Origin of the sequence: Kitasatospora sp. NPDC101801, from assembly GCF_044766665.1 — a bacterium.
Taxonomy (GTDB): domain Bacteria; phylum Actinomycetota; class Actinomycetes; order Streptomycetales; family Streptomycetaceae; genus Kitasatospora.
This window is the reverse complement of the sequence record NZ_JBIWML010000015.1, coordinates 1-114,533: the sequence shown is the minus strand read 5'-3', so window position 1 is coordinate 114,533 and position 114,533 is coordinate 1. Positions and strand designations below refer to the sequence as shown.

General features: G+C 71.8%; 102 protein-coding genes, 3 tRNA genes, 2 pseudogenes and 1 riboswitch (1 of these 108 running past the window's edge). Of the genes and pseudogenes, 67 read left to right on the top strand and 40 right to left on the bottom strand.

Features of this window, described 5'->3' with window-relative positions; translation table 11 throughout:
* Together trxB and trxA are read left to right on the top strand one after the other, a co-directional pair.
* Positions 1-827: the 3' portion of a thioredoxin-disulfide reductase gene (trxB, locus tag ACIRPK_RS19135; RefSeq protein WP_403040215.1), read on the top strand. Its footprint begins 142 nt before the window's first position; the window shows 827 of its 969 coding nt (coding positions 143-969); its start codon lies beyond the left edge, outside the window; it ends in the stop codon at positions 825-827.
* Between the two features lie 146 nt (positions 828-973).
* Positions 974-1,300, top strand: coding sequence for a thioredoxin (trxA, locus tag ACIRPK_RS19130; protein ID WP_403040213.1), 327 nt, complete (start codon positions 974-976; stop codon positions 1,298-1,300).
* Positions 1,301-1,384: 84 nt separating this feature from the next.
* Here the strand turns inward: trxA and ACIRPK_RS19125 are convergent, their stop codons facing one another.
* From ACIRPK_RS19125 to rpmH, 9 genes are all read right to left on the bottom strand, one after another.
* On the bottom strand, positions 1,385-2,014 hold the full coding sequence (locus tag ACIRPK_RS19125; protein WP_403040211.1) for a GNAT family N-acetyltransferase: 630 nt from the start codon (positions 2,012-2,014) through the stop codon (positions 1,385-1,387).
* A gap of 141 nt (positions 2,015-2,155) precedes the next feature.
* Positions 2,156-3,256 (bottom strand): ParB/RepB/Spo0J family partition protein, encoded by a 1,101-nt coding sequence (locus tag ACIRPK_RS19120; RefSeq protein ID WP_403040208.1) that lies wholly within the window; start codon positions 3,254-3,256, stop codon positions 2,156-2,158.
* A complete protein-coding gene (locus tag ACIRPK_RS19115) occupies positions 3,253-4,335 on the bottom strand; it encodes a ParA family protein (RefSeq protein ID WP_403040206.1) in 1,083 nt (360 codons plus the stop codon). Before ACIRPK_RS19115 ends, ACIRPK_RS19120 begins: the two co-directional genes overlap by 4 nt.
* A 126-nt stretch (positions 4,336-4,461) precedes the next feature.
* Positions 4,462-5,253 (bottom strand): 16S rRNA (guanine(527)-N(7))-methyltransferase RsmG, encoded by a 792-nt coding sequence (gene rsmG / locus ACIRPK_RS19110; protein ID WP_403040204.1) that lies wholly within the window; start codon positions 5,251-5,253, stop codon positions 4,462-4,464.
* Between the two features lie 192 nt (positions 5,254-5,445).
* A complete protein-coding gene (locus ACIRPK_RS19105) occupies positions 5,446-5,961 on the bottom strand; it encodes a protein jag (protein ID WP_403040203.1) in 516 nt (171 codons plus the stop codon).
* An 81-nt stretch (positions 5,962-6,042) separates the two neighbouring features.
* Entirely contained in the window at positions 6,043-7,194 is a 1,152-nt protein-coding gene (gene yidC / locus ACIRPK_RS19100; protein WP_403040201.1) for a membrane protein insertase YidC, read from the bottom strand.
* Positions 7,195-7,197: 3 nt separating this feature from the next.
* Positions 7,198-7,512 carry a membrane protein insertion efficiency factor YidD gene (gene yidD / locus ACIRPK_RS19095; RefSeq protein WP_403040200.1) on the bottom strand — a complete coding sequence of 105 codons (315 nt, stop codon included), beginning with the start codon at positions 7,510-7,512 and terminating at the stop codon, positions 7,198-7,200.
* Positions 7,509-7,937 (bottom strand): ribonuclease P protein component, encoded by a 429-nt coding sequence (rnpA, locus tag ACIRPK_RS19090; RefSeq protein ID WP_403040198.1) that lies wholly within the window; start codon positions 7,935-7,937, stop codon positions 7,509-7,511. The genes yidD and rnpA overlap by 4 nt, the downstream gene beginning before the upstream one ends.
* A gap of 20 nt (positions 7,938-7,957) precedes the next feature.
* The gene (gene rpmH, locus ACIRPK_RS19085) at positions 7,958-8,095 is read right to left on the bottom strand and encodes a 50S ribosomal protein L34 (protein ID WP_035799375.1); all 138 of its coding nucleotides are present in this window, start codon (positions 8,093-8,095) and stop codon (positions 7,958-7,960) included.
* A 503-nt stretch (positions 8,096-8,598) separates the two neighbouring features.
* Here rpmH and dnaA point away from each other — a divergent pair.
* From dnaA to ACIRPK_RS19020, 13 genes are all read left to right on the top strand, one after another.
* Positions 8,599-10,509, top strand: coding sequence for a chromosomal replication initiator protein DnaA (dnaA, locus tag ACIRPK_RS19080; protein ID WP_403040195.1), 1,911 nt, complete (start codon positions 8,599-8,601; stop codon positions 10,507-10,509).
* Positions 10,510-11,498: 989 nt separating this feature from the next.
* Positions 11,499-12,629 carry a DNA polymerase III subunit beta gene (dnaN, locus tag ACIRPK_RS19075; protein ID WP_403040192.1) on the top strand — a complete coding sequence of 377 codons (1,131 nt, stop codon included), beginning with the start codon at positions 11,499-11,501 and terminating at the stop codon, positions 12,627-12,629.
* A gap of 135 nt (positions 12,630-12,764) precedes the next feature.
* Positions 12,765-13,640 carry a phosphogluconate dehydrogenase (NAD(+)-dependent, decarboxylating) gene (gnd, locus tag ACIRPK_RS19070; protein ID WP_403040189.1) on the top strand — a complete coding sequence of 292 codons (876 nt, stop codon included), beginning with the start codon at positions 12,765-12,767 and terminating at the stop codon, positions 13,638-13,640.
* 31 nt (positions 13,641-13,671) lie between these two features.
* Positions 13,672-14,802, top strand: coding sequence for a DNA replication/repair protein RecF (recF, locus tag ACIRPK_RS19065; protein ID WP_403040186.1), 1,131 nt, complete (start codon positions 13,672-13,674; stop codon positions 14,800-14,802).
* Between the two features lie 67 nt (positions 14,803-14,869).
* On the top strand, positions 14,870-15,382 hold the full coding sequence (locus tag ACIRPK_RS19060; protein WP_057228603.1) for a DUF721 domain-containing protein: 513 nt from the start codon (positions 14,870-14,872) through the stop codon (positions 15,380-15,382).
* Between the two features lie 274 nt (positions 15,383-15,656).
* Entirely contained in the window at positions 15,657-17,672 is a 2,016-nt protein-coding gene (gene gyrB / locus ACIRPK_RS19055; RefSeq protein WP_403040182.1) for a DNA topoisomerase (ATP-hydrolyzing) subunit B, read from the top strand.
* Positions 17,673-17,720: 48 nt separating this feature from the next.
* Positions 17,721-20,321 (top strand): DNA gyrase subunit A, encoded by a 2,601-nt coding sequence (gyrA, locus tag ACIRPK_RS19050; RefSeq protein WP_403040179.1) that lies wholly within the window; start codon positions 17,721-17,723, stop codon positions 20,319-20,321.
* A 147-nt stretch (positions 20,322-20,468) separates the two neighbouring features.
* Complete coding sequence (locus ACIRPK_RS19045; RefSeq protein ID WP_403040176.1) at positions 20,469-21,227, top strand: DUF3566 domain-containing protein; 759 nt, start codon at positions 20,469-20,471, stop codon at positions 21,225-21,227.
* A 212-nt stretch (positions 21,228-21,439) separates the two neighbouring features.
* Positions 21,440-22,801, top strand: a complete 1,362-nt coding sequence (locus ACIRPK_RS19040) for a class I SAM-dependent methyltransferase (RefSeq protein WP_403040173.1) — start codon at positions 21,440-21,442, stop codon at positions 22,799-22,801.
* 16 nt (positions 22,802-22,817) lie between these two features.
* Positions 22,818-22,891: transfer RNA gene (locus tag ACIRPK_RS19035), tRNA-Ile, on the top strand.
* A 469-nt stretch (positions 22,892-23,360) separates the two neighbouring features.
* Positions 23,361-23,672, top strand: a complete 312-nt coding sequence (locus ACIRPK_RS19030; RefSeq protein WP_403040170.1) for a DUF6191 domain-containing protein — start codon at positions 23,361-23,363, stop codon at positions 23,670-23,672.
* Between the two features lie 200 nt (positions 23,673-23,872).
* The gene (locus tag ACIRPK_RS19025) at positions 23,873-24,001 is read left to right on the top strand and encodes a DLW-39 family protein (RefSeq protein WP_014137031.1); all 129 of its coding nucleotides are present in this window, start codon (positions 23,873-23,875) and stop codon (positions 23,999-24,001) included.
* 129 nt (positions 24,002-24,130) lie between these two features.
* Positions 24,131-24,203, top strand: a tRNA-Ala gene (locus ACIRPK_RS19020).
* 68 nt (positions 24,204-24,271) lie between these two features.
* On the opposite strand, the gene ACIRPK_RS19015 is transcribed toward ACIRPK_RS19020, so the two are convergent.
* On the bottom strand, positions 24,272-25,066 hold the full coding sequence (locus ACIRPK_RS19015) for a DUF5324 family protein (protein ID WP_403040168.1): 795 nt from the start codon (positions 25,064-25,066) through the stop codon (positions 24,272-24,274).
* Positions 25,067-25,257: 191 nt separating this feature from the next.
* Here ACIRPK_RS19015 and ACIRPK_RS19010 point away from each other — a divergent pair, with 191 nt between their 5' ends.
* Both ACIRPK_RS19010 and ACIRPK_RS19005 read left to right on the top strand, forming a co-directional pair.
* Complete coding sequence (locus tag ACIRPK_RS19010) at positions 25,258-25,782, top strand: peptidylprolyl isomerase (RefSeq protein WP_403040165.1); 525 nt, start codon at positions 25,258-25,260, stop codon at positions 25,780-25,782.
* Between the two features lie 92 nt (positions 25,783-25,874).
* Positions 25,875-26,765 (top strand): rhomboid family intramembrane serine protease, encoded by an 891-nt coding sequence (locus tag ACIRPK_RS19005; protein ID WP_403040162.1) that lies wholly within the window; start codon positions 25,875-25,877, stop codon positions 26,763-26,765.
* Between the two features lie 299 nt (positions 26,766-27,064).
* Here the strand turns inward: ACIRPK_RS19005 and crgA are convergent, their stop codons facing one another.
* Positions 27,065-27,319 carry a cell division protein CrgA gene (gene crgA, locus ACIRPK_RS19000; RefSeq protein WP_403040159.1) on the bottom strand — a complete coding sequence of 85 codons (255 nt, stop codon included), beginning with the start codon at positions 27,317-27,319 and terminating at the stop codon, positions 27,065-27,067.
* A gap of 203 nt (positions 27,320-27,522) precedes the next feature.
* Here crgA and ACIRPK_RS18995 point away from each other — a divergent pair, with 203 nt between their 5' ends.
* The 5 genes from ACIRPK_RS18995 to ACIRPK_RS18975 all read left to right on the top strand — a co-directional run bounded on the left by ACIRPK_RS18995 (position 27,523) and on the right by ACIRPK_RS18975 (position 30,966).
* Positions 27,523-28,293: a DUF881 domain-containing protein gene (locus ACIRPK_RS18995; RefSeq protein ID WP_403040156.1), complete on the top strand. Its 771-nt coding sequence runs from the start codon at positions 27,523-27,525 to the stop codon at positions 28,291-28,293.
* A gap of 70 nt (positions 28,294-28,363) precedes the next feature.
* Positions 28,364-28,537 (top strand): hypothetical protein, encoded by a 174-nt coding sequence (locus ACIRPK_RS18990; RefSeq protein WP_403040153.1) that lies wholly within the window; start codon positions 28,364-28,366, stop codon positions 28,535-28,537.
* Positions 28,538-28,592: 55 nt separating this feature from the next.
* Positions 28,593-29,255, top strand: a complete 663-nt coding sequence (locus ACIRPK_RS18985) for an aminodeoxychorismate/anthranilate synthase component II (RefSeq protein ID WP_403040150.1) — start codon at positions 28,593-28,595, stop codon at positions 29,253-29,255.
* Between the two features lie 3 nt (positions 29,256-29,258).
* Positions 29,259-30,206, top strand: coding sequence for a class E sortase (locus tag ACIRPK_RS18980; protein WP_403040147.1), 948 nt, complete (start codon positions 29,259-29,261; stop codon positions 30,204-30,206).
* Positions 30,207-30,228: 22 nt separating this feature from the next.
* Positions 30,229-30,966 (top strand): class E sortase, encoded by a 738-nt coding sequence (locus ACIRPK_RS18975; RefSeq protein ID WP_403040145.1) that lies wholly within the window; start codon positions 30,229-30,231, stop codon positions 30,964-30,966.
* 62 nt (positions 30,967-31,028) lie between these two features.
* Here ACIRPK_RS18975 and pknB read toward each other — a convergent pair whose 3' ends face one another.
* From pknB to ACIRPK_RS18945, 6 genes are all read right to left on the bottom strand, one after another.
* Complete coding sequence (pknB, locus tag ACIRPK_RS18970; RefSeq protein ID WP_403040142.1) at positions 31,029-33,086, bottom strand: Stk1 family PASTA domain-containing Ser/Thr kinase; 2,058 nt, start codon at positions 33,084-33,086, stop codon at positions 31,029-31,031.
* A 286-nt stretch (positions 33,087-33,372) separates the two neighbouring features.
* Complete coding sequence (locus tag ACIRPK_RS18965; protein WP_403040139.1) at positions 33,373-34,836, bottom strand: peptidoglycan D,D-transpeptidase FtsI family protein; 1,464 nt, start codon at positions 34,834-34,836, stop codon at positions 33,373-33,375.
* Positions 34,833-36,287, bottom strand: a complete 1,455-nt coding sequence (locus ACIRPK_RS18960; protein WP_403040283.1) for an FtsW/RodA/SpoVE family cell cycle protein — start codon at positions 36,285-36,287, stop codon at positions 34,833-34,835. Before ACIRPK_RS18960 ends, ACIRPK_RS18965 begins: the two co-directional genes overlap by 4 nt.
* A 63-nt stretch (positions 36,288-36,350) precedes the next feature.
* Complete coding sequence (locus ACIRPK_RS18955; RefSeq protein ID WP_403040136.1) at positions 36,351-37,727, bottom strand: PP2C family protein-serine/threonine phosphatase; 1,377 nt, start codon at positions 37,725-37,727, stop codon at positions 36,351-36,353.
* Positions 37,728-37,777: 50 nt separating this feature from the next.
* Positions 37,778-38,302, bottom strand: coding sequence for an FHA domain-containing protein (locus tag ACIRPK_RS18950; protein ID WP_403040133.1), 525 nt, complete (start codon positions 38,300-38,302; stop codon positions 37,778-37,780).
* Positions 38,303-38,313: 11 nt separating this feature from the next.
* Entirely contained in the window at positions 38,314-39,195 is an 882-nt protein-coding gene (locus ACIRPK_RS18945) for an FhaA domain-containing protein (protein WP_403040130.1), read from the bottom strand.
* 373 nt (positions 39,196-39,568) lie between these two features.
* Here ACIRPK_RS18945 and ACIRPK_RS18940 point away from each other — a divergent pair.
* Positions 39,569-39,655: transfer RNA gene (locus ACIRPK_RS18940), tRNA-Leu, on the top strand.
* A 158-nt stretch (positions 39,656-39,813) separates the two neighbouring features.
* Positions 39,814-41,565, top strand: a complete 1,752-nt coding sequence (locus ACIRPK_RS18935; protein WP_403040127.1) for a stealth conserved region 3 domain-containing protein — start codon at positions 39,814-39,816, stop codon at positions 41,563-41,565.
* A 10-nt stretch (positions 41,566-41,575) separates the two neighbouring features.
* Here the strand turns inward: ACIRPK_RS18935 and ACIRPK_RS18930 are convergent, their stop codons facing one another.
* Together ACIRPK_RS18930 and ACIRPK_RS18925 are read right to left on the bottom strand one after the other, a co-directional pair.
* Positions 41,576-42,706 carry a sensor histidine kinase gene (locus ACIRPK_RS18930; protein ID WP_403040124.1) on the bottom strand — a complete coding sequence of 377 codons (1,131 nt, stop codon included), beginning with the start codon at positions 42,704-42,706 and terminating at the stop codon, positions 41,576-41,578.
* Entirely contained in the window at positions 42,703-43,374 is a 672-nt protein-coding gene (locus tag ACIRPK_RS18925) for a response regulator (protein WP_403040121.1), read from the bottom strand. The genes ACIRPK_RS18930 and ACIRPK_RS18925 overlap by 4 nt, the downstream gene beginning before the upstream one ends.
* A gap of 269 nt (positions 43,375-43,643) precedes the next feature.
* Here ACIRPK_RS18925 and ACIRPK_RS18920 point away from each other — a divergent pair, with 269 nt between their 5' ends.
* Together ACIRPK_RS18920 and ACIRPK_RS18915 are read left to right on the top strand one after the other, a co-directional pair.
* Positions 43,644-45,461, top strand: coding sequence for a phosphatidylglycerol lysyltransferase domain-containing protein (locus ACIRPK_RS18920; RefSeq protein ID WP_403040280.1), 1,818 nt, complete (start codon positions 43,644-43,646; stop codon positions 45,459-45,461).
* A 197-nt stretch (positions 45,462-45,658) separates the two neighbouring features.
* Positions 45,659-46,429, top strand: coding sequence for a hypothetical protein (locus ACIRPK_RS18915; RefSeq protein WP_403040118.1), 771 nt, complete (start codon positions 45,659-45,661; stop codon positions 46,427-46,429).
* 23 nt (positions 46,430-46,452) lie between these two features.
* Here the strand turns inward: ACIRPK_RS18915 and ACIRPK_RS18910 are convergent, their stop codons facing one another.
* From ACIRPK_RS18910 to ACIRPK_RS18895, 4 genes are all read right to left on the bottom strand, one after another.
* Positions 46,453-49,119, bottom strand: coding sequence for a SpoIIE family protein phosphatase (locus ACIRPK_RS18910; protein ID WP_403040116.1), 2,667 nt, complete (start codon positions 49,117-49,119; stop codon positions 46,453-46,455).
* Positions 49,120-49,321: 202 nt separating this feature from the next.
* Positions 49,322-49,630, bottom strand: coding sequence for a hypothetical protein (locus ACIRPK_RS18905; protein ID WP_403040113.1), 309 nt, complete (start codon positions 49,628-49,630; stop codon positions 49,322-49,324).
* A gap of 50 nt (positions 49,631-49,680) precedes the next feature.
* Positions 49,681-50,289: an SMI1/KNR4 family protein gene (locus ACIRPK_RS18900; protein ID WP_403040110.1), complete on the bottom strand. Its 609-nt coding sequence runs from the start codon at positions 50,287-50,289 to the stop codon at positions 49,681-49,683.
* Between the two features lie 66 nt (positions 50,290-50,355).
* Entirely contained in the window at positions 50,356-51,588 is a 1,233-nt protein-coding gene (locus tag ACIRPK_RS18895) for an IS110 family transposase (RefSeq protein ID WP_403040107.1), read from the bottom strand.
* A gap of 466 nt (positions 51,589-52,054) precedes the next feature.
* On the opposite strand from ACIRPK_RS18895, the gene ACIRPK_RS18890 reads away from it, so the two are divergent.
* From ACIRPK_RS18890 to ACIRPK_RS18870, 5 genes are all read left to right on the top strand, one after another.
* Positions 52,055-53,251, top strand: a complete 1,197-nt coding sequence (locus tag ACIRPK_RS18890; protein WP_403040104.1) for a rhodanese-like domain-containing protein — start codon at positions 52,055-52,057, stop codon at positions 53,249-53,251.
* Between the two features lie 62 nt (positions 53,252-53,313).
* Complete coding sequence (locus ACIRPK_RS18885) at positions 53,314-53,937, top strand: DUF5819 family protein (protein WP_403040101.1); 624 nt, start codon at positions 53,314-53,316, stop codon at positions 53,935-53,937.
* Positions 53,934-55,133, top strand: a complete 1,200-nt coding sequence (locus ACIRPK_RS18880; protein WP_403040098.1) for an HTTM domain-containing protein — start codon at positions 53,934-53,936, stop codon at positions 55,131-55,133. Before ACIRPK_RS18885 ends, ACIRPK_RS18880 begins: the two co-directional genes overlap by 4 nt.
* A gap of 10 nt (positions 55,134-55,143) precedes the next feature.
* Positions 55,144-57,276 (top strand): FUSC family protein, encoded by a 2,133-nt coding sequence (locus tag ACIRPK_RS18875; RefSeq protein ID WP_403040095.1) that lies wholly within the window; start codon positions 55,144-55,146, stop codon positions 57,274-57,276.
* Positions 57,273-57,950: a TrmH family RNA methyltransferase gene (locus ACIRPK_RS18870; RefSeq protein ID WP_403040092.1), complete on the top strand. Its 678-nt coding sequence runs from the start codon at positions 57,273-57,275 to the stop codon at positions 57,948-57,950. Before ACIRPK_RS18875 ends, ACIRPK_RS18870 begins: the two co-directional genes overlap by 4 nt.
* A 144-nt stretch (positions 57,951-58,094) precedes the next feature.
* On the opposite strand, the gene ACIRPK_RS18865 is transcribed toward ACIRPK_RS18870, so the two are convergent.
* From ACIRPK_RS18865 to ACIRPK_RS18855, 3 genes are read right to left on the bottom strand one after another with little or no spacing between them, the layout of a single operon-like run.
* Positions 58,095-59,402 (bottom strand): peptidoglycan-binding protein, encoded by a 1,308-nt coding sequence (locus tag ACIRPK_RS18865; protein WP_403040089.1) that lies wholly within the window; start codon positions 59,400-59,402, stop codon positions 58,095-58,097.
* 43 nt (positions 59,403-59,445) lie between these two features.
* Entirely contained in the window at positions 59,446-60,321 is an 876-nt protein-coding gene (locus ACIRPK_RS18860) for a pyridoxamine 5'-phosphate oxidase family protein (protein WP_403040086.1), read from the bottom strand.
* Between the two features lie 26 nt (positions 60,322-60,347).
* Positions 60,348-60,785 carry a VOC family protein gene (locus ACIRPK_RS18855; protein ID WP_403040083.1) on the bottom strand — a complete coding sequence of 146 codons (438 nt, stop codon included), beginning with the start codon at positions 60,783-60,785 and terminating at the stop codon, positions 60,348-60,350.
* A 110-nt stretch (positions 60,786-60,895) separates the two neighbouring features.
* On the opposite strand from ACIRPK_RS18855, the gene ACIRPK_RS18850 reads away from it, so the two are divergent.
* Positions 60,896-61,441, top strand: coding sequence for a CGNR zinc finger domain-containing protein (locus ACIRPK_RS18850; protein WP_403040080.1), 546 nt, complete (start codon positions 60,896-60,898; stop codon positions 61,439-61,441).
* A 51-nt stretch (positions 61,442-61,492) separates the two neighbouring features.
* Here the strand turns inward: ACIRPK_RS18850 and ACIRPK_RS18845 are convergent, their stop codons facing one another.
* Positions 61,493-62,986 (bottom strand): MFS transporter, encoded by a 1,494-nt coding sequence (locus tag ACIRPK_RS18845; RefSeq protein ID WP_403040077.1) that lies wholly within the window; start codon positions 62,984-62,986, stop codon positions 61,493-61,495.
* A gap of 123 nt (positions 62,987-63,109) precedes the next feature.
* Here ACIRPK_RS18845 and ACIRPK_RS18840 point away from each other — a divergent pair, with 123 nt between their 5' ends.
* A complete protein-coding gene (locus ACIRPK_RS18840) occupies positions 63,110-63,844 on the top strand; it encodes a TetR/AcrR family transcriptional regulator C-terminal domain-containing protein (protein ID WP_403040074.1) in 735 nt (244 codons plus the stop codon).
* Here the strand turns inward: ACIRPK_RS18840 and ACIRPK_RS18835 are convergent.
* Positions 63,820-65,292: an FAD-dependent monooxygenase gene (locus ACIRPK_RS18835; RefSeq protein ID WP_403040071.1), complete on the bottom strand. Its 1,473-nt coding sequence runs from the start codon at positions 65,290-65,292 to the stop codon at positions 63,820-63,822. The genes ACIRPK_RS18840 and ACIRPK_RS18835 overlap by 25 nt on opposite strands.
* Positions 65,293-65,401: 109 nt before the next feature.
* On the opposite strand from ACIRPK_RS18835, the gene ACIRPK_RS18830 reads away from it, so the two are divergent.
* Positions 65,402-66,628 (top strand): glycosyltransferase, encoded by a 1,227-nt coding sequence (locus ACIRPK_RS18830; protein ID WP_403040068.1) that lies wholly within the window; start codon positions 65,402-65,404, stop codon positions 66,626-66,628.
* 192 nt (positions 66,629-66,820) lie between these two features.
* On the opposite strand, the gene paaN is transcribed toward ACIRPK_RS18830, so the two are convergent.
* Positions 66,821-68,521 carry a phenylacetic acid degradation protein PaaN gene (paaN, locus tag ACIRPK_RS18825; RefSeq protein ID WP_403040065.1) on the bottom strand — a complete coding sequence of 567 codons (1,701 nt, stop codon included), beginning with the start codon at positions 68,519-68,521 and terminating at the stop codon, positions 66,821-66,823.
* Positions 68,522-68,643: 122 nt separating this feature from the next.
* Here paaN and ACIRPK_RS18820 point away from each other — a divergent pair, with 122 nt between their 5' ends.
* Together ACIRPK_RS18820 and ACIRPK_RS18815 are read left to right on the top strand one after the other, a co-directional pair.
* Complete coding sequence (locus ACIRPK_RS18820) at positions 68,644-69,225, top strand: TetR/AcrR family transcriptional regulator (RefSeq protein ID WP_403040063.1); 582 nt, start codon at positions 68,644-68,646, stop codon at positions 69,223-69,225.
* A 25-nt stretch (positions 69,226-69,250) separates the two neighbouring features.
* Positions 69,251-69,793, top strand: coding sequence for a DinB family protein (locus ACIRPK_RS18815; RefSeq protein ID WP_403040060.1), 543 nt, complete (start codon positions 69,251-69,253; stop codon positions 69,791-69,793).
* Between the two features lie 189 nt (positions 69,794-69,982).
* Here the strand turns inward: ACIRPK_RS18815 and ACIRPK_RS18810 are convergent, their stop codons facing one another.
* On the bottom strand, positions 69,983-70,477 hold the full coding sequence (locus ACIRPK_RS18810; protein WP_403040057.1) for an Lrp/AsnC family transcriptional regulator: 495 nt from the start codon (positions 70,475-70,477) through the stop codon (positions 69,983-69,985).
* Positions 70,478-70,665: 188 nt separating this feature from the next.
* On the opposite strand from ACIRPK_RS18810, the gene pdhA reads away from it, so the two are divergent.
* From pdhA to ACIRPK_RS18790, 4 genes are all read left to right on the top strand, one after another.
* Positions 70,666-71,805 carry a pyruvate dehydrogenase (acetyl-transferring) E1 component subunit alpha gene (gene pdhA / locus ACIRPK_RS18805; protein WP_403040055.1) on the top strand — a complete coding sequence of 380 codons (1,140 nt, stop codon included), beginning with the start codon at positions 70,666-70,668 and terminating at the stop codon, positions 71,803-71,805.
* Entirely contained in the window at positions 71,802-72,791 is a 990-nt protein-coding gene (locus ACIRPK_RS18800) for an alpha-ketoacid dehydrogenase subunit beta (protein ID WP_403040052.1), read from the top strand. The genes pdhA and ACIRPK_RS18800 overlap by 4 nt, the downstream gene beginning before the upstream one ends.
* A gap of 5 nt (positions 72,792-72,796) precedes the next feature.
* A complete protein-coding gene (locus tag ACIRPK_RS18795) occupies positions 72,797-74,065 on the top strand; it encodes a dihydrolipoamide acetyltransferase family protein (protein ID WP_403040277.1) in 1,269 nt (422 codons plus the stop codon).
* Between the two features lie 395 nt (positions 74,066-74,460).
* The gene (locus ACIRPK_RS18790; protein WP_403040050.1) at positions 74,461-75,954 is read left to right on the top strand and encodes a globin domain-containing protein; all 1,494 of its coding nucleotides are present in this window, start codon (positions 74,461-74,463) and stop codon (positions 75,952-75,954) included.
* A gap of 7 nt (positions 75,955-75,961) precedes the next feature.
* Here ACIRPK_RS18790 and ACIRPK_RS18785 read toward each other — a convergent pair whose 3' ends face one another.
* On the bottom strand, positions 75,962-76,486 hold the full coding sequence (locus tag ACIRPK_RS18785; protein ID WP_403040047.1) for an NUDIX domain-containing protein: 525 nt from the start codon (positions 76,484-76,486) through the stop codon (positions 75,962-75,964).
* A gap of 370 nt (positions 76,487-76,856) precedes the next feature.
* Here ACIRPK_RS18785 and ACIRPK_RS18780 point away from each other — a divergent pair, with 370 nt between their 5' ends.
* Together ACIRPK_RS18780 and ACIRPK_RS18775 are read left to right on the top strand one after the other, a co-directional pair.
* Positions 76,857-77,669 carry an IclR family transcriptional regulator gene (locus tag ACIRPK_RS18780; RefSeq protein ID WP_403040044.1) on the top strand — a complete coding sequence of 271 codons (813 nt, stop codon included), beginning with the start codon at positions 76,857-76,859 and terminating at the stop codon, positions 77,667-77,669.
* 245 nt (positions 77,670-77,914) lie between these two features.
* Positions 77,915-78,340 carry an SsgA family sporulation/cell division regulator gene (locus ACIRPK_RS18775; RefSeq protein ID WP_403040041.1) on the top strand — a complete coding sequence of 142 codons (426 nt, stop codon included), beginning with the start codon at positions 77,915-77,917 and terminating at the stop codon, positions 78,338-78,340.
* 95 nt (positions 78,341-78,435) lie between these two features.
* On the opposite strand, the gene ACIRPK_RS18770 is transcribed toward ACIRPK_RS18775, so the two are convergent.
* A complete protein-coding gene (locus ACIRPK_RS18770) occupies positions 78,436-78,813 on the bottom strand; it encodes a phage holin family protein (protein WP_403040038.1) in 378 nt (125 codons plus the stop codon).
* Positions 78,814-78,906: 93 nt separating this feature from the next.
* On the opposite strand from ACIRPK_RS18770, the gene ACIRPK_RS18765 reads away from it, so the two are divergent.
* The 4 genes from ACIRPK_RS18765 to thiC all read left to right on the top strand — a co-directional run bounded on the left by ACIRPK_RS18765 (position 78,907) and on the right by thiC (position 82,415).
* Positions 78,907-79,224, top strand: coding sequence for a cupin domain-containing protein (locus ACIRPK_RS18765; protein ID WP_403040035.1), 318 nt, complete (start codon positions 78,907-78,909; stop codon positions 79,222-79,224).
* 51 nt (positions 79,225-79,275) lie between these two features.
* Complete coding sequence (gene tenA / locus ACIRPK_RS18760) at positions 79,276-79,938, top strand: thiaminase II (RefSeq protein ID WP_403040032.1); 663 nt, start codon at positions 79,276-79,278, stop codon at positions 79,936-79,938.
* 196 nt (positions 79,939-80,134) lie between these two features.
* Entirely contained in the window at positions 80,135-80,335 is a 201-nt protein-coding gene (locus tag ACIRPK_RS18755) for a DUF5326 family protein (RefSeq protein WP_403040029.1), read from the top strand.
* Between the two features lie 140 nt (positions 80,336-80,475).
* A riboswitch (TPP riboswitch) is annotated at positions 80,476-80,605 on the top strand.
* Entirely contained in the window at positions 80,601-82,415 is a 1,815-nt protein-coding gene (gene thiC / locus ACIRPK_RS18750) for a phosphomethylpyrimidine synthase ThiC (RefSeq protein WP_403040026.1), read from the top strand. Its footprint overlaps the riboswitch before it by 5 nt.
* 83 nt (positions 82,416-82,498) lie before the next feature.
* Here thiC and ACIRPK_RS18745 read toward each other — a convergent pair whose 3' ends face one another.
* From ACIRPK_RS18745 to ACIRPK_RS18730, 4 genes are all read right to left on the bottom strand, one after another.
* Complete coding sequence (locus tag ACIRPK_RS18745) at positions 82,499-83,011, bottom strand: hypothetical protein (RefSeq protein WP_403040023.1); 513 nt, start codon at positions 83,009-83,011, stop codon at positions 82,499-82,501.
* A gap of 125 nt (positions 83,012-83,136) precedes the next feature.
* Positions 83,137-84,006 carry a hypothetical protein gene (locus ACIRPK_RS18740; protein WP_403040021.1) on the bottom strand — a complete coding sequence of 290 codons (870 nt, stop codon included), beginning with the start codon at positions 84,004-84,006 and terminating at the stop codon, positions 83,137-83,139.
* A gap of 232 nt (positions 84,007-84,238) precedes the next feature.
* Positions 84,239-85,360 (bottom strand): metallophosphoesterase, encoded by a 1,122-nt coding sequence (locus ACIRPK_RS18735; protein WP_403040018.1) that lies wholly within the window; start codon positions 85,358-85,360, stop codon positions 84,239-84,241.
* 149 nt (positions 85,361-85,509) lie between these two features.
* The gene (locus ACIRPK_RS18730) at positions 85,510-86,667 is read right to left on the bottom strand and encodes a LacI family DNA-binding transcriptional regulator (protein WP_403040015.1); all 1,158 of its coding nucleotides are present in this window, start codon (positions 86,665-86,667) and stop codon (positions 85,510-85,512) included.
* 327 nt (positions 86,668-86,994) lie between these two features.
* On the opposite strand from ACIRPK_RS18730, the gene hisC reads away from it, so the two are divergent.
* From hisC to ACIRPK_RS18670, 12 genes are all read left to right on the top strand, one after another.
* Positions 86,995-88,074: a histidinol-phosphate transaminase gene (gene hisC / locus ACIRPK_RS18725; RefSeq protein WP_403040012.1), complete on the top strand. Its 1,080-nt coding sequence runs from the start codon at positions 86,995-86,997 to the stop codon at positions 88,072-88,074.
* Between the two features lie 168 nt (positions 88,075-88,242).
* Positions 88,243-89,004: a hypothetical protein gene (locus ACIRPK_RS18720; protein ID WP_403040010.1), complete on the top strand. Its 762-nt coding sequence runs from the start codon at positions 88,243-88,245 to the stop codon at positions 89,002-89,004.
* A gap of 162 nt (positions 89,005-89,166) precedes the next feature.
* Complete coding sequence (locus ACIRPK_RS18715) at positions 89,167-90,441, top strand: efflux RND transporter periplasmic adaptor subunit (protein WP_403040007.1); 1,275 nt, start codon at positions 89,167-89,169, stop codon at positions 90,439-90,441.
* The gene (locus tag ACIRPK_RS18710) at positions 90,441-91,175 is read left to right on the top strand and encodes an ABC transporter ATP-binding protein (protein ID WP_403040005.1); all 735 of its coding nucleotides are present in this window, start codon (positions 90,441-90,443) and stop codon (positions 91,173-91,175) included. Before ACIRPK_RS18715 ends, ACIRPK_RS18710 begins: the two co-directional genes overlap by 1 nt.
* Entirely contained in the window at positions 91,172-92,371 is a 1,200-nt protein-coding gene (locus tag ACIRPK_RS18705) for an ABC transporter permease (RefSeq protein WP_403040003.1), read from the top strand. Before ACIRPK_RS18710 ends, ACIRPK_RS18705 begins: the two co-directional genes overlap by 4 nt.
* 9 nt (positions 92,372-92,380) lie before the next feature.
* Positions 92,381-92,965, top strand: a complete 585-nt coding sequence (locus tag ACIRPK_RS18700; protein WP_403040000.1) for a DUF5666 domain-containing protein — start codon at positions 92,381-92,383, stop codon at positions 92,963-92,965.
* Positions 92,966-93,091: 126 nt separating this feature from the next.
* A complete protein-coding gene (locus tag ACIRPK_RS18695; RefSeq protein ID WP_403039998.1) occupies positions 93,092-93,826 on the top strand; it encodes a response regulator transcription factor in 735 nt (244 codons plus the stop codon).
* Positions 93,827-95,251, top strand: a complete 1,425-nt coding sequence (locus tag ACIRPK_RS18690; RefSeq protein ID WP_403039995.1) for a sensor histidine kinase — start codon at positions 93,827-93,829, stop codon at positions 95,249-95,251.
* A gap of 157 nt (positions 95,252-95,408) precedes the next feature.
* Entirely contained in the window at positions 95,409-96,944 is a 1,536-nt protein-coding gene (locus ACIRPK_RS18685; RefSeq protein WP_403039992.1) for a cytochrome ubiquinol oxidase subunit I, read from the top strand.
* A gap of 9 nt (positions 96,945-96,953) precedes the next feature.
* Complete coding sequence (gene cydB / locus ACIRPK_RS18680; protein WP_403039989.1) at positions 96,954-97,955, top strand: cytochrome d ubiquinol oxidase subunit II; 1,002 nt, start codon at positions 96,954-96,956, stop codon at positions 97,953-97,955.
* Between the two features lie 2 nt (positions 97,956-97,957).
* Positions 97,958-101,905 (top strand): thiol reductant ABC exporter subunit CydD, encoded by a 3,948-nt coding sequence (gene cydD / locus ACIRPK_RS18675; RefSeq protein WP_403039986.1) that lies wholly within the window; start codon positions 97,958-97,960, stop codon positions 101,903-101,905.
* Between the two features lie 147 nt (positions 101,906-102,052).
* Complete coding sequence (locus ACIRPK_RS18670; RefSeq protein WP_403040275.1) at positions 102,053-103,708, top strand: GAF domain-containing protein; 1,656 nt, start codon at positions 102,053-102,055, stop codon at positions 103,706-103,708.
* Positions 103,709-103,735: 27 nt separating this feature from the next.
* Here the strand turns inward: ACIRPK_RS18670 and ACIRPK_RS18665 are convergent, their stop codons facing one another.
* The 4 genes and pseudogenes from ACIRPK_RS18665 to ACIRPK_RS18650 form a co-directional block, all read right to left on the bottom strand.
* Entirely contained in the window at positions 103,736-104,584 is an 849-nt protein-coding gene (locus ACIRPK_RS18665) for an HAD family hydrolase (RefSeq protein WP_403039983.1), read from the bottom strand.
* A 67-nt stretch (positions 104,585-104,651) separates the two neighbouring features.
* Positions 104,652-105,221, bottom strand: coding sequence for a hypothetical protein (locus tag ACIRPK_RS18660; protein ID WP_403039980.1), 570 nt, complete (start codon positions 105,219-105,221; stop codon positions 104,652-104,654).
* A 126-nt stretch (positions 105,222-105,347) separates the two neighbouring features.
* Positions 105,348-105,611, bottom strand: a pseudogene (locus ACIRPK_RS18655) (DNA-binding protein); the annotation flags it as partial.
* Positions 105,608-105,877 (bottom strand): annotated as a pseudogene (locus ACIRPK_RS18650) (hypothetical protein). The pseudogenes ACIRPK_RS18650 and ACIRPK_RS18655, both read right to left, overlap by 4 nt.
* A gap of 41 nt (positions 105,878-105,918) precedes the next feature.
* Here ACIRPK_RS18650 and ACIRPK_RS18645 point away from each other — a divergent pair.
* The 9 genes from ACIRPK_RS18645 to ACIRPK_RS18605 all read left to right on the top strand — a co-directional run bounded on the left by ACIRPK_RS18645 (position 105,919) and on the right by ACIRPK_RS18605 (position 114,300).
* Positions 105,919-106,806, top strand: coding sequence for an LLM class flavin-dependent oxidoreductase (locus ACIRPK_RS18645; RefSeq protein WP_403039979.1), 888 nt, complete (start codon positions 105,919-105,921; stop codon positions 106,804-106,806).
* Between the two features lie 314 nt (positions 106,807-107,120).
* Positions 107,121-107,900, top strand: a complete 780-nt coding sequence (locus tag ACIRPK_RS18640; protein WP_403039976.1) for a hypothetical protein — start codon at positions 107,121-107,123, stop codon at positions 107,898-107,900.
* Positions 107,893-108,855 carry a hypothetical protein gene (locus ACIRPK_RS18635; protein ID WP_403039973.1) on the top strand — a complete coding sequence of 321 codons (963 nt, stop codon included), beginning with the start codon at positions 107,893-107,895 and terminating at the stop codon, positions 108,853-108,855. The genes ACIRPK_RS18640 and ACIRPK_RS18635 overlap by 8 nt, the downstream gene beginning before the upstream one ends.
* Positions 108,852-109,715, top strand: coding sequence for a hypothetical protein (locus ACIRPK_RS18630; protein ID WP_403039970.1), 864 nt, complete (start codon positions 108,852-108,854; stop codon positions 109,713-109,715). The genes ACIRPK_RS18635 and ACIRPK_RS18630 overlap by 4 nt, the downstream gene beginning before the upstream one ends.
* Positions 109,712-110,656 (top strand): hypothetical protein, encoded by a 945-nt coding sequence (locus ACIRPK_RS18625; RefSeq protein WP_403039968.1) that lies wholly within the window; start codon positions 109,712-109,714, stop codon positions 110,654-110,656. Before ACIRPK_RS18630 ends, ACIRPK_RS18625 begins: the two co-directional genes overlap by 4 nt.
* A gap of 129 nt (positions 110,657-110,785) precedes the next feature.
* The gene (locus ACIRPK_RS18620; RefSeq protein ID WP_403039965.1) at positions 110,786-111,742 is read left to right on the top strand and encodes an ABC transporter ATP-binding protein; all 957 of its coding nucleotides are present in this window, start codon (positions 110,786-110,788) and stop codon (positions 111,740-111,742) included.
* Positions 111,726-112,628 (top strand): ABC transporter permease, encoded by a 903-nt coding sequence (locus ACIRPK_RS18615; RefSeq protein ID WP_403039964.1) that lies wholly within the window; start codon positions 111,726-111,728, stop codon positions 112,626-112,628. The genes ACIRPK_RS18620 and ACIRPK_RS18615 overlap by 17 nt, the downstream gene beginning before the upstream one ends.
* A gap of 9 nt (positions 112,629-112,637) precedes the next feature.
* Positions 112,638-113,555 (top strand): ABC transporter ATP-binding protein, encoded by a 918-nt coding sequence (locus ACIRPK_RS18610; RefSeq protein WP_403039962.1) that lies wholly within the window; start codon positions 112,638-112,640, stop codon positions 113,553-113,555.
* 34 nt (positions 113,556-113,589) lie between these two features.
* Positions 113,590-114,300, top strand: coding sequence for an ABC transporter permease subunit (locus ACIRPK_RS18605; RefSeq protein ID WP_403039959.1), 711 nt, complete (start codon positions 113,590-113,592; stop codon positions 114,298-114,300).
* Positions 114,301-114,533 lie beyond the last annotated feature (233 nt).

Genomic DNA, 114,533 nt, shown 5'->3' with positions numbered 1-114,533 from the left:
AGGTCGAGAACTTCCCCGGGTTCCGGGACGGCATCATGGGTCCCGAGCTGATGGACAACATGCGCGGCCAGGCCGAGCGCTTCGGCGCCGAGCTGGTCCCGGACGACATCGTCGCGGTCGACCTCACCGGTGACGTCAAGACCGTCACCGACTCCGAGGGCACCGTGCACCGGGCCCGCGCCGTGATCGTCACCACCGGCTCCCAGCACCGCAAGCTCGGCCTCCCGAACGAGGACAAGCTCTCCGGTCGCGGCGTCTCCTGGTGCGCGACCTGCGACGGCTTCTTCTTCCGCGACCAGGACATCGCCGTGGTCGGCGGCGGCGACACCGCGCTGGAGGAGGCGACCTTCCTCTCCCGGTTCGCCAGGTCGGTCACCATCGTCCACCGCCGGGACAGCCTGCGTGCCTCCAAGGCGATGCAGGAGCGGGCCTTCGCCGACCCGAAGATCAGCTTCGCCTGGGACAGCGCGGTCGAGGCCATCCACGGCGACCCGAAGCTGACCGGTGTCACCCTGCGCGACACCACCACCGGCGAACTGCGCGAGCTGCCGGTCACCGGCCTGTTCATCGCGATCGGTCACGACCCGCGGACGGACCTGTTCACCGGCCAGCTGGACCTGGACGCCGAGGGCTACCTCAACGTCGAGGCCCCCTCGACCCGGACCAACATCCCCGGCGTGTTCGGCGCCGGCGACGTGGTCGACCACACCTACCGCCAGGCGATCACCGCCGCCGGCACCGGCTGCTCCGCCGCCCTGGACGCCGAGCGCTACCTGGCCGCGCTGGACGACCTGGAGAGCCAGGCCGCCGCAGTCGTCGCGGTCTGACCGCAGCGCAGCTCCGCCCGTCCCCTGTTTCACGTGGAACGACCCCGTCGGGCCGGGCCGGTGAAACAGGGGGCACGGCAAGAAACAGAACGGCCCCCGCCGTTGTTCTTCTCAGCACCACCTCGTTCTGACCCTTAGGAGCTCCCGTGGCCGGCGCCACCATCACCGTGACCGACGCGACCTTCGACGCAGAGGTCCTCAAGAGCGACAAGCCCGTCCTGGTCGACTTCTGGGCCACCTGGTGCGGCCCGTGCCGTCAGGTCGCCCCGATCCTGGAGGAGATCGCGACCGAGCACAGCGACAAGCTGACCATCGCGAAGCTCGACGTCGACGCCAACCAGGGCACTGCCGCCCAGTACGGCGTGATCTCCATCCCGACGCTCAACGTGTACCAGAACGGCGAGCTGGTGAAGAGCATCACCGGTGCCCGCCCGAAGGCCGCGCTGCTCCGCGAGCTGGCCGAGTACATCTAGTCCCGGCAGGCAGCACACCGTACGAGAAGAGGGGCCCCTCCCGAGGGGCCCCTCTTCTCGTCTGCCCGCCGGGATCACCTGGCGTCAGAACGGCCGCAGCGCCGGCTCCTGCCTGGCCCCTCCCCTGGCCCCGCCGAGCAACCGCTCCAGGGCCACCTCCACGTCGCCCTTCCAGGACAGCGTGGTGCGGGCCTCCAGCCGCAACCGGGGGTACCGGTGGTGCGGCCGGACGGTCTTGAAGCCGACCGCCCGCAGGTGGTCCGCCGGGAGCAGGCAGCTGGGGGTGTCCCGGCCGGCCGCGCCGAACGCCTCGATCGCCTTGAACCCCCGGCCGACCACGTCCTTCACCACGGTCTGCACCAGCACCCGGCCGATCCCCTGCCGCTGGTAGCCCGGCAGCAGCCGACTGACCATCAGCTGGACCGCGTCCGGCGAGACCGGACTGGTCGGGAAGGCCGAGGAGCGCGGCACGTACGCCGCCGGGGCGTAGAGCACGTAGCCGACCGGCAGCTCGTCCACGTAGACCACCCGGCCGCAGGAGCCCCACTCCAGCAGGACGGCCGAGATCCACCCCTCCTTCTCCAGTTCGGGCTTCCCGCTCTCCTCGGCCGCCCTGGCACTGACCGGATCCAGCTCCCAGAACACACAGGAGCGGCAGGGCAGCGGAAGATCCCCCAGGTTGTCCAAGGTCAGCGGAGCGATCCTGCGCCCCATGACTCATCCCTCCTCCACGGCCCCCCGACGGGCCGTCAGCACCGAGCGGCTCTCCCCGTACGACGAACGACGATGGGTGCATGTTTCACGTGAAACATGCACCCATCGGAACGGGCCGGCAACCCGGCACCGCGGACCGCCTCAGCTGCCGGACAGCCGGAGTCCCTCGTCCCCCGGTGCCAGGCTGTCCAGGATCCGGTTCAGGTCCTCCACCGAGGCGAACTCCAGCACCACCTTGCCCTTGCCGAGCTTGCCGTTGCGCTGCGAGACCTCGACCTTGACCCGGGTCTCGAAGCGGTCCGAGAGGCGCTCGGAGAGGTCGTTGAAGGCCGGCGAGAGCAGCCGGCCCGCCTTCGGCCCGGTCGGGCGCTGCGGCTTCTCGTCCTTGTCCATCACCGCGACGATCTCCTCGGTGGTCCGCACCGAGAGCCCCTCCGCGATGATCCGGCGGGCCAGCTGGTCCTGCCGCTCGGCGTCCGGCACCCCGAGCAGCGCGCGGGCGTGACCCGCCGTCAGCACCCCGGCGGCCACCCGGCGCTGGACGGTCGGCGAGAGCTTCAGCAGCCGCAGGGTGTTGGAGACGTGCGAGCGGGAGCGGCCGATCCGGTCGGCCAGCACGTCGTGGGTGCAGGAGAAGTCCTGCAGCAGCTGGTCGTAGGCGGCCGCCTCCTCCAGCGGGTTGAGCTCGGCCCGGTGCAGGTTCTCCAGCAGCGCGTCCAGCAGCAGCTTGTCATCGTCGGTGGCCCGGACGATCGCCGGGATGAGGTCGAGACCGGCCTCCCGGGAGGCCCGCCAACGCCGCTCGCCCATGATCAGCTCGTACCGGTCCGCCCCGGTCTGCCGGACCACCACCGGCTGGAGCAGGCCCACCTCCTTGATGGAGGCGACCAGCTCGGCCAGCTTGTCCTGGTCGAAGACCTCACGCGGCTGGCGCGGGTTCGGCGAGATCGAGTCCAGCGGCAGCTCGGCGAACCGGGCCCCCTCCACCGGCGCCAGCGCCTCTTCCAGCACGCCGCGCCGGGGCAGCCCCGACTGGTCCCGGGCGATCTCGGCCGCCACTTTGGCGGCCACCGTGCCCCGGTCGGTCGGCAGCACCGGGACGGCGGACGGCGAGAGCGCACCGGCCGGCCGGGCCGGCACCGGCTCCGTCCGGGTCGGAGCCACCGTCGCCCCGGTCGCCGGCGTCGCCGCCGGAATCAGTGCTCCGAGCCCGCGCCCCAGGCCCCTGCGCCCACCACTCACCGGTTGTCCTCCATCGTGCTGCCGTGCTGTGCCATCGGGGCCGCCGCGCCGTTGCGCTGCTGCCCCACCGCGGGTGCCGCCGAACCGTCCGCCGCCAACCCGGCGGCCCGCAGGGCGAGTTCCCGCCCGGCCTCCAGGTAGGAGAGCGCCCCGGTGGAACCCGGGTCGTAGGTCAGCACGGTCTGCCCGTAACTGGGTGCCTCGGAGATCCGCACCGAACGCGGGATCGCCGTGTTCAGCACCTGCTCGGCGAAGTGCGTCCGGACCTCCTCGGCCACCTGCGCGGCCAGCCTGGTCCGGGCGTCGTACATGGTGAGCAGGATGGTGGAGACGTGCAGGGTCGGGTTCAGGTGCGCCCGGACCAGCTCGACGTTCCGCAGCAGCTGGCCCAGCCCCTCCAGTGCGTAGTACTCGCACTGGATCGGGATCAGCACCTCCTGACCGGCCACCAGGGCGTTGACCGTCAGCAGCCCGAGCGAGGGCGGACAGTCGATCAGGATGTAGTCCAGCGGCTGCTCGTACGCGGTGATCGCGCGCTGCAACCTGCTCTCCCGGGCCACCAGCGAGACCAGCTCGATCTCGGCGCCGGCCAGGTCGATGGTGGCGGGCACGCAGAACAGCCCCTCCACGTCCCGGACCGGCTGCACCACGTCGGCCAGCGGCTTGCCCTCCACCAGCACGTCGTAGATCGACGGCACGTCGGCGTGGTGGTCGATGCCGAGCGCGGTGGACGCGTTCCCCTGCGGGTCGAGGTCGACCACCAGGACGCGCAGCCCGTGCATGGCCAGTGCGGCGGCGAGGTTGACGGTGCTGGTGGTCTTCCCCACCCCGCCCTTCTGGTTGGCCACCACGATCACCCGGGTCGAGGCAGGCCTGGGCAGGCCCTCACCGGCCCGTCCGGCAGCCGCCACCGCGGCCATGGCGGCCCGTGCGATGGGCGTGTCATCGACGTGGTCGATGGTCTCCGAGTCCTGCATGGGGGTCAGTGTTTCACGTGAAACCGGAGCGGCAACAGTCACCGCCCGGCTGCGACCAAGGATTCCGGAAAGCAGTGAGCGACGTTTCACGTGAAACACCATGCCCACAATGTCGGAAATCTGACGGTGCGACACTCCGACCGCCCCGGACGCACCGGAGCGGGCACCCGTCCGGGTACCCGCTCCGTCAGTGCACTGGGCCGTTCGCCGCGCCCCGGGGCCACCGGGTCAGCGCCGACGCCGCCCGGCGGTGCCGCCCCGGCCGGTCTCGGCCGGTCGGCCGCCGCGCCCGGCCCGGGCCGCGCGGGCCCGCCGGGTCGCCGCCTTGACCCCGCCGGGGCTCTCCCCCGCCTCCACCCGGACCACCCGGGTCGAGGTCTCCAGCAGGCCCTCGCCGACCGCCAGCACCGACCACTTCACGGCACCCAGCTTGGTCAGCGCCGACCGCGAGTCGGACAGCTCCTGCTCCGCGGTGTCGCCCTTGAGGGCCAGCATCTGCCCGTACGGCCGGAGCAGCGGCAGGCCCCAGCCCGCCAGCCGGTCCAGCGGGGCCACCGCGCGGGCGGTCACGATGTCGACCGCCAGCTTGCCGATCATCTCCTCGGCCCGGCCGCGCACCACCGTGACGTTCTCCAGGCCGAGCTCCCGGATCACCTCCTCCAGGAAGGTGGTGCGGCGCAGCAGCGGCTCCAGCAGGGTCACCGAGACGTCCGGGCGGACCAGCGCCACCGGGATGCCGGGCAGCCCGGCGCCCGAACCGACGTCGCAGAGCGAGGCGTTGGACGGCAGCAGCTCGGCCAGCACCGCGCAGTTCAGCACGTGCCGGTCCCAGAGCCTGGGCACCTCCCGCGGACCGATCAGACCGCGCTGCACTCCCGCCGTGGCCAGCAGCTCGGTGTAGCGCACGGCCATCGGGAACCGGTCCCCGAAGATTTCCCGGGCCACCGCCGGAGCCTCCGGCAGACCTCCCGGACCGCCCTCCTCGGGGGTTCCCTCGGTCTGCACGCCGTCCGTGTCCATCTCTGCCTCTCCGCTCACCGTCTGCACCACACCCACGCTGGCAACCACTGTGTCACGCAGGAGCCGTTTCACGTGAAACAGCGCACTCATGACGCCCGTTCAGCCCGTCCGCCCGGCCGTCCGCCGGACCCGAGCGGACGACGACCCCGCCCGCACCAGGCGGACGGGGTCGTCGGACCGACCTGCTGCGGGTCAGCGCGGCAGCACGACCACGCAACGCTGGGGCTCCTCGCCCTCCGACTCGCTGCTCAGCCCCGCCGCGGCCACCGCGTCGTGGACCACCTTGCGCTCGAACGGCGTCATCGGGCGCAGCTTGACCTGCTCGCCGGAGGACTTCGCCTGCTCGGCCGCCTCGGCGCCCAGCTGGGCCAGCTCCGCCCGCTTGCGCGCCCGGAACCCGGCAATGTCCAGCATGAGGCGGCTGCGCTCACCGGTCTCCCGGTGCACGGCCAGCCGGGTCAACTCCTGGAGTGCCTCCAGCACCTCACCGTCCTGGCCGACCAGCCGCTGCAGCGAGCGGTCGTTGCCTTCACCGACGATGGAGACCAGGGCCCGGTCGCCCTCGACGTCCATGTCGATGTCGCCGTCCAGGTCCGCGATGTCGAGCAGACCCTCGAGGTAGTCGGCCGCGATGTCGCCCTCCTGCTCCAGGCGGGCAACGAGGGTGTCGGCGGCCGGGCTGTCGGTGGCGATGGTGCCTTCCGTCACTGCTGGACTCCTTCTGGAATGGGCCCTCGGGTGGGGCCGAGAACGAAGATCAGTGGGCCGTTACGGCCGGGACCGGACCGGTCAGGGCTTCTTCTTCGGCCGCTGGCCCGGCTGCCCGGTGCGCTTGGGCTGCTGCCGCTGGCCGCCGCCCTTGGCCGCCGTCGGCTTGGCCGCGGCGGGCTTCGCGTCGGCCGGCGCGGACTTCTCCAGGCTCGGCTTGGCGTCCTCGGCCGCGCTCTCCGCCTCGGCGGTGGACGTGCCGCCCACGCCCTGCTGACGCTGGGACTTGGTCAGCTTCTTCGGCTGCTGCCGACGCGCCTGCACGGCCTCCTGGACCGCCTCCTCGGCACTGGCGGCCGCTGCGCTCTTCCCGCCGCCACCGGAGATCGTCGCCAGCAGACCGGCCTTCTTCACCGAACCGTCCGGGTTCAGCCGGCCGGCCTTCTTCAGGCGCGCCTGCCGCTCGGTCCACGCCTGGCTGCCCGGCGTCGGGTTGTTGCGGATGACGATCAGCTGCTGACCCATCGACCAGACGTTGGTGGTCAGCCAGTAGACCAGCACACCGACCGGGAAGTTGATGCCCATCACGGCGAACATGATCGGGAAGATGTACATCATCATCTTCTGCTGCTGCATGAACGGCGTCTTGACCGTGAGGTCCATGTTCTTCGTCATCAGCTGACGCTGGGTGATGAACTGCGACAGCGACATCAGGATGATCATCACGGCCGTGACGATCTTGACACTGATCTCGCTGCTGCCCAGGAACGTCGCCGACAGCGGGGCGCCGAAGATGTGCGCCTGCTGGGCGCTGTTCAGCAGCGTCGGGGTGATGACACCGATGGTCTTGTCGTTGGCCACCGAGGCCAGCACACCGTAGAGCGCGGTGAAGAACGGCGCCTGGACGATGATGGGGAGGCAGCTGGAGAACGGGTTGGTGCCCGCCTCCTTGTACAGCTTCATCATCTCTTCGGACTGGCGCTGCTTGTCGTTCTTGTAGCGCTCCTGGATGGCCTTCATCTTCGGCTGGATCGCCTGCATGGCCCGGGTCGCCTTGATCTGCTTCACGAACAGCGGGATCAGGCAGATCCGGATGACGACCACCATCGAGGCGATGGCGAGACCCCAGGCCCAGCCACCGTTCGGGTCGAAGACGTGGCTGTACAGCGAGTGGAACTGGACGATGATCCAGGACACCGCTGTGTAGAGGGGACTCAGAAAACCGAAGGTCACCGGTCAGACTCCTTGGACATCGGGCTTCGCCACCGGCTCCGGCTCGGCGGTCCCGCTCGTGGGGCTCAGCAGATCGCGCAGCCGGCGATGCCACACCGGGTGCTTGCGCGGCGGTACGTGGTCGACCCCACCGGGGGACCAGGGGTTGCAGCGCAGGATGCGCCAGGCGGTCAGCCCGCTGCCCTTGATCGCCCCGTGCGACCGCACCGCCTCGTACCCGTAGTGCGAACACGACGGGTAGTAGCGGCAGACCGGGCCGAGCAGGGGACTGATGGTCCACTGGTAGAGCCTGATCAGCCCCATCAGCAGATACTTCATCGCCCTGCTCCCGTCGGCGCGCCGCCGGTCGGCTCCACCCGGAGCAACCGACGTAGCGCCGCGTCCAGGTCCTGTTCGAGATCCCGGTACGTGGCCGCCCCGGCCTGGGGCAGTGCGCGCACCACGATCAGGCTACCTGCGGGCAGCTCGGACAGACGCTCGCGTACCAGATGACGTAGACGCCGCTTCACCAGATTGCGCACGACCGCCGGACCGACGGCCTTGCTCACGACGAAACCCGCACGCGCCGAAGGAAGCCCCTCGGCGACGTGCGGGCGGGAGTCGCTGTTCCGGTCGGTCGGTCCCGCTGGCTGTCCGTCTCTGTTGAGATGGACGACCAGCAGGGGCCGACCGGCCCGACGACCACGTTTGACCGCGGTCGCGAAGTCCTGGCGCCGCCGCAGCCGATTCTCGGAGGGCAGCACTGCAGTCCCTTAGACGCGAATCAGGCGGAGATGTTGGTACGGCCCTTGGCGCGGCGGGTCGCCAGGATGGCGCGGCCGGCGCGGGTACGCATCCGCAGCCGGAAGCCGTGGGTCTTCGCGCGACGACGGTTGTTCGGCTGGAAGGTGCGCTTGCTCACTCGGGGGCTCCTGGGGTGAATCGTAGGATGACGGGAAATCGCTTGGCCGTCACCGTGCGTCCGCGTGATCTCCCCTGGATGGGAAATCCGGCCTCAACATCCCAGGTCGGCTGGGGGTTGAGGCGATCCACGGCGCCCGTGCTGCGCGCCTTATGGATGCGGGCGGACCCGCGGACATGCGGCAGCGGCCATCGACAACTCGACCTGGTCACGGTACGCGGGACGGGCACGGGGGGTCAAACCGGGTGGTGGTCACCGGCCCGCCGGATCACCCACGACGGCTGTCCGATCATGATAGAGGCCAAGCGCCGCAAGGCCGGCACCGACGCCACCCGATCCGACCCGGCCACCCGGCCGCCCTGCCCACAGCCTGTGGACAACAACTTGAATCAGCCCAGTCGGCTGACTACCGTTGCAGGACTTGTCGGGTTTGTTCGTCTGGATCGGACCGGTACCCGAGTCCTTTGAGACCCCCGCTCCGGGGAACGAGAAAGCGTGCACCAGTGGCTGATGTCAACAGCGATCTCGTCGCGGTCTGGGCGAGGGTCGTCGAGCGGCTGGTCAACGACCCGGATGTCGGGGACAGCGACAAGATGTGGCTCCGGCGCACCCAGCCGATGTGGATGATGCACGACACCGCCCTGCTGGCAGCCCCGAACGAGCGGGCCAAGCAGGTGCTCGAGGGCCGGCTGCTGCCGCCGCTGACCGAGGAACTGAGCCGGGGCTTCGGCCGACCGGTCCGGATCGCCGTGATGGTGGACGCCAACGCCGTGCCGCCGCCCGCGCCGCAGGCCCAGGCGGAGCAGTCCGCCGAGCAGGCCCCGGCCGAGGAGTGGCCGCCCCGGCCGCCGTACCGCGAGGAGCCCGCCGGGTACGACGGCCGGCCGCAGGAGTCCGGCCGCTGGCCGTCCCAGAACCAGGACGGCTACCCGTCGCAGCAGGACGGCTACCAGCCCCAGGAGGGCTACGCCCGGCCGTACGAGACGCCGTCCGACCAGGGGTACGAGCGCGGCCGCTACGACACCGCCGGTTACCAGCAGCGCCCGGCGCCGTACGGCGGTGGCGAGCAGCAGTCGTCCTGGACGGCCGCCGAGGCCGGGCCGGAGAACCGTGGCTGGGAGTCCGGCTACCCGGGCCGGGAGAGCGGGCAGGACGATCTGTTCGGCGGCGCCTACGGTGCCCAGCCGGGGAGTGCCCCGATCCGCCGGGTGCCGTCCCGGCCGCCGCTCGGGCAGTCCGAGCAGGGTTCCCAGCTCCCGGACGTCCGGCCGCAGTCCGGGCCGCCCGGGCGGGGTGGCCCGGCCGAGCGGACACCGAGCCCCGGGGTCCCCGCCCCGCCCGGCGCTCCCCCGGCCGGCGGCAGCTCGCGCAAGGACGAGCCGGCCGCCCGGCTGAACCCCAAGTACCTGTTCGACACCTTCGTGATCGGCGCCTCCAACCGCTTCGCGCACGCCGCCGCGGTGGCGGTGGCCGAGGCCCCGGCGAAGGCGTACAACCCGCTCTTCATCTACGGCGAGTCCGGGCTGGGCAAGACCCACCTGCTGCACGCGATCGGGCACTACTCGCGGAGCCTGTTCCCGGGCACCCGGGTCCGGTACGTGAGCTCGGAGGAGTTCACCAACGAGTTCATCAACTCGATCCGGGACGGGAAGGCCGACGCCTTCCGCAAGCGGTACCGGGACATGGACATCCTGCTGGTCGACGACGTGCAGTTCCTGGCGTCCAAGGAGTCGACCCAGGAGGAGTTCTTCCACACCTTCAACACCCTGCACAACGCCAACAAGCAGATCGTGCTCTCCTCCGACCGGCCGCCCAAGCAGCTGATCACCCTGGAGGACCGGCTCCGCAACCGCTTCGAGTGGGGGCTGATCACCGACGTCACCCCGCCGGAGCTGGAGACTCGGATCGCGATCCTGCGGAAGAAGGCGATCCAGGAGCAACTGAACGCTCCCGCCGACGTGTTGGAGTTCATCGCGTCCCGGATCACCCGGAACATCCGGGAGCTCGAGGGCGCCCTGATCCGGGTCACCGCGTTCGCCAACCTGAACCGGGCGCCGGTCGACCTGGAGCTGGCCGGGATCGTCCTGAAGGACCTGATCCCGGGCGGCGACGAGGACGCGGGGCCGGAGATCACCGCCCAGGTGATCATGCAGCAGACGGCCGCGTACTTCGGCCTGGGCGTGGAGGACCTCTGCGGTTCCTCGCGCAGCCGGGTGCTGGTGACGGCCCGCCAGATCGCGATGTACCTCTGCCGGGAGCTCACCGACCTCTCGCTGCCGAAGATCGGCGCCCAGTTCGGCGGCCGGGACCACACCACGGTGATGCACGCGGACCGGAAGATCCGCTCGCTGATGGCCGAGCGCCGCTCGATCTACAACCAGGTCACCGAGCTCACCAACCGCATCAAGAGCTGAGCCCGGGGCACCACCGGGTCCTTGAAGGGGAGTCAGCGGCCGCTGGCTCCCCTTCGGCGTACCCGCCGCCCTGCGGCCCGCTCCGGGGTCCGGGACGCGACGAGCGGCCCGGCCGGGGGCCAGGAGGGCGAAAACAGGTGTGGAGCGGTCGCCGGTCGGGCAGTACTCCACCGACTGACGCTCCGCCAGGCCGGCTGCCACGCCGAACAACTGACCAGCTATTCGAACAGCTCGGAGCCGCAGGGCCGCAATCCACAGGATCGGGTGGTTTTTCCCCGTCCACAGCCTGGGGAGCCCCGAGTTATCCAGAATTCCTCCACAGGCCACGCGCCGCTACGCTCTTCGACGCAGGTCAAGCCCCTGTGTACTTGTGCACAACAGTTATCCACAGGGTGTGGACAGTTGACGGGCCGCCAGAGGGCCGAATGGGTTGTCCACCGCTTGTCCCCAGGACCAGGGCGGTTATCCCCAGGTTCTCCACAGCGACGTCCACAGTTCGACAACATTGGCTGCCCGTTCACCAGGCGGTGTGAAAGCCGTCACGTGACGTTGACCGGAGCCCGTGGATAACCGGTCCATGATCTGGGGACGGACCTGGGGATAACCTGTGGATACCGAGAGTGCCCTGTGGGTAACGCTCGGTCGTCCACAGCAGGGCCTGGTTGTCCACACTCCGGGTCCACAGGCTCTGTGGACAAAAAACCGGGTCTGACCTGCGGAAACGGGGTTATCCACGGTATCCACAAGCCCTACTACTACCACTACACCTATAGACCCCTGAACCTGCTTAATCGTGGGGTGGGCCGAAATCTGTGGACAACCGGATCGCGACATCTGTTCGGGTTGCTTCCGCCCGTGTGCCCCGGCTGTCGGTGGAGTAGGAGAGACTGTTCTCCGGCAACCGGAGCCGAGCGGGCTCAGCCCAGCGGGTCCGGTCCGGCCAGACGATCAAGACGCTGACAACAGCAGGACCCAGGAGGCGGTTACCGGTGAAGTTCCGGGTGGAGCGTGACGTCCTCGCGGAGGCGGTGGCCTGGGCTGCCCGCAGCCTCCCGGCGCGGCCGCCGGTGCCGGTGCTGGCCGGCCTGCTGCTGACGGCGCAGGACGGCAGCCTGGCCCTCTCCGGCTTCGACTACGAGGTCTCGGCCCGGGTCGAGCTGGCCGCCGAGGTCGAGGAGGCGGGCACGGTGCTGGTCTCCGGCCGGCTGCTGAACGACATTTCGCGCAACCTGCCGAACCGGCCGGTGGAGATCTCCACCGACGGCATGCGGGTGAGCGTGGTCTGCGGCTCCTCGCGGTTCACACTCCCCACCCTGCCTGTGGACGAGTACCCGTCGCTGCCGCAGATGCCCACCGCGACCGGCACGGTCTCCGGCGAGGTCTTCGCCTCGGCCGTCAGCCAGGCCGCCGTCGCGGCCGGCCGGGACGACACCCTGCCGGTGCTCACCGGCGTCCGGGTGGAGATCGAGGGCGACAAGATCACCCTGGCCGCCACCGACCGCTACCGCTTCGCGGTCCGCGAGCTGATGTGGAAGCCGGAGCAGGCCGACATCTCGGCGGTCGCCCTGGTGCCCGCCAAGACCCTGCAGGACATCGCAAAGTCGCTCGGCAGCGGCGACACGGTCTCCATCGCGCTCGCCTCGGGCGGCGCCGGTGAGGGCCTGATCGGCTTCGAGGGGGCCGGCCGGCGGACCACCACCCGCCTGCTGGAGGGCGAGTTCCCGAAGTTCCGCAGCCTGTTCCCGACCGAGTTCAGCGCGGTCGCCGCGATCCAGACCCAGCCGTTCCTGGAGGCGCTGAAGCGCGTCTCCCTGGTGGCCGAGCGGAACACCCCGGTCCGGCTGAGCTTCGAGCAGGGTGTGCTCACCCTGGAGGCCGGCTCCGGCGACGACGCCCAGGCGACCGAGCGGGTGGAGGCAGACCTCGAAGGTGACGACATCTCGATCGCCTTCAACCCGGGCTACCTGGAGGAGGGCCTCAAGGCCATCGACTCCGCGTACGCACAGCTGAGCTTCACCACCGCCACCAAGCCGGCCCTGCTGAGCGGTCGTCCGGCGGTGGATGCCGAGGCAGACGAGGCGTACCAGTACCTGATCATGCCGGTCCGGCTCTCCGGCTGACCGGCCTCCACAGGCTGTGGACGGCCTCCCCCGACCGGCCGCGGTCAGGGGAGGCCGCGCTGGTTCCCGGCGTAGGCTCAGCCTGTGCGGCAACGGCGCCGCCGTCAGGCACGTCACCACAGGTAAGGACTTGTCATGGAGCTCGGCCTCATCGGTCTCGGCAAGATGGGCGGCAACATGCGCGAGCGCATCCGCCGCGCAGGGCACACCGTCATCGGTTTCGACCGCAACCCGGAACTCGCCGACGTGGACAGCCTCGAGGAGCTGGTCAGCAAGCTCCAGGCCCCGCGCGTGGTCTGGGTGATGGTCCCGGCCGGCGGCCCGACCCAGGACACCGTTGACCAGCTGGCCGAGCTGCTCTCCCCCGGTGACGTGGTGGTCGACGGCGGCAACTCGCGCTGGACGGACGACGTCAAGCACGCCGAGGCGCTGGCCACCAAGGGCATCGGCTTCGTCGACTGCGGCGTCTCCGGCGGCGTCTGGGGCCTGGAGAACGGCTACGCGCTGATGTTCGGCGGCGAGGCCGCCGACGTGGCCAAGGTGCAGCCGGTCTTCGACGCGCTCAAGCCCGAGGGTGACTTCGGTGCGGTGCACGCGGGCAAGGTCGGCGCGGGCCACTTCGCCAAGATGGTCCACAACGGCATCGAGTACGCGATGATGCAGGCCTTCGCCGAGGGCTGGGAGCTGCTGGAGGCGGCCCCCGAGGTCACCGACGTGCGCGAGGTCTTCCGCAGCTGGCAGGAGGGCACCGTGATCCGCTCCTGGCTGCTCGACCTGGCCGTCCGGGCGCTGGACGACGACGAGCACCTGGCCAAGCTCAAGGGCTGGGCCGCCGACTCGGGTGAGGGCCGATGGACGGTCGAGGCCGCGATCGACCACGCGGTGCCGCTGCCCGCGATCACCGCCTCGCTGTTCGCCCGGTTCGCCTCCCGGCAGGACGACTCCCCGCAGATGAAGATGATCGCCGCGCTCCGGAACCAGTTCGGCGGCCACGCGGTCGAGTCCAAGTAACCCCCCCAGAAGGCGAGCGCAGTTCACCCCCATGCATGTCGCGCATCTGTCGCTCGCCGACTTCCGTTCGTACGCCGGGGCCGAGGTGCCCCTCGACCCCGGCGTGACGGCCTTCGTGGGCCCGAACGGCCAGGGCAAGACCAACCTGGTCGAGGCGATCGGCTACGTGGCCACCCTGGGCAGCCACCGGGTGGCCACCGACGCCCCGCTGATCCGGCTCGGCGCCGAGCGGGCGGTGGTCCGCACCAGCATCCTGCGGGACGGCCGGTCGACCCTGGTCGAGCTGGAGATCACCGCGGGCAAGGCCAACCGGGCCCGGATCAACCGCTCCGACAACGTCCGTCCCCGGGACGTGCTCGGCCTGCTCAGGACGGTGCTGTTCGCCCCCGAGGACCTGGCCCTGGTGAAGGGCGACCCGGGTGAGCGCCGCCGCTTCCTGGACGAGCTGCTGACCGCCCGCGCCCCCAGGCTGGCCGGGGTCCGGCAGGACTACGAGCGGGTGCTCAAGCAGCGCAACGCCCTGCTGAAGACCGCCGCCCAGGCCCGCCGGGGCGGCGGCAAGGGCGCCGACCTCTCCACGCTGGAGATCTGGGACGGTCATCTGGCCCGGGCCGGTGCCGAGTTGACGGCCTTTCGGCTCCAGCTGGTGGCCGCCCTGCAGCCGCTGGTGGCGCAGGCGTACGAGCAACTGGCGCCCGGCGGCGGGGAGACCGTGCTGGAGTACCGCAGCTCCTTCGAGGGCGCGCTGCCCGGCAGCCGGGAGGAGGCCGAACAGCAACTGCTGGAGGCCCTCCGGCAGGCCCACCCGCAAGAGGTGGCCCGCGGCCTGACCCTGGTCGGCCCGCACCGCGACGAACTGGGCCTGCGGCTCGGCCCGCTGCCCGCCAAGGGCTACGCCAGCCACGGGGAGTCCTGGTCCTACGCGCTGGCGCTCCGGCTGGCCTCGTACGAGCTGCTGAAGGCGGACGGCGGCGAGCCGGTGCTGATCCTGGACGACGTCTTCGCCGAGCTGGACGCCCGCCGCCGGGACCGGCTGGCCGAACTGGTGGCCGGGGGCGAGCAGGTGCTGGTCACCGCCGCCGTCTCGGAGGACGTGCCGAAGGCGCTGGCCGGTGCCCGCTACGCGGTGGCCGACGGCACGGTGACCCGTCTGGACCCGTAGGGGCGCCGTCGTCCCGAGGCCGTACTCTGGAAACTTCATCCACAGCCTGGGGAAAAGGAGTGCCGCCATGGGCGAGACACCGGAGCTCTCGGGTGTGGACCTGGCCCGGGTCGCGCTGCGCGCGGCGAAGGAGCAGGCCAGGCAGCGGGGCGAGCAGGTCAGGGAGAAGCGCGAGGCGAAGCGGCACGGACTGCGCAGTGGGGCGCGCGCGGACGGCCGCGATCCGGTGCCGCTGGGGGCGGCGCTGACCAGGCTGATCACCGAGCGGGGCTGGGAGGCGCCGGCCGCGGTGGGCGGGGTGATGGGCCGCTGGCCGCAGATCGTCGGTCCGGACATCGCGGCGCACTGTGTGCCGAAGGAGTACGCGGAGGCCGAGGCGGTGCTCACCGTGCAGTGTGACTCCACCGCTTGGGCCACGCAACTCAGGCTGCTGGCGCGTCAGTTGGTGGCCAGGCTGAACCACGAGCTGGGGCACGGCACGGTCAAGGTGATCAAGGTGCTGGGGCCGGCCGCGCCGCAGCGCGGGTACGGCCGGCTGCGGGCCCCGGGGAGCAAGGGGCCGGGCGACACCTGGGGGTAGCCCCGGTGCCGAAGGGAAGCTGATCCTCCGGAACCGCTGACGGCCCTTTTGAGCGCTCTGAGCCCCCCTGGCGAGTATCGGGACATGTCCCGAGGGTATTCAGGGCGGCTCATCTGCCTTCTGAGGCTGCCAAACGGCCATCTATGTCAGTCCTACCGGTAGACTGAGAGCCAAACACTGTTGCGCGTAGCAACCGAGTCGAAACGCCGTGGTCGCAGGCTCGCCCGCCCGATGGGCAGGTCTGCGGCCCGCGCTGTGCCAGAGAGGGCGCTTCGTGGCCGATTCCGGCAACTCCAGCCAGACCCCAGACCCGACCGACCAGGCGTCCGTGCCCGTCGACGCCCGTGGGGCGTACGACGCCAACGCGATCCAGGTCCTGGAGGGCCTCGACGCCGTTCGCAAGCGCCCGGGCATGTACATCGGCTCGACCGGTGAGCGCGGTCTGCACCACCTGGTGCAGGAGATCGTGGACAACTCCGTCGACGAGGCGCTGGCGGGGCACGCCGACACCATCGACGTGACGATCCTGGCCGACGGCGGGGTCCGGGTCACCGACAACGGCCGCGGTATCCCGGTCGGCATCATGCCGGGCCAGGACAAGCCGGCCGTCGAGGTCGTGCTGACGGTCCTGCACGCGGGCGGCAAGTTCGGCGGGGGCGGCTACGCCGTCTCCGGCGGTCTGCACGGCGTCGGCATCTCGGTGGTGAACGCCCTCTCCACCCGCCTCGCGGTGGAGATCCTCACCGAGGGCGCCCGCTGGACGCAGGAGTACAAGTCGGGTGTCCCGACCGCGCCGCTGGCCAAGCACGAGGACGTCGACCGGACGGGCACCACGGTGACCTTCTGGGCCGACTCGGAGATCTTCGAGACCACGGTCTACTCCTTCGAGACGCTCTCCCGCCGGTTCCAGGAGATGGCCTTCCTGAACAAGGGCCTGTCGATCTCGCTGACCGACGAGCGCCCGGAGCACGCGGACGACGAGGGCAAGCCGCTCACCATCACGTACCGCTACGACGGCGGCATCGCCGACTTCGTCACCCACCTGAACTCCCGCAAGGGCGACGTCATCCACCCCTCGGTGATCGACTTCGAGGCGGAGGACAAGGAGAAGACGATCTCGGTGGAGATCGCGATGCAGTGGAACACCTCCTACACGGAGAGCGTCTACTCCTTCGCGAACACCATCCACACGCACGGCGGCGGTACCCACGAGGAGGGCTTCCGCGCCGCGCTGACCGGCCTGGTCAACCGCTACGCGCGGGACAAGAAGCTGCTCCGGGAGAAGGACGACAACCTCTCCGGCGAGGACATCCGCGAGGGTCTGACCGCGATCATCTCGGTCAAGCTCGGCGAGCCGCAGTTCGAGGGCCAGACCAAGGACAAGCTGGGCAACACCGAGGTCAAGACCTTCGTCCAGCGGGTGGTGCACGAGCAGCTGAACGACTGGCTGGACCGCAACCCCACCGAGGCCTCGGACATCATCCGCAAGTCGATCCAGGCGGCCACCGCCCGGGTCGCCGCCCGCAAGGCTCGCGACCTGACCCGCCGCAAGGGTCTGCTGGAGTCGGCCTCGCTGCCGGGCAAGCTGAGCGACTGCCAGTCCAAGGACCCGTCCGAGTGCGAGATCTTCATCGTCGAGGGCGACTCGGCCGGCGGCTCGGCCAAGCAGGGCCGTGACCCGCGGGTGCAGGCCATCCTGCCGATCCGCGGCAAGATCCTGAACGTCGAGAAGGCCCGGATCGACAAGGTGCTGCAGAACACCGAGGTCCAGGCGCTGATCTCGGCCTTCGGCTGCGGCATCCAGGAGGACTACGACGAGTCCAAGCTCCGTTATCACAAGATCGTCCTGATGGCGGACGCCGACGTCGACGGGCAGCACATCCGCACCCTGCTGCTCACCCTGCTGTTCCGCTTCATGCGCCCGCTGGTCGAGGGCGGCTACGTCTACCTGGCGATGCCGCCGCTGTACAAGATCAAGTGGGGCAAGGACGACTTCGAGTACGTGTACTCGGACCGGGAGCGCGACGCGGTGATCTCGGCCGGGGTCGCCGCCGGGCGCCGGCTGCCCAAGGACGACGCCATCCAGCGCTTCAAGGGTCTCGGTGAGATGAACGCCGAGGAGCTCCGGATCACCACCATGGACCAGGCGCACCGGCTGCTCCAGCAGATCACCCTGGAGGACGCGGCCCGGGCCGACGACCTGTTCTCGGTCCTGATGGGCGAGGACGTCGAGGCCCGCCGGTCCTTCATCCAGCGCAACGCCAAGGACGTCCGCTTCCTGGACGTGTGACGCACCCTCAGCACACCTCCAGTCCGCGTGAAAGGAAACTGACCAGCAGTGGTCGACGAAAACCGTCCTGACGGCGAGCAGCCGGACACCCTCTCCACCGACACCTTCGTGTCCCGGGTCGAGCCGATCGAGCTCGAGACCGAGATGCAGCGCTCGTACCTCGACTACGCGATGAGCGTGATCGTCAGCCGGGCGCTGCCCGAGGTGCGCGACGGCCTCAAGCCGGTGCACCGCCGGGTGCTCTACGCGATGTACGACGGCGGCTACCGGCCCGAGAAGGGCTACTACAAGTGCGCCCGCGTGGTCGGCGACGTGATGGGCAACTACCACCCGCACGGCGACACCTCGATCTACGACACCGTGGTCCGGCTGGCGCAGCCCTGGTCGCTGCGGATGCCGCTGGTGGACGGCAACGGCAACTTCGGTTCCCCGGGCAACGACCCGGCCGCCGCGATGCGGTACACCGAGTGCAAGATGATGCCGCTGGCCATGGAGATGATGCGGGACATCGACGAGGAGACCGTCGACTTCGCCGCCAACTACGACGGCCGCTCGCAGGAGCCGACCGTCCTGCCGGCCCGCATCCCCAACCTGTTGATCAACGGTGCCACCGGCATCGCGGTCGGCATGGCCACCAACATCCCGCCGCACAACCTCCGCGAGGTCGCCTCCGGCGCGCTCTGGGCGCTGGAGCACCCGGACGCCTCCAACGAGGAGCTGCTGGAGGCGCTGATCGAGCGGATCAAGGCGCCGGACTTCCCGACCGGTGCGCTGATCGTCGGCCGCCGCGGCATCGAGGACGCGTACCGGACCGGCCGCGGCTCGATCACCATGCGCGCGGTGGTGGAGGTCGAGGAGATCCAGGGCCGGCAGTGCCTGGTGATCACCGAGCTGCCGTACCAGGTGAACCCGGACAACCTGGCGCTGAAGATCGCCGACCTGGTGAAGGACGGCCGGGTGGCCGGCATCGCCGACGTCCGGGACGAGTCCTCCAGCCGGACGGGCCAGCGCCTGGTGGTCGTGCTCAAGCGCGACGCGGTCGCCAAGGTGGTGCTGAACAACCTCTACAAGCACACCGACCTGCAGACCAACTTCGGTGCCAACATGCTGGCCCTGGTCGACGGGGTGCCGCGCACGCTGTCGCTGGACGCCTTCATCCGGCACTGGGTCAACCACCAGGTCGAGGTCATCGTCCGCCGGACCACCTTCCGGCTGCGCAAGGCCGAGGAGCGCGCGCACATCCTGCGCGCCCTGCTCAAGGCGCTGGACCAGATCGACGCGGTGATCGCGCTGATCCGGGCCTCGGACAGCGCGGACGCGGCCCGCAGCGGCCTGATGGGCCTGCTCGACATCGACGAGCTGCAGGCCAACGCGATCCTGGAGATGCAGCTGCGCAGGCTGGCCGCGCTGGAGAGCGCGCGCATCCAGAGCGAGCACGACGAGCTGCAGGCCAAGATCAACGAGTACAACGCGATCCTGGCCTCGCCGTCCCGCCAGCGCGAGATCATCTCCGAGGAGCTGACCGCGATCGTCGAGAAGTACGGCGACGAGCGGCGTTCCACGCTGATCCCGTTCGACGGCGACATGTCGGTCGAGGACCTGATCGCCGAAGAGGACATCGTCGTCACGATCACCCGGGGCGGCTACGTCAAGCGCACCCGCTCGGACCTCTACCGCTCGCAGAAGCGCGGCGGCAAGGGCGTCCGGGGTGCGCAGCTGAAGCAGGACGACCTCGTCGACCACTTCTTCGTGACCACCACGCACAACTGGATCCTGTTCTTCACCAACAAGGGCCGGGTCTACCGGGCCAAGGGCTACGAGCTGCCGGACGCCGGCCGGGACGCCCGCGGCCAGCACGTGGCCAACCTGCTGGCCTTCCAGCCGGAGGAGCACATCACCCAGGTGATGGCGGTCCGCACCTACGAGGACAAGCCCTACCTGGTGCTGGCCACCCGGGGCGGTCTGGTGAAGAAGACCCCGCTGAAGGACTACGACTCGCCGCGCTCCGGCGGTCTGATCGCGATCAACCTGCGGGAGATCGAGGACGGCCGGGACGACGAGCTGATCGGCGCCGAGCTGGTCTCCGCCGACGACGACCTGCTGCTGGTGTCGAGGAAGGCCCAGTCGATCCGGTTCACCGCGACCGACGAGGCGCTCCGGCCGATGAGCCGGGCCACCTCCGGGGTGAAGGGCATGGCGTTCCGCGAGGACGACGAGCTGCTCTCGATGAACGTGGTCCGGCCCGGCACCTTCGTCTTCACCGCCACCGACGGTGGGTACGCGAAGCGCACCGGCGTGGACGAGTACCGTGTCCAGGGCCGGGGCGGTTTCGGCACCAAGGCGGCGAAGATCGTCGAGGGTCGGGGTTCGCTGGTCGGGGCCCTGGTGGTCGAGGAGACCGACGAGATCATGGCGATCACCCTCTCGGGTGGTGTCATCCGGACCAGGGTTTCCGGAGTTCGTGAAACCGGACGTGACACGATGGGCGTCCAACTGATCAACCTCGGAAAGCGCGACGCGGTGGTGGGCATGGCCCGCAACGCGGAGGCGGACGACGAGGAGGTCATGGAGGAGGAGGGCACTGCCCCCGACACCTCCGTGGCCGCAGACGGTGTGACCACGGCTGACGACGTGGCCGAACAGGCCTGATCGCGAGCCCTGGTGGCCGGTGCCCGACCCTCGTGGACGGGCACCGGCCACTGACCAGTACCGGGCAATCCGGCCGGGCGCTGGAGCAGGTGAAACGAGCAGGCCGGTGACCACCCGACCTGCTGGGTGAGTTGCGGGAGGACCAGGGTGAGTGGAGCCACGGGTGCTGCGGGCGGTACCGGGGGCGGACTGCCGGGCGGCGGTTCGTACGGTGGGGCCGGCGGCGCGACCGGTGGACTGCCCGGGGTGCCGCCGCGCCCGGCCGGTGCACCTCCGGTAGGGGGTGACTCCGCCGCCTCGACCTCGCTGATGCCGCCGGTCGCCGCCGGTCCCGGCGGCGGTGGTGGGTACGGCTCGGCCTCGCAGCCGCCCGCGCAGCAGCCGGCCCCGGCCGGCTTCTCGACGCCGACCACGTACACCAAGGGGCAGCCCACGCCGCCCCGGGGCACCCGGACGGGCCCGCCCGGGCCGGCCGGGCCGGCTCCGGCTGCGGGTGCCGCGGCGCGCCGTCCCGGCCCGGCGGCGCCGGTCGGCCGGGTCCGCAAGGCCCGGCTGCGGGTGACCAAGGCCGACCCCTGGTCGGTGATGAAGGTCAGCTTCCTGCTGTCCCTGGCCGTCGGCGTGGTCGTCATCGTGGCCACCGCGGTGCTCTGGATGACGCTGGACGCGCTCGGGGTCTTCGACTCGCTGGCGAGCACCCTGAAGGAGGTCACCGGCAACGACTCCACCGGGTCCGTCGACCTGATGGACTACGTCGGCTTCGGCAAGGTGATGATGTTCACCACCCTGATCGCGGTGGTGGACGTGGTGCTGATGACCGCGCTGGCCACCCTCTCGGCCTTCATCTACAACACCGCGGCCGGCTTCACCGGCGGCATCGAGCTCACCCTGGCGGAAGAGGACTGACGCTCCGTCGGTTGTTTTGAGCCACCTTCGGTCCCCTGTTCGGGAACCGGAATCAGCGGGCCCCGAAGGCTGTTCCAGCCTTCGGGGCCCGCTGCATTCGGGTGATCGCCGTCCGGTCCCGGCGTGCCGCACGGTGGGCGGCGGGCCGGGCTGTGTTGGCTGTCCGGGAGGCGGGGCCGACAGAGAGGCGATTCAGCGGTCGGAGGCGTGGCATGGCACAGCTCGCAACACAACTGCTCGGGGCGGTCGAGGACTTGCTCGGGGCCCGGATCCCGCTCCGGATCCGGCTCTGGGACGGCAGCGAGGCCGGCCCCGCCGACGGCCCGCTGGTGGTGCTGCGCAACCGCCGGGCGCTGCGGCACCTGATCTGGCAGCCCGGCGAGCTCGGCCTGGTCCGGGCGTACGTCTCCGGTGACCTGGACCTCGCGCCGGACGCCGATCTGTACGAAGTCCTGGCCCGGGCCGCGGAGTTCGCCGAGCGCCCGGAGATCCTCGCGCTCCGGGTCGGGCCCCGGGACGTGGTCGGTCCGGTCGGCCGCCGGCTGCTCGGGCTGGCGGTCCGGGCCGGCGCGATCGGCCCCCGGCCCACTCCCCCGCCGGAGGAGGCCAGGCTCGGCGGCGGCAGCGCGCACAGCCGGGGCCGCGACCGGGCCGCGATCAGCCACCACTACGACGTCGGCAACGAGTTCTACGGCCTGGTGCTCGGCTCCTCGATGGTCTACTCCTGCGCCTACTGGGAGCCGACCGCGAAGAGCCTGGAGGACGCCCAGACGGCCAAGCTGGACCTGATCTGCCGCAAGCTCGGCCTGCGGCCCGGGATGCGCCTGCTGGACGTCGGCTGCGGCTGGGGCTCGCTGCTGCTGCACGCGGCCGAGCACTACGGCGTCCGGGGAGTCGGTGTCTCGATCTCGGCCGAGCAGGTCGCGCTGGCCCGGCAGCGGGTCGAGCAGGCCGGGCTGGGCGACCGGATCGAGATCCGCCTGCAGGACTACCGGGAGATCTCCGACGGCCCGTTCGACGCGATCTCCAGCGTCGGCATGGCCGAGCACGTCGGTGCCGTCCAGTACCAGGTCTACGCGAGCCGGCTGTACGAACTGCTGGCCCCGGGCGGGCGGCTGCTGAACCACCAGATCGCCCGCCGCCCCGACCTGCCCGGCATCCCGTACAGCCCGAGCCCGTTCATCGACCACTACGTCTTCCCGGACGGCGAGCTCTCCCCGGTCGGCAGCACGGTCGGTGCCCTGGAGGACGCGGGCTTCGAGGTCCGCGACCTCGAGTCGCTGCGCGAGCACTACGCCCTCACCCTCCGCGAGTGGGTCGCCAACCTGGAGGCGCACTGGCCGGAGGCCGTCCGCCTGGTCGGCGCCGGCCGGGCCCGGGTCTGGCGGCTGTACATGGCCGCCTGCGCCCTGGCCTTCGAGCAGAACCGGATCGGGGTCAACCAGATCCTCGCCGTCCGCACCGCCCCGGGGGGCGCCAGCCGGCTGCCCGCTACCCGCTCCCAGTGGCTCGCCGCACCCCCTGAGCTGGGCCCCGCCGATACGGATTTGGGAGATCGGCCGTCGGTCCGCTAATCTTTCAGTGCGGCAAGGGCCTATAGCTCAGACGGTTAGAGCGCTTCCCTGATAAGGAAGAGGCCACAGGTTCAAGTCCTGTTAGGCCCACCTGCGAGAGCGGCCCGGATGATTCGTCATCCGGGCCGCTCTGTTTGGTTGTTGCACGGAGGGCGGCAGTGATCCCGGGGGAGAGATTGGTGTGACGAAGGCCGCAGGGGCGGCCTTGGTGCCGGCCGGATTGCTGGTGACCGGTTGTTCGGCCGGGTCCTCGTCGCGCCGCCACTGGCGGACGCGGCCGTGGTCGAGGGCCGGTCGATGACCCTCCAGGTGACGGAGGGCACCCCCCGCGCGGAATCGCTCGCACTCTGCCGCAGGCTCACCGACCTCGGGTACGGCACGGGTGGCGGGCACGGCCTGTCGATCCTGGCCGTCGGCGGCGCCGAGGAAGCGGGACGGTACGGGTCGAGGCCGGACCGGCCGCCCTGCGCGCAGATCCGCCAGTGCCCCGGGAGCGCCCTCTGGTGTTTGTGGGGGCGGGGCCGGAGGATGGGGATCTGCCGAGCTTGGGGTGAGTGGTATGGCGATCTTCTGGGCGATGAGCCTGCCGGGTCTGGTCTGTGCGCTGGTGCTGGTGGCCGTTCTGGACCAACTGGCGCTGCGGGCCGGGCGGGCCAAGTGGGTGCCGTGGCGCGGGACGGGGCGGGAGGGGCAGATCTCGGCGACCGGTTTCGAGCAGCTGCACGCGCAGTTCGCGGCCGGCAAGCAGCACGAACTGGAGCAGCGCAAGACCACGTTGATGCTGCGGGACGAGGAGGGCGACGGCGGCCCGCCGCTCGGGCCGGTGGATCTGGACGGCGGCCGGGCGGTGCTGCGGCTGCCGAGCCGCTAGTCGTACGACCGGGGGCGTACCGTCAATCCCGGGTGCCGGTCGGGCGGTTGACCGGTCGCGGTGACCTCTCGGGAAGTGGTTACCGATGTGTATCATCGGCCGCAGGGCGGTCTGCTTGCCGGTCGCCGGTTCGTGCTCGTACATACCGAGGGTCCGCGGTTTCTGGGCCCATCCACAGCAAGAAGGACGAGGTCCCCGCGGTGAAGAAGCTTCTCCTGGTCGCCCTGGTCGCCCTCGGCGGCTTCTTTGTCTACCGGCAGGTCCAGGCGGACCGCGCCGAGCAGGACCTCTGGACCGAGGCCACCGACCCGGTCCCGGCCGGTCGCTGACCCGACCGACGAGCTTCACGGGTCGGCCCCGGCCCCTCGGCCAGGGCCGACCCGAAGTCCGTTCCGGCCGGGGTGTTTTGCGGAACAGCCGGGGGGAGCGGGTACGCTGGTGCGCAGCACGGCGACCACGGGGCTTTAGCTCAGTTGGTAGAGCGCTGCCTTTGCAAGGCAGATGTCAGGAGTTCGAGTCTCCTAAGCTCCACAGCGTGGTGACGGTACGGCCGCTGACCTGGGATCAGGTCAGCGGCCGTCCTGCGTTCTCCGGGCGGGTCAGTGCGGCTTGCGCGGGTCGTGCGGCTTCGGCCGGTCCTCGTGGTCGGGGTCCTCGGGCTCGGCGCCGGACGGGGCCGGGGTGGGCGCGGCGGTGGCGCCGGTGCCGACCGGGCCGGAGCCGTTCAGCTGGGATTCGGGGGCCTGCTCGGCCGGCGGCTCGACCAGCCACTGCGGGGTGCTGCGGCTGCGCCACCACTGCCAGGCGACCAGCCCGGAGGCGATCGCCAGCGCGCCGGTGACGGCCAGGCCGGTGGCCCAGCCGTGCCGCTGCTCCTTCTTGGCGTTCCTGGCCGCCAGCTCGCTGATCTCGGTGGCGCTGACGTGGCCCTGCAGTGCGGTGAACGCGGCGGCGCCGCGGAGCTGGGCCTCCTGGGCGACCGGGGTGATGCCGGCCTTCGCCTGCTCGACCACCTCGGTGACCCGGGGGAGCACGGTGACCCGGGCCTGGTCGGCCGCCCGGGTGGCGGAGAGCTTGGCGGCCAGGGCGGCCTCCTGGGCCCGGTGCACGGCCTTCAGGGTGCTCTGCTGGGTGTGCGGCGGCAGTGAGCCGAAGGCGTGCTCCAGCTGCGGTGCGAGGTGCTTGACGTACTGGACCCTGGCGGCCTGGGCGGCCTGGCCGGCGCCCGTCCTGGCCTGGCTCCCGGCGGCCTGGACCTTGGGGCCGAGGCGGAGCCTGGCGTCGTCCATCACGGCCGCGTAGTGCTGGGCGGTCTCCTTGGCGGTGGCGGCATAGGGCGCGAGGGTGTCCCTGGCCTTGTCGGCGGTGTCGCGGGCTGAGTCCAAGCGGGTCACGAGCTTCTCCTCCTCGATGGCGTCCTGTATGCACATTTCCACCTGATTGGAGATCATGCATGTCCGTTTGTCCCACGGCACGCCGGGTTGCTCCGGAAGCGGGTGTCGAAACCACTGCTCGGCCCCGGCCGGCGGACCGGTCGTGGGATGATCGAAGGCCAGTTGACCCAGAGAGACTAGGAAGGCACACCGTGGCCCAGGACCTGATCGCGACCCTGAAGACCAACCGCGGCGACATCGTGGTCGAGCTCTTCCCGAACCACGCGCCGAAGACGGTGGCCAACTTCGTCGAGCTCGCCGAGGGCACCCGGGAGTGGGTCGACCCGCGGACCGGCAAGCCGTCGAAGGCGCCGCTCTACAACGGCACCGTGTTCCACCGCGTGATCAAGGACTTCATGCTCCAGGGCGGCGACCCGCTGGGTACCGGCACCGGCGGTCCGGGCTACAAGTTCGCGGACGAGTTCCACCCCGACCTGGCGTTCACCAAGCCGTACCTGCTGGCGATGGCCAACGCCGGCCCGGGCACCAACGGCTCCCAGTTCTTCATCACGGTCGCGCCGACCACCTGGCTGACCAACAAGCACACCATCTTCGGCCAGGTCACCGACGCGGCCAGCCAGAAGCTCGTGCAGGAGATCTCCGAGGGTCCGACCGGCCGTGGCGACCGCCCGGTCGAGGACATCGTGATCGAGTCGGTCGAGATCACCCGCGGCTGACGATCCGCCGGCAGTAGCCTTACGGTCCCGGTGGTGCCCCGCGGCGCGGTGGAAACCACCGGGACCAGTCGTGTGAGGGAGGGGAACCGCGGATGCTTCCGGACGAGCCGGCCAGGACGGGTGCCGAGGGCGGCCACCAGCTGCCCGGCTGCTACCGGCACCCCGAGCGGGAGACCGGGGTGGCCTGCGGGCGCTGTGGACGGCCGATTTGCCCGGAGTGCATGGTGAGCGCCTCGGTGGGCTTCCAGTGCCCGGAGTGCGTCCAGGGCGGTCACCGCGAGGTCCGGCGGGCCAGGACCAGGTTCGGCGGGCTGCCGGTGGCGGACGGGGCGCTGGTCACCAAGACGCTGATCGGGCTCAACCTGCTGGTCTTCGTGCTGACCGAGTACGTCCGGCCGGAGTGGTGGGACACCCTGGCGCTGCAGAGCGCGGCGCCGCCGCACTGGTTCGAGACCTACGGGGTGGCCGCCGGTCCGGAGCAGTGGTACCGGCTGGTGACGGCGATGTTCGTGCACGGCGGGGTGGCGCACCTGGTGATGAACATGGTGTCGCTCTGGGTGCTGGGCCCCCAGCTGGAGCGGGTGCTCGGGCGGCTGCGGTTCACCGGCCTGTACGTGGTCTCCGGGCTGATGGGCGGCGCCTTCTCGTACCTGTTCGCGGGGGAGCGGCTGAACTCGGTCGGTGCCTCCGGTGCGATCTTCGGACTGCTCGGCGCCACCGCGGTGCTGTACCGGGTGAGCCGGGTGCCGCTCGGGCCGGTGATCGCGCTGCTGGTCTTCAACCTGGTGATCACCTTCGCGCTGAGCAGCGTGATCGACTGGCGCGCGCACCTCGGCGGGCTGGTCGCGGGGGCGGTCACGGGGGTGGGGCTGATGTACGCCCCGCAGGCCAGGCGCGGCCTGGTGCAGGGCCTCACGGTGGCCGGGGTGCTGGCGGCGACGGTGCTGATCGTGGTGCTGCAGACGGCCCGTCTGAACGGTTGATCCCCGGGGACGGGCGGTGTTTGTCCACAGTCACTACCGGGGTCCGCACGGTCGATGTCAGTGGGAACTGCTAGGGCCCTGGTCTACGCGCGTCTAGCTGCTCATTCGGCCAGAATTCGGAGAAAGCTGCGGAGCTCGAACGAAAAAGTTATCCACAGGGCGGGTCGACTTTTCCCCAGTGTGGATAACCGTGTGGACAACCCGATGGTCCGATCACCGGAAGCCCCCGTTCCGGGCACGCCGAAGCACCGCCCCGGGTGACCGGAGCGGTGCTTCGGGAGGTGCTCAGCGGGAGAGCGTCACTTCCACTGCGTGGAGACGCCGAAGCCGGCCGCGATGAAGCCGAAGCCGGCCAGGATGTTCCAGTTGCCCCAGTCCTGGATCGGCCAGCTGCCGCTCGTCACGTAGTAGGTGACGATCCAGACCAGCCCGACCAGGAACAGTGCGAGCATCAGGGGCGCCACCCAGCTGCGGCCGGAACTGAGCTTCACCGCCGTCGTGCCGGACGGCGGCGGGGTGTAGTCGGACTTCTTGCGGAGTCGAGACTTCGGCACGAGGGGTTCTCCTGTCGATGCGCTGTGACCGCGCAGGGTGCAGCGGGGGCGGGCGGCTTGTGGGGGCCGGGCAGGTACGGGAACGCTCGGTCCGGACGTCCACGGGCCGGAAACCCGCAGCATGGACCGGACCGGTGCTCCGCACATGCCACCGGCGTCCGTTAGCGTAGTGGCTCGCCGGGTCGTAAGGAGATAAGGGTACGGTGCCGAATTCCACGATTCCTTCCAGTTCCGGGCCGGGCCGGGCTCCGCGCACCCGAATTGTCGGACGTGCCCTGACCTGCACCGTGTTCGCACTCGCCGGTCTGCTGTTCTACATCAGTGCGGACACCGCCCGCGGCACCGATCTGCGCACCGACAACTCGCTGCTCAGACTCAGCGACGTGATACGCCAGCGGAGCACCCAGAACCAGCAGGCCCAGGCCGAGCTCAGCGACCTGCAGGGGCAGGTGGACGCTCTGGCCAAGGGCCGGGGGCAGAGCCCGGCCGAGGCCGACCGGCTGGCCGTGCTCCAGCAGGAGGCCGGTCTGCAGGCGTTGCAGGGCCCCGGGCTGACCGTCACGCTCAACGACGCGCCCCCGAACGCCACCGCCAAGCTGCCCGGCATCCCGGCCCCCGGCGTCAACGACCTGGTGATCCACCAGCAGGACATCCAGGCCGTGGTGAACGCGCTCTGGCGGGGCGGCGCCGAGGGCATCCAGGTGATGGACCAGCGGCTGATCTCCACCAGTGCGGTCCGCTGCGTCGGCAACACCCTGCTGCTGCAGGGCCGGGTCTACTCCCCGCCGTACGTGATCAAGGCGGTCGGGCGGACCGACAGGCTCAGGGCCGCGGTGAACGCCGATCCGACCATCGCCAACTACCTCCAGTACGTCGACGCGTACGGCCTCGGCTGGAAGCTCCAGGAGAGCAACGAGCTCGCGGTGCCCGGATACACCGGAACGGTCGACCTGCGCACGGCTTCCGGTCAGTAAGGGCACAGCGCACCTGCCCGGCGGGGGCCGCCGTCTACTCTTGACCCCGACCCGAACTCCGAGGAGCACCATGTACGGCTGGATCTGGCGGCACCTGCCGGGGAACGCACTCGTCCGCGCGGTGCTCGCGCTGCTGCTGGTGCTCGGAGCGGTCTACGTCCTGTTCCAGTTCGTCTTCCCGTGGGCGGAACCGTTGCTCCCCTTCGGCGACGTCACGGTGGACGAGGGCAGCGGCGTCGGCTGAGCCGTGCTCCCCGCCCCACCCGCCCGACCAGTACCAGCCCAGGAGTAGCGCACCGATGACCGCCGCAGGCAACCCGCCCCGGATTCTCGTGGTCGACAACTACGACAGCTTCGTCTTCAACCTGGTCCAGTACCTCTACCAGCTCGGTGCCACCTGCGAGGTGGTCCGCAACGACGAGGTGACGGTGGATCACGCGGTCCGCCGGGCGGGCGCGCTGGGCTTCGACGGGGTGCTGCTCTCCCCCGGTCCCGGGGCGCCCGAGGAGGCCGGGGTGTGCATCGAGATGGTGCACCACTGCGCCCGGATCGGGCTGCCGCTGTTCGGCGTCTGCCTGGGCCTGCAGTCGATCGCGGTGGCGTACGGGGCCGTGGTCGGCCGGGCGCCCGAGCTGCTGCACGGCAAGGTCTCGCCGGTCACCCACCGGGACGGCGGGGTGTTCGCCGGGCTGCCCTCGCCGCTGACCGCCACCCGCTACCACTCGCTCGCGGTCGAGCCCGGCACGGTGCCCGCCGAGCTGGCGGTCACCGCGGAGACCGCCAGCGGCGTCATCATGGGCCTGCGGCACCGCGACCTCCCGGTCGAGGGCGTGCAGTTCCACCCGGAGTCGGTGCTCACCGAGGGCGGGCACCGGATGCTGGCCAACTGGCTGGCCGAGTGCGGCTACCCGGAGGCGGTCGGCCGGTCGGCCGGCCTCGCCCCGGTGATCGGCCGGGGCTGAGCCGTGACGGCGGTACGCCCGGAGGGGCGCGCGCAGGGCGATCCGGCGGGCGGAGCGGGTGACTGGGGGGTCTACGAGCCGGTCGAGGACCAGTCCTGGACGGACGACCGGACCATGCAGCTGCGGGTGGTGCCGTCCGCCGTGCTGCCCCCGCCGGGGCGGCGGGCCGACCGCCGCCGGACGGCGCTGAGCTCGGGCAGCGGCCGCCGCCGGGCGGCCGGCCGGGCGGGCGCGGCCGTCCCCCGGCCCAAGGAGCGCCGCCGGGTGGTGGCGGCCCGGGTGCTCGGCGAGGTGTTCATCACGCTCGGCCTGGTGATGCTGCTGTTCGTCTCGTACCAGCTGTGGTGGACCAACGTGCAGGCCGACGCGGCCGCCGACGGCACCCGCAGCCAGCTGGAGCAGCAGTGGAGCCAGGCGCTGCAGAGCCCGCCGGTTACCCCGGCGCCGGGCGCGAGCGTGCCGCCGCCGGCCGCCTTCGAGCCGGGGCAGGGCTTCGCGATCCTGTACATCCCCAAGCTCGGCCTGAAGTACCCGATCGCCGAGGGCACGCTCAAGCAGCAGGTGCTCGACAAGGGTCTGGTCGGCCACTACACCGGCACCGCGATGCCGGCCGACAAGGCCGGCAACTTCGCGATCGCCGCGCACCGCACGACGCACGGTCAGCCGTTCCGGAAGATCGGGCAGTTGGTGCCGGGGGACCAGATCGTGGTGGAGACCGCGACCTCCTACTTCACCTACCAGGTCGCGGGCGGCATCCCGGAGACCCCGCCGTCGAACGTCACGGTGATCCAGCCGGTGCCGAAGGGTTCGCCGTTCAAGGAGGCGGGCCGCTACATCACCCTCACGACATGCACGCCGGAGTTCAGTGCCCGGGGAAGACTGATCGTCTTTGGCAAGATGGTGGAGGAACGACCGAGGAGCCAGGGACAGCCCGCCGCACTGAACGGCTGACCGGCCGACGGAGGGGCGCGCAGTGCAGATCGAGCTGAACGGGCCTGCCCCCGCGCCCCGGCGGCGCGGCCGGGGCGCGGCCGTCCTGGGCGTGGTCGGCGAGCTGCTGATCACCGCCGGCCTGGTGCTGGCCCTGTTCGTCGGCTACTCGCTCTGGTGGACCGGCGTGGTGGCGGACCGTCAGGCGGACACCGCCGGCGACCGGCTGCGGGACACCTGGTCGGCCCCGGCCGTGCCCGGTGCCCCGGCGGCCGCCGCCCCGCCGGTCTACGCGGCCGGAGACGGCCTCGGCTTCCTGCACGTCCCCGCCCTCGGCCGGGGCGACCAGACGCTGATCCGGATGGGCACCGAGCCGGCCGTCCTCAACGAGGGCGTGGCCGGGGTCTACGAGGGCCCGTACCGCTCCGCGATGCCCTGGGACGCCCAGGGCAACTTCACCCTGGCGGCCCACCGGGACGGGCACGGCGCGCGCTTCCACGACCTGGACAAGGTCGTCCCGGGCGACGCCGTCGTGGTCGAGACCCGGGACCAGTGGTACGTCTACCGGGTCGACGGCAGCCTCCCGCAGACCTCCAAGTACGACACCGGCATCATCGCCCCCGTGCCCAAGGGCTCCCCGTACACCGGTCCGGGCCGCTACCTGACCCTGACCACCTGCACCCCCGTCTACACCTCCCGCTACCGGATGGCGGTCTGGGCCTCGCTGGTCAGGGTCGACCCGGTGGACGCGAACCGGACCCCGCCGGCCGAGCTGCGCTGAGCCGGGGCGCGGGAACGCCGAAGGGGCCGCCCGGTGGGCGGCCCCTTCGAGGTGACGCGGGGTCAGTGACCGGTCGGGGGCGGGCTGGTCTTGTCCGCGGCCCGGGTGACCAGGCCGACCTGGGTGTTGGGGTCCACCTGGGTCCCGGCCGGGGGCAGGGAGCTCTGCACGACGGCGGTCAGGTCCTGCGGGCCGGCGATGAAGGTGTAGCGGAGGCCGAGCGCCTCCAACTGCTTGATCGCGTCCTTCACCGTCTGGTTCTGCAGCGGCGGCACGGTGACCTTGTCCTGCATCTTGTAGACCGTCAGCGTCACCTTGGAGCCGGGGGCCACCTTGCTGTTGGCCTTCGGGTCCTGGCCGGAGACCTGGCCGACCTTGGACTGGTCCGCGGTGGTGGCGGTCTTGACGTCCACCAGGAAGCCCGCGCCCTCCAGCGCCTGCCGGGCGGCGTCCTCGGTCTGGCCGACCACGCCGGGGACGTTGACCTTGGCCTGGCCCTGCGAGACGACCAGGGTGACGGCGGAGCCGGGCTCGGCCTTGCCGGCCGGCGGGTTCTGCGAGATCACCTTGTCCGGGGCGACGGTGTCGTTCGCCTCGTAGGTGGTCTTGACGGTGAACCCGGCCTTGGTCAGCTTCTCCTGCGCCTGCGCGAGGGCGTTCCCGGTCACGTCGGGCAGGTCGGCCTGGGCTGGACCGCTGGACAGCTGGACCTTGATCTGGGTGTCGGCGGCGATCTGGGTGTTGGGGACCGGGTCCTGGGTGCAGACCTGACCCTTCTTCACGGTGGCGTCCGGGCAGGCGATCTCCGCGCCGGCCACCACCTGGAGCTTCTCGTTGACGTTCTTGGCCTTGGCCTTGGCCTCGTCCAGGGTGAGCGTGACCAGCTGCGGTGCGGCCACCTTGCTGCCGGTGCCGCCACCGCCCTTGGTCATCGCGTCCACCACGAAGTAGGCGCCGACCAGCACCAGCACCGCCGCGATCGCCAGGATCACCCAGGAGGTGTTGTTGTTCTTCTTCGGCTGGTTGCCGCGGCGGCCGCGGTCGTGGTCGTCGTAATCGCCGTTCCCGTTCCCGCCGTTGCCGTAGCCGTCGTCCTGGTAGCCGTAGCCCGGCTGCGGGGAGCCGACCTGCGGCAGCATGGTGGTCGGGCCGGCGCCGCCCTGCTGGGGCAGCAGGTTGGTCTGGCCGTACGGGTCGTGCTGGGCGTTCGGGTAGCCCTGCTGGTCGTAGCCGTACCCGGCGGCGCCGTAGGCGGCGGCCTGCTGGGCGGCGGCGACCGGAAGGCCGTCCAGGAAGCGCTCGATGTCGTCGCGCATCTCGTCGGCGCTCTGGTACCGGTAGTCCCGGTCCTTGGTGAGCGCCTTGAGCACGATCGCGTCGATCTCGGGGCGCAGCTCGGGGTCGTACGTCGAGGGGGGCAGGGCCTCCTCGCGGACGTGCTGGTAGGCGACCGCGACCGGGGAGTCGCCGACGAACGGCGGGCGTACGGCGAGCAGCTCGTAGAGCAGGCAGCCGGCCGAGTAGATGTCGGACCGGGCGTCCACGGTCTCGCCCTTGGCCTGCTCCGGGGAGAGGTACTGGGCGGTGCCGATGACGGCCGAGGTCTGCGTCATCGTCATCCCGGCGTCGCCCATCGCCCTGGCGATGCCGAAGTCCATCACCTTGACGTTGCCCTGCCGGGTCAGCATCACGTTGGCGGGCTTGATGTCGCGGTGCACGATGTTGGCGCGGTGCGAGTACTCCAGCGCCTGCAGGATGCCGATGGTCATCTCGAGCGCGCGCTCGGGCAGCAGCCGCCGCCCGGAGTGCAGCAGCTCGCGGAGCGTGGACCCCTCGACGTACTCCATCACGATGTAGGGGATGGAGATCCCGTCGATGTAGTCCTCGCCGGTGTCGTACACGGCGACGATCGCGGGGTGGTTCAGGGAGGCCGCGGACTGGGCCTCGCGGCGGAACCGGGCCTGGAACGACGGGTCGCGGGCCATGTCGGCGCGGAGCGTCTTCACGGCGACGGAGCGGCCGAGCCGGGTGTCAAGGGCGAGGTAGACCTCGGCCATGCCGCCGCGTCCGAGGACGCCGCCGAGCTCGTACCTGCCGCCGAGGCGACGAGGCTCTTCCATAGTTCCGACCCTCTCCCCCACCGATTGGTGAGGATGTGACGTAGGTGGTCCCCGCACGGTGTGTTGGACGCTTCCGCCGTCACCTCGGTTCTGTGACGTCGGCCCCACGGCCGGAGCCGTGCACGGCGGTGGGCGGACCCGCTGTTTGCGGATACGCTACCCGCCCGACCTGAGGGAGCCGGAACAGCCCGCAGGCTGAGACCGGACCGGTACCGACCGGGCGGGTCCCATTGTGACAAAGGACCGACCGGGTCGGTACGGAATCCGGTGTGATCCGGGGAGCGGCCTACCGGTCCAGGGCCGCCTTCATCAGGGCCTTGGCGATCGGCGCCGCCAGCCCGCCGCCGCTGATCTGGTCCCGCTCGCTGGAGCCGTCCTCGACCACCACCGCGACCGCGACCTGCCGGCCGTCGGGCGCCTTGGCGTAGGACATGAACCAGGCGAACGGCAGCCCGGCGTTGTTCTCGCCGTGCTGCGCGGTGCCGGTCTTGCCGCCCACCTTCAGGCCGTCGATCTGGGCCTTCGTGCCGGTGCCGTTCTGCACCACGCTCTCCATCAGCTGCTGGAGCTTCTGCGCGGTGGCCGGGCTGACCGCCTGGCTGAGCTGGCGCTCGGTGTGCTTGGAGATGGTGGTGAGGTTCGACGCCCGCTCCTCGTCCACCAGGTACGGGGTCATCAGCCGGCCGTCGTTGGCGATCGCCGCGGCGACCATCGCCATCTGCAGCGGGGTGGCCCGGGTGTCGTGCTGGCCGATCGAGTCCATCGCGGTGCCGTCGGCGCTGGACTTCGACGGGAAGAACGACTCCGAGGCCCGGATCGGGACGTTGATGCCGGGGTTGTTGAAGCCGAACCGCTCGGCCTGGGTGCGCATCTTCTCGCCGCCCAGATCGGCGCCGATCTTGCCGAAGACGGTGTTGCAGGAGTAGTCCATCGCGACCTTGACGGTGGCGTTGGCGCACGGCTCGTCGTCCGAGGCGTTCTTCAGCTCGACGTTGGTGTTCGGCAGCACGTAGTGCTGCGGGGTGTCGGTGACGTCCCCGATGTTCTGGTAGCGGCCGTTCTCGAACGCGGCCGCCGCGGTGACCAGCTTGAAGGTCGAGCCGGGCGGGTAGGTCTCGCGCAGCGCCCGGTTGAGCATCGGCTTGTTCGGGTCGGAGTTGAGCTCCTTCCACGCCTTCTCGTCCTCCGCGCCGGTGCCCGCGAAGCGGCCCGGGTCGTAGGACGGCGTGGAGACCAGCGCCAGGATCGCCCCGGTGCGCGGGTCGATCGCGACCGCGGCGCCCTTCTTGTTGCCCAGCGCGTCGTACGCCGCCTTCTGCGCCTTGGCGTTCAGGGTGGTGACCACGTCGCCGCCCTGCTTCTCCTTGCCGGTCAGCATGTCCAGGGTGTTCCGGAAGAACAGCCGGGAGTCGGAGCCGGACAGGATGCCGTCGGAGAGCGACTCCAGCTGGCTGGTGCCGAAGGCCTGCGAGGAGTAGCCGGTGACCGGGGCCCACAGCGCGCCGTCCACCCAGGAGCGCTTGTACTTGTAGCGGTACCCGTTGACGAACTCGGACTTGGTGACCGGCTGGCCGCCCGCCGCGATGATGTTGCCGCGCGGGTAGGCGTACCGGTCGTACTTGTTCCGGTCGTTGTGCGAGTTGCCCGCCCACGCCTCGGCCTGGACGCCCTGCACCCAGTTGACCCGGACCAGCAGGGCCAGCACCAGGACCAGGCAGAAGATCGAGACCCGTCGGATCGGCTTGTTCACGCGAGGGCTCCCCGGGTCTGTTCGGTCGCGCCGTCCACGGCGGTGGTGGGGGCCGGTTCGGCGGCCGGCCGGCGGGCGCTGTCGCTGATCTTCAGCAGGATGGCGATCAGGGCCCAGTTGGCGACCAGTGAGGAACCGCCCTGGGCCAGGAAGGGCATGGTCATACCGGTCAGCGGGATCAGCCCGGTGACGCCGCCGGCCACCACGAAGACCTGGAGCGCGAAGGCGGAGGACAGGCCGACCGCGAGCAGCTTGCCGAACGGGTCGCGGGCCGCGATCGCGGTGCGCAGGCCGCGCTGCACGATCAGGCCGTAGAGCAGGAAGATCGCCATCAGCCCGGTCAGCCCGAGCTCCTCGCCGAACGAGCCGAGGATGAAGTCGCTCTTGGCGGCGAACTGGATCAGCCAGGACCGGCCCTGGCCGAGCCCGGTGCCGGTGGTGCCGCCGGAGCCGAAGGCCATCAGGGTCTGGCCGATCTGCTCGGTGGACCCCTTCGGCGGGGACGGGGCGAACGCGGCCATCGGGTCCAGCCAGGCGTCGATCCGGGTCTTCACGTGCGGTTCGGAGGTGGCCACCAGGGCCGCGCCGCTGATCGACATCAGCAGGCCGAAGACGATCCAGCTGGTCCGCTCGGTGGCGACGTAGAGCATCACCACGAACAGGCCGAAGAACAGGAAGGAGGTGCCGAGGTCGGTCTCGAACACCAGGATCATGATCGACAGCAGCCAGACCACGATGATCGGCCCCAGGTCGCGCCCGCGCGGCAGGTACATCCCCATGAAGCGGCGGCTGGCCAGCGCCAGCGCGTCCCGCTTGACCATCAGGTAGCCGGCGAAGAACACGGTCAGGATGATCTTGGCGAACTCGCCCGGCTGGATCGAGAAGGAGCCGAACCGGATCCAGATCTTGGCACCGAAGTCCTCGGCCCGGCTCGGGAAGAAGGCCGGGGCGGCCAGCAGCACCAGGGCCAGCACCATCGAGATGTAGGTGTAGCGCTGGAGGATCCGGTGGTCCTTGAGCACGATCACCACGCCGATGAACAGCGCCACCCCGAGCCCCGACCACATCAACTGGTTCGAGGCCGCAGGGAAGTTGTTCCTGAGCAGGCTGCCGGCCTTGTCGAGCCGCCAGATCATCACCAGCCCGAGGCCGTTCAGCAGCGTCGCCAGCGGCAGCAGCAGCGGGTCCGCGTACGGCGCGAACCGGCGCAGCACCAGGTGTGCGACCAGGGCGAGCACGCCCATGCCGAGGCCGTAGCCGAGCATGCCGGACGGCAGCTTGCCGTCCATCGCCAGCCCGACGTTGGCGTACGCCAGCATCGGCACCACCACCGCGAAGGCCAGCAGCACCAGCTCGGTGTTGCGGCGGTTGGGGGCGCCCTGGGGGGTGATGGTGGTGTTCTCCCGACGCCTTCGGCGTGGTTCCTCACCACCGGTCTGACTACTGCTCAGGTCAAAGGTGCTCACGTGACGGCCGCTCCCCGACGGCGTGGGACCAGCTGGAGGTCGGTGTCGCTACTGGGTCGGGCAGGAGGTGGCCAGCTTCTGTTCCTGCTCGTTCAGGGTCGGTGCGGTGCCGGGCGGCGTGGCGGCCACCTTCTTGCAGACGGCCACCTGCTCGCCCAGCTGCTTCACCTGGTCCTCGGCGTCGGTCAGGCTGGTGGCCTGGATGGTCTTGGTGACCTGGGTCCGCTGGTAGGCGGGCAGGAACTTGAGCTCGACCTCGCCGTGCTGACGGTAGACCGAGGAGAGGTCGAGCCCGGCCAGGTTCTGGTTGATGCCGCGGTAGACCGCGACCGAGTCGCCGTCCGCGCCCACGTAGTACTGGCTCTGGGTCCAGCGCCAGCCGAAGTACCCCGCGCCGCCGAGCAGCCCGACCAGCACCAGCAGGGCGACCGAGAGCTTGAGCCAGCGGCGCTTGCGGCGCGGCTCCTCCTCGAACTCGTCGTAGTCCTGCTGCGCGGCGTAGCCCTCGGCGGGGCCGAAGCCGGACTGGTAGCCGTCGGCCGGGCCGAAGGCGCCCTGCGGGGCGGCCGGCCGGCCCAGGCCGGCCGCGCGGCCGGCCGGGGTGTTCAGGATCGCCTGGTCGGTGGCGGACGGCGGGGTGTCGGCCACCGCGCCCACCACCACCGGGACGTCGGCCAGGCCGCCGCTGAGCAGGTCGGTGGCGCCGACGTCGAGCACGTCCGCCACCACGCAGGTGATGTTGTCCGGGCCGCCGCCGCGCAGCGCCAGCTGGATCAGCTCCTGGACGGTCTGCTCGGGGGAGTAGAAGCTCCCGAGCGTCTCCTCCAGGGTCTGGTGGCTGACCGGGCCTGACAGGCCGTCGGAACAGATCAGGTAGCGGTCGCCGGCCCGGACCTCACGGATCGACAGGTCGGGCTCGACCTGGCCGCGGCCGTCCAGCGCGCGCATCAGCAGGGAGCGCTGCGGGTGGGTCTCGGCCTCCTCCGGGGTGATCCGGCCCTCGTCCACCAGCCGCTGCACCCAGGTGTGGTCCTGGGTGATCTGGCTGAGCGAACCGTCCCGCAGCAGGTACGCGCGGGAGTCGCCGATGTGCACCAGGCCCATCCGCTGACCGGTCCACAGCATCGCGGTCAGGGTGCAGCCCATGCCCTCCAGCTGCGGGTCCTCGTCGACCATCTGACGCAGCCGCTCGTTGGCGCCGTGCACCGCGTCGTTCAGCAGGGTGAGCAGGTCGGCGCCGGGCACGTCCTCGTCCAGCCGGACGATCGAACCGAGCACCTCGGAGGAGGCGACCTCGCCGGCCGCCGCCCCGCCCATGCCGTCGGCGACCGCCAACAGCCGCGGGCCGGCGTAGCCGGAGTCCTCGTTCCCCTCCCGGATCAGCCCCTTGTGGGATCCGGCGGCGAAGCGCAGCACGAGACTCATGCGGTCCGGGCCCTCCTTCGGGTGGACGGTGTGCTGTCCCTCATGCGCCGCTACTTCCGCAGTTCGATGACGGTCCTGCCGATTCGGATCGGCATGCCCGGCTGGAGCGGCGTCGGCGTGGTGAGCCGCTGCCGGTCCAGATAGGTGCCGTTGGTGGAGCCTAGATCCTCGACCGTCCACTGCCCAGTCTGATCCGGGTAGATCCTGGCATGACGGGAGGACGCGTAGTCGTCGTCCAGCACGATCGTGGAGTCGTGGGCCCGGCCCAGGGTGATGGTCTGCCCCTGGAGGGCGACCGTCGTCCCGGCCAACGAGCCCTGCAAGACCACGAGTTGGGTCGGGCCGCCACGACGGCGGCCACCCTGGGTGGGCGGACCGGACGCCTGCTGGGGCGGCCTGGCGGCCCCGCCCTGGCCCGCACCGGCGGCCGCCGGCGCGGCCGGGCGGCGGGCGGTGCGCTGGTTCACCTTGGTGCCGAACAGATCACTGCGGATCACCTGCACGGCAACGATGACGAACAGCCACAACACGGCCAGGAAACCCAGCCGCATGACCGTCAAGGTCAGTTCTGACATAACCGCCCGCTCTACCCTTCGACCTGTCGGTAGACGATGGTGGTGCTGCCCAGGACGATCCGTGAGCCGTCGCGGAGCGTAGCGCGCTGGGTGTGCTGTCCGTCCACCACGATGCCGTTGGTCGAGCCGAGGTCGAGCACCATCGCGGGCGTGCCCGGCCGGATCTCGGCGTGCTTGCGGGAGACCCCGGGGTCGTCGATCCGCACGTCGGCCTCGGTGGAGCGGCCGAGCACGCAGGCGTTCCCGGTGATCTGGTGCCGCTGCCCGTTGACCTCGATCCAGCGCCGGGTGGCGGCGCCGCTGTGGCCCGCCCCGGGGAACGGCCGGACGTTGCCGCCCGCCTGAGGGGGCGTCGGAGGCATCGAAGGGGGCGCGACGGGCGGCGGCGGCGCGTACGGGGCCGCGGCGCCCGGCTGCTGCCACGGCGCGCCGGGGGCCGGCGGCGTCGGCGGACGGTCGTACCCGGGCGGCGCACCGGGGACGGCCGCGGGCGGCCCGCCGTACGGCGCGGGCGGCTGCTCGGCGGCCAGCGTGCGGCTGCGCACCCGGTAGAGCCCGGTGTCCAGGTCGTCGGCCTTCTCCAGGCTGACCTGGAGCGGCCCCATGAAGCTGTAGCGCTGCGCCTCGGCGTACTCGCGCACCATCCCGGCCAGCTCGGTGCCGAGCTGGCCCGAGTAGGGGCTGAGCCGCTCGTGGTCGTGCGGGCTGAGCTCGACGATGAAGTCGTTCGGCACCACGGTGCGGTCGCGGTTCCAGATCGTGGCGTTGTTGTCGCACTCGCGCTGGAGCGCGCCCGCGATCTCCACGGGCTGCACCTCGGACTTGAACACCTTGGCGAAGGTGCCGTTCACGAGACCTTCGAGTCGCTGCTCGAACTTCTTCAGTACTCCCACTGGGGCACCCCCTTCCTAGGGCGTTCGATCCGGCCGCTGTTCGGGTCCGTCAGCGGTACTTCCGTGCTGATCGTATCCACGCCCGGGCCATCCGTACGGTTCCCCGGGCACGGCGGGGCGCAAGCCAGGGCTACCCGGAGCGGCCCTCGCTCACCCCTCGCTCACCCGTTCGCCTGCACCCGACCGGCCCCCGGCTGCGGTGCTCGGCCGACTGCCGCGCTCCGGTTGCGGACCGCCGGAGGAAGGGATTCGTAGAGCACCCGCAGGTCGTGCTAATGTTTTCCACGTCGGAAGGGGCAGCCGCAAGGCAGCCGGACGGAAAGCCAGCGAGACTCAGGTCGAGCAAGCCGGAAGAACTTACGGCGACACCCATGCGCGGGTGGCGGAATAGGCAGACGCGCTGGATTCAGGTTCCAGTGCCCGAAAGGGCGTGGGGGTTCAACTCCCCCCTCGCGCACCAGCAAAGGGTGCCTCTCGAAAGAGAGGCACCCTTTCTTGTCGTTCCGCCCGGGTTCGCCCCGGGGAGCGCCGGCCGGTCGTGAACGCCGGTTGGGAACGTCCTCAGCTTCCTCCCAGATCGCGGTGGCATCCTGCTGCCTCCCGCTCTCTGGAGTTCCGATGCCCGCTGCTGTCCTGGCCGGCCGTGCCGCGCGGCGTCTGGTGCGCCGGCTGTGCCGCCTGCCCGTCCGGGTGGTCGCGGCGGGCCGTCGGTGCCCCGGCGGCGACCCGTCGGCCGGGCCGGCTCCCGATCCGGTGGCGCTGACCGAACGACGGCTGCTCGCCCGGCACCCCGGCCTGGTCCGGCACGCCGGTCTGCTGGCCGGGATCCGGGACGACCTGCTCTCCTGGCAGGCCCGTGACGCCGCGCTGGCCGAGGTGGCCGGGGTGCTCGACGGGGCGGGGATCGGGTACGCCCTGGTGCCGGACCCGGGCTACCGGCACCGGCTGGCGATCCGGCCGGGTGACCGCGGGGCCGTCCTGGACGCCTTCGCCGAAGCCTGTGCCGACCGGCCGGTCTACTTCGAACTGCTCGGTCACGGCAAGGAGTTGGGCCTGACCCTGGCCGACGGCCTGGCGGCGGCGGTGGCCGCCGTCGAGGCCGTGCCCGAGCCGGCGGAGCCGTCCGAGCCGTCCGGGCCGGGGGAGCCGGGGGAGCCGGAGATCGAGCGGGTGAAGGGCCTGCGGGTGTTCCGCCCCACCGTGACCACCGGCCGGACCCTGTACTACGGCGCCGACCACGGCTGCGACCTGGAGTTCTGGGACCCGGGTGCCGAGGGCACCGGCGTGGTCGCCGCGATCGCCGAGACACCGTACGGCTGGTGGCTGCCCTCGATGGAGACCTCGGGTCCGGTGCGGATCGCGGGCCGGGACGTCCCGGTGCTCGGGCCGCTGGCCGGCACCTTCCCGGGGGACATCGACCCCCCGGTCGACGCGGTGATCACCTGGGTGGACGACGGCGACCGCCGCTGGCGGCACCGCCGGGCCGAGGCGCTGGCCGCGGCGGGCCCGGACCTCCCGCTGGACGCCGCCGAGCACCGCTACCGCAAGCGGGGCGAACTCCGGTACTGCCTGCGGTCGATCGCCTCCTACGCGCCCTGGATCCGGCAGGTCTTCCTGGTCACCGACGACCAGGTGCCGCCGTGGCTGGACACCGCCCACCCCGGGATCACCGTGGTGCCGCACCGCGAGCTGTTCGCCGACCCGGCCGTGCTGCCGGTCTTCAACTCGCACGCCATCGAGACCCAGCTGCACCGGATACCCGGCCTGGCCGAGCACTTCCTCTACTTCAACGACGACCTCTTCCTCGGCCGCCCGGTCCAGCCGCAGTCCTTCTTCCTGGGCAGCGGCCTGCCCCGGATCCTCCGGAACGACCGGACGGTGCCGCCCGGCGACCGCACCGAGGAGGACAGCGTCTACGCGGCGGCCCAGAAGAACGCCCGGGCCGCGCTGCTGGCGGCCTTCGGCCGGACCTATCCGCAGATCCTCAGCCACTCGCCGCACCCGCTCTCCCGCCGGCTGCTCGCCGAGTCCGCCGAGCGGTTCGCCGCCGGTCTGGCGGAGACCGCCGGGTCGGTGTTCCGGAGCGCCGCCGACCTGCCCCCGGTCACGCTGGCGCTGTACGCCGCGCACGCCACCGGGCGGGCGGTGGACGCCCGGCTGGAGCACTTCTACGCGGCGACCGACCAGCCCGACCAGCTCGGTCGGCTGGCGGAGCTGCTGACGTCCCGTTGGGCCGACACGTTCTGTCTGGCCGACGGGGACGGCCGGGAGATGCCGGCGGAGGAGCAGGGCCGGGTGCTGGCCCAGTTCCTCCGCGCCTACTTCCCGGTGCCCTCCCCGTACGAGCGGCCGGCCCCCGCCCCGGCCTGAGGCCCCGGCGCTACTCCCCCGCCGCGGGCAGCTCGGCCCGGACCAGGAAGCCGCCCTCCGGGGTCGGCTCCGCGACCAGGCCGCCGCCCAGCAGGACCGCCCGCTCGCGCAGCCCGACCAGGCCGTGGCCGCCGCCGGGCAGGGCCTCGGCGGTGTCGGCCGGCCGGGTCGGCGGGCCGTTCCTGACCTCGACCAGCAGGCGGGTGCCCCGGGCGGTCAGCCGGACCGCCACGGCGGCGCCGGGCGCGTGCTTGCTGATGTTGGTGAGCGCCTCCTGGACGGTCCGGAAGGCGGCCCGCTCGACCGCCTCCGGCCAGGGCCGGTCGCCGCTCGCCAGGCTGCTGGTGACGGTCAGTCCGCTGTTCTCGATCAGCCGGGGCAGGTCGGCCAGCCGGGGCTGCGGGGCGAGCGGATCGGTGCCCCGGACCCCGGCCGCGCGCAGCACCCCGACCATCTGCCGCAGCTCCTCCAGGGTGCGGACCGACAGCTCCCTGATGGTCCGTGCGGTGGCCTTGGCGGCCGGGTCGGCGGTGCTCACCTGGAGCGCGCCGGCCTGGATGCTGATCAGGCTGACCTGGTGCGAGACCACGTCGTGCATCTCCCGGGCCAGCCGGGCCCGTTCGGTGCTCAGCACCCGGTCGGCGAGCAGCCGGTTCTCCCGCTGCCGACCCTCGGTCAGTTCGTCCAGCCGGGCGGCCAGTTCGGTCCGGGTCCTGGCCAGCAGGCCGAGCGCGGCGGGCCCGGCGCCGAGCATCACGCACTGGATGGCGTACAGCGCGTTGTCCCGGTCCAGCGCCAGCGGGTGGTCCTCCAACGGCCAGTGGAAGAACTCGACCAGCGCGAAGACGCTGGCGCTGAGCGTGGTGACGCGCAGTCCGGGGCGGTACGCGGCGACCGAGTAGACCGCGGTGATCGGGGCGATCCAGATGTAGTTCACGAAGGTGCCCGGCAGCACCAGCAGCAGGGTCAGCAGCGGGAAGCGGCGGCGCAGCAGCAGCGCCCCGGTGGCTACCCCGGAGAGGGTCAGCTCCCACCAGGAGGAGTTCCTGGCGACCAGCGCGGCGTCCATGGCGGCCAGCAGCACCGGCAGCAGCAGCATCGGCCAGGGCGCGGTCAGCCGGGCCCTGACGGCGGCTCTCATGCCCTCGGCTCGGGCGGGGTCCGGACCAGCCCCGCCCGGTTGGCCAGCACGGCGGCCTGCACCCGGTTGGCGGCACCGAGCTTTCCGAGGATGGCGCTGATGTGGTCCTTGACGGTGCCGGTGCCGAGGAACAGCCGGTCGGCGATCTCGGCGTTCGACAGGCCCTCGCCGAGCAGCGCCAGCACGTCGAGCTCCCGGCCGGTCAGTCCGCGGGTCAGCGCCGCCGCCTCGGCGTCCGGGCCGCCGCCGTCCACGTAGCCGCTGATCACGGTGCGGGTCACGGTCGGCGAGAGCACGCTGCCGCCGGCCGCGAGCACCCGGACGGCGTGCACCAGCTGCTCGGGGGCGGTGTCCTTGAGCATGAAGCCGGCCGCCCCGGCGCGCAGCGCGGTGCCGATGTACTCGTCGGTGTCGAAGGTGGTCAGCATGGCCACCGCCGGGGGGTGCGGCAGGGCGCGCAGCCGGCGCAGCACCGAGATGCCGTCCAGGTCGGGCATCCGGATGTCGAGCAGCACCACGTGCGGACGCAGCAGGGTGACCTTCTCCTCCGCCGACGCACCCGAGCAGTCGCCCACCACCTCCAGGTCGGGGGCCGACCCGACGATCAGGCCCAGGCCGGAGCGGACCAGGATCTCGTCGTCCACGATCAGGACGCGGATCGCCGTCATGGTCTCTCCCTCGGGGTGGTGCGGGCGCTCGGTCTTCTGAGCCTAGGGGCAGGTCGGAGCGGGTGGGACGGCAACCGGTGGGAGAGCACCCCCGCCGATCGGCGGGGGACCGAATCCGCTACCTGGTTCACGTAATTCTCATCCGTGGTGAGCAACCATGGGAATGCGGTGAAGCCGCCCGTCGGCGGTCTCGTGCGGATGCGCCCCCACAACTGATCGTTTGGAATTGAGCTGTGTCCCCCACCGTGAAGCCGGAGCCTCCGACCGCCATCGCCGACGAGCGCCCCGGGGCGGCCGCCCGGCTGCTGGCCCGCTGGCGGCCCAGAGCCGCCCGGGCCACCGTCTGGTACCTGCGCCTGCTGGCCCTGCTGAATCTGGTGGCGGTGCTCGCCGTCCCGTTCCGGGACCAGGTGCAGACGCACAACGAGGGCGAGTTCTTCACCCCCTACCTGATGACCGCCGGGTTGACCTCGGTGGTGCTCTCGCTGCTGCTGGCGGTGGCGATGCGGCGGCGGAAGCGGGCCGCGTGGATCTTCAACACGGTGGTCTCCGGGCTGTTCTTCCTGCTGTACCTGACCGCGATGGTCTGGACGGAGGACAACGTCCGGTTCAACCACCATCCGTTCAACTACTTCTCCACCGTGCTCACCGGGCTGTTCTTCCTGGCCCTGCTGGTCGGGCGCCGGGAGTTCACCTCCAAGGGCGACCGCTCCAACCCGAAGGCGGCGGTGGCGGCCTTCGCCGGCGGCCTGCTGCTGGGCGGCGGGATCGGCGCGCTGCTGGTCGGGATGACCAACACGATCACCGGGGCCGGCTTCGGTGACCGGTTCGGCTACTCGATCGCCCGGATGATCACGCTCCAGCCGACCGAGCACGCCTCCAGCGTGATCTCCGTACCCACCTGGGTGAACGGGTCGATCAACCTGATGAGCGCGGTGCTCTTCCTGCTGGTGATGTACGTGGCGTTCCGCTCGCCGCGCGGCCAGGAGCTGCTGACCCCGCAGGACGAGCTGCAGCTGCGGGAGCTGCTGGAGAAGCAGGGCGAGCGCGACTCGCTCGGCTACTTCGCGCTCCGCCGGGACAAGGCGGTGGTCTTCTCGCCGAGCGGCAAGGCGGCCGTCGCCTACCGGGTGCTCGGCGGTGTCTCGCTGGCCTCCGGCGACCCGATCGGCGACCCGGAGGCGTGGCCCGGCGCGATCGACGCCTGGCTGTCCGAGGCCAGGGAGCACGCCTGGGTCCCGGCCGTGATGGGCGCCTCCGAGGACGCCGGGGTGATCTACGCCCGGCACGGCCTGGACGCGCTCGAACTCGGTGACGAGGCGATCGTCGAGCTGGACGAGTTCTCGCTGGACGGCCGCGCCATGCGGGTGGTCCGCCAGGCGTACAACCGGGTCAAGCGCGCCGGGTACACCGTGCGGGTCCGCCGGCACGAGGACATCCCCGAGGCCGAGATGGCCGAGCTGGTCCACAAGGCCGACCACTGGCGGGACGGCGCCACCGAGCGTGGCTTCTCGATGGCGCTCGGCCGCCTCGGCGACCCGGACGACGGCCGCTGCGTGATGCTGGAGTGCCACGACGCGGAGGGTGAGCTGCGCGCCCTGCTGAGCTTCGTGCCGTGGGGGGCGAACGGGCTGTCGCTGGACCTGATGCGCCGTGAGCGGGACACCGAGAACGGCCTGATGGAGTTCATGGTGATCGAACTCCTCCAGCGCGCCAAGGAGGTCGACCTCGAACGGGTCTCGCTGAACTTCGCGATGTTCCGGTCGGTGTTCGAGCGCGGATCGAAGCTCGGCGCGGGGCCGGTGCTGCGCCTGTGGCGCTCGGTGCTGGGCTTCTTCTCGCGCTGGTGGCAGATCGAGTCCCTCTATCGGGCCAACGCCAAGTACCGGCCGATCTGGGAGCCGCGTTATCTGCTCTTCGAGAAGAGCAGCGAGATTCCGCGCATCGGCATCGCCAGTGCCCGGGCCGAGGGTTTCATCACCGCGCCCAGTCTTCCCGCCCTGTTCCGCCGTCGGCACGCCCGGCCCACCGCCGATTCGGTGGCAGAGGCCGTCCTGCCGGTCCCGGAACGCGGCGGGGAGGGATAGTCCTCCGCCGGGGGGCGGAGGACTTCCCGCCGCTACCTGCCGACCGGGGGATGAATTCAGGGTTCTGTCCCCCTGGAGGATGACCTGGCTTCGGCTCAGGAGCTGATGCGGCCCGTTTATCGGATACCTACTGTTGATGTAGGACACCACGCATTAATGGGTGTACGGGAAATGTGGGAGTGAGAACGGGGACAGCAGTGACGCAGCACGGAGTGCTCAGGCGGGCCGCCGCGGCCGAGTGGGGCGCGATGTTCTCCACCGTCAGGTCGGAGATCGCGCGCAAGCGGTTCGCCGCCGTCCCGCTGGCCACCACCGCCACCCTGCTGGTGCTGCTGTTCAGCATCGTCCAGCACCTGCCCGGCGGGGAGCGCTTCGTCACCCACGTGGGTGTGGTCAAGGCCGGTCTCCCGCTGGACGTCTCGCTGCTGCGCACCCCGCTCTCGCTGTACGTCCCCGCGCTCGACCTGCCGGTCTGGGGCGCGCTGGTGCAGGTCTTCCTGGTCTTCGGCCTGGCCGAGCTGGTGCTCGGCCGCCGGCTGACCCTGGTGGTGGCCTACGCCTGCACGCTGGCGGGCACGCTGTTCGCCCGGGTCGGGGTGGCGATCGGCCCGGACCACCTGTTCGGCTTCCCCGCCTCGGTGGCCCACGTCCGGGACACCGGCCCGTCCGCCGCGGTGGTCGCGCTGGCGATCGTGGTCGCGATCCGCTGCCGGGCCTGGTGGACGGCCGGGCTGGTGGGGGCGCTGATGGTCGCCGAGGCGGTCGTGCTGCCCAACCTGGCCGGGCTGGAGCACGTGGTGGCGCTGCTCACGGCGGTGCTGCTGGCGGCCGCGGTCGAGGTGTTCGGCGACTTCTGGCCGCGGGTGCTGGCGGGGGTCGGTGCCGCCACCTCGGTCGCCACCGAGGCCCGGCGCCACCGGGCGGCCGCTGCGGCCGCCGCGGCCCCGTCCCGGGTCATGGTCTCCTGACCTCCTGACCTCCCGGCCCCGGTTCAGCTTCTCGGCAGCGCCAGCTCGAACCAGACCACCTTGCCGACCGCCTTCCGGGCGGTGCCCCACTTCTCGGCCAGCTTGCTCACCAGGTTGAGGCCCCGGCCGTTCTCGTCCAGCTCCTCGGACGGCTCCAGCGACGGCAGGTTGTGGTTGTCGTCGCTGACCTCGACCAGCAGCTTGTCCACCCGGATCAGCTGGAGCTGGACGTGGTCCCTGGCCACCCGGACGGCGTTCGTCACCAGCTCGCTGACCAGCAGCTCGACGGTGTCGGTGAGCGCGGTGAGCTGCCAGGCGGCCAGCTGCTCGCGGACCAGCTGCCTGGCCCGGCGGACCTCGGTCTCGTCCACCGCCAGCTCCCAGGTGGCCACCTCGGTCGGGGCGACCCCGTCGAAGCGGGCCACCAGCAGGGCGATGTCGTCCTGCCGGTCCTCCGAGTGCAGGCGCTCCAGCACCACGTCGCAGGCCTCCTCGGGGCTCTGCTTCGGGTCGATCAGGTTGCCGCAGAGGGCGGCCAGGCCGGCTCCTATGTCGCCGCCCCTGACCTCCACCAGACCGTCGGTGCAGAGCACCAGCATCGAGCCGTCCGAGACGTCGATCTTCTTCGAGACGAACGGCACCCCGCCGACCCCGATCGGCGCGCCGGACGGGATCTCCAGCAGCTCACCGGTGCCGTCCGGGTGCACCAGCACCGGGGGCACGTGCCCGGCGCTGGCCAGCTCGCAGGTCCGGTTGATCGGGTCGTAGACCACGTACAGGCAGGTGGCCAGGTGGTCGTCGCCGAGCTTGTGGGCCAGGTTGTCCAGGTGCCGCAGCAGCTGGCCCGGCGGCAGGTCGAGCGCGGCCAGGGTCTGCATCGCGGTGCGGAACCGGCCCATCGCGGCCGCCGAGAGCAGGCCGTGGCCCATCACGTCGCCGACCACCAGGGCGACCCGGCTGCCGGGCAGCTGGATCGCGTCGAACCAGTCGCCGCCCACCTCGGCCTTCTGGTCGCCCGGCAGGTAGCGGTGGGCGATCTGCACGCCGGGGATCTTCGGCGGGCGGGTCGGGATCATCGAGCGCTGCAGGATGGTGGCGGTCTTCGCCTCCATCCGGTGCAGCCGGGCGTTGTCCAGCGAGAGCGCGGCCCGGGCCGCCAGCTCGCGCAGGGTGGCCGCGTCGGCGTGGTCGAACGGGGCCCGGTCGGGCAGCCGGAGCAGCTTGAGGATGCCGAGCACGGTGCCCCGGGCCGAGAGCGGCAGCACCAGCATCGACCGGCCGGTCACCACCGGCACCAGCTCCGGGCTGCCGAGCGAGGCCGCGTAGTCCACCGCCACGTCCGGGTTGACCACCGGGACCAGCACCGGCTGGTTCTCCTGCAGGGCCAGGCCCGGCGGGGTGGAGCGGGGCATCGCCAGCAGCGCGCCCTCCTCCAGCACGTGCTCCCACTGGCCCACGGTGGCGTTGAAGGACCTGGCCACCCGGCGCAGCATGGTGCTGTCGGAGGGCCGGTTGATCGGCAGCACCGAGTCGGAGATCAGGCCGTCCCGCAGGTCGACGCAGGCGAAGTCGGCGATGCTCGGGACCAGCACCTCGCACAGCTCGCGCGCGGTGGTGTCGAGGTCCAGCGTGGTGCCGACCCGGTTGCCGACCTCGCTGAGCAGCGCGAGCTGCTCCCCGGCCGGGCTGCTGGTCAGCAGCTCGACGTCGGGCGAGGCGGCGGTCGGACGGGACGGGACGGGCGGGTGGGCCCGCCCGCCGTGGCCGTTGCTCCTGGAACGGTCGGCTGCTGACTCGATGGCGGGGCCTCCCGGGGTGGGTCCGACGGACGACATGGAGCTCGGGTCACGCGGGGCGGGGACCGATCCGGCGCCGTTGGCCAGCAGCTGGAGCGAGCCGTCGGGGGCGGGGCGCTGCGGCTCGGACGGGCGTCGGCCGGCCCGGGGCTGGGCGGCGCGCTGCTGCGCGGTCGGGTACCGGCGGCCCGGTCCGGTGGCAGCGGCCCTGGCGGTGCCGGTCGGCTCGTACGGCTGCACCGGGAGCCGGGTGGTGGCGTCCACCCAGAGGGCCGGCAGGCCGGCCGCCCCGAGCTGGCCGAGCAGGCGGCGCCGGCGGTCCTCGGAGCAGGTGGGCAGCAGCGCGGCCAGCGGCCCGGTGTCGCCCTGCCCGGCCGGGGTGAGGTCGGGGCGGAGCCGGTGCAGGCCGCCGACCGGGCCGGGGGAGGGGACGTACGGGAACTGCCGGCTGCCGAGCGCGATCCGGGGGCCGCCGGCCCGCAGCGGGCGGGCGTCGGCGGCCAGCGCGAGCAGCCCGCGCCCGGTCGGCTCGGTCAGCGGGTAGGCCCACCAGAACACGTCGCGCAGCCGCTCCTCGCGGTCCACCACGGCCATCGCTCCGGCCCACGGGGCGCCGCCGGTCTGGGTCAGGTCGTCCAGGGTGTCCAGCGCGTCGCAGCGACGGCCGGGGCCGGCCGCCCTCCCGGGGCCCTCCGACCGGGGCTCGACGGCGGGCAGCAGCCCGGAGGCCGTCCGCCCGAAGGCCACCTCGGCCCGGTGACCGAACAACTCCTCGGCGGCCCTGCTCCAGTACGTGATCCGACCGTCCGGATCGATCAGCACCACGGCCAGTCTCACCAGGGTGACGACGGCCGGCTGGTCGGCCGGCGGTGGGGAATCTGGCTGGTCCACCATGACTTGGGTCTGCTCCCGCCTGGCCGCCGCTTCCTGTCTGATCCGGTCCCGCTGCACCCTCCAGCGAAGCACGGCCGAGGGCGGCACTGAAAGCGAAACGGGGAGATTCGTAAGTATCAGTTGCGTGTCACCCTCCGTGCGCCCCCTCGTACCACCGGTTCGCCCGGCGGCGCCCCGGTAGACATCGCACGGGGTTAGCGCGTCAAGCTGAGGGGGCCAGTCCGCTGTTGACGATGCGGGCCCAGAGGGTGTGGTGCCACTCGTTGGCGTCGGGAGCGGGTTCGATGGTCAGGACCGGGTTCGGGCCGGTTTCGATGAGGTGGAGCAGGGCCCAGGCGACGCCGTAGCAGTCGTCGGGGCCGAAGCAGCTGACCAGCGCCTGGGCCTCCTCGCCGGTGACGGGCTTGGCGATGGCTTCGATCTGGTCGTATCGCCGGTCGATCTCCTCGCCCTCGGCGTCCCAATCGGGGAGAGGGCCGTCGGCCACGAACGCCTGCACTTCTGGTCTCATCCGCGAATGATCGACCGCTGCGGCTGGCTGGGACAAGGTGCTCTGTTCGGTCACGTGGTGGTGGGTTGCCAGGTGAGATCGAGCGCGCCGTCGACAGTGGCCACGCAGGATTGCTGCCATCCGCCCAGGGCTGCGTGGCTCAGTAGCGCGGGCGTCCCGGTCCCCAGCGCGTGGGCTATGTCCTGGAGCATCGAGGTGACCGAGGCCCACTGGGGGACGTCCAGGACCCAGGTCTCGTGGTCCCAGAGGAGTACCGCGCCGTGGGTGTCACCGGGTCGCAGGTCGACGATCAGTCCGTCGCCGCCGGGGCTCAGCGCGATCGGCATGAACTCACGCAGGTAGCGCGTCTCGGGCTGGCCGTTCTCGTCGAACGAGTCGCTTTCCTGCTCGGCGACCAGCAGCCAGATCTCGTGGGTCTCCAGGGCCTCGTCCAGCGAGACTGGGGCGAACGCCTCCGGAATCCAGTAGTCCGTGCTGACGTCGGGCAGCAGCCACCAGGCCCGCAGTTCGGCGGGCAGGGGCAGGCCGAGGTCCGCCTCGAACGCGTCAAGGCGCGCGGAATCCGGCGCGGGTCTCGCCGGGCTGCCATGGGTGTGGGCGGTGAGCCAGGTGCCGATGCGGCTCCAGGAGTTCGGGATGTCGTGATCAGCCGGTGTCATGGCGGGCAGTCTGCCTCAACGGGGTGTCAACGACCGAAGCTGTACCACTCGCAGTGAAGCAACTCTTCAGGCCGCGACTGCGGTGAGGGCCGGGGCGGGGAAGGCGGTGTTCTCGTCGAAGGGTTCGTGGTGCTGGAGGCAGTGGTGGAGTTGTCCGAGCAGGCGGTTGAAGAGGTGGCGTTGGGCGGCGGCGTGCCAGTCTCCGTGTTCGCGGCGGGCTCGGTAGTGGGCGCCGGCTCCGGGTGAGGCGGTGAGGGCGGAGAACGCCCAGAGGTAGCCGACGTGGTTGAGGCGGTCGTTCTTGACCATGCGCCGGCCGATGTGGCTCTTCTTGCCGGAGGCGCGGGTGACCGGGGCTGCTCCGGCGTAGGCCTTGAGGCCGCGGGCGTCGGCGAAGCGGGTGTGGCCGTCACCGACCTCGGCCAGGACGCGGGCGGCGAGCTGGATGCCCAGACCTGGGAAGGACAGCAGGATCTCCGCGTCCGGGTGCTGGGGGAAGAGTTCCTCGACGGCCTGGGCGAGTTCGTCTGAGGCCTGGCAGGTGGCGTCGAGCTGGTGCAGGAGGGCGAGCATCTGCTTGCCGAGAGCGTCCTCGACCAGCTGGGGCTGGTGGGCGTACGTGCCGCGGAAGACCTCGCGCAGGCGGTCGGTCTCGGTGTCGAGTTTGCGGCTGCGGCCGGCCCGTTTGAGGGCGGCGGCGATCTGGCTGCGGGTCAGGCGCGCGGCGCGGACCGGGGTGGGCGCCAGACGTAGGAGTTCGCGGGCCTCGGGCCGGCAGAGGCCGTTCTGCCAGGGCGCGAAGGCGTCGAGGGCTGCGGGGTAGTACTCGCGGAGCAGGGAACGGAGCTGGTTGGAGATCTGCTGCCGGTTCCACGTCGCGTCCTGCTGGGCCCGGGCCAGGACCGCGATGGCCCGGGCGAGGTCGGTGTCGGCGGGCATGGGTCGGTGCATCGGCATGTCGGTGCGCAGGATGTTAGCCAGGACCAGGGCGTCTCCGGGGTCTGACTTCTTGCGGGAGACGCCGGTGCGGTCGCGGTAGCGGGCGGCGGCCATCGGGTTGATCGCGAACACCTTACGTCCCCCGGCGCGCAGGATGGCGACCAGGAGGCCGCGGCCGGTCTCGATGGCGACCGGGATCGGGTCGGCGGCGGTATCGCCGTGTTCGGCGAGGAGGTCGAGCAGGAGCTGGTAGCCGGTCGCGTCGTCGGTGATGTGGCGCTTGGCCAGCAGTTGGCCGCTGTCGTCGACGAGGGCGACGTCGTGGGTCCGTTCGGCCCAGTCGATCCCGCAGTAGATCATGCTGTTCTCCCTGTCCAGGGCATGCTCGGGCACTGATCCGCGAGCACGTGTGGGGCCACTCAGCTCCCTAATTCCAGGCCTCCGAACGGGGCCGACATCGCACTAGTTGTTGCGTGGCACCAGCTCGCTCCACGGGCCCCGGTCTATGCCAGGGCTCAAGGCTCGGGCCTTTCGAGAGGTCACCGTGGAACGGGCTCGCACCGCCAACATCACCAGCGAACGATCGACACCGCCCGCCGATGGCCCGGAACACCTAGCACCGCAGATCTACACAAAGGCATCTAGCACCAGGTCAGGAGAATGCATCCGCTTGGTGCCCCGGGCCGCCAGACTGGGTGCCGGGGCCGCCCGCCGCTCTACCGGTAGGCTTCCACGGCCCGGGTGACAACAGGCGTCACCGCCCCAGCACCTGAACGGTCCGACCGAAAACCACTTCGATTCCACGGACCGCTAATAAGGAATTAGGGTGACAGGCCGTATCCCCCGGACGGAGGCACAGCAGGTGAGCGCGGAGAGCAGCAGCCCCGTCCAGTGGGCGGATCAGGAGCGGTGGCAGCTCGAGGAGCGGGTGGCGGCGGCCGAGCTGGCCTGGCTGACCCTGGAGGTGGACGTCGAGACCCTGCGGGTCGAGATCGACAACTTCGCGCTGATCCACCACCAGCTGCTCGGCCCGCTGTACGCGCGGCTGGACGAGCTGGACGCGCTGGTCGCGGAGACCGTGGCGGCCCGGACGGGTGCGTCCGAGGACCTCCGCCGGGCGGCCGAGGCCAGGCAGCGGGTGGACGAACTCCCGGACCTGGACGCGCTGTTCGACAGTCTGCCGACCGAGCCGGCCACCGAGCCCGAGCCGCCCCGCCGGGTCCGCCCCGGCAAGGAGGCGCAGCGGCTCTACCGCGAGCTGGCCCGCCGGGCGCACCCGGACCTCACCACCGACCCGGCCGAGCAGGAGCGCCGGGTGGCCTTCATCGCCCGGGTCAACGAGGCGTACGCGCACGGGGACGCCAAGGCGCTGGCCGAGCTGACCGAGGAGTGGTCCACCGCGCCGGAGGCCGCCCCCGCCCCCGAGGCGCCGGACCGGCTGGACTGGCTGAACCAGCGGCTGGAGTGGCTGACCGGCAAGATCGGCCGGCTGGCCACCGAGCAGGTCCGGCTGGAGAACACCCCGATGGGCGAGCTGCTCCGGCTGGCCCCGCAGGAGCCCGACCGCCTGCTGGAGGAGCTGGCCGACCAGCTGCTCGGCCAGGCCGCGGCCAAGCAGGCCGAGTTGGAGCGGTTGCTGGCCGGGCCGGGCGACAATGGCGTTGACCACCAACGGACACAGGAGACCCAGACGATGTTCGCCCAGCAGCTCCCCACCACCGACGCCGCCTCGGTGCCCGCCGAAGCCCCGCTGCTCGACGTCCGCGAGCAGGACGAGTGGGACGCCGGGCACGTCGACGGCGCCCTGCACATCCCGATCGGCGAGGTGATCGCCCGGATCGAGGAGCTGCCGGACGAGAAGCTGTACGTGCTCTGCCGGGTCGGCGGCCGGTCCGCCCAGGTGGTGCAGTACCTGGTCGCGCAGGGCCGCGAGGCGGTCAACGTGGACGGCGGGATGTTCGCCTGGGAGGCGGCCGGCCGCCCGATGGTGAGCAGCGACGGCCGGGACGCCTTCGTTCTCTAGTAGCGCCCGCCCCCGTAAGGCAGGATGACCGGGCACACCGCAGCCCGAGGGGAGATCCGGCCGTGCGTACCTGGTCCACCCCGGCGCTGGTGGTGCTCTGTGCCACCGGGGCGGTGCTGCTCGGCGGCACCGCCCTGTTCCTCGCCGCGCTGTTCCTGCACTCGGCGCCGTCCAACGCGCTCTCCCAGGAGTACCGGGCCGAGCTGGACGCGGTGGTCTATCCGGAGTTCGAGCAGAACTGGCGGCTGTTCGCGCCCAACCCGCTCCAGCAGAACGTGACGGTGGACGCCCGGGTGCAGACCATCGCCGTCGACGGCACCGTCACCACCCGGGAGTGGGCCGGGCTGACGGCGGGTGACATCGCGGCGGTCCGCGGCAACCCGGCCCCCAGTCACGTGGACCAGAACCTGCTGCGCCGGGCCTGGGACTTCTACGACTCCACCCACACCGAGCAGCAGGGCACCGGTTCCCGGGCGGTGCTGGCCGAGCAGTACCTGAAGCGGACGGCGCTCCAGCGGCTCGGGCCGGCCGAGCCGGGCCTGCGGCTGTTCCAGGTCCAACTGCGGGTCGGGACGGCCGAGCTGGCCCCGCCCGCGTGGAGCCGGGAGCAGGTGGACACCGCGCCGAAGTACCGCGAGCTGCCCTGGTGGCCGGTGGGCGAGGCCGACCTGCGGGGGCTGTGGTGAGCACCCCGCAGCAGGACATCCCGCCGCACGACACCCCGCCGCAGGACGCCCCGGAGCAGAGCCCCCCGGAGCAGACGGAACGTCAGCTCCTCGACGCCGTCCCCCGGCAGCGCTCCCCGCAGCGGCTCGCCCTCCGGGCCCGCCGTTCGGACCGGCTGCACACCGCCTTCGCCACCTTCACCGGCCGCCCGCTCGCCCCGTACCAGGCGGCGGTGGCCCGGATCGGCTTCGGGCTGGCCTGGGCGGCCTACCTGATCCGGGAGTGGCCCAACCGCCGGGTGCTGTACGGCGACCGCTCGCCCTGGTCGGCGGAGCTGGCCGACCGGTTGCTGGCGGAGAACCACGCCTTCACCGTGCTGCCCTGGTTCCAGGGGCGGTTCTGGTTCGAGCTGGTCTACCACCTGGCGATCCTGGCCGCCGTGCTCTTCACGCTCGGCTGGCGGACCAGGGCCAGCGGAGCGGTCTTCCTGGTCACCGTGCTCTCGCTGCAGAACCGGAACGTCTTGGTCGGCGACGGCGGCGACAACGTGATCCACCTGATGGCGGTCTACCTGGTGCTCACCCGGTGCGCCCGGGTCTGGTCGCTGGACGCCCGGCGCGGCCGGGACGGCGGCGCGGTCTGGCTCTGGCTGCTGCTCGGCGCCGCGCTGGCGGCCGGGCCGCCGTCCTGGCCCTGGCTGCTCTGGCTGGTGGCCGCGCTCTGGTGGTCCGTCAACCGGTGGCGCCCGGACGGCGAGCCGCGCGCGGTGCTGGACGCGCTGGCCACCATGCTGCACAACTGCGCGATGCTGGTGATCGCGGTCCAGGTGGTGCTGATCTACGCCACGGCCGGCTGGTACAAGGTGCAGGGCTCGCGCTGGCAGGACGGCACCGCGCTGCACTACCCGCTGCACCTGGACTACTTCACGCCCTGGCCCTGGCTCTCCGGGCTGGTCGGCTCCAGCCTGCTGGTGGTCTTCCTGTTCAGCTACGGCACGGTGATCATCCAGGTCGCCTTCCCGTTCACGCTGTTCAACCGGCGGCTGAAGAACGTCCTGCTGGCCATGATGATCACCGAGCACCTGGCGATCGCGGTCCTGCTCGGCCTGCCGTTCTTCTCGCTGGCGATGGTCGCGGCCGACGCGGTCTTCCTGCCGACCGCCGCCCTGCTGTGGGTCGAGCGCCGGGTCCGGGGTCCGGGGGCGCGCAGCGTCTAAGCTGTGCCGTATGTCCTGGTTTGCGGCCCTGCGTGACAGCGTGCGCGCCGGGTTGAAGGTGGACCGGTCGCTCTCCAACCCCAAACGCGCGCTGCGCGGGGCGGTCGCCGCCGCGCTGGTGGTGTTCCCCACCCTGGCGCTGGCCGGTCCTGGACCGGCCACCTCCGCCGCGATGGGCGCCTTCATCGCGGGCACCGCCACCTTCCAGCGCAGCTTCCGGCCGCGCGCCTCGCTGGCCGTCGCGGCGGGGATCGGACTGGGCGTCAGCACCTTCTGCGGCTACCTCGCGGTCGGCATCCCCGGCGCCTTCCCGGTGCTGCTCGCGGTCTGGGCCTTCGCCGCCGGGCTGGCCTGGTCGATCGGCCCGAGCGGCGGCGTGGTCGCCAGCACCACGGTCTCGGTGATGCTGGTGGTGGTCCAACTGCCCGTCAGCGTGCCCACCGCACTCGGGCACGGACTGCTCTGCGCGCTCGGCGGCGGCACCCAGGCACTGGTGGTCACGCTCTGGCCGATCGAGAGCTGGCGGGCCCAGCGGGACGCCCTCGCCGACACCTACGCCGAACTCGCCGACTACGCCCGCAGGCTGCGGCAGGACCCGGTCGCCCACGTCGACCCGGCCCCGTTCATCCTGGCCAGGCAGGCCGCCGCGCTGACCCCCTGGCAGGCCAGGCACCGCCCGGGCGAGCTCAAGGGACTGCGCGGCATCGCCGAACGCGTCCGCCCGACCCTGGCCGCACTCGCCGACCCCAAGGTCGGCGCCCCCGCCGAAGGCCCCGCACGGGACCGGGCCCGGGAGGTGCTGGCCGCCGCCGCCGAGGCGATGGACGCGCTGGCCCGGGCGATCCGCTCCGGCGACCCGCTCCGGCTGCCCAAGTCCACCCCCGCGCTCACCATGGTCGGCCGGGAGAGCCGGGACGCCGAGGACGGCCGCAGCGTGCTCACCGGCGCCGCCCGCCGCTCCGCCCGCCGGCTGACCAGCCTGCTCCGCAAGGCCGTCGACACCCTGGACAAGCACGACCAGGACACCGTCAGCAGCCCGGTGATCGGGCCCGGACTGCACCGGCCCTCGCTGTTCCGGCTGCTCCCGGTCGCCGCGCTGGCCGTCCGCCGCCAGCTCCAACCGCGCTCGGCGGTCTTCCAGCACGCCGTCCGGCTGTCCTGCGTGGTCACCGCCGCCTACCTGGCCGCCAAACTGCTCCACCTGCACCACGGCTACTGGGCCCCGCTCACCGCCGCCATGGTGATGCGCCCCGACTTCGCCCAGACCTACAGCCGGGGCGTGGCCCGGCTGGTCGGCACCGTGGTCGGCGTCGCGGTCAGCACCGCCGTGGTCCAACTGTTCCACCCCGGCCAGTGGCTGTCCGCCGCGCTGGCCGTGGCCTTCATGGGCGGCGCCTATCTGACGCTCCGTACCGGCTACGCGGTGATGACCGCCTGCGTCTCCAGCTACGTGGTCTTCCTGCTCGGCCTGCAACCGGGCAACCCGCTGCAGACCGCCGCCGAACGGATCACCCTGACCCTGCTCGGCGGCTCCATCGCGCTGCTCGCCTACGCCCTCTTCCCCACCTGGCAGACCGCCCGGCTGGCCGAACGGCTGGCGGAGTGGCTGGCCGCCGCCGGCCGCTACGCCGGCTCGGTGCTGACGGTCTTCGGCGACCCGGCGGGCTCGGAGCACCGGACCGTCCGGACCGCCCTGCTGGACTCCAGGGAGGCCCGCTCCGAGCTGCTCCAGGCGATCGAACGGGCCGACGCCGAGCCGGTCCGGCACGACTCGCACCTGCCCGAGCTGTCCCGCAAACAGATCGACCGGGCCCGCGCCGCGATCGGACTGCTCGGCCGCAGCGCCGTCCTGATGGAGGCTCACCTGCCGCCCGAGGACGCCGACCCGGTGCCCGGCGCCACCGAGTTCGCCGAGGAGCTCAGGGACGCCACCGCGATCGCCGCCGCCGCCCTGCTGGTCGGCGACCCGGTCGACCTCGGCGGCCTGCGGGCCGCCCACCGGCAGTGGGACGAGCAGCTCGCCGGCCTGCCCGCCACCGACCGGGTCGAGGTGGCCCGGGCCGGCTCCCGGCTGCTGCTCTCCGCCCTGACCGACCTCGAGAAGGCCACCCGCGCCAAGCGCCCCGTACCCTCGGGGGCGTGAGCAGCAGCATCGGTACCCCGCACGCGGGCGAACAGTACGACGACGCCTTCGCCCCCTCCGGCGACGACGACCGCGAGATCGGGGTCGGACCGCACCCCGAACCCTGGCCGGCCGGCCCGCAGTACGACCCGGAGCTGCTCGCCCACGGCGACCGACGCAACGTCACCGACCGGTACCGCTACTGGACCCGGGAGGCGATCGTCGCCGACCTGGACACCCGGCGGCACGGCTTCCACGTCGCGGTGGAGAACTGGCAGCACGACTTCAACATCGGCTCCGTCGTCCGGACCGCCAACGCCTTCCTCACCGCCGAGGTGCACATCGTCGGCCGGCGCCGCTGGAACCGGCGCGGCGCCATGGTCACCGACCGCTACCAGCACGTCCGGCACCACGACTCGGTCGCCACCCTGGCCGCCTTCGCCGCCGCCCACGACCTCCCGATCATCGGCATCGACAACCTCCCCGGCGCCGTCCCGATCGAGACCTTCCCGCTGCCGGCCCGCTGCATCCTGCTCTTCGGCCAGGAGGGCCCGGGCCTCACCGAGGAAGCCTGGGCCCACGCCACCGCCGTCTGCTCCATCGCCCAGTACGGCTCCACCCGCTCCATCAACGCGGGCGCGGCCGCCGCGATCGCGATGCACAGCTGGATCCGGACGCACGCTGCGCCGGCCTGAGGCGCCGGCCACCAGGGGCTCGGGGAACTGCGACGCCGGCCCTGGCAAGGTGATCGTCGCGTGGCTGGTCGGGCACGTTCGCAGTGACCCGATCGCCAGACCTCCTCGCAGTTCCCCGAGCCCCTGGACCGTAGCTGCCGGAGCTCAGCCGAACAGGAGCCGCCAGGTGTGCGGGCCCGGCAGGCCGTCCGCCTCGCTTCCGGTCCAGCCCTGGGCGGTCTGGAAGTCGGCGACGTTGAGCCGGTCGCTCTCGGACCAGGACGGTCCCGGCCCTTCGGTGTAGTGCCGGCCGAAGCCCTTCTGCACCAGCTGCCGGCCCAGCAGACTGATCGACTCGTTCGACCGCCCCGGGCCGAACGCGTCGGCCCCGGGATACGGCGGCACCCCACCGGCGGGCGGTGGTGGCGGCGCTGCGGCGGGGATGTCCCGACCCTTGCCGTTCACCAGGTAGTCCCAGGTGTCCTTGCCCGGCAGGCCGTCCGCCTCGGACCCGCGCCAGCCCTGGGCCAGCTGGAACGCCTCGGTCGCCCGCCGGTCCGGCTCGCCCCAGGTGGGGTCGGGGCCCTCGCCGTAGAACCGGCCGGCCCCGCGCGTGACCAGCATCTCGCCGAGCTGCTGCACGTAGCGGTTGGACTGGCCGGGCCCGAACTTGTCCGCCCCGGGGAAGTCGTCCGCCCGGGGACCGTCCAGCCCCCGGTAGCGGTAGGCGACGTAGGAGGCGGAGTTGCTCCAGTAGGCGTACGGGGTGGCCCGCTTCCGGGTGCCCGGCCGGGTCTGCTCGTACGCCGTGTACTGGGTCTGCGCCGCGTTGGTCCAGCCGCCGAAGATGACGGTGTGCGAGCCCGCACCGGGGTTGGCCGGGTTGTTGTAGATCAGCGCGTCGCCGGGCTGGAGCTCGCTGCGGCCGATCCGGGTGGCGAAGTCCGGCAGGGTCCAGGTGGTCTGACTGCTGCCCAGGCCCCAGGCCATCGAGACGAAGCCGGAGCAGTCCTGCCGGTAGCCGTCGGACCAGTAGCTGCTCATGCTGTACGGGACCTGCTGGTCCACCCAGCGCTGGGCCCGGGCCAGGATCTGGGTGCGGGTGGTGGTGCCGACCGAACGCAGCCGGGGTGCCTGCTCGGCCTGCCGCCCGAACAGCGGGCTGACCTCGCCCTGCGGGGTGGAGCCGGTGGTGCTGCCGCTGGGCCGGGGGGCCGGCGCGGTGCCGGTGGCCCCGGCGGCCGCACCGCCGCCCAGCACGGTGCCGACGGCGGCGAACAGGACGGCGACTCGGCGGGCGCCGTGCGCCGAACGGTGGCCGCCGTCGGCCGGACCGGCCCCGTGCATCCGGGCCAGCCGCCGGGCCGAGCAGCCCGCGCAGGCGCAACTCCGGTCCGGCTCTATCTCGGTGAACTCGATCAGCACGGTCTGACCCTGCCTCTCCTCGGGTGTGCTGGAGGAGATCTGTTCCACCGTGAGCTGCCGCTGTATCAGAAGGAAAGGTCACAAATAGGATTTATCTCCACGAAATCGGCGGATTGGCGGGGGAGTACTCCGGCTCGGTCCAGCTCAACGGGGCGGCGTGGGCCAGCTCGACCACCCGCTCGACGGTGAACCACACCGTGCGCTCGGCGTCCGGCTCGGCCCGGCCGGAGACCAGCAGGGCGCCGCCGGTCTCCCAGTCGGGCAGCAGCAGCCCGGCGGCGGGGTTCAGCTCCAGGTTGCCCAGGGTCATGAACATGTTGTTGCCCGGGTAGTCCGGCCAGCTCAGCAGCTCGGGGCCGTGCACTGCGAGGAAGCCCGGGTGCCCGCCCCGGTGCGAGGCGTCCACCCGGCCGTCCGCGTCCGCGGTGGCGACGAAGAAGGTGTCGCTGGTGGTCGCCGCGAGCTGCTGGCGGGTGCTCAGCCGGGTGCCCGAGCCGAGCAGTTCCGGGGTGGCCGGGGCGTCCAGCGGGTGCCGCCGCTGGATGTACTTCGGGCAGTTGGCGTACACCTGCTCGGCGGTGATCACCAGCCCGCCCCGGCCGTCCGGGACCGAGCGGCCGTTCAGCCGCATCCGCCGCCGGCCGGCCGGGTCCAGGGCGATGGTGCCGACCTCGGCCGGTGCCGCCAGCACGGCCGCCAGCGGGTCGCCGGGTACGGGGTGGGCGGCCACCGCGAGGGTGCTCCCGTCCGCCGCCAGGAAGCCGGCGGGCCCGCTGAGCATGCTCGCCCAGACCCGTCCGTCCTGGTCGGCGGCACCGACCACCAGGGTCCGACGCTCACTCAGGAACCGGGCGGCCACGGCCGGGACGACCGCGCCGATCCCCCGGCCGACGTGGTCCGCGCGCTCCTGCACCCCGGCCCGGGCCTGCACCGCCCGTTCGCCCTGGTGGAAGGTCTCGATCGTCATCGTGCTCCGCCTCCCGCTCCGCCGGCCTAGAAGAATCCGCAGGTCGGCGCGGCCGCGACCGGGGCGGGCGTGCCTTCGAGACCGGCCGGGGCGTAGATCTCCAGCCGGATGCCGTCGGGGTCGGCGAAGAAGATCCCACCGGACCCGGCGCCCTCGCCGTGCGGGACCACGCCGTCGTACGCGAACTCGGCGCCCAGCGCGCGCAGCCGCTCCTCGGCGGCCCGCACCTCGTCCAGCGAGTCGACCTGGAAGGAGAGGTGGTGCAGGCCGGCGGTGCCGGTGTCGAAGCCGGCCTTGCTCTGCTCCCAGAGCGTCAGCAGCAGTTTGCCGTCCAGGGCCAGGAAGGCGAAGCGACGGTCCGCCCCGGTCCCCTCGCCGGCCAGGTCCAGGCCGAAGGCCTCCCGGTAGAAGGCGACGGAACGGGTGACATCGGTGACATTGAGCCCGACGTGGCCAGTCTGCATGGCAGCTCCTCTGGTGAAATCTCTAACCGTTGTTAACGACTGTAAGGGTTAGAGATTCAGGCCGTCAACCACTACTGCGAGGAGAACCGGTTAGAAGTAGACTCGGCGCCATGGCTGACCCCCGTGACCCGCGCCCCTTGATCGGCGAGCCGCTCTCGCTCGACCTGCTCAACACGCGGTGGAACGGCGGGACCGTCCAGGACCTGCTGACCAGGCAGGACGGCTACCGGATCTGGCTCTCCTCGGCCGGCCTGGCCGAGCGCTGCCCCGCGGACGACGCCGGTCTGGCCGCCACGACGGCCGCCCGCGACGCGCTGGCGGACCTGGTCCGCGCGGCCGAGGAGCAGCGCACCCCCGATCCGGGCGCCCTGAACGACGTGCTGGCCCACGGCCGGCTCCGGCGCACCCTCACCGCCGCCGGCCCCGTCGAGACGGTCGAGGTCGACTCGCCAGGGTGGCTGGCGGCCTGGCTCGCCGCCGACGACTACCTGTCCCTGCTCCGGCAGGGCGCCCACCGCATCAAGCGCTGCGCGCACGAGAACTGCATCCTGCACTTCTTCGACACCTCGCAGAACGGCCGCCGCCGCTGGTGCTCGATGGCCGTCTGCGGCAACCGCGCCAAGGCGGCCCGCCACTACGAGAAGACCGCCCGCTAGACGCCGGAAGGCCCGGACCCCCGCAGGAGTCCGGGCCCTCCGTGGTCAGGGTCAGGCCGCGAGCTCGGCCTCCGGGGCGGGGGCGCCGGCGGGCTTGCGGTCGCGCATCACCAGGGCGGCCAGCAGGGCCGCCGCCAGGACGCCGATCGCGCCGATGGTGAAGGTGGTCGACATCGAGTCGGTGAAGGCGGCCCGGGCCGCCTCGACCAGGCGGGTGTCGCCCTGGGCGACGGCCAGGGCGCCGGCGATCGACTGCTTGGCCACCGCAGGGGCGTCGGCGGGCATCGCGGCGGCGTACCCGCTGGTCAGCAGCGAGCCGAGGATCGCGATGCCGAGCGCGGTGCCGGCCTGCTGGATGGTGTCGTTCAGGGCCGAGCCGACGCCCGCCTTCTCCTGCGGGATGGTGTCCATCAGCGCGCCGACCGCGGCCGGCATGGCCAGGCCCGCACCGAGGCCGAGCAGGCCGAGGGCGACGGCCGGGACGGCGAAGCCGGTGCCCGCGGTGACGGTTGCCAGCAGGGCGAAGGAGGCGGCCATCACCAGCATGCCGACCAGGATCAGCAGGCGGTTGCCGATCTTCGCGGCGAGCCCGGCGCCGGCCCCGTTGCCGATCAGCGCGGCGACGGCCAGCGGGACGAACGCCAGGCCGGCCTTGATCGGGGAGTAGCCCAGCACGAACTGCAGGTACTGGGTGAGCACCAGCAGCAGGCCGCCGTTGCCGACCTGAACGAGCGTCAGCGAGAGCGAGCCGCCGCTGAAGTTGCGGTGCTTGAACAGGACCAGCGGGACCATCGGCGCCGAGCTGACGTTCTCCCAGAGCACGAACCCGCCGAGGGCGAGCACCGCGATCACCAGGGTGACCAGCGAGCGGCCCGCGAAGGCGCCGTGCTGCGGGATCTCGATGATCCACCAGATCAGCGCGGTCATGCCGACGGCGGAGAGCACGGCACCCAGCGGGTCGGGCTTCTGCCAGGGGCCCTTGGACTCCGGCATCAGGAGCAGGCCGGCCAGCAGGGCCAGGGCGACGACCGGCACGTTCAGGAAGAAGATCGAGTGCCAGGAGAAGTGGTCGATCAGCACGCCACCGAGCACCGGGCTGCCGACCAGGCCGAGCATCGAGACCGAACCCCAGGCCGCCATCGCCTTGCCGCGCTCGTCCTCGTCGAAGACGGTGATCAGGATCGACAGCGTCGAGGGCATGATCAGCGCACCGCCGACACCCATCGTGATCCGGGCCGCGATCACCTCGCCGGGGTTGTCGCAGAAGGCCGCGGCCAGCGAGGCCAGGCCGAACAGCAGCAGGCCGACGATCATCACCTTCCGGCGGCCGAACCGGTCGCCCAGGCTGCCGGAGGTGAGCAGCAGCCCGGCGAAGACCAGGATGTAGGAGTCCAGGATCCACTGGATGTCCTGGGCGCCGGCGCCCAGATCGGCGGTCATCGAGGGCACCGCCACGGTCAGCGCCATGCTGTCGATCACCAGGACCAGCGTGCTGAGGCACAGCACGATCAGGATCCACCAACGGTGGGGGTTGCGGGTTTCCATGGTCGGCCCTTTCGGCTGCGCACACTGTTCCTTCGGTGAGAACACTGTACGCAGCTGCGTACAGTGTGCGCAATCCTTCGATGTGTACGCTGGATGCGAACGCCGTACGCAGCGAGGAGTGAGATGGCAGCCAAGACGAACCCCGCCCCGTCCGTGTGGACCCGGCGGCGCCCGGCCGAACAGCCCGGGCTCAGCCAGGCGGCGATCGTCCGGGAGGCGATCGCGATGCTCGACGCGGACGGCATCGACGCCCTGAGCATGCGCAAGCTGGGCGCCCGGCTGAACGCGGGCGCGACCTCGCTCTACCGGCACGTGGCCACCAAGGACGAGCTGATGGAGCTGGCGGTGGACGAGGTGGTCGCCGAGATCACCGTCCCGCCTGCGGGCGGGACGGACTGGCGGGCCGACGTCACCGCGGCGGCCGGTTCGTTCCGCGCGACGGCGCTGCGCCACCCCTGGCTGTCCTCGGTCCTCGGGGAGGCCGGGCTCGCCTACCTCGGCCCCAACCTGATGGCCTTCTCCGAGCGGCTGGCCGCGCTGTTCACCGCGATCGGCTTCCCCGAGCCGCCCCGGGCGATCGACACCGTGCTCTGCTACGTCATCGGCATGAGCACCACCGAGGCGGCCTGGCTCACCACGGTCGCCCGCTCGGGTGAGACCGAGGGCGCCTTCATCGCCCGGCTGATGCCGGCCGCCCAGGAGGCCGCGGCCGGCCACGAGCACCTGGGCGCCACGTACGACCCGGCCACGGCTCCCGACCCGGTCGAGATCCGCGAGACGAAGTTCGCCTACGGGCTCGAAGTGGTCCTGGACGGGCTGGCGCTGAGGCTCCCTCAGACCTCCGGCCCGAGCAGCTGACCGAGGGCGCGGCGGATCTCGGCCCGGCTCGGGTCGACCCCGGCCCAGGCCGCGTGGCCGTCGGGGCGGACCAGCAGCACGGTGTCGCGGAGCTTGCCGTGCGGGGAGGCCGGGGCAGCGGCCACCACCCGGTCCTGCCACGGCTCCAGCAGCGGCTGCTGGTCGTCGTTGGAGACCAGCACGGCCTTTCCGGCCCGGAGTGCCTCGTACAGCCGGGTCGGCGCCCCGGGCTCGTCCACGGCGAGCCGCAGGTCGGGGATCCGGCGGCCGACCAGGTGGTGCGCCTCCTTCGGGGCGGGGTACTGGACGGCCACCCCGGAGACCTGCCGGGCGCCCAGCTCGCTCAGCGGGCCCAGCAGGCCGGCCGCCGAGACCAGCGTGGAGCGCAGCAGCCGGGTCGGCACCGAGTTGGCCAGCGCCAGCCGGACCAGGGCGCCGGAGCTGCGGACGGCCGCCCGGCCGACCGGGTGACGCTCCGTCTGGTAGGTGTCCAACAGGGCGTCGGGGGCCCAGCCCCGGACCGCGCCGACCAGCTTCCAGCTCAGGTTGGCGGCGTCCTGCAGCCCGGTGTTCATGCCCTGCCCGCCCGCCGGGGAGTGGCAGTGCGCGGCGTCCCCGGCCAGGAAGACCCGTCCGGAGCGGTAGTTGGGCACCTGGCGCTCGTCGCTGTGGAACCGGGACACCCAGCGGGCGTCGTGCATGCCGTGGTCGACCCCGAAGGCGTCCCGGGCGATCCGGCTGATCTCGCCGAGCTCCACCGGTGCGCCGTCCGGGAGTTGGCGGGTCCGGTCCCAGGCGATCACCCGGTACCAGCCGTCGCCGAACGGCACCAGGAAGGCGAAGCCGTTCTCCCCGGCGGCGACCGCCAGGGTGTCGGTGGGCGGGTGCTCCAGCCGGACGTCGGCCAGCAGCACCGAACTCACCACCGACTCCCCGGGGTACGGCAGCCCCAGCAGGTCGCGCACCGCGCTGCGGACACCGTCGGTGCCGACCGCGTAGCCGGCCCGGTAGGTCTCGCCGCTCCGGGTCTCCAGCTCGACGCCCCGGGCGTCCTGCCGCAGCCCGGTCACCTCCGCGCCCCGGACCAGCACCGCACCGGCCTTCACGGCCCGTTCCTGGAGCAGTCGTTCGACGTTGTACTGGGGAGTGATCAGCACGAACGGGAACCGGCTGGGCAGCTTGCCCAGCTCCACCTTGAGGTTCCCGAACAGCCGCAGCTCGGCCAGCGGCGTCCCGGCGGCGATCAGGTCGTCGGCCAGCCCCCGGGCGTCCAGCTGTTCCAGCGTGCGGGCGTGCACGGCGAAGGCCCGGGTCAGGTTGGACTCGGCACCGCGCTTCTCCAGCATGGTCACCCGCAGCCCCGCGACGGCCAGGTCACCGGCCAGCAGGAGCCCGGTCGGGCCCGCGCCGACGATCACCACATCGGAGGCCAGCTGATTGTCGGACATGCCATCTCCCGTTGATCGGACCAGCGTTCGGCTCAGCACCTGAGCCTTCTAAGCTCCCTCTCAGCCTTCCATCATCGCGGCCCCATCAGACGCTGTGAATCTCACTGGCATGACAGAGCTCGCACCCCGGGGCACGACCGCGGTCGGCCCGCCCCCTGCCGACGAACGTCCGACCAGGACGAAACTCGTCGAGGTGGTCGTCCCGGTCCACAACGAGGAGCACACGGTCGAGCGGTGCGTCCGCCGGCTGCACGCCTACCTGGCGGAGACCTTCCCCTATCCGTACCGGATCACCATCGCGGACAACGCGAGTGCCGACGGCACCTGGGCGGTGGCCACCGCGCTGGCCGCCGAGATCCCCCAGGTCGAGGCGGTCCACCTGGACCTCAAGGGTCGGGGCCGGGCGCTGCGCCAGGTCTGGGGCGACAGCGACGCCGACGTGGTGGCGTACATGGACGTCGACCTCTCCACCGGCCTGGAGGCGTTCCTGCCGTTGGTCGCCCCGCTGCTCTCCGGCCACAGCGACCTGGCCATCGGCAGCCGCCTGCACCGGGGTTCGGCGGTGGTCCGGGGCCCGAAGCGGGAGTTCATCTCGCGCGGGTACAACGTGCTGCTGCGGGCCACCATGGCGGCCAAGTTCTCGGACGCGCAGTGCGGGTTCAAGGCGGCCAGGACCGAGGTGGTGCAGCGACTCCTCGGCTCGGTCGAGGACAACGCCTGGTTCTTCGACACCGAACTGCTGCTGCTGGCCGAACGCACCGGCCTGCGGATCCACGAAGTCCCGGTGGACTGGGTGGACGACCCGGACAGCCGGGTCGACATCGTCCGCACCGTCCTGGACGACCTCAAGGGCATGACCCGGGTGGCCCGCCGCACCCTCACCGGCGCCGGCCGGGTGGACCACCTGCCGACCCGGGTGCAGCAGGCCCGGCTCCCACCCGGCCTCGGCCGGCAGCTCGCCAGCTTCGCCGTGGTCGGCACCCTGAGCACGCTGGCCTTCACGGTGCTCTTCCTGACCACCCGTCACCTGGTGCCCGCCTTCTGGGCGAACGCCTTCGCCCTGGCCGTCACCGCCGTGGCCAACACCGCCGCCAACCGCCGCTTCACCTTCGGCGTGACCGGCGCCCGGGACGCCCTCAAGCACCAGATCGAGGGCGGCATCGCCTTCCTGATCGGCCTGGCCCTGAGCAGCGGAGCCATCGCCCTACTTCCCTCGGACGCCTCACACACCGCCGAACTGACCACCCTGGTGGCCGCCAACGCCCTGGCCACCCTGATCCGCTTCCTGCTCCTGCGGGTCTGGGTCTTCAACCCCCGACGCACCCAACAGCGTTGAGAGGTCCGGGGCTCAGCCTTGGCAGGTGCTCGACCGCCTACGGCGCCAGGGGCTCGGGGAACTGCGACGCCGACCTCGGAAAAGGTCACGCGTGCGTAGCTGGTCAGGCACTTTCGCCTGTGACCCGCACGCCAGATCTCCTCGCAGTTCCCCGAGCCCCTGGACAGTGCAACTGACCGCCCTGTCGAAGGCTCAGCTGTGGCGTCGCACCTCGACGGTGCGGAACCGGCTCGCCACGAACGCCCCGTCACAGTAGGCCGCGTTGGCCGCCGGGTTCGCCCCGGTGCCGTGCAGGTCGGAGAAGGCCGCCGTCTGGTTGGCGTACACCCCGCCGGTGAGGTTGAGCGAGAGCGAGACCCCGGCGTCCAGGCAGGTGGCCACCAGCGCGGCCTCCACCATCTCGTCCACCGTGTACCCGGCCGCGGTCATCGCCCCCTGCTCGCGGACCGTCCGCCCCAGCAACTCCACTGCGGCGGCGGCGGATTCGACCGCCACCACGAACGAGACCGGACCGAAGCACTCGCCCAGGAACGCCGCCCGGTCGTCCGGCTTGTCCGCGTCCACCTTGACCAGCGCGGGCGTCCGCACCGTCGCCGCCGGGAACTCCGGCGAGGTCACCACCCGCGGGGCCAGCGCGAGTTCGCCGTACTCGCCACCGGCGGCCCGGACGGTGCGGCCGAGCACCCCGGGGTTGACCACGGCACCGAGGATGGCCGAGGCCCGGGCGTCGTCCGCGAGCAGGCCCTCGATCGCGGCGGCCAGGTCGGCCACCACCTCGTCGTACGACTTGCCGCCCTCGTCGGTGCGGACACCGGTGCGGGGGATCAGCAGGTTCTGCGGGGTGGTGCACATCTGGCCGCTGTAGAGCGAGAGCGAGAAGGCCAGGTTGGCCAGCATGCCCCGGTAGTTGTCGGTGGAGTCGATCACGACCGAGTTGACCCCGGCCTTCTCGGTGTAGACCTGCGCCTGCTTGGCGTTGGTCTCCAGCCAGTCGCCGAACTGGGTCGAGCCGGTGTAGTCGATCAGCTTCACCTCGGGCCGCACGGCCAGCGTCTGCGCGATGGTGGAGCCCTCGTGCTCGGCGGCCAGGCAGACCAGGTTGGGGTCGAAGCCCGCCTCGGTCAGCACCTCGCGCGCGACCCGCACGGTGAGCGCCAGCGGCAGGGTGGCCCGGGGGTGCGGCTTGACCAGCACCGGGTTGCCGGTGGCCAGCGAGGCGAACAGGCCCGGGTAGCCGTTCCAGGTCGGGAAGGTGTTGCAGCCGATCAGCAGGGCCAGGCCGCGCGGCACCGGGACGAAGTCCTTGGTCATGGTGAGCGGGTCCCGCTTGCCCTGGGGCTTGGTCCAGGACGCCTGCTCGGGCAGCCGGGTCTGCTCGATCCAGGCGTACGCCACCGCCTCCAGGCCGCGGTCCTGCGCGTGCGGGCCGCCGGCCTGGAAGGCCATCCCGTACGCCTGCCCGGTGGTGTGCATCACCGCGTGCGCGAACTCGTGCGAGCGGGCGTTGATCCGGGCCAGGATCTCCAGGCAGACCGCCGCGCGGACGGTCGGGCCGGCCGCCGCCCAGCCGGGGCGGGCGAGTTCGAGCGCGCCGATCAGCGCGTCCACGTCGGCGTGCGGGTAGCTGACGCCGAGCTCGATGCCGTACGGCGAGGACTCGCCGCTGACCAGCTCACCGTCGGTGGGCTGCCCGGCCAGCGCGAACACGGTGCCGAGCACCGCGTCGAAGGCGGCCTGGCCGTCGGCCTGGCCGGTCTCGCCGTACGCCTTCGGGAACTCCGGGTACGGCGACCAGTAGTCCCGTGCCGTGGTGGCCTCCACCGCGCGGGTGAGAGTGGGCTGGTGACGCTCGATCAGCTCGGCGACGACGGGGTGGGTGGCCGCTGCGGTCATGACGCGCTCCTTTTGGGGCGGACTGGTCACCCCTCAGCGTAACCGAACGATCGGTCGGGTCAATGGGGCAGTTTCCGGGACCGGTGGCGCCCGGACCGGAAGCGGCGGCCATACTCGTTCACATGGCCGAGAACTCCACCCGTACCGCCTACACCGTCGACTCGCTGCTCGCCGTCACCGTCGGGGTCTTCAACGAGCGCGGATACGACGGCACCTCGATGGAGGACCTCTCGCGGGCGGCCGGGATCTCCAAGTCCTCGATCTACCACCACGTCCGGGGCAAGGAGGAGCTGCTCCGGCTGGCGGTCGGCCGGGCGCTGGACGCGCTGTTCGGCATCCTGGCCGAGCCCGAGGCGCTGACCGGCCGCTCGGTGGACCGGCTGGAGCACGTGGTCCGCCGCACCGCCGAGGTGCTGCTGGCCGAACTGCCCTACGTCACGCTGCTGCTCCGGGTCCGCGGCAACACCGCCACCGAGCAGTGGGCGCTGGAGCGCCGCCGGGACTTCGACCACCAGGTGGCCGAGCTGCTCCGGGCCGCCGTCGAGGCGGGGGAGCTGCGGGCGGACGTCGAGCCGCGACTGGCCACCCGGCTGCTGTTCGGCATGATCAACTCGATCGTGGAGTGGTACCGCCCGGGCGGCAAGCAGGCCGACGGGGTGGCCGAGGCCGTGGTGCACCTGGCCTTCGACGGTCTGCGGGCCTGACAGTGCCGGCTGCCAGACTCGGTCCATGACCGAGATCCCCGTGCACTTCGCCCAGCCGCTGTCCGAGGCCGACCGGCAGCCGCTCCCGCTCACCGGCACCGAACGCGAGCTGCTCACCGCCTTCCTGGACTGGCACCGGGAGACGCTCGCCCTCAAGTGCGCCGGCCTGTCCGACGCCGAGCTCTCCTCGCGGCCGGTGCCGCCCTCCGGGCTCAGCCTGCACGGCCTGCTCCGGCACCTGGCCGGGGTGGAGCGCTGGTGGTTCCGGATGCAGTTCGCGGGGGAGGACGTGCCGATGCTGCACTACTCCGACGACGACCCGGAGCAGGACTTCGAGCGGCTGGACGGCAGCGTCGCCGAGGCGCTGGCCGCCTGGCGCGCCGAGTGCGACCGCTCCCGCGCGATCGTCGCCGCCACCGCCGACCTGGACGCCACCGGCACCCACCGCGCCAGCGGCGAGCCGATCTCGCTCCGCCGCATCCTGATCCACCTGCTCGCGGAGTACGCCCGCCACAACGGCCACGCGGACCTGCTCCGCGAAACCCTCGACGGCACCACGGGCTACTGACCCAGGGGCTCGGGTCACTGCTCAGCCGCCTACGGCGCCAGGGGCTCGGGGAACTGCGACGCCGGCCCTTGCAAGGTGATCGTCGCGTAGATGGTCAGGGACTTTCGCAGTGACCCGAACGCCAGATCTCCTCGCAGTTCCCCGAGCCCCTGACCGTAGCTGCCCGAGCACCTGCCAAAAGCGCAGCCCCTAGGCCGGAGGGGGCGGGACCTGGTCGGTCTCCTCGAAGACCAGCAGCGTCTGGGTGCTGAGCACCTGCGGGATGCCCTGGATCTGGCCGAGCACCAGCTCCCGCAGCGCGTGGTTGTCCGCGGTGTGCACCAGCAGCAGCACGTCGAACTCGCCGCCGACCAGGGCGATGTGGGCCACCCCGGGCAGGGCGAGCAGCTGCTCGCGGACCGTCCGCCAGGAGTTCTGCACGATCTTGAGGGTGATGTACGCCGAGGCCCCCTGCCCGGCCCGTTCGTGGTCTATCCGAGCGGTGAAGCCCCGGATGATCCCGTCCTCGACCATCCGGGCGATCCGGGCGTAGGCGTTGGCCCGGGAGACGTGCACGCGCTCGGCGACCGAGCGGATCGAGGCCCGGCCGTCCTGCTGGAGCAGCCGGAGGATCGACCGGTCGACCCGATCCAGGCTGGACGTCTGTTCAGTGGACACGGCCCCCGACCCTCCCGAAATGGACATGCTGTCTTCAATAGACCGCCGCTCGGGCCGATTGTCCACCACTCCGGCGCAGCTGTGGCCAGATTGAACAGACAACCGAACAATCGGTAGGGAGGAGCTGCTCCGGCGACCAGCCATGTCACCCCTCGTGCACCACCGGCATCACCTGCCCCTGTCGCACCCTCCCCCACCCTCTGGAGGTGCCCGAGATGACCGTTCTCGATCATCGACACCTGGCCGCCCCCGTGCCCGGCTGGCGTCCCGACGCCACCGGCCCGCGGACCGATCCCGCCCCGCTGCTCCCCGACGAGTCCCCGTACCGGGTGCTCGGCACCCCGGCCGCCGAGAAAGCGGATCCGGAGCTGCTCGCCGAGCTCTACCGCCGGCTGGTGGTCGGCCGCCGCTACAACCAGCAGGCCACCACGCTGACCAAGCAGGGCCGGCTCGCCGTCTACCCGGCGTCCACCGGTCAGGAGGCCTGCCAGGTGGCGGCCGCGCTGGCGCTCCGTCAGGACGACTGGCTGTTCCCGAGCTACCGGGACACCCTGGCCGTGGTGTCCCGGGGCGTCGATCCGCTGGAGGCGCTGACCCTGCTGCGCGGCAACGCGCACACCGGGTACGACCCGAAGGCGACCCGCACCGCACCGCTCTGCACCCCGCTGGCCACCCAGGCCCCGCACGCGGTCGGCCTGGCGTACGCCGCCCAACTGCGCGGCGAGGACACCGTCGCGCTCGCCCTGCTCGGCGACGGCGGCACCAGCGAGGGCGACTTCCACGAGGCGCTGAACTTCGCCGCCGTGCTGAACGCCCCGGTGGTCTTCCTGGTGCAGAACAACGGCTACGCGATCTCCGTCCCGCTCACCCGGCAGTCCGCCGCTCCGACGCTCGCCCACAAGGCGGTCGGGTACGGCATGCCGGGTCGGCTGGTGGACGGGAACGACGCGGTGGCCGTGCACGCGGTGCTCACCGAGGCGGTCGAGCGGGCCAGGTCCGGCGGCGGTCCGACCCTGGTCGAGGCGCTGACCTACCGGATCGAGGCGCACACCAACGCCGACGACGCGACCCGCTACCGGCAGGACGAGGAGATCGCCGCCTGGCGCGAGCACGACCCGATCCTGCTGATGGAGCGTCACCTCCGGGCCGCCGGGCAGCTGGACGACCGGCTGGCCGCCTCGGCCACCGAGGAGGCCGAGGCGCTGGCCGCCCGGATGCGCGCCGAGTTCCACACCGACCCCGCACTGGACCCGATGTCGCTCTTCGCGCACGTCTACGCCGAGCCCACCCAGCAACTGATCGAGCAGGCAGCCCAGTTGACCGCCGAGCTGGACGCGGAGGAGCAGGCCCGATGAGCACCCCGGTCGAGACCCGCAGCATGGCGCAGGCGCTCAACTCCGCCCTCCGGGACGCGATGCGCGCCGACGAGTCGGTGCACGTGCTGGGCGAGGACGTCGGCGCGCTCGGTGGGGTCTTCCGGATCACCGACGGCCTGACCGCCGAGTTCGGCCCGCAGCGCTGCCTGGACACCCCGCTGGCCGAGGCCGGCATCCTCGGTACCGCCGTCGGCATGGCGATGTACGGGCTGCGCCCGGTGGTGGAGATGCAGTTCGACGCCTTCGCCTACCCGGCGATGGAGCAACTCGTCTCGCACGTCGCCAAGATGCGCAACCGGACGGCCGGGAAGCTGCCGCTGCCGATCACCATCCGGATCCCGTACGGCGGTGGCATCGGCGGGGTCGAGCACCACAGCGACTCCTCCGAGGCGTACTACACCCACACCCCCGGACTGCACGTGGTCACCCCGGCCACCGTGGCCGACGCGTACGGGCTGCTGCGGGCCTCGATCGCCTCCGACGACCCGGTGGTCTTCCTGGAGCCGAAGCGGCTCTACTGGGGCAAGGACGCGCTGGACGCGACCGCTCCGGTGGAGCCGATCGGCCGCGCGGTGCTGCGCCGTCAGGGCCGGTCGGCGGTGCTGATCACCTACGGTCCTTCGCTGCCGGTCTGCCTGGAGGCGGCCGAGGCGGCGCAGGCCGAGGGCTGGGACCTGGCGGTGCTGGACCTGCGCTCGCTGGTGCCGTTCGACGAGGCGACCGCCGTCGAGCTGGTCCGCTCGCTCGGCCGCGCGGTCGTGGTGCACGAGTCGACCGGTTTCGGCGGCGCGGGCGCGGAGATCGCCGCCCGGCTGACCGAGAAGTGCTTCCACCACCTGGCCGCCCCGGTGCTCCGGGTGACCGGCTTCGACATCCCGTACCCCGCTCCGATGCTGGAGCACCACCACCTGCCCGGGGTGGACCGGATTCTCGACGCCGTGGCCCGGCTGCAGTGGGAGGAGTGACGATGATGCCGGTGGTGCGCGAGTTCACGCTGCCCGATCTCGGTGAGGGTCTCACCGGGGCCGAGGTGGTGCGCTGGCTGGTCGAGGTGGGCGAGGTGATCGCCGTGGACCAGCCGGTGGTGGAGGTGGAGACCGCCAAGGCGGTGGTCGAGGTGCCCTGCCCGTACGGCGGCGTGGTCACCGCGCGGTACGGCGCCGAAGGCGAGGAGGTCCCGGTAGGTGCCCCGCTGGTGACGGTCGCGGTGTCGCCCGGTGCCGACGGCCCGGCGGTCGAGCCGGTGGAGCGGCCGCTGGTCGGCTACGGCGTGGCCGAGCGGCAGCCCGGCGCCCGCCGGGCCCGGCTCGGTGCGAAGGCCCCGGCAGTGGCACCGGCCCCGGCGGCGGCCCCGGTGGCCGTGGTCGAGGTGCCGGTGGTCGAAGCGCCGGTCGTGCTGCCGGTGATCTCGCCGCTGGTGCGTCGGCTGGCCCGGGAGCACGGCCTGGACCTGGCCGGGGTCACCGGCAGCGGTCCGGACGGGCTGATCATGCGCCGGGACGTCGAGCAGGCGCTCACCGCCCCCGCGGCAGCCCAGGCGGCCCCGGTGGACGAGAACCTGGTCCCGCTGCGCGGGCTGCGCCGCGCGGTCGCGGAGAAGCTGACCCGCAGTCACCGGGAGATCCCGGCCGCCACCTGCTGGGTGGACGCGGACGCCACCGCCCTGATGGAGCTGCGTGCCCAGCTGAACCGCTCGGCCGGTCCCAAGGTCAGCGTGCTGGCCCTGCTGGCCCGGATCTCCACCGCCGCGCTGGCCCGCTTCCCGGAGCTGAACTCCAGTGTCTCGGCGGACGGTTCGGCGATCGTCCGGCACTCCGCCGTGCACCTCGGCTTCGCGGCCCAGAGCGACCGCGGTCTGGTGGTCCCGGTGATCCGGGACGCCCAGCTGCTCGGCACCGAGCAACTCGGCGCCGAGCTGGCCAGGTTGACCGAATCCGCCCGGTCCGGCCGGCTCACCCCGGCCGAGCTGACCGGTGGCACCTTCACGCTGAACAACTACGGCGTGTTCGGGGTGGACGGCTCCACGCCGATCCTCAACCACCCCGAGGCGGCGATGCTCGGCGTCGGCCGGATCACGCCCAAGCCCTGGGTGTTCGATGGTCAGTTGGCGGTCCGCCAGGTCACCCAGCTGTCGTTCACCTTCGACCACCGGGTCTGCGACGGCGGTACGGCGGGCGGCTTCCTCAGGTTCGTCGCGGACTGCGTGGAGCAGCCCGGAGTGCTGCTCCGCCAGTTGTGAGCGCGGAAGCGTAGCGCCGTGGGAGCCCGGGTGTCCGGGCTTCCACGGATTTGTCCGATGAGCTGTACGGCCGTGCCAGGCTGCATGGGCCCCAGCGGGTGGGGGGCGGATGAAGGAGCGGCGTCCGGGACGAGTCTGGGCGGTGCCGACGAGGGAGTAGCAGCGGAGCTGCGGCGACCGAGGAGAAGCCGTCCAGGGAGAGGTCCGGCGTCGCGATGCCGCCGCCCGATCCCCTGGGGCCCAACTCAGCAGCTGGCCCGACCGGAAGCGAAACGATTCTCTTGGGCACTCGTCAAATCGCGGTTAAGACAGCCTCGTTGAGGGTCCGGGCGGGGCGCGGCTCGGTCGCGGTGGCCGCCGTACCCGGCCTCCCCCCGGTGGACCCGGAGCCACCCGTGCGGGTGGCACCCCCGGAGCCGGAGCCGGCCCCTGAGCCGAAGCCGCTGACCCTCGGCCCGGTGACACCGGTGGCCGCCCCGGTGTCCGGCCCGCAGCCGGAGGCACCCGGCCCCACCGCCGAGGGCGCCGCGCTGGTGATCCCGGCGCGGCCGTCCCGCCCCCCGGCCATCCCGGCTCCCGCCCAGGCCCCGGCTCCGGTTCCGGCTCCGGCGATCGAGCCGTTGGTCACCGGGGCCCCCGGCCTCAACTGGGCGGGCCCCGGCGACCACTGGAGCCGGGCCTGGGCGCTGGACACCCTGGGCGCGGCCGAAGCCCCCGCCCCGGCGGCCGACCTCAGGCCCGCCGACCTCCGGGCCGCCGCCGAACAGCCGCCCACCGCCCGGGACATCGAGCTGATCCGGGACACCCTGGCCGTGGTGGAGCCGCTCGCCGACCGGGCCACCGCCCACTTCTACGCGCTGATCTTCCTGCACCACCCCGAGGTCAGGGCACTCTTCCCGGCCGCCATGGACGTCCAGCGCGACCGGCTGTTCCGTGCGCTGCTGATGGCCGCCCGCAGCGCCGACGACCCGGCCGGGCTGACCGAGTACCTGACCCGGCTGGGCCAGGGGCACCGCAAGTACGGCACCCTGACGGGTCATTACGCCCCGGTGGGGGAGTGCCTGGTGGCCGCGTTGGAGAAGTACTGCGGCAGCCGCTGGGACGCCGAGACCGAGCTGGCCTGGCGGCGGGCCTACGGGCTGATCGCCAAGGTGATGACGGACGCCGCCGAGGCGGCGGCCAAGTCCTCGCCGCCGTGGTGGCAGGCCGAGGTGGTGGAGCACCGGCTCCGTACCCCGGAGATCGCGGTGATCACGCTCCGCCCCGACCAGGCGTACCCGTACCGGGCCGGGCAGTACACCACGCTGGAGACGCCCTGGTGGCCCCGGGTCTGGCGGCACTTCTCGTTCGCCACCGCGCCCCGGCCGGACGGGCTGCTCACCCTGCACGTCAAGGCGGTGCAGGCGGGCTGGGTCAGCAACGCGCTGGTGAACCGGGCCGCCCCGGGCGACGTGCTCCGGCTCGGCCCGGCGGCCGGCACCATGCGGGTGGACCACGACCGGGGCGCGGACCTGGTCTGCGTCGGCGGTGGCACCGGGATCGCCCCGATCGCCGCGCTGGTCGAGGAGGTGGCCGGGCACGGCGCGGCCGGCCGCGCGGTCGACGTCTTCTACGGGGCCCGCCGCCAGGAGGAGCTGTACGAGCTGGAGGCGCTGCGCGGACTCTCCGACCGGCACCCCTGGCTCACCGTCCACCCGGTGCTGTCCGAGCAGCAGGCGGTCGGCCTGCTGGCCGGCGAGCTCCCGGACGCGGTCTCCCGGTACGGCAGTTGGGCCGGCCGGGACGCCTTCCTGAGCGGCCCGCCCGCGATGGTCCGCCGGGCCAAGCAGGCCCTGACCAGGGCGGGTGTGACCGCCGACCGCGTCCACCACGATCTGGAAGCGCTCTGACGGAGGATCAGGCCAGATCGGCGGCGAGCATCGCCCGGACGCCCTCGATGTTCGCCGCCAGGTAGGCCCGCAGGCTCGGGGGGACCACGTTGACCGAGGTGACGCCCTCCCGGGTGAACGGGAGCCGGACGATCTCGTACTCGCCCTGCGGGTCGTCCACTTCGGGGCCGTGCCGCCGGGCCGGGTCCATCGAGCTGAGCCGGCAGACGAAGAAGTGCTGGACCTTGACCCCGTGCGGGTGGGCCGGGGTGCCGTCCTCGTGGTGCGAGTGCGCGACGGTGTCGACGAAGGCGGGGACCACGTCCTCGACCTTGCCGCCGAGCTCCTCGTCCACCTCCCGGTGCAGCGCCTCGACCACCGTCCGGTCGGTGGGCTCGACCCCGCCGCCCGGGGTGATCCAGTACGGCTTCGCCCCCGGCCTGGTCCGTTTGATCAGCAGCAGGGCGGCCGGCGCGTGCGGGTCGTCCGGATCCAGGTCCAGCAGGATCGCCCGCGCGGTGCGCTTGACGACAGGACGGACGGGGCCGGCCATGACCACCTCCGGAGCAGGAGCGTTGTGCGGGATTCTCCCGCTCTCCGGGACGGCCGAAACTCGTACAGACGCGCGAACCGGGGGCTGCAGTTCCGCCGAACGGCTGATTCGGCGTGCCCGAGCGTGTCAGGGCCTCCGGAGCCCGTCCGGCGTAGTGGATCTTCGATACCAAGGCATATGTCAGGCGGAGATCATCCCGGAGCCTCGCTGGTTCGCTCCCGGCCTTCGATTCAAAGGTTTTTCGGTGACATTGCTGGCGCGAATGATTGCAGGCATGCCCGCCCTGTGCTGCAATGAGCGCCAATCGGGCAGATCGGAGCTTTCCCGTCCGGATGCCCACATCTGCACTGACTCGGGCAGGGGGCTGGGTGTGGCAGTCAATCAGATCGCGCAGACGACCCGGAACATACGGGGCGTCAGGTCGCCGTCCCGGGCCGTGCCGACCCGGGAGCCGACCCTGATCGCCTCGGTGCAGCGGGCCCTGCGCCTGCTGGAGGCGGTCGGCGGTCACCTGCAGGGAGCCACCGCCAAGCAGCTCGCCCGGGCCGCCGGGCTGCCGCTCGGCACCACGTACCACCTGCTCCGCACCCTCACCCACGAGGGCTACCTGCGCCGGGCCGAGGGCAGGTTCTTCTACGGCGCCTCGGTGGACGGGATCGGCCGGGCCGACCACCGGCAGTCCGAGCGGGCCGACCTGCGCAGCCGGATGGTGCGGCTGGGCGAGGAGTTGGAGGCCGCGGTCTACTTCGCGGTCTACCAGGACGGCGAGATCCGGGTGGTCGACGTCGCGGCCGGGTCCAACCGGCCGGCCGTCGACGAGTGGGCCGACTTCCGCAGCACCGCGCACGCCCACGCGGTCGGCCAGTGCCTGCTCTCCCAGCTCGGCGAGGAGGCCCGCCGGGACCACCTCGACCGCCACCCCCCGGTCGGACTCACCCCCTCCACCGTCACCGACCGCGCGGTGCTGCTCCGCAGGCTGGCCGCCGCCGAGCCGACCCGGCCGGTGGTGGAGCGTCAGCAGTACGCGCTCGGCACGGTCTGTGCCGCGGTGCCGATCACGGTCGGCTCCGCCGTCGCGACCATGGCGCTCTCGCTCCCGATAGACCGGGCCGACCAGCTGCCGGCCAAGGCCGAGCGGCTGCGTTCACTGGTCGGAGCCATGTCCCCGTCGTTCGTCCACTGATTCGCCGTCCGTGTCCGCTCACCATTTGAAAAAGCGCATCTTGTCCACTTCGTCCCCAAACCTGGACGATGGTTGTGAACAGGGACACGGGGCAACTCCTGAGCCGTAGCTTGCACCCCCTCGGCCACCAGGGCCGGCGGCCGCCCCCTCCGGGGCGCCGTTCCACTACATCGAATCGCATGTCCGGTCACAGCGGCGCACCCTCGGCACGTCGGAGGGCCGGGCAGAACGAGAGGTACTGGCGCATGCACAGCACAGTCCAGGGCCACGTGGTGATGAACCTCGTGGTCTCGCAAGAGCTCTCCTTCCGCATCGTGGTCGACCTCGACTACGACCCGGTGGACCCGTTCGCCGTCCGGTGCACCTTCCACCTTCCCGGCGACGAGCCGGTCACCTGGGTGTTCGCCCGGGAACTGCTGCTGGACGGCATCAGCCGCCCGACCGGTGAGGGGGACGTGCACATCCACCCGGTCGGCGAGGAACTGTCCGAGGTCTGCATCGTGCTGCACTCGCCGGACGGCGACGCGCTGCTGCGCGCCTCGGCCCCGCCGCTGATCGCCTTCCTGGCCCGCACCGACCGGCTGGTCCCGATGGGCCAGGAGCCCACCGGGCGGGAGCTGGACGACCAGCTCGCCGACATCCTCAGCCGGGGCTGCGAGAACCTCGGCTGACCGTCGGTCAGCCGTCCGGACACGGAGACGGGCCCACCGCTCTTGGCGATGGGCCCGTCCCTGCGGTCCGGCCGGGACCCCGGGCCGGGTCGGTGTCAGTCGTCGTCACCGAAGGCCAGGTTGAGGCCCCAGGACACCAAGCTGATGATCAGCGCGCCGAGCAGCGCCGCCCAGAAGCCCTCGACGTGGAAGTCCAGGTCGAGCTTGTCCGAGGCCCAGGAGGTCAGCCAGAGCATCAGGGCGTTGATCACGAAGGTGATCAGGCCCAGGGTGAGGATGAACAGGGGCAGCGAGAACAGCTTCACCAACGGCTTGATCAGGAAGTTCACCACGCCGAAGATCAGGGCGACCGCGATCACCGTGATGGTCTTGCTCTGCCAGTCGTCGCCGGACAGCGTGATGCCGTCCACGATCCAGGCGGCCACCCAGATGGCGGCCGCGTTGATCAGGGTCTTGAGGATGATGCTCTTCATGGGCCAGAGCCTGGCAGGCGGCCGGGTCCCAGGGGAAGCTCTCCGGCCGCATGTTGTTCAATGTGGCCACCACGACATGGAGGGTGCGCCCCGATGAAGGTCTTCCGCCTGGACCAACTCGACGCCGAACGGGCCGCCGAGGAGGGCGCGTACCTGCGCTTCCTGAAGGAACGGAACATGTCCGCCGGGCTGTACGCGCTGTCCCCCGGCGACACCGACCCGCAGTCCAGCCACCCGCAGGACGAGCTCTACCAGGTGGTCAGCGGCCGGGCCGAGCTGACCGTCGGCGCCGAGACCACCACGGTCGGCCGGGGGAGCGTGGTCTACGTACCGGCGGGTGTGCCGCACCGGTTCCACCACATCACCGAGGAGCTCCGGGTGTTGGTGGTGTTCTCCCCGCCGGAGGACTGACCCCCGCCGCCGGTTAGGGTTCGGCTGGGCCGACCAACCGAGGAGAATCCCGTGACCTTCACCGACGAGCTGTGGTCGGCCATCGAGCCGATCTACGCCGAGATCCTGGCGCACCCCTTCATCGGCGGACTGACCGACGGCACCCTGCCGGCCGATGCCTTCCGGCACTTCGTGGTGCAGGACTCGCACTACCTGCGCGACTACGCCCGCGCGCTCGCCGTCTGCGCGGCCAAGGCCCCCGACGAGCAGGACGTCCGGGCCTTCGCCGACGACGCGGTCGGCGCGCTGGCCGCCGAGCAGGGCATGCACGCCGAGTTCCTCGGCGCCTTCGGCGAGACCGCCGAGCAGGCCGCCGCCGAACCGGTGCTGCCCACCACCCGGGCCTACACCAGCTATCTGCTGGCCACCGTCTACGGCGGCTCGTTCGCCGAGGCGGTCGGCGCGGTGCTGCCGTGCTACTGGATCTACGCCCGGGTCGGTGAGCAGCTGCTCACCCGCTCCTCGCCCGACCCGCTGTACGCCAAGTGGATCGCCACCTACGGGGACGAGACCTTCCAGGCCGTGGTGCGCCGGGTGCTCGCACTGACCGACCGGCTCGGCGAGCAGCTCGCCCCGGCCGAACGCCGCCGGGTGATCGAGCACTTCACCACCACCTCGCGCTACGAGTGGATGTTCTGGGACGCCGCCTGGCGGCGCGAGGTCTGGCCGGTCTGACCTGCCGCCCGACGGACCGTCCGGGCACCCCCGACCCCGGGGTCGACCCTCCCCGCGGTCTCGGGGTGATCTCCGGGTTCTCTCCGGGCTGGAACCCCTCGGAAGCCGGACCGGTGCCCTGTACCGTCGAAGTATCGAAGCAAGCGGGACGCGACGGAACAGCCGTCACCGGCCCGAGGGGAGAGAAGGAACGGACATGGCTGAGCTCTGGAAGTCGCTGCCCTCGTGGGTGCGCAACATCGTCGTCCCGATCGTGGTGCTGATCCTCGCCTGGAACCTGATCTGGTTCGTGATCGGCGCGGTCACCTCGCTGATCGCCTTCCTGGTCAAGGCCCTGGTCCTGGTGGCCGTCGCGGCCGGTGTGGTGATCCTCGTGAAGAAGGCCGCCAAGAGCTGACCCGCGGCGCACGGACGCCGGGCCCGGTACCCCTCGCGGGGGTGCCGGGCCCGTCCGCGTTCCGGCCGTCGCGGGGGAGCCGCCCTGGACCAGCCGGGGGCGGACCGCTACGGTGTTGAACGTTTGTTGCAGGCAAATCCGCCTGTGGACACGGGAGCTCGGAGCACCGGGCTGAGAGGGCGCTGAACGGCACGTCAGGTGCCGGCCGCTGCGCCGACCGCAGGAACCTGACCGGGTAATGCCGGCGTAGGGAGATAGAGGTCTCATGACCACGTTCGACGCACAGCAGAAGTCTGCCCCGAGCGGCGTGACCAGCGCGACCACCGGCTACCCGACCCCCGCCTGGCGCAAGGCGTACCGCGAGGGCTCCCGGCCCGACCTCCGGGTGCCGTACCGCGAGGTGCAGCTGACCAACGGCAAGTCCGTTCCGCTGTACGACACTTCGGGTCCGTACACCGACCCGGCCTACCAGCCCGACGTCCGGCGCGGGCTGCCCGCGCTGCGCGACCCGTGGATCCGCCAGCGCGGGGACGTCGAGGAGTACGACGGCCGGGAGGCCCGGCCCGAGGACGACGGGATCAAGCACACCTCCCCGCGCGGCGGGAACCTGCGCAACCTGGACGCGGTCTTCCCCGGCCGTCCGCGCCGCCCGCTGCGCGGACGTGACGGAGTGCCGGTGACCCAGCTCGCCTACGCGAAGCGCGGGATCGTCACGCCGGAGATGGAGTTCATCGCCCTCCGGGAGGGCCTGGACGCCGAGTTCGTCCGCAACGAGGTGGCGATCGGCCGGGCCGTCATCCCGCTGAACGTGAACCACCCCGAGGTCGAGCCGGCCGTCATCGGCACCAACTTCCTGGTGAAGATCAACGCCAACATCGGCAACTCCGCCGTCACCTCCTCGATCGAGGAGGAGGTGGAGAAGATGACCTGGGCGACCCGCTGGGGCGCCGACACCGTGATGGACCTCTCCACCGGCCGCAACATCCACACCACCCGCGAGTGGATCCTGCGCAACTCCCCCGTGCCGATCGGCACGGTGCCGCTCTACCAGGCGCTGGAGAAGGTGGACGGCAGGGCCGAGGAGCTGAGCTGGGAGGTCTACCGCGACACCATCATCGAGCAGTGCGAGCAGGGCGTCGACTACATGACCGTGCACGCCGGCGTGCTGCTGCGGTACGTCCCGATGACCGCGCGCCGGAAGACCGGCATCGTCTCGCGCGGCGGCTCGATCATGGCGGCCTGGTGCCTGGCGCACCATCAGGAGAACTTCCTCTACACCAACTTCGAGGAACTCTGTGACATCCTCGCGGCCTACGACGTCACCTTCTCGCTCGGTGACGGCCTGCGCCCCGGCTCGACCGCGGACGCCAACGACGAGGCGCAGTTCGCCGAGCTGAGGACGCTCGGCGAGCTCGGCCGGATCGCCCGGGCGCACGATGTCCAGGTGATGATCGAGGGCCCCGGCCACGTCGCGATGAACAAGATCAAGGAGAACATGGATCTCCAGAAGGAGATCTGCGACGAGGCGCCGTTCTACACCCTCGGCCCGCTCACCACCGACGTCGCGCCCGGCTACGACCACATCACCTCGGGCATCGGCGCCGCGATGATCGCCTGGTGGGGCACCGCGATGCTCTGCTACGTCACCCCCAAGGAGCACCTGGGCCTGCCCAACCGGGACGACGTCAAGACCGGCGTGATCACCTACAAGATCGCCGCCCACGCCGCAGACCTGGCCAAGGGCCACCCCGGCGCCTCGGACTGGGACGACGCGCTCTCGGACGCCCGCTTCGAGTTCCGCTGGGAGGACCAGTTCAACCTGGCCCTCGACCCGGAGACGGCCCGCGCCTTCCACGACGAGACGCTGCCCGCCGAGCCCGCCAAGACCGCGCACTTCTGCTCCATGTGCGGCCCGAAGTTCTGCTCGATGAAGATCAGTCAGAAGATCCGCGACGAACACGGCGACGGCTCCACCGCCGTCAGCACCGCCTTCGACGCCGACGCCCTGGCCGGTATGCAGGCCAAGTCGGAGGAGTTCGCCGCCGCCGGAAACCGGGTCTACCTGCCACTCACCGACTGACCGGACACCACCAGGACCGCGCTGCCCCGGGGGGAGGAGGGGATCCCCCGGGGCAGTGCTTCGTCCCCGGTGATGGCGGACGCTCAGACCTGCCAGTGCGGTTTGCCGCTGACCATGCGGCAGGTGAGCAGGCGGCCGGTTGCGTCGTGGGTGCTCCGGCCGAGGTCGGCGTCCCGGCAGAACTGGCCGGCCTTGTAGCAGTTGCCCGCGTTGGAGACGATCTCGCAGGGGCCGGCCGCCGCCGCGGTGGTCGGGGCGTGGGTGGGAGCGCTCGGGGCACTCGGGGCGCTGGTGGTGCGGCGGGGCTCGGCGGGTTTGGGGGTGGCCGGGGGCGCGGGGGCCTTGGTGGCCGGGGTGGTCGCCGCCGGTGCGGGTGGCGGGGTGGTGGCGTCGGCCGTCGGGGTGGCGGACGGGGACGGAACGACGACGGGTGCGGCGGGGGTGGTCTCGGCGGCCGGGCTGGAGACCACGGCGCGGGCCGGGACACCGGTGTCGGTGGGCCCGGGGCCGCAGCCGGTCAGGGCGAAGCCGATCGCGAGGACGAAGCCCGCGGCGGCAGCCAGCCGCCGGTGGCCGGCGGGTATGGACGAGGGCATGACGGTGAGGTGCTCCGATCCGTCTCGGGTGGGCAGACCCGGGAGTCAACCAGAGGACGGGCGCGTTGTTCACCGTTCCGGCACAGATCCCTCACCCGTTGGGAAATCGAGACCTTCCGGCTGGCTCAGACGTCGTCCGGGCCGGTGAAGTCCGGGGAGCTGTACCCGGGGCCGGTGAACTCGGCCGACCGCGGGGTGCGGCCGTCGGCCTCGGTGACGCCCTCGACACCGGGGCTGGTGAAGTCCGGTGAGCTGTAGCCCGGGCCGGTGAACTCGACGGGTCTCGGGGTGCGGCCGTCGGCTTCGGTGACGCCCTCGGCACCTGGGCTGGTGAAGCCGGGGCTGGTGTAACCGTGGTCGTTCGGGCGGGTGTTGGGACGCGGTGCGGGCAGCCCGGCCGGTTCGGTGTAGAGGTTGTCGAGCAGCCAGGGGAGCAGCGCCCGCTCGCGGAGGGCGATCTGCCAGAGCCGCCGGGCCTCGGCGAGGTCGCCGTCCTGCCTCGGGGCGGCGCCGTCCCGGAGGGCGGTCAGCAGCAGCCCGACGCTGCCGACCAGCAGGGCGACCCCGCCCACCGCGAGCGACACCCAACCAGCCGTCACCACCGCGTGTGCCAACGCGAGTTCGGGAGCCGCGCCGCGCATCGCGTAGCCGATCAGCAGCAGCACCACGCCGCCCGTCCCGGCCAGGATCGGGGTCAGCACGGTGAGCACCGGGAGCAGCCCGGCGCCCTCCTCGGAGCGGAGCCGGTCGGTCAGCCCGAGCGGCGCGGGCGGTCCGGCGTCGCGGAGTGCGGTGTACCGCTGGTACTCCGGGTCGGCGGGAGCCGCGATGGTGTCGGCCAGCTGGGCGGCCTTGGTGCGCAGTTGGGCCGAGTTGAGATGTGGCCCGGGTGCCCTGAGCGCCTCGGTGAGGCGGGCGTCGCGCAGGGCCTCGTCCAGGGCCCGGTCGAAGTCCGCTCGGTCTTCGGCCTGCAGGTGCGGGGTGGTGTTGACCACGGGGTACCCCGTTCCGTCGTCGCGGAGGTGCGATGAGAGTGGTGCGGGATGTCGGTGCGAAAGGTCGGTGCGGGATGGGCCGGTGCAGGGTGAAGTGGCGCGCGATCAGCGCGCCGGTGCCTCGATGGTAGGGGTGGGAACCGACCCGGACACAGTCGGTTTCCGGAATTTCAGCTCGTTCGGGACGAGCTCAGAACCGCTCAGTGACAGTTCAGTCCGACCGTCGGGAAGCTCAGTTCAACGGCAGCCGGGCGACCAGCAGCCGCCCGTCCATGGTGACCCCGCCGTCCATCGCGATCGCCAGCTCGTCCGCGTAGATGTACGGGCCGGGGATGTGCGGCGGCGCGCCGTCCTCGGCGTGCGCCGTGCCGGTCAGGTAGGGGATCGGGCTGTGCCCGTGCACCACCCGGTGGCCGCCGTAGGCGCCGAGCAGCTCGTGCACCGCCTGCGCGCCCGCCTCGCCGCGGAAGGCGAACCGCTTGGTGAAGCGGCGGAAGCAGTCCCACCACTCGTCCGCGCCCTCGCCGGCCAGCAGCCGGTGCACCGACTCGTTGACGTCGTCGATGGTGTCGCCGTACTCCAGGTACGCGGTGGTGTCGGAGTGCAGCAGCAGGTGGCCGTCCTCCAGGGCGATCGCGGGGAGCCGGGAGAGCCAGCTGACGTGGTGGGTCTCCAGCCGCTCCAGGTCGGTCTGCTGACCGCCGTTCAGCCGCCAGGCGGCCAGGAAGGAGGCGGTGCCCGCGGTCGACTGGACCGGTTCGTCGCCGTACCGGGCGGCGCCCAGGAAGAGCAGTTCGTGATTGCCCATCAGGGCCCGGCAGTACCCGCCGGCGGCGGCGGCCTCGGCGGCCAGCTGCATCACCAGGTCGATCACGCCGATGCCGTCGGGGCCCCGGTCGGTGAAGTCGCCGAGAAACCAGAGCCGGGACCGCCCGGCGGACCAGTGGCCCTCGGCGTCGATCAGGCCCTGCTGGTGCAGCGCGGCCAGCAGCTCGTCGAGGTAGCCGTGCACGTCGCCGACCACGTACAGCGGGCCGGGCGCCTCGCCGGGCTCGGGCTGCGGGTAGGGGTAGTGCAGCTCCCCGGCCGGGACCGGCGGGCCGAGCTCGATGGTCGGCGGGTCGTCCGACCCGGCCGACTCCCGGTAGGCCGGAGCGGTCTGACCGGCCGTCGGCCAGTGCTGTTCGAGGAAGCGGGCGCCGCCGTATCCGCTGTACGTGGCGTCGTAGCCGTAGCCGCCCACCGGCTCGGGCGGCTCGTAGTAGGAGCCGTACGGGAGCACGTCGAGGTCCTGCTGCTGGCGGGGGCCTGACTCGGGCAGCTCAGGTCCGGGGAGGCGGTCCTCGGGTGTCATTCGCCCATCATAGGAAGAGGCCTCTCCCGTCGTCCTCACCCGGTGCCCACCAATTGCCCGAGGTGCCGCCCGGCGGGTGCCCACCGGTGGTCCGGGGGCGGTCCCGCCGGGCGGCGGGAGGGCGGTGCGCGGTGCGGTCGCGACCGCCGTCAGACCTCCCCCGGCGGGCGGGGCGGGCTGACCGTGGTGCGGGGACTACGGCGTTGCGAGGAGGCACGGATGATCAGTTCGGTGGGCATCAGGGTGCCCGGTGGCGGCCCGGCCGAGGCAGTGCGGAACCGGGGTGGGAAGAGCCGCCCGACGTCCACTCCGGTACCGGAGTCGACTCCCTCGATCGCGTCGATGAGCAGGTTGACCACGGTGGTGCCGATCCGACGGGGTTTCAGCGACAGGGTGGTGATCGGCGGCTCGGTGCCGGCGTACACGTCGCTCTCGCTGCAGCAGACCAGCAGCAGGTCGTCCGGCACCCGCATCCCGTACCGCCGGGCGGCGGCCAGCAGGTCGGTGCCGTTCGGGTCGAAGAGTCCGTAGACCGCGTCCGGCCGGTCGGGCCGGGCGAGCAGTCGGTCGGCGGCCACCGCTCCGGCGGCCGGGTCGTGGGCGGGGTAGGTCTCGTAGACCGGCTCCTGGCCGACCCGGCGGCACCAGTCGAGGTAGGCCTCGGTGGAGAGCCGGGTGTAGGTGTCGGTGGAGGTGCCGGTGAGCAGGCCGATCCGGCGCGCGCCGGCCTCGCTCAGGTGGTCGAGGATGCCGAGCACGGCGGCCTCGTGGTCGTTGTCCACCCAGGCGGTGACCGGGCAGTTGCCCGGCTTGCCGTCGCTGACCACCGGGACTCCGGACCGGTAGAGCTCGCTGACCAGCGGGTCCTGGTCGGGCGGGTCGATGACCACGGTGCCGTCCAGGGCGATGTTGCCCCAGACGTCGTGCCGGGAGGAGGCGGGGAGCACCACCAGGGCGTAGCCCCGGCTGAGTGCCGCGCTGGTCGCGGCTCGCGCCATCTCGGCGAAGTAGGCGAACTCGGTGAAGGTGAACGGCTCCTCGCCGTAGGTGGTGACGGTCAGTCCGATCAGGCCGGACCGGCCCGTGCGCAGGGTGCGGGCGGCGGCGGAGGGGCGGTAGCCGAGGCGCTCGGCCACCTCGCGGACTCGGCTTCTGGTCTCGTCGGGCAGGCGGCCCTTCCCGTTCAGGGCGTCCGAGACCGTGGTGATCGACACTCCGGCGGCTGCTGCCACATCCCGGATGCCGGCCCGTTCCAGTCGCCGCGAAGGGGTGGGTCGCCGACCGCTCTGATTGGCTGCTGCTGTCATGGCGGACCGATCGTATGGCTCATGACGCCCTGTTGTGACCGGGGCCGACCGGAGGGCAGGAGAACCGTTTCTCCATGAGTCATCGCGGTGCAAGCCCTTGGATACCCGCCCTGTTCCAGCCTTCTTACCTCTGACATGTGCCATAGGAACCCGGCAGAATGGCTGATCGGTATCCGTACCCCGAACGAGCAACTCACCCCTACGGGTGAGCGGCCTCGGTATCGTTCGGGGCACCCGACCGGGGTGGTACGGGTGCGCACCAAGGGCCGAGCGCGTACGGCGATCCCGGCCGCGCAGGGCACCGCAGAATTCGCTAAGGAGAGCACCGTGACCGGTACGGCAGCGCAGGGTCCCCGGCTGAGGCCGACCCTGGACGGCATCCCGACCTACAAGCCGGGCAAGCCGGCCAGCGCCGACTCGTACAAGCTGTCCTCCAACGAGAACCCGTACGAGCCGCTCCCCGGCGTGCTGGACGCGGCCGTCGCGGCGGCCGGTTCGTTCAACCGCTACCCGGACATGGCGTCCAGCGAGCTGGTCGCCGAGCTGGCCGGCCGGTTCGGGGTGCCGCTGGAGCACGTCGTGCTCGGCACCGGTTCGGTCGGCGTGGCGCAGTCGCTGGTGCTCTCCACCGCCGGGCCGGGCGACGAGGTGATCTTCGCCTGGCGCTCCTTCGAGGCGTACCCGATCATCACCCAGGTCGCCGGGGCCACCCCGGTCCCGGTCCCGCTCACCGCCGGTGAGGAGCACGACCTGGACGCGATGCTCGCCGCGATCACCCCGCGGACCCGGCTGATCTTCGTCTGCAACCCGAACAACCCGACCGGCACGGTGATCCACCGCGCCGAGCTGGAGCGCTTCCTGGACGCCGTCCCGAGTGACGTGCTGGTCGTGGTGGACGAGGCGTACATCGAGTTCATCCGGGACGAGCGAGTGCCTAACGGCCTCGACCTCTACCGTGACCGCCCCAACGTCTGCGTGCTGCGCACCTTCTCCAAGGCGTACGGCCTGGCGGGCCTGCGGGTCGGCTTCGCCGTCGCGCACGAGCCGGTGGCCACCGCGCTGCGCAAGACCGCCGTCCCGTTCGGGGTCAGCCAGCTCGCCCAGGACGCCGCGGTGGCCTCGCTGCGCGCCGAGGACGCCCTGCTGGTCCGGGTCGAGGCACTGGTCGCCGAGCGCGGCCGGGTGGCCGCCGCGCTGGCCGCCCAGGGCTGGGAACTCGCCGACACCCAGGCCAACTTCGTCTGGCTCCGGCTCGGCGGGCGGACCCTCGACTTCGCCGCCGCCTGCGCCGCCGCCGGCGTCGTGGTCCGCCCGTTCCCCGGCGAGGGCGTCCGGGTCACCATCGGCGAGCCGGCCGGCAACGACCTCTTCCTGGCCACCGCCGAGACCTTCCGCAAGGAGCTCTGAGCCGGGCGTGCGCTGGGCCCGGACGTGGCCCGGCGCACCCCGATGTTCACATCGCCCACACGATTCGATCACGATTGACGCACCGGGTCGGGTGGGTGCGGAGCAGTGGCCGACGATGGAGCGGGGCGGGGTCGCTCGCCCGCTCCCTGCTCGCCGAGAGACCCCAACGTGCGCACTGCCCGGATCATCGCCGCCCTGCTGCTCCCCTTCGCCGCCGTGACCGCCTGCGGCACGAGCGAAACGGCAGTTCCCGAGCGGTCCCCCGAGGATGCGCTCAAGGCTGCCGTCGCCGTGATGGCGCAGGTCGGCAGTGCCGAGGTCACGCTCGACGGTGGCTGGTCGGGCCGGGCGTCCTGGCGGCCCGGCGTACGGCTGACGCTGTCGGGGGCGGCGGACACTCAGCTGCTGGCCCTCGGTGAGGGGTTCTACGTCCGGGCCGCCGACACGGGGGTCCGGACCGGGGGCCGGGCGTGGGAGAAGCTGGCGGGTCCGTTCGAGGGTGCGGGGCGAGGAGAGGCGCTCGGGCTCGGTCCTGCGCTGGCGTTCGGTCAACGGCTGGACCCCGCAGGGGCGTTGGAGCAGGCTGCCCGGGGGAAGGTCACCGAGGTGGGCCGGGAGAACGTCGACGGGGTGGTGGCGACCCACTACCGGGCGGTGCTGAGCGGCGAGGAGTACTTCGCCGACGGGCGCGGCGTGAACGGCGAGTGCCGCCGCACGCTGGCCGCGGCCTTCCGGGCGGGTGGCCCGACCACCGCGACCGTCGACCTCTGGCTGAACGGCGCCGACCAGCTGGTGCGGAAGACCGAGTCCGGCAACCCGACGGTCACCGACGGGAGCAGCACCGTCCGCTACGCGCACCTCGGCACCCCGGTCGAGCTGCAGCCGCCCTCCTCCGTCGACGTCCTGGACCCGATGACCGCCGCCGGGTGAAGGTTGGCCGCCCTGGCTGGGAGTTGGCTGGGAGTGACCCCCGTCCGCCGGGCCGTCCGGCCCCCGCCGAGCGTTGCCGGGGGATATGTCCGGGGCTGACGGTCAGGGAACTCCCAGGTGGGGCACAGGGATTGGCAAGAGCTCGGCGGCAGGCTGGGTGGCATGAAGGCGCTCCCTCGACGGCGTGCTGCCGTCCTCGTCAACTCCGCGCTCGTGGTCGCCCTGCTGGGTGGGGCGGTGGTGGTCTACACCACGCTCGACAGTGGGACCAGTACGGCGGCCAGCAAGTCACCGGTCCGGTCGGCCACCGTCACGAAGGGCACGGTCCTGGCCACGGTGTCCGGATCGGGTGCCCTGTCGTCACCCAGCGACGCCGGCCAGGACTTCGTCACGGGCGGGAAGCTGACCGCCGTGAAGGTCTCGGTCGGGGACGCGGTGAAGAAGGGCGACGTGCTGGCGACGGTGGCCACCACCGACGCGCAGCAGCAGGTGGACGCCGCCAGGAAGGCGCTCACCACGGCCGAGGCGAACCTGACGAAGGCCGAGGCGGGCCAGAAGGTCACCACCAGCACGCCGGGCAAGACCGACGCCCGGACCGGTCAGCAGGCCCCCGCCACCAGCACCACCACCACCGAGGTGGACGAGGCCCAGGTGGCCCAGGCCGAGCAGCAGGTGGAGACGGCGCAGACCAACCTCACCAACGCCCAGACGGCCCTGGCCGGGACCACGCTGACCGCGTCGGTGGACGGCACGGTGGCCTCGGTCGCCGGCAAGGTCGGCGACACGGTGGCCGGCAGCGGCAGCAAGACCACCGGCGGCACCACCACCACCACCAGCTCGGCCCCGACCGGTTTCGTGGTGTTGACCAACCCGACCGGCATGCGGGTCACCGCGAGCTTCTCCGAGCTGGACTCGCTCAAGGTGAAGAAGGGCGCCTCGGCCACCGTCACCCTGAACGCGCAGTCCGACACCAAGCTCAACGCCACGGTGCTGTCGGTGAGTTCACTCCCGAACAGCAGCAGCGGCAGCGGGGCCGGCAGCAGCAGCGCGGTCCAGTACAGCGCGGTCCTGCAGATCACCGGCGACACCAGCAAGCTGCGCACCGGCCTGAGCGCGACCATCTCGGTGATCACCGGTCAGGCCGACAACGCGCTCTCCGTCCCGACCGCCGCCCTCTCCGGCACCGGCAGTTCCCGGACCGCGACGGTGGTCAAGGCGGACGGCAGCACCGAGCGGGTCAGCGTGACCGTCGGGGTCGAGGGCGACAGCACCGTCCAGGTGCTGGAGGGGCTGGCCGAGGGTGACCGGGTCGAACTGGTCAGCACCACGGTCAGCGGCGGCAACGGCTTCCCGAGCGGCAACTTCCCCGGCCTCGGGGTGGCCGGCGGCGGCCAGGGCGGCGGCACCCGCAACGGCGGTACGGGCGGCGCGCGTTGATGGGCGGCAAGCCTCCGGTGATCCAGCTCCGCAGCGTCGCCAAGCGCTACGGCCACGGGGACGCCACCGTGCACGCCCTGCGCGGCCCGGACGGCCCCGACGGCAGCCCGCTCGGCGTCAGCCTGGACATCGAGGAGGGCGACTTCGTCGCCGTGATGGGCAGTTCGGGCTCGGGCAAGTCCACCCTGATGAACATCCTCGGCTGCCTGGACGTCCCGACCGCCGGCCGCTACCTGCTGGACGGCACCGACGTCGGGCACCTGGACGAGCAGCAGCTCTCGCTGGTCCGCAACCGCAAGATCGGCTTCATCTTCCAGTCCTTCAACCTGGTGCCGCGGACCACCGCCCTGGCACAGGTGGAACTCCCGCTCGCCTACGCGGGCGTCCGCTCCGCCGAACGCCGCCGCCGCGCGCTGGCCGCGCTGGAGCGGGTCGGGCTGGCCGACCGGGCCGGGCACAAGCCGAACGAGCTCTCCGGCGGTCAGCAGCAACGTGTCGCGGTGGCAAGGGCGTTGGTGACCGCACCGGCCATGCTGCTGGCGGACGAGCCGACCGGAAACCTGGACAGCCGCTCCACCGACGAGGTGCTCACCATCATCGAAGGACTCAACCGGACCGGCCGCACGGTCGTCCTGATCACCCACGAGGACGAGGTCGCCGAACGCGCCAAGCGCGTGATCCGCCTGGTGGACGGCGCCATCGCCTCGGACGTCCGGCAGGGGGTGGCGGTGTGATCGCCTGGCAGATGATCCGCTTCGCCTTCGGCGGCCTGGCCGCCAACAAGGTCAGGTCCGCCCTGACCATGCTCGGCGTGCTGATCGGGGTGGCCGCCGTGATCCTGCTGCTCGCGGTCGGCAACGGCTCCTCGGTCGCGGTGAAGAACTCCATCACCGCGCTCGGCACCAACTCACTCACCGTCAGCTCCAGCAACCTGCGCGGGTCGGCCACCGCCGCCAAGCCGCTCACGGTCAAGGACGCCAAGGCGCTGGCCGAGGCGCAGGCCCCGGCGATCAAGTCGGTCGCCCCGGTGGTCACCACTTCGGGCACGGCGCTGTACGGGGACATCTCGCACGCGCCGGGATCGATCGTCGGGACCTACCCGGCGTACTTCGAGACCGCCAACCAGAAGATCGCCAAGGGCGACTACTTCTCCAACGACGACGTGCTCAACTCCCGCAAGGTGGCGGTGATCGGCTCCACCACCGCGACCCAGCTGTTCGCCGGCGAGGACCCGGTCGGCAAGCGGATCGTGATCGGCGGCACCCCGTTCACCGTGACCGGGGTGCTGCAGACCAAGGGCAGCAGCGGCTTCAGTGACCCGGACGACGTGGTGATCGCGCCGCTGCCCACGGTGCAGAACGCCTTCACCGGCTTCGGCTCGGTCAACCAGATCCTGGTCCAGGCGAGCAGCGCCGAGTCGACGACCGAGGCACAGGCCGAGATCAGCCGGGTGCTGCTCGGCTCGCACGCGATCGCCGACCCGACCAAGGCGGACTTCCGGATCAGCAACCAGACCTCGCTGCTGACCGCCCGGGAGTCCACCACCAAGACCTTCACCGTGCTGCTCGGCGCGGTGGCCGCGATCTCGCTGCTGGTCGGCGGGATCGGGATCACCAACATCATGCTGGTCACGGTGACCGAGCGGACCAGGGAGATCGGCATCCGCAAGGCGCTCGGCGCCCCCCGGGCCGCCATCCTCGGCCAGTTCCTCACCGAGTCGACGCTGCTCTCCGTGCTCGGAGCGGGGCTCGGGGTGGCGGCCGGCCTGTTCGGGTCGCGGTTCACCATCGTCGGCATCACCCCGGTGGTGATCCCGGAATCCGTGCTCGGGGCGTTCGCGATCGCGGTCGCCATCGGCCTGTTCTTCGGCAGCTACCCCGCCAACCGGGCCGCCGCGCTGCGCCCCATCGACGCCCTCCGTCACGAATAAGGAGCCACCATGACCTCCGAGACTCCGACCACCGACGACCCGCTCGCCACTCCGCCCGACGCCCGGGACGTGTCCGCCGAGCTGGCCGCCGCCCCCCGGCGCAAGCTCCCCTGGCCGACCCTGGTGCTCGCCGGTGCCGTGCTCACCTCGCTCGCCTTCGCGGGCGGCGTCCAGTACCAGAAGAGCAACGGCACCCCGGCCTCCTCGCCGCGCGCGGCCGGCCCCAACCAGCAGCCGGGCGGCCAGAACGGCTACGGCGGCGGCACCCGCCGGGGCCAGAACGGCACCGGCGGCACCACCACCAACCAGCAGCCCGGCTTCACCCGGGGCACCGTCAAGGCGGTGGACGGCTCGACCGTCTACCTGACGGACGCCAACGGGAACACCGTCAAGGTCACCACCACCGATGCCACCAAGGTGCAGCTCGCCAAGGAGGGCAAGGCCGCCGACCTGCAGCCCGGCCAGACGGTCACCGTGGTCGGCACCCCGGACGCCTCCGGCGGGTACACGGCCAGCCAGCTCACCGAGGGTGCGGCCGCGGGCGGCTTCGGCGGGAACCGGCCCGGAGCGGGGGCGCCCTCGCCCGCCCGCTGACCTGATCTCATCAGGTCCTCATCAACCGGGCGTACGCTCCCCGGGCTATCGTCCTTGGAGTACGGCCGAAGGGGACAAGCCCGACCGGGAGGCGGACCAGCAGTGCAACGGACAGCGACCACGCCCATGAGCCCGACCAGCGCCGCCACCGGCGAGGCGTACCTGCTGGTGGTGGACGACGAGCCGAACATCCGCGAACTGCTCTCCGCCTCCCTCCGGTTCTCCGGATTCCGGGTGGCCTCGGCGGCCACCGGTGAGGAGGCGCTCAGCTCGATCGCGGCCGAGCGCCCCGACCTGGTGGTGCTCGACGTGATGCTGCCGGACCTGGACGGCTTCACCGTGGTCGAGCGGCTCCGCGAGCAGGCCCAGTGGCCGCAGCCGGTGGACCACGTGCCGGTGCTCTTCCTCACCGCCAAGGACGGCACCACCGACAAGGTGCACGGCCTGGCGGCCGGCGCGGACGACTACGTCACCAAGCCGTTCAGCCTGGAGGAGCTGATAGCCCGGATCAGGGCGATCCTGCGCCGGGCCGGCGGACCGGTCGAGGACGGCCGGCTGACGGTCGGTGACCTGACCCTCGATCCGACCGCGCACGAGGTGACCAGGGCGGACCAGCCGATCGGCCTCTCGCCGACCGAGTTCAAGCTGCTGCACTACCTGATGGCCAACGTGAACCGGGTGGTCTCCAAGGCGCAGATCCTGGACCACGTCTGGGCCTACGACTTCGGCGGCGACCTCTCCATCGTCGAGTCGTACGTCTCCTACCTGCGCCGCAAGCTCGACTCGGGCCCGGCGCACGGCCCCAAGCTGATCCACACCGTCCGCGGCATCGGCTACGCGCTCCGCCGCCCGCTGTCGTAGATGTCCCGGGTCTCGCTCCGCACCAGGCTGCTGCTGCTCACCCTGCTGCTGGTCATCACCGGCCTGGCGGCCAGCGACGTCTTCGTGCTCGGCACCGTCCGGGGCAACCTGGTGGACCGGGCGGACGAGCAGCTCCAGCGGTTCGCCGAGCCGCTCTCCCGCCGCGACCCGGAGCGCGCCCTGGAGGCCCGCCAGCTCAACCAGGCGGCCAACCGCCGGCTCGCCCCGGCGCTGCCCAGCCAGTACCTGGTGCAGTTCCTGGGCGCCGACGGCAGCGTCGACCAGGTGCTCCGCGAACCGATGAGCGACGCCGACCCCGGCCCCCGCCTCGCCGGTCTGGGCCCGCTCGACCGGCCCTTCGACGCCCCCGGCGAGCACCCGGGCCACCGCTGGCGGGTGCTCGTGCTGCCGATCGCCAAGAGCACCCCGAGCACCTCGAAGTACGTGCTGACCGCGATCTCGCTCGACGACGTCGACTCCACCGTCTCCCGGCTGGAGACCTCCTTCCTCGCGATCGGCGGCGTGGTGCTGCTGCTGATCACCGCCCTCGGCGCGGTCGCCGTCCGGGCCGGGCTGCGCCCGCTGTCCCGGATCGAGCAGGACGCCGAGCTGATCGCCACCGGCGGCCTCTCGCACCGGATCACCCAGCCCCCGACCACCACCGAGGTGGGCCGGCTCACCGCCGCGCTGAACAGCATGCTCGGCCAGCTCGAATCGGCCTTCGCCGCCCGGGCCCGCTCGGAGGCCCGGATGCGCCGCTTCGTCGCCGACGCCTCGCACGAGCTGCGGACCCCGCTCGCCGGCATCCGGGGCTTCGCCGAACTGCACCGGATGGGCGCCCTCCAGGACACCGACCGGGCGATGGACCGGATCGAGTCCGAGGCGATCCGCCTCGGCACCCTGGTCGAGGACCTGCTGACACTCGCCCGGCTGGACGAGGAGCGCCCGCTCGACCTGGCGCCGATGGACCTCCGCACGCTGGCGGCCGACGCCCTGCACGACCTGACCGCGCTGGACCCGGGCCGCCCGGTCTCGCTCACCGGCCCGGCCGGCACCGGCGCCCCCCAACCCGCCCCGGTGCTCGGTGACGAGGCCAGGCTCCGCCAGGTGGTCACCAACCTGGTCGGCAACGCGGCGAAGCACACCCCGCCCGGCACCCCGGTCCGGATCGGCGTGGGCCGGACCGCCGCCCACTGCGTGCTCGAGGTGGCCGACTCGGGACCGGGTCTGACCCCGGATCAGTCCGCCCAGATCTTCGACCGGTTCTACCGGGTCGACCTCTCCCGCAGCCGCCAGGACGGCGGCGGCGCCGGTCTCGGCCTGGCCATCGCCCACGCCCTCACCAGCGCGCACCACGGCTCCCTGACGGTGGAGTCCGGCGTGGGCGAGGGCGCGGTCTTCCAGCTCCGGCTGCCCCCGGCCTGACCCCGGTGTTCGAACCGACCTAAGCATCGTGGATACTCTCCTTGTGAACGTGAACACGTTCACAAGCGGACAAGCTTGATCGCATCTGAGCCCAAATCTGCTAAAGATGCTATCTGTCCGTTATGTGTGAAACATCACCGGCCGGAGAGAGGGCGAAGTGGACCTAGCAGTCGCTCACGAGACCATCGCGCGATGGCAGTTCGGGATCACCACCGTCTACCACTACCTCTTCGTTCCGCTGACGATCAGCCTGGCGTCCCTGGTGGCGGGCCTGGAGACGGCCTGGGTCCGGACCGGCAAGGAGAAGTACTTCCACGCCACCAAGTTCTGGGGCAAGCTCTTCCTGATCAACATCGCCATGGGCGTGGTCACCGGCATCGTCCAGGAGTTCCAGTTCGGGATGAACTGGTCCGACTACTCCCGCTTCGTCGGCGACGTCTTCGGCGCCCCGCTGGCGATGGAGGCGCTGATCGCCTTCTTCTTCGAGTCCACCTTCATCGGCCTGTGGATCTTCGGCTGGGACAAGCTGCCGAAGAAGATCCACTGCGCCTGCATGTGGATGGTCGCGATCGGCACCCTGCTCTCCGGCTACTTCATCCTGGCGGCCAACTCCTGGATGCAGCACCCGGTCGGCTACACCGTCGACCCGGTCACCGGTAAGGCCCAACTGACCGACATCGCCCGGGTGCTGTTCCAGGACACCACCGTGGTCGTGGTCCTGCACACCATCACCGCCGCCTTCCTCACCGGCGCCGCCTTCATGGTCGGCATCAGCTCCTTCCACCTCTGGAAGACCAAGCGGAGCGGCACCCCCGACCCCAAGAAGACCGCCGTGATGCGGACCTCCCTCCGGCTCGCCCTGGTGGTCGCCGTCATCGCCGGCCTCGGCACCGCCTTCACCGGCGACAGCCTGGCCAAGGTGATGTTCCGTCAGCAGCCGATGAAGATGGCCTCCGCCGAAGCCCTCTGGGACACCGAGGCCCCGGCCCCGTTCTCGATCTTCGCGGTCGGCAACGTCAACGAGGGCCACAACTCGGTCGCCCTTGAGGTCCCCGCCATACTGTCCTTCCTCGCCAACAGCGACTTCACCTCCGCCGTCCCGGGCATCAACGAGACCGCCGCCGCCGAAGCCGCCCGCTACGGCGGCGACCCCAAGGACTACATCCCGAACATCTTCGTCACCTACTGGGGCTTCCGTCTCATGATCGGTTTCGGGATGACCTCCTTCGTGGCGGCCCTGATCGGCCTCTGGACCACCCGCCGCACGTTCTGGCTGGCTCCCGAACACCGCACCGGCCCCGACGAAGTCCCCAGACTCATGCTCACCAAGAACCGTGAGCTGAACGGCTTCCTCACCCAGTGGAGCTGGCGGATCGGCATCCTCACCATGGGCTTCCCGCTGATCGCCAACAGCTTCGGCTGGATCTTCACCGAGATGGGCCGGCAGCCCTGGGCCGTCTTCGGCCTGATGAAGACCTCCGCCGCGGTCTCCCCGAACGTCAGCGTCACCACCCAGGTGATCGCCCTCTCCACCTTCACGGCCCTCTACGCGATCCTCGCCGTGATCGAGGTCAGACTCCTCGTCAAGTACGCCAAGGCGGGCCCCGTCACCACCGAGGAGCCCCCCACCGAGGACCCGACCCTGCGCCCCGGGTCCGACGACGCCGACAAGCCCCTCGCCTTCGCCTACTGAGGACTCCCGATGCAACTCCACGACGTCTGGTTCATCCTGATCGCCGTCCTCTGGATCGGCTACTTCTTCCTCGAAGGCTTCGACTTCGGCATCGGTGTCCTCACCAGGCTGCTCGCCCGCAACACCGCCGAGCGCCGGGTCCTGATCAACACCATCGGCCCGGTCTGGGACGGCAACGAGGTCTGGCTGCTCACCGCCGGCGGCGCCACCTTCGCGGCCTTCCCGGACTGGTACGCCACCCTGTTCTCCGGCTTCTACATCCCCCTCCTCCTGATCCTGGTCTGCCTGATCATCCGAGGAGTCGCCTTCGAGTACCGCGCCAAGCGCCCGGAGGAGCGCTGGCAGCGCAACTGGGAGCAGGCGATCTTCTGGACCTCCCTGGTCCCCGCCTTCCTCTGGGGCGTCGCCTTCGCCAACATCGTGCACGGCGTGGACATCGACGAGCGCAAGAACTACGTCGGCACCCTCTGGGACCTGCTCAACCCGTACGCGATCCTCGGCGGCCTGGTCACCCTCACCCTCTTCACCTTCCACGGCGCCCTCTTCGCCGCCCTGAAGACCGACGGCGACATCCGCACCCGGGCCCGCTCGACCGCCCTCCAACTCGGCCTGCTCACCGCCGTCCTGGCCCTGGTCTTCCTCGTCTGGACCCAGTCCGACAGCGGCAACACCTGGAGCCTGGTCGCCCTGGTGATCGCCGTAGCAGCCCTCCTCGGCTCCCTCGCTGCCAACCAATCGGCCCGCGAGGGCTGGGCGTTCATCCTCTCCGGCATCACCGTCACCGCCGCCGTGGCGATGCTCTTCCTCGCCCTCTTCCCCGACGTGATGCCCTCCACCCTGAACCCCGAGTGGTCGCTCACCGTCAGCAACGCCGCGTCCTCCGCCTACACCCTCAAGCTGATGACCATCGTGGCGGCGATCTTCACGCCCCTGGTCCTGCTCTACCAGTCCTGGACCTACTGGGTGTTCCGCAAGCGGATCGGCACCCAGCACATCCCGGCCGCGCACTGACCATGCGACCCGTCGACCCCCGCCTCCTCCGCCAGGCCAGGACCACCCGCACCTTCCTCGCCGGATCAGTGGTCCTCGGCGGGGTCGGCGCGGTCCTCACCGTCCTCCAGGCCACCCTGATCACCGACATAGTCGTCAGCGCCTTCCAGCAACACACCTACGCCCTCACCACCCCCCTCACCCTGCTCGCCGCCACCTCCCTCGGCCGCGCCGCCGTGGCCTGGCTGACCGAACTGACGGCCCACCGCTCGGTCGCCCGGGTCAAGTCCACCCTCCGCCGCCGCCTGCTGGACCACGCCACCGCCCTCGGCCCCGGCTACCTCTCCACCCGCCGCACCGGCGAACTGACCACCCTGGCCACCCGAGGCGTCGACGCCCTGGACGACTACTTCGCGCGCTACCTCCCCCAGCTCGCCCTCGCCCTGGTCGTCCCCGCGATCGTCCTGCTCCGCATCCTCGGCGCCGACCTCACCTCGGCCGCGATCATCGCCGGTACCCTCCCGCTGATCCCGCTCTTCATGGTCCTCATCGGTCTCGCCACCCAGAGCCAGATGGACCGTCAGTGGAGCACCCTCTCCCGGCTCAGCCACCACTTCCTCGACGTGGTCGCCGGTCTCCCCACCCTCAAGATCTTCAACCGGGCCAAGCACCAGGCAGCCACCATCGCCCGGATCACCGACGACTACCGCAAGGCAACCCTCCGCACCCTCCGGATCGCCTTCGTCAGCTCCTTCGCCCTGGAGCTGCTGGCCACCCTCTCGGTCGCCCTGGTCGCCGTCTCCATCGGCTTCCGCCTGGTCAACGGCACCCTCACGCTGGAGACCGGCCTCCTCATCCTGATCCTCGCCCCCGAGGTCTACTTCCCGATCCGCCAGGTCGGCGCGCTCTACCACTCCAGCGTCGAGGGCCTCTCCGCCGCCAACGAGATCTTCGAAGTCCTCGAAACCCCCCTCCCCACCCCCGGCACCACCCCGTCCCCCGACCTCCACACCGCCACCATCACCCTCACCGCCCTCACGGTCGCCGACCGCCTGCCCCCCACCACCCTCACCCTCAAGCCCCACACCGTGACCGCCCTCACCGGCCCCTCCGGCTCCGGCAAGACCACCCTCCTCTCCACCCTGCTCGGCTTCACCACACCCACCGCCGGCACCATCCGCATCAACGGCCACGACCTCACCACCCTCGACCCGGCCACCTGGCACCGCCAGATCGCCTGGGTCCCCCAGCACCCCCACCTCTTCGCCGGCACCGTCGCCGACAACATCCGGCTGGCCCGCCCGGACGCCACCGACGAAGACCTCCGAGCCGCCCTCACCGCCGCCCACGCCACCGACTTCGCCGACCTCACCCTGACCCTCGGCGAGCACGGCGCCGGCCTCTCCGCCGGCCAACGCCAACGCCTCGCCCTCGCCCGCGCCCTCCTGACGGACCGTCCCCTTCTCCTGATGGACGAGCCCACCGCCAACCTGGACAGCGCCAGCGAACAGGCCATCGTCGCCACCCTCCAGGCCATGAAGAACCGCACCGTCCTCTTCATCGCCCACCGCCCCGCCCTCCTCCAAACCGCCACCACCCACCACCACCTCCAACCCCAGACCACCCGGACCACCCAGACCACCCCCACCACCCCGACGACCCCCACCACCCCGACGACCCTCCCCACCCCGACGACCCTCCCCACCCTCCCCACCCCCACCACCCTCCCCACCCCCACCACCCCTGAAGGGCGAGAGGGTCTGCTGCGGGAGGGGGCGCCGGACGGGACGGTCCCGGAGGGGGGCGTGGTGCGCGATTTTCCTACCGCCAACGGCGACTCAGCCCCACCCACCGGGTCGGCGGTAGGAAAATCGTGCAGCCCCCCGGAGCGGACCGTCCCGTCCGGCGCCCCCGGTCCCCACACACCCGAGAGCCCCGCCGTAACCCCCCCCCCCCCCCCCCCCCCCCCCCCCCCCCCCCCCCCCCCCCCCCCCCCCCCCCCCCCCCCCCCCCCCCCCCCCCCCCCCCCCCCCCCCCCCGGTCCCCACACACCCGAGAGCCCCGCCGTAACCCCAGCCACCCCCACCCCCACCACCCCCCGCCTCACCCTCGCCACCACCCTCGGCACCCTCGCCCTCACCTGCGCCGTAGCCCTGATGGCCACCTCCGGCTGGCTCATCTCGTACGCCTCCGAGATGCCCCCGGTGCTCTACCTGATGATGGCCGTCACCTCCGTCCGCGCCTTCGGCATCGGCCGCAGCGTCTTCCGCTACGCCGAACGCCTGGTCTCGCACGACGCGGTGCTCCGCGCCCTCGGCGCGATCCGCACCACCGTCTACCGCCGCCTCGAACTGCTCGCCCCCACCGCCCTCCCGGCCTTCCGTCGGGGCGACCTGCTCTCCCGGCTGGTCTCCGACGTCGACGCGATCCAGGACCACTACCTCCGCTGGAAGCTCCCGGCCGCGATCGCCGTCACCGTCTCCGCGCTCTCCTCCCTCGCGCTGGCCGCCTTCCTCCCCGTCGCCGGCGCCGTCCTCGCCCTCGGTCTGCTGCTCGCCGGAGCCGTCGTCCCGGCCCTCGCCGCCCGCACATCTGCCCGCACCGAACGGCAACAGGCCCCGGCCCGGGGCGAGTTGGCCACCGCCGTGGTCGACACCCTCACCGGCACCGCCGAACTCGCGGTGGCCGGCGCGCTGCCCGCCCGGCTCCGTACCGCGCACGCCGCCGACGGCCGCCTGACCACCCTCGCGGCCCGCTCCGCCGCCACCCTGGCCGCCTCCACCGGCCTGACCACCGCGCTGACCGGACTCACCGTCACGGCCGCCGCAGCCGTCGGCGTACACGCCGTCAGCACCGGTGCGCTGCCGGGGGTCTGCCTCGCCCTGGTGATCCTGCTGCCGCTCGCCGCCTTCGAGGCCGTCACCGGCATGCCCACCGCCGTCCAGGCCCGGGCCCGCAGCAAGTCCGCCTCGGCCCGGCTCGACGAACTCCTCCGCACCGACCCACCCGTCCGGGAACCCGCCCCCACCCTCGTCCCCACCTCCTCCCACCTGACCACCTCCCACCCGGCCACCTCTCACCCGGCCACCTCCCACCTGACCACCCACCAGCTCGCCGCCCGCTGGCCCGGCCGCAGCACCGACGCGATCCACGGCATCGACCTCGACCTCACCCCGGGCCGCCGGATCGCCGTCGTCGGCCCGTCCGGCTCCGGCAAGACCACCCTCGCCCACACCCTGCTCCGCTTCCTCGACCCCAGCGCCGGGAGCATCGCGCTGCACTGTCCACAGCCTGTGGACACCCGGACCATCCAGTCCGACCAGGTCCGCCGCTCGGTGGGCCTGTGCGCCCAGGACGCCCACATCTTCGACAGCTCGCTCCGCGAGAACCTCCGGCTGGCCGCGCCCGCCGCCACCGACCAGGAGCTGGCCGCCGCCCTCTCCGCCGCCCGGCTGCTCCCCTGGGTGCAGAGCCTCCCGGACGGCCTGGACACCATGGTCGGCGAGCACGGCGCCCGGCTCTCCGGCGGCCAGCGCCAGCGCCTCGCCCTGGCCCGGGCGCTGCTCGCCGACTGCCCGATCCTGATCCTGGACGAGCCCGCCGAGCACCTCGACCTGCCCACCGCCGACGCACTGACCGCCGACCTGCTGGCCGCCACCACCGGCCGGACCACCCTCCTGATCACCCATCGGCTGGCCGGTCTGGACGCGGTGGACGAGATCCTGGTCCTCGACCACGGCCGGATCGTCGAACGCGGCACCTGGTCCGAGCTCACCGCCGACCCCACCACCGCCTTCGCCGCCACCTGGCACCGCGAACAACTCGCCGACCTCGGCTTCTCCTCCCCCACCCCCACCACCTCTCCCACCCCCACCCCGTCCCCCACCCCGTCCCTCACCAGGCCCGACCTCCCGCCCGCCCGCCACACCACCGAGCAGCCGCAACCACCACTCCAAACCACCACAAACTAGGCTCATCCCATGGAGATCCAGCCCGACCCGGGCGCCACCGGCGAACCCACCCCGCACCGCGTCCCCGAGATCGCGTCCCTGGGCCTGGACACGCTGGTGACCGAGGTCTCCGAACGCCTCCAGTCCGCCGCCGCCGTCACCGACCGGATGCAGCGGCTGCTCGAGGCCGTGGTCTCGGTCGGTGCCGGGCTCGACCTGCACGCGACCCTCCAGCGGATCGCCACCGCCGCCGCCGAGCTGGTCGACGCCAGGTACGCCGCGCTCGGTGTGATCTCCCTGCACGCGGACGGGCTCTCCGACTTCATCCACATCGGCATCGACGACGAGACCGCCGCCGCGATCGGTGAACTCCCCGCCGGACGCGGCATCCTGGGGGTGCTGATCGACCACCCGGAGTCGCTCCGGCTGACCGACCTGTCCACCGACCCCCGGTCCACCGGCTTCCCGCCGCACCACCCCCCGATGAAGTCCTTCATCGGGGAGCCGATCCGGGTCCGCGGCGAGGTGTTCGGCAACCTCTACCTGACCGAGAAGAAGACCAGCAGCGGCGCCTTCACCCCCGAGGACGCCCAGGTGGTGCACGCACTCGCGGCCGCCGCCGGGGTCGCGATCGAGAACTCCCGCCTCTACGAGGAGGGCCGGCGGCGCGAGCGCTGGATCGCCGGTGCCTCCGCCGTCACCACCGCGCTGCTCTCCACCGACCGGGCCCAGGTCGCCCTGACCGTGGCCGCCGAGCAGGTCCGCGAACTCGCCGACGCCGCCCTCGGCATGATCCTGCTGCCCACCGGCGACGGGCAGATGCGGGTGGCGCACGCCTCAGGTGAGAAGGCCGAGTTCGTCCGGGGGGAGCTGCTGCCGCCCACCAGCTTCGCGGCCGAGCTGCTCCAGGGCGAGAGCGTCTACATCGACGACATGGCGAACGACCCCGACGTGGTGATCCGGCTGGCCCGGAAGTTCGGCGCCTCGATGGCCGTGCCGATGATCGCGGCGGGCCGGGTGCTCGGCGGCCTCTGCGTCTGGCGCAGCCAGGGCGCACCGCCGTTCACCGACTCGGAGAAGCAGCTCGCCGAGGCGTTCGCCTCGCAGTCCGCGCTCGCCCTCCGGCTGGCCGAGGGGCAGCGAGACCAGCAGCGCCTGGCGGTCTTCCAGGACCGCGACCGGATCGCCCGCGACCTGCACGACCTGGTGATCCAACGGCTGTTCGCCACCGGCATGATGCTCGAAGGGGCGGCCCGCCGGGCCCTGGTCCCCGAGGTCAAGGTCGGCATCGGCAGGGCGGTCGACGAACTCGACGCGACCATCCAGGAAGTCCGCACCACCATCTACGCGCTCCAGCACGACGACCACGGTGACGAGCCCGACACCCTGCGCACCCGGGTGCTCCGGGAGGGCAGTCAGGCCGCCGCCGCCCTCGGCTTCAAGCCCTCGATGACCTTCACCGGGCCGGTCGAGAGCCTGGTCGGCGAGAAGAGTGGCCGTCAACTCCTGGCCGCACTACGGGAGATGCTCTCCAACGCAGCCCGGCACGCGCGGGCCTCCCGGGTCGGTGTGGAGATCGACGCCACCGTCCACCTGGACGCCGAGGGTCATCCGATCTCCGGCGACCCGGACGCCTACGACCGCCCCGGCTGGCCCGGCGTGCTGCTGACCGTCACCGACGACGGCGTCGGCATCCCGGACGGCGGGCGGCGCAGCGGTCTGCGCAACCTCACCCGCCGCGCCGAGACGCTGGGCGGCGCTGCCTGGCACGAGCCGGGTCCGGACGGCAAGGGCACCCGGGTCCGCTGGACCGCACGGCTCTGAACCCCGCCACCGTCGATCCCGCCGCTGTCACGCCTGCCGGTCCAGCGGCTCCAGCCCCAGCAGCCGCTCCAGCACCGCCGCCACCCCGTCCTGCTCGTTGCTGACGGTGTGCTGGGCCACGGCGGCCAGCACCTCCGGGTGCGCGTTGGCCACCGCGTACGCCGTGCCCGCCCAGGCCAGCATCTCCAGGTCGTTGGGCATGTCGCCGAAGGCCACCACCTCGCTCCGGTCGATGCCCTCGGCGTGGCACCAGTCGGCCAGGGTGGACGCCTTGGTGACTCCGAGCGCACTGATCTCCAGCAGCGCGAACGGCGAGGACCGGGTGATCTCCACGTACCGGCCGGCCACCTCGCGGGCCTTGCCGAGGAATGCGTCCGGGTCCAACTCGGGGTGCTTGACCAGCAGTTTGAACAGTCCCTGGACCTGGCCGTCGGCGAGCAGCAGCTCGGCCGGCGCCACGGCGTGCGGTTCGTCCGAGCCCCACATCCGCAGCTGGTAGCCGTCCTCCCGGGCGAACCCACCGGGGAACTCGAAGGCGAACGCCGAGCCGGGCAGCTCGGCCCGGAGCAGCTGCACCACCGTGAGCGCGTCCGCCGCCGCCAGCGGGTAGGTGCGCAGCAGCTCGCCCCGTCGGACGTCCACCACCGCGCCGCCGTTCGAGCAGATCGCCACGCCGTGCCCGCCGATGTGCGCGCTGACCTGCGCCATCCACCGGGGCGGCCGGCCGGTCACGAAGACCACCTGGACGCCCGCCCGCTCGGCGGCGGTGAGCGCGGCCGCCGTCCGGGGCGAGACGCCGCCGCCGGGGCAGAGCAGGGTGCCGTCCAGGTCGGTGGCGATCAGGCGGGGGAGCGGCTGGGAGGGGGTGGCAGTCACCGCTCCATCTTCGCTCACCCCGCCCGATCCGCCGCCGACCGGGACGGCACCTGGTGGTCGTGCCCGGTCAGGGGTGCCAGATCTCCTTGATCTCGGTGACCTTCCCGCTGCCGTCCACCGCGATCTCGTAGATCCCGTTGGAGCAGCTGGCCGGGTCCTGCACCTCCACCCCGAGCAGGCAGTCGCCCACGTGGGTGAACAGCTCGCCGACCGGCACCGTCTTGAGCTTCCCGGGTCCGTTGACGATCTGCGCCGTCACCTTGGCCGCGAGCATGTACGTCTTGTCCGCACCTGCGCCGGCGTAGTGGCCGTCGTTGGGGTCGCAGACGAACTTGGCGTCCTTCACGAACAGGGTGTCCTGCTTCGGCGGCTTCACCGCCTGGACGTACTTCCGGCCGGCCTTCGGCGTCGGCGTGGTGCAGCCCGTCGGGTCCGCGTCGTCGGCCGAGCCGCTCGCCGACGGGGTCGGGGCCGCCGACGTCTTCTCCACCGGAGCCTGCGGCGGCGTGCTGCTGGCCGCCGGGGCCTGCACGTGGTTGGTGCTGCTCCCACGCGTCGAGTGCTTCTGGCACCCGGTCAGACCGATGACCACGGCCGAGACGACCGCAACTGCCGTGAGCAGCTTACGAGCTGACATATCGCTGGTTCCCCCATGCTCGATCCACACCGGCACGCCCCGGCCCGGCACTGACGACCCGACAGGCTACCCACTCACCCCGACCCCGCGCTCCCTGCCCCCGCCCCGACCCCCACCCCCGCAGGTCACCCCGCACTGCTCGAGCAGTGCGGCGGCGGACCGAGCCGCCGTTTCGGTGACGGCCTCCACCTTGACCGGGGACAGCACCCAGTCCAGTCGCGGAGTGTTCGCCTGTGGGTGTGCCACCTCGGCGATGGTGTTGGAGCAGACCACGAGGTCGGCCGCCATGGCGTGGAAGGCCCGGGTCATCGCGAGCACGTCCCGGTCCTGCGCGTTCCAGGCGGACAACCCCTGAGAGTCCAGCACAACGGTCTCGATGCGGTCGGTCACGCTGCGTTCGCCGAAGCCTCGGGCTCTGCCGACCCGAAGATCCGGGCCTCGGCCGCTGCCAACTCCTCGTCGCTGAAAGCACCGTGCTCGTCCTCGTAACGGCGCAGTTCCTCCGTGAGCAGTTGATGCCGGAGCCGGCGGGCGACGGCTTCCGCCACCTAGCCGGACACGTTGTCGGTGAGCTTCTCGAGTGCGGCCACCTGCTCGGACGGCAAGGTGACCGTGATGCGGGTAGTAGCTGCCGTGGAGCGAGCATGCCGTGGTATCTCCCGAGCCGATGGGCATTCGGCGACGTAGGGTCGAGGGCATGCGCTTGAGTACGGTGATCCTCCCCATCCACCGGTGGAGCGAGGGGCAGAAGATCTGGCGGCGGGCCGAGGACCTCGGGTTCCATGCCGCTTACACCTATGACCACCTGTCGTGGCGGTCGTTCCGGGACGAGCCGTGGTTCGGGGCGGTGCCGACGCTGACGGCAGCCGCGACGGCGACCGAGCGGATCAGGCTCGGCACGTTGGTGACCTCGCCGAACTTCCGTCATCCGGTCACGCTGGCCAAGGAGTTGGTGTCGCTGGACGACATCTCCGGTGGGCGGGTGACGGTCGGGATCGGGGCCGGCGGGGTCGGGTTCGACGCCACCGCGATGGGGCAGGAGGCGTGGTCGCCGAAGGAGCGCGCCGACCGGTTCGGGGAGTTCCTGCCGTTGCTGGACAAGCTGCTCCGCCAGGACTCCACGACCGAGAGCGGTGCGTACTACTCGGCGGTCGAGGCGCGGAACATCCCGGGCTGCGTGCAGCGGCCCCGGGTGCCGTTCTACGTGGCGGCGGCCGGGCCGCGCGGGATGCGGCTGGCGGCCGAGTTCGGGCAGGGCTGGGTGACGTACGGCGATCCGAAGGGGCCGGCCGAGGTGCCGGTGGAGCAGGCGCCCGGGGTGATCGCCCGGCAGATCGAGAAGCTGACGGCGGCCTGCGAGGCACAGGGCCGGGACGTGGCCGAGCTGACGAAGGTGCTGCTGCAGGGGTCGACGGCGGAGAAGCCCTTGCAGTCGGTGGACGCCTTCGTCGACTGGGCCGGAACGTACCGGGAGTTGGGCATGACGGAGCTGGTGATCCACTGGCCGGTGCCGGACTCGATCTTCGCGAACGACCTCGCCGTCTTCGAGCGGATCGCCACCGAGGGCCTGTCCCAACTGGGCTGAGCCGCAGCGGGCGGGTGCCGAAGGGGGCGGTGCCCGCCCGGCCCGTTGCGGTTCGATCACGACGTGTCCGATTGGTCGGGCATTGCGGTGGAGTGTCTGACACAACTGTGTTGGTGGTGGGGGCAATGGCCTCTCATAATTCTGCTGACACACGTGACAGTCGGCTTTTGGCGGGGCGGAATCGAGCGCCCGGCGAGGGAGCGGCGCGCGTTCCGTTTCCTTTCCGGGGGAGTCCCTTGTCTGCGCCTGAGAACGCGCCCGAGAGCGCGCCGATAAGCGCGCCCGAATCGGTGCCAGAATCCGTACCGGAGCCGGTGGGTGACCCGTCGGTCGAGCCCGCCGCCGCCCCGGCCGCCCGGAAGCTGCCGCGTGCGGTGGTCGTCGCGCTGACGGTCACCGGGCTGCTCGCGGTCACCGCCGCCAGCGCCACCGTCACGGTGGCGATCGGCAAGCCCGACCGGAAGCCGCACGTCGTGGCCGCCGCGCCGACGGCCAGTGCGAGCGCGAGCCCGAGCGCGACGCCTTCGCCCGTCCCGGTGCCGGCCCCGACGCCCACCCAGGCCCCGGCCCCGGTGAGCACCCTGCACGGCACCGTGGACGGCAGTACGCACGGCGGCGACCTGCGGTTCTTCCTGCTCCCGATGCCCGCAGGTGCCGAGTCCTACGGCTCCGCCGACGGCGTCAAGGTCCAGCGGGACGAGGTGAAGAAGGACTTCGAGAGCGACTCGGCCGGCGAGGAGAGCCTCAACTACCTCGGCTACAAGGAGGGGGCGACCCGCCGCTACCGCACCGCCGACGGGCAGCAGGAGGTCGAGGTCCGGATGCTGCGGTTCAAGTCGGCCGCGGACGCCCGCAGGTTCGCCGACGGCATGAGCTTCAAGGACGTCCAGGAGTTCGACATCGACGGCGACTCCAAGGGCAAGGGCGTCCTGATGAAGCCCGAGCAGGAGGCGTGGACCGGACGACTGGTCGGCGTGTCGAGCGTGGGCGACGTCGAGTACGAGATCACCGTCCTGGTGAAGGGGACGCCCGACAAGGCGCCGCTCCAGGATGCGATGAAGCGTCAGCGGGAAAGGCTGAACTCCGGTGGCTGAGTCGAACAATTCCCCCGAGACCGACGCCGTGCAGGATTTCGTACCGGGCGGCGAGCCCGAGGCCGTACGTGCTCCCGAGCCCGCGCCCGAGCCCGAAACCGAGCCCGAGCCCGAAACCGAGCCCGCGCCCGAAACCGAGCCCGCGCCCGAGCCCGAGCCCGCGCCCGAAACCGCGCAGATCCCGCACCAGGCAGGCCAGTTCGGCAGCGCCGAGCTGCTCGCGGCCGGTACCGAGGAGCAGCCCCCGGCCGCCCCGCGCCGCCCGCTGGGCACCGGCAGGCTGCTGCTGGCCGCGCTGCTGGTCGGTCCGCTGCTGGGCGGGTCGGTCGGCTACGCCGTCCAGGCCGCCCGCCCGGCCACCCCGCTGCCCGGGCTGCCCGTCGCCGCGCCGCAGTACCCGGCCGCTCCGGCGGACGAGAAGGCGGTGGCCGACGGGACGTTGAAGCCGTTGGAGATCGACGGTGACCTGCGCAAGCTGCTGATCACCAAGCCCGACGGCGCCGAGGACTGGGACAACTACGGTCGCGGCGACGACAGCGGCTGGATCAGCGCCGGCGAGCGGGCGATGTCGTACGGCAACTCCGACAACGTGTTCCGCCGGATGCTCCGCGAGGGCTTCCGCCGCGACGCGATCGTCACCTGGCGCAAGGGCGAGACCCGTTGGCGGGTGGAGCTGATCCAGTACCAGTCCGACAAGGCGAGCTCGGCCGGTCAGCTGGCGCTCGAACGGGACGACAACGGGGCGACCACTCCGCTGCCCGGTACCGCCAGTGGTGTCTACCTGACCCCGCCCGAGGCGCACACCTACGTGGAGAGCACCGAGAAGTACTACTTCGGGCAGGCGTTGGCGCGACGCGGCGACCTGGTGATGCGGATCAGCGTGTACGCGCCCGCCCAGGTGAACGCGGACGAGCTCAAGGACGTCGCCAAGCGGCAGTGGGAGCGACTGGTATGAGCATCATCGAGAACCCGCCGGCCGACGGGCAGCAGCCCGAACTGCCGCCGACCGCCGAGGCGGAGGGGCACCCCGAGCAGTCGCCGGCCGCCCCGGCGGAGCAGCCGCTGGCACCGCGTCGTCCGCTGCATCCGGCCCTGCGGGCGGGGGCCGCCGTGCTGGCGGCCGCCGTGCTCGGGGTCGGCGTCGGCGTTGGCATCCTGCGCACGCAGTACGTGGACGAGGGCACCGCGCCGGTGGCCGCGCCCGCTCCCTCGGCCACGCCGAGCGCGAGCGCGACGCCCTCGTTCGGCGCCAAGTCCAACGGCACGCACTTCGGTTCGATGCGGGACCTGCTGCTCCCGATACCGGAGCAGTACCGGCTCGGGCCCGACGCGGGCAGCTACGGCAACGACACCGAACTGACCGAGGACCAGCGCAAGGGCTGGATCGAGGACCAGGTCCGCGGCCTGCCGAAGAAGCTCCAGGACGCGCTGCGCAAGGAGTGGGAGAGCACGCCGCTGAAGGGCGGCGGTGTCCGCACCTACATCGCGCCGACCGGCGACTACACGGTGACCGTCTGGCTGCTCCAGTACCACCAGGACGCGGTCAAGGCCGACGCCGCCTGGAACAGCGTGCTGGCCTCGGACTCCGGACTGTTCCGGCTCGGACCGAAGACACCGGGGCACGAGCAGGCGAGCTGCTACCTCCCGTACGCCGACCCGGGCGACAAGATCGACCGTCTGGTCTGCTCGGCGGCGGAGGGTGACCTCCGGGTCGAGATGGAGGTGGAGGGGGTCGCCCCGCTGCCCAAGGACAAGGCCGTGAACTTCTTCAGCCAGCAGCTCGACCGACTGGCCCGCCCGGGAGCGTCCGTATGACCGATCAGACCGAGAACACCACCCCGGTCCCGCCGCAGCCGAGCACGCCGCCTGCGGCCACGCCGGCGCCCGCACCCGAGGCACCTGCGGCACCCGAGGCACCCGAGGCACCCGAGCCCGCCCCCGGCACCGGCCCGGTCGAGTTCGACGCCTGGGCGTTGGCGGCCGAGGTGGTGGCCGAGGAGCGGGCCCGCCGCCCCCGGCGCCGGATCAAGCTGCGTTGGGCCGCCGCCGCGCTGGTGGTGGTGCTCACCGGCACCGCCGCCGCGGTCGCGATGACCTCGGTGGAGCGGACCGACCTGCCGGGCCTGAAGACCCCGAACGACGGCCGGTACGTGTTCCAGCCCCTGGCGCTGCCGCCGCTCCCGTCCGGCAAGCCCGCGCCGAGTGCGACCGAGGCTAAGCACCGTCACCACGCCGACCTCCGGCTGCTGGTGCTGCCGGCCCCGGTCGGCGGGACGGTCTCGCCCGCCCCGGCGCCGGGCCAGCCCGCCGCCCCGGCGGAGTGGAAGTCCTGCGAGGACTACGCCCAGCTGGACAAGGACCCGGTCAAGATCCAGCAGCAGCTGGACGAGAACGCCTGCCGCGGCGCGGTCCGGCGGGTCTGGACCGGCGCGGACGGCACCCGGTCCGAGACCTGGCTGCTCAAGTTCGGCTCGGAGAGCGAGGCGGAGGCGTTCCGCCTGAAGATGAACGACGGCGAGCTCAAGGAGCCGGCCGGCCTGGAGTACGCCGGCCTGAAGCTGGACCCCTCGCTGGAGGGCAGGGTCTCGGTGGAGTTCACCAGGACGACGGCGGGTGCCGAGAAGGAGCCGGTGGGCCGGGCCGCCTACCTGCGGAACGGCGACGTGGTGGCCATGGTGGTGCTGAGCAACCCGAAGGGCGTGCCCGTCCAGGCGTTCCGTCAGGTGGCGATCCTGCAGAACCAGCTGCTGGACTGACGGCGGCTCAGCGGCCCGACCCCTGTCCACCCCTAGGGGTCGGGCCGACGCGCGTCATCCTGCAGGGCTACCCGGCCTCGTCATCCCAGCTCATGCCGCCGGGCCAGGGTGCCCACTAGGTTTGGGGCCGTGTCCACTGTCATCAAGACGGACGGCCTCACCAAGAAGTTCCCCCGGGTCACCGCGCTGGACCAGCTCACCGTTGAGGTGCAGCCCGGTGTGGTCGGCCTGGTAGGAGCGAACGGGGCGGGCAAGTCCACACTCATCAAGATCCTGCTCGGGCTGGCCCCGGCGACCTCGGGGACGGGCCAGGTGCTCGGCCTGGACATCGCCACCCAGGGCTCGGCCATCCGCGAGCGGGTCGGCTACATGCCCGAGCACGACTGCCTGCCGCCCGACGTCTCGGCGACCGAGTTCGTGGTGCACATGGCGCGGATGTCCGGCCTGCCGGCCGCCGCCGCCCGTGAACGCACCGCCGACACGCTGCGCCACGTCGGCCTCTACGAGGAGCGGTACCGCCCGATGGGCGGCTACTCGACCGGCATGAAGCAGCGGGTGAAGCTCGCCCAGGCGCTGGTGCACGACCCGAAGCTGGTCCTGCTGGACGAGCCGACCAACGGCCTCGACCCGGTCGGCCGGGACGACATGCTGGCGCTGATCCGCCGGGTGTACACCGACTTCGGCATCTCGGTGCTGGTCACCACCCACCTGCTCGGCGAGCTGGAGCGGACCTGCGACCACCTGGTGGTGATCGACGGCGGCCGCCTGCTGCGGTCCTCCTCCACCGCCTCGTTCACCGAGGTGACCCAGCTGATCGCGGTCGAGGTGACGGACCGTCCGGACGACCCCGGCTTCGACGCCGAGGCGGCCGTACTGGCCCGGCTCACCGCGGCCGGCCTCACGGTCCGCACCGACGGCACCAAGATCCTGCTGGTGCGGCTCAGGGACGACGACACCTACGACGTCATCCGGGACACCGTGGCCGAGCTCGGCCTCGGCCTGGTCCGGCTCGAGCAGCGCCGCCACCGGGTCGCCGAGATCTTCGCCACCGAGACGGGAGGGCCCTCCGATGTCGCTGCCTCCTGACACCGCGCCCGACAGCGGGGTCATCCACAACATCGGCTACCGCAGCTACCAGGGCCCCCGGCTCGGTCGCGGCTACGCCACCGGCGCGCTCTTCGTGCAGGGCCTGCGCGCCGCGTACGGCCTGGGCCGCTCCGGCAAGTCCAAGGTGCTGCCGATGCTGGTCGCCGCCGCGCTGGCACTGCCCGCGCTGATCTTCGTGGCGGTCGCGATCATCACGAAGTCGGACAAGCTGGCGGTGGGATACGCGGACTACATCTCCCTCTCGGTGATGGGGATCTTCGTCCTGCTCTTCCTGGCCGCGCAGGCCCCGGTGCTGATGTCCCGCGACCTCCGGCACAACACCGTCCCGCTGTACTTCTCCCGGCCGATCACCCGGGGCGACTACGTCCAGGCGCGCTTCCTCGCGATGGCCGCCGCGCTGATGCTGCTGATGACCGTGCCGCTGGTGCTGCTGTACGTGGGCGCGCTGCTGGCCGGCCTGCCGTTCGGGGAGAACACCGGGCACTTCGCCCAGGGCCTGTTCGCCGCGCTGATCTACTCGGCGCTGTACTCCGCGATCGGCCTGCTGATCGCCGCCGCCACCCCGCGACGGGGCTTCGGCGTCGCGGCCATCATGGGCGTGATGTTCGTCAGCATCCCGCTGGTCGGCATCGTGTACGGCCTCAGCAGCCCGGGTGTCGGCCCAGCACCGGAGTCCGCCAACTGGGCGGCCGCGCTCTCGCCGAGCACCCTCGTCCACGGTCTGGTCAACGAGATCTTCTCGATCACCACGGGTGGCTCGATGCACGCCCCCGGCGGGCTCGGCATCGCCGTCTTCGCGCTGGAGACCGCCGTGCTGACCGGCGGTTCGTACTGGCTGCTGCAGCGCCGCTACCGGAACATCTGAGAGGTCGTCATGGCAGTCATCACCATCGACAAGGTCTCCCGCTGGTTCGGCAACGTGGTCGCCGTCAACGACGTCACCATGGAGATCGGCCCGGGCGTCACCGGGCTGCTCGGCCCCAACGGCGCGGGCAAGTCCACCCTGATCCACATGATGAGCGGCTTCCTGGCCCCGTCCTCCGGATCGGTCACCCTGGACGGCGCACCGATCTGGCGCAACCAGCAGGTGTACCGGCAGATCGGCCTGGTCCCCGAACGGGAGTCGATGTACGACTACCTGACGGGCTGGGAGTTCGTGCTGGCCAACGCCGAGCTGCACGGTCTGGCCGACCCGGGTGCTGCCGCGAAGCGGGCCATCGGCCTGGTCGAGATGGAGTACGCGCAGGACCGGAGGACCGGGACGTACTCCAAGGGCATGAAGCAGCGGGTCAAGATGGCCTCCGCACTGGTCCACGACCCGGCGGTGCTGCTACTGGACGAGCCGTTCAACGGCATGGACCCGCGCCAGCGGCTCCAGCTGATGGAGCTGCTCCGCCAGTTCGGCGCCGACGGCCGCACCGTGCTGTTCTCCTCGCACATCCTGGAGGAGGTCGAGCAACTGGCCCGGCACATCGAGGTGGTGGTGGCCGGACGGCACGCCGCCTCCGGCGACTTCCGCAAGATCCGCCGGCTGATGACCGACCGGCCGCACCGCTACCTGGTCCGCTCCAGCGACGACCGCAGGCTGGCCGCCGCGCTGATCGCGGACAGCTCCACCGCCGCCATCGAACTCGACTGGCACGAAAAGGCGCTGCGCGTCCAGGCGATCAACTTCCCGCAGTTCACCACGCTGCTGCCGAAGGTCGCCAAGGACGCCGGCATCCGGCTCTACACCGTCTCGCCGGCCGACGAGTCGCTGGAGAGCGTCTTCTCCTACCTCGTCTCGTCCTGACGCCCCGTGCCCGTCGCTCCGAAAGGCTGACCCCGTGAACCTGACCGTCGCCAGGCTGACCGTACGCGGCCTGCTGGGCCGCCGCCGCGGCCTCCTGCTGCTGGTCGCCCCGGTCCTGCTGCTGGTCGTCTCCCTGATCACCCGGTACCTCGACAAGCAGTCCCAGGCCCCCGACATCCTCGGCCAGCTCTCGCTGGGCACGCTGGTGCCGATCATCGGTCTGGTGATCGGGGCGGGCGCGATCGCCACCGAGATCGACGACGGTTCGATCGTCTACCTGCTGGCCAAGCCGCTGCCCCGGTGGAAGATCGTCACCACCAAGCTGGCCGTGGCGATCGGCACCACCTGGCTGTTCGCCGCCCTCCCCACCCTGCTGGCCGGGTTCATCCTGGTCGGCGCCCAGGACAACCTGGCGATCGCCTACGCGGTCGGCACCATGGTCGCCGGGGCCGTGTACTGCGCGGTCTTCCTGCTGCTCGGCGTGGTCACCCGGAACGCGGTGGTGGTCGGCCTGGTCTACGCCCTGGTCTGGGAGAGCCTGATCGGCAACTTCGTCGAGGGCGCCCGCACCCTCAGCATCCAGCAGTGGGGCCTGAGCATCGCCAAGACCATCGCCACCGACGGCGCCATCACCGCCCCGGTCTCCCTCGGCGTCGCGGTCCCCCTCCTGATCGTCGTCGCCCTCGCCGCCACCGCCCTGGCCACCGTCAAACTCGCGGGGCTCACCCTCTCCTCCGACGAATAGAGGCTCGGGCTGCCCTTTGGCAGGCGCTCCGGGTCTACGGTCCAGGGGCTCGGGGCTGCACTGTAGGCAGGCGCTCAGCCGTCAACTACCCAGGGGCTCGGGGCTGCACTGTAGGCAGGCGCTCAGCGGTCTACTACCCAGGGGCTCGGGGAACTGCGAGGAGATCTGGCGTTCGGGTCACTGCGAAAGTGCCTGACCACCCCTGAACAGATCACCTTGCAGGGGCCGGCGTC

Bases quoted from the DNA above. Each gene is read 5' to 3' on its own strand.
- ACIRPK_RS19005 (WP_403040162.1), top strand. From the start codon at position 25,875: ATGCTTCCGGACGAGCCGGCCAGGACGGGTGCCGAGGGCGGCCACCAG.
- ACIRPK_RS18910 (WP_403040116.1), bottom strand. From the start codon at position 49,119: ATGGTGGACCAGCCAGATTCCCCACCGCCGGCCGACCAGCCGGCCGTC.
- ACIRPK_RS18730 (WP_403040015.1), bottom strand. From the start codon at position 86,667: ATGACAGCAGCAGCCAATCAGAGCGGTCGGCGACCCACCCCTTCGCGG.
- ACIRPK_RS18895 (WP_403040107.1), bottom strand. From the start codon at position 51,588: ATGATCTACTGCGGGATCGACTGGGCCGAACGGACCCACGACGTCGCC.
- ACIRPK_RS18855 (WP_403040083.1), bottom strand. From the start codon at position 60,785: ATGCAGACTGGCCACGTCGGGCTCAATGTCACCGATGTCACCCGTTCC.
- ACIRPK_RS18845 (WP_403040077.1), bottom strand. From the start codon at position 62,986: ATGGAAACCCGCAACCCCCACCGTTGGTGGATCCTGATCGTGCTGTGC.
- ACIRPK_RS18785 (WP_403040047.1), bottom strand. From the start codon at position 76,486: ATGGCCGGCCCCGTCCGTCCTGTCGTCAAGCGCACCGCGCGGGCGATC.
- ACIRPK_RS18625 (WP_403039968.1), top strand. From the start codon at position 109,712: ATGACCGATCAGACCGAGAACACCACCCCGGTCCCGCCGCAGCCGAGC.
- ACIRPK_RS18775 (WP_403040041.1), top strand. From the start codon at position 77,915: ATGCACAGCACAGTCCAGGGCCACGTGGTGATGAACCTCGTGGTCTCG.
- ACIRPK_RS18900 (WP_403040110.1), bottom strand. From the start codon at position 50,289: ATGACACCGGCTGATCACGACATCCCGAACTCCTGGAGCCGCATCGGC.
- ACIRPK_RS18745 (WP_403040023.1), bottom strand. From the start codon at position 83,011: ATGCCCTCGTCCATACCCGCCGGCCACCGGCGGCTGGCTGCCGCCGCG.
- ACIRPK_RS18985 (WP_403040150.1), top strand. From the start codon at position 28,593: ATGACCGCCGCAGGCAACCCGCCCCGGATTCTCGTGGTCGACAACTAC.
- ACIRPK_RS18875 (WP_403040095.1), top strand. From the start codon at position 55,144: ATGTCCTGGTTTGCGGCCCTGCGTGACAGCGTGCGCGCCGGGTTGAAG.
- ACIRPK_RS18700 (WP_403040000.1), top strand. From the start codon at position 92,381: ATGACCTCCGAGACTCCGACCACCGACGACCCGCTCGCCACTCCGCCC.
- ACIRPK_RS18815 (WP_403040060.1), top strand. From the start codon at position 69,251: ATGACCGAGATCCCCGTGCACTTCGCCCAGCCGCTGTCCGAGGCCGAC.
- ACIRPK_RS18715 (WP_403040007.1), top strand. From the start codon at position 89,167: ATGAAGGCGCTCCCTCGACGGCGTGCTGCCGTCCTCGTCAACTCCGCG.
- paaN (WP_403040065.1), bottom strand. From the start codon at position 68,521: ATGACCGCAGCGGCCACCCACCCCGTCGTCGCCGAGCTGATCGAGCGT.
- thiC (WP_403040026.1), top strand. From the start codon at position 80,601: ATGACCACGTTCGACGCACAGCAGAAGTCTGCCCCGAGCGGCGTGACC.
- ACIRPK_RS18660 (WP_403039980.1), bottom strand. From the start codon at position 105,221: ATGTCAGCTCGTAAGCTGCTCACGGCAGTTGCGGTCGTCTCGGCCGTG.
- ACIRPK_RS18860 (WP_403040086.1), bottom strand. From the start codon at position 60,321: ATGACGATCGAGACCTTCCACCAGGGCGAACGGGCGGTGCAGGCCCGG.
- ACIRPK_RS18735 (WP_403040018.1), bottom strand. From the start codon at position 85,360: ATGACACCCGAGGACCGCCTCCCCGGACCTGAGCTGCCCGAGTCAGGC.
- ACIRPK_RS19060 (WP_057228603.1), top strand. From the start codon at position 14,870: ATGGGCGAGACACCGGAGCTCTCGGGTGTGGACCTGGCCCGGGTCGCG.
- ACIRPK_RS18830 (WP_403040068.1), top strand. From the start codon at position 65,402: ATGACAGAGCTCGCACCCCGGGGCACGACCGCGGTCGGCCCGCCCCCT.
- ACIRPK_RS18670 (WP_403040275.1), top strand. From the start codon at position 102,053: ATGCAGCGGCTGCTCGAGGCCGTGGTCTCGGTCGGTGCCGGGCTCGAC.
- ACIRPK_RS18850 (WP_403040080.1), top strand. From the start codon at position 60,896: ATGGCTGACCCCCGTGACCCGCGCCCCTTGATCGGCGAGCCGCTCTCG.
- ACIRPK_RS18630 (WP_403039970.1), top strand. From the start codon at position 108,852: ATGAGCATCATCGAGAACCCGCCGGCCGACGGGCAGCAGCCCGAACTG.
- ACIRPK_RS19125 (WP_403040211.1), bottom strand. From the start codon at position 2,014: ATGGGGCGCAGGATCGCTCCGCTGACCTTGGACAACCTGGGGGATCTT.
- ACIRPK_RS18645 (WP_403039979.1), top strand. From the start codon at position 105,919: ATGCGCTTGAGTACGGTGATCCTCCCCATCCACCGGTGGAGCGAGGGG.
- ACIRPK_RS18765 (WP_403040035.1), top strand. From the start codon at position 78,907: ATGAAGGTCTTCCGCCTGGACCAACTCGACGCCGAACGGGCCGCCGAG.
- ACIRPK_RS18840 (WP_403040074.1), top strand. From the start codon at position 63,110: ATGGCAGCCAAGACGAACCCCGCCCCGTCCGTGTGGACCCGGCGGCGC.
- ACIRPK_RS18950 (WP_403040133.1), bottom strand. From the start codon at position 38,302: ATGTCAGAACTGACCTTGACGGTCATGCGGCTGGGTTTCCTGGCCGTG.
- rsmG (WP_403040204.1), bottom strand. From the start codon at position 5,253: ATGGACACGGACGGCGTGCAGACCGAGGGAACCCCCGAGGAGGGCGGT.
- ACIRPK_RS18695 (WP_403039998.1), top strand. From the start codon at position 93,092: ATGAGCCCGACCAGCGCCGCCACCGGCGAGGCGTACCTGCTGGTGGTG.
- ACIRPK_RS18955 (WP_403040136.1), bottom strand. From the start codon at position 37,727: ATGAGTCTCGTGCTGCGCTTCGCCGCCGGATCCCACAAGGGGCTGATC.
- ACIRPK_RS18610 (WP_403039962.1), top strand. From the start codon at position 112,638: ATGGCAGTCATCACCATCGACAAGGTCTCCCGCTGGTTCGGCAACGTG.
- ACIRPK_RS18800 (WP_403040052.1), top strand. From the start codon at position 71,802: ATGAGCACCCCGGTCGAGACCCGCAGCATGGCGCAGGCGCTCAACTCC.
- cydB (WP_403039989.1), top strand. From the start codon at position 96,954: ATGCAACTCCACGACGTCTGGTTCATCCTGATCGCCGTCCTCTGGATC.
- ACIRPK_RS19030 (WP_403040170.1), top strand. From the start codon at position 23,361: ATGGCGATCTTCTGGGCGATGAGCCTGCCGGGTCTGGTCTGTGCGCTG.
- cydD (WP_403039986.1), top strand. From the start codon at position 97,958: ATGCGACCCGTCGACCCCCGCCTCCTCCGCCAGGCCAGGACCACCCGC.
- ACIRPK_RS18935 (WP_403040127.1), top strand. From the start codon at position 39,814: ATGCCCGCTGCTGTCCTGGCCGGCCGTGCCGCGCGGCGTCTGGTGCGC.
- yidD (WP_403040200.1), bottom strand. From the start codon at position 7,512: ATGAAGTATCTGCTGATGGGGCTGATCAGGCTCTACCAGTGGACCATC.
- pknB (WP_403040142.1), bottom strand. From the start codon at position 33,086: ATGGAAGAGCCTCGTCGCCTCGGCGGCAGGTACGAGCTCGGCGGCGTC.
- ACIRPK_RS18810 (WP_403040057.1), bottom strand. From the start codon at position 70,477: ATGTCCATTTCGGGAGGGTCGGGGGCCGTGTCCACTGAACAGACGTCC.
- ACIRPK_RS18820 (WP_403040063.1), top strand. From the start codon at position 68,644: ATGGCCGAGAACTCCACCCGTACCGCCTACACCGTCGACTCGCTGCTC.
- ACIRPK_RS18930 (WP_403040124.1), bottom strand. From the start codon at position 42,706: ATGAGAGCCGCCGTCAGGGCCCGGCTGACCGCGCCCTGGCCGATGCTG.
- ACIRPK_RS18835 (WP_403040071.1), bottom strand. From the start codon at position 65,292: ATGTCCGACAATCAGCTGGCCTCCGATGTGGTGATCGTCGGCGCGGGC.
- gnd (WP_403040189.1), top strand. From the start codon at position 12,765: ATGGAGCTCGGCCTCATCGGTCTCGGCAAGATGGGCGGCAACATGCGC.
- ACIRPK_RS18690 (WP_403039995.1), top strand. From the start codon at position 93,827: ATGTCCCGGGTCTCGCTCCGCACCAGGCTGCTGCTGCTCACCCTGCTG.
- ACIRPK_RS18905 (WP_403040113.1), bottom strand. From the start codon at position 49,630: ATGAGACCAGAAGTGCAGGCGTTCGTGGCCGACGGCCCTCTCCCCGAT.
- ACIRPK_RS18615 (WP_403039964.1), top strand. From the start codon at position 111,726: ATGTCGCTGCCTCCTGACACCGCGCCCGACAGCGGGGTCATCCACAAC.
- ACIRPK_RS18755 (WP_403040029.1), top strand. From the start codon at position 80,135: ATGGCTGAGCTCTGGAAGTCGCTGCCCTCGTGGGTGCGCAACATCGTC.
- ACIRPK_RS18925 (WP_403040121.1), bottom strand. From the start codon at position 43,374: ATGACGGCGATCCGCGTCCTGATCGTGGACGACGAGATCCTGGTCCGC.
- ACIRPK_RS18990 (WP_403040153.1), top strand. From the start codon at position 28,364: ATGTACGGCTGGATCTGGCGGCACCTGCCGGGGAACGCACTCGTCCGC.
- ACIRPK_RS18770 (WP_403040038.1), bottom strand. From the start codon at position 78,813: ATGAAGAGCATCATCCTCAAGACCCTGATCAACGCGGCCGCCATCTGG.
- ACIRPK_RS18795 (WP_403040277.1), top strand. From the start codon at position 72,797: ATGCCGGTGGTGCGCGAGTTCACGCTGCCCGATCTCGGTGAGGGTCTC.
- ACIRPK_RS19115 (WP_403040206.1), bottom strand. From the start codon at position 4,335: ATGGTGTTTCACGTGAAACGTCGCTCACTGCTTTCCGGAATCCTTGGT.
- ACIRPK_RS19040 (WP_403040173.1), top strand. From the start codon at position 21,440: ATGGCACAGCTCGCAACACAACTGCTCGGGGCGGTCGAGGACTTGCTC.
- ACIRPK_RS18710 (WP_403040005.1), top strand. From the start codon at position 90,441: ATGGGCGGCAAGCCTCCGGTGATCCAGCTCCGCAGCGTCGCCAAGCGC.
- recF (WP_403040186.1), top strand. From the start codon at position 13,672: ATGCATGTCGCGCATCTGTCGCTCGCCGACTTCCGTTCGTACGCCGGG.
- pdhA (WP_403040055.1), top strand. From the start codon at position 70,666: ATGACCGTTCTCGATCATCGACACCTGGCCGCCCCCGTGCCCGGCTGG.